Annotated in this window: 107 protein-coding genes and 1 tRNA gene (2 of these 108 running past the window's edge); 52 read left to right on the forward strand and 56 right to left on the reverse strand. The window is 70.2% G+C overall.

The annotated features are described in order from the left end of the window. Positions 1-193, forward strand: the final stretch of a protein-coding gene (locus tag ABD882_RS09325) for a YhjD/YihY/BrkB family envelope integrity protein (protein ID WP_345186330.1). Its footprint begins 740 nt before the window's first position; 193 of the gene's 933 nt are visible here — the last part of the coding sequence; the start codon falls outside the window, past its left edge; the stop codon is at positions 191-193. A 1-nt stretch (position 194) separates the two neighbouring features. Here ABD882_RS09325 and ABD882_RS09330 read toward each other — a convergent pair whose 3' ends face one another. Genes ABD882_RS09330 through ABD882_RS09340 form a run of 3 tightly spaced genes read right to left on the reverse strand, consistent with a single transcriptional unit; the run spans position 195 to position 3705 of the window. Continuing rightward, complete coding sequence (locus ABD882_RS09330) at positions 195-1019, reverse strand: LmeA family phospholipid-binding protein (RefSeq protein WP_345186331.1); 825 nt, start codon at positions 1017-1019, stop codon at positions 195-197. Position 1020: 1 nt separating this feature from the next. Further along, entirely contained in the window at positions 1021-2685 is a 1665-nt protein-coding gene (gene argS, locus ABD882_RS09335; protein ID WP_345186334.1) for an arginine--tRNA ligase, read from the reverse strand. Positions 2686-2715: 30 nt separating this feature from the next. Further along, positions 2716-3705, reverse strand: coding sequence for an N-acetylglucosamine kinase (locus ABD882_RS09340; RefSeq protein WP_345186336.1), 990 nt, complete (start codon positions 3703-3705; stop codon positions 2716-2718). Positions 3706-3816: 111 nt separating this feature from the next. Here ABD882_RS09340 and ABD882_RS09345 point away from each other — a divergent pair, with 111 nt between their 5' ends. The 6 genes from ABD882_RS09345 to ABD882_RS09370 all read left to right on the forward strand — a co-directional run bounded on the left by ABD882_RS09345 (position 3817) and on the right by ABD882_RS09370 (position 9087). Beyond that, positions 3817-4758, forward strand: coding sequence for a MurR/RpiR family transcriptional regulator (locus tag ABD882_RS09345; protein WP_345186337.1), 942 nt, complete (start codon positions 3817-3819; stop codon positions 4756-4758). After that, a complete protein-coding gene (locus ABD882_RS09350) occupies positions 4755-5507 on the forward strand; it encodes a sugar isomerase domain-containing protein (RefSeq protein WP_345186339.1) in 753 nt (250 codons plus the stop codon). Before ABD882_RS09345 ends, ABD882_RS09350 begins: the two co-directional genes overlap by 4 nt. Positions 5508-5565: 58 nt before the next feature. Further along, positions 5566-6984: an N-acetylglucosamine/diacetylchitobiose ABC transporter substrate-binding protein gene (gene ngcE / locus ABD882_RS09355; protein WP_345186342.1), complete on the forward strand. Its 1419-nt coding sequence runs from the start codon at positions 5566-5568 to the stop codon at positions 6982-6984. Beyond that, positions 6984-8006 (forward strand): carbohydrate ABC transporter permease, encoded by a 1023-nt coding sequence (locus ABD882_RS09360; RefSeq protein WP_345186344.1) that lies wholly within the window; start codon positions 6984-6986, stop codon positions 8004-8006. Before ngcE ends, ABD882_RS09360 begins: the two co-directional genes overlap by 1 nt. Continuing rightward, positions 8003-8905: a carbohydrate ABC transporter permease gene (locus ABD882_RS09365; RefSeq protein ID WP_345186345.1), complete on the forward strand. Its 903-nt coding sequence runs from the start codon at positions 8003-8005 to the stop codon at positions 8903-8905. The genes ABD882_RS09360 and ABD882_RS09365 overlap by 4 nt, the downstream gene beginning before the upstream one ends. 109 nt (positions 8906-9014) lie before the next feature. After that, positions 9015-9087, forward strand: a tRNA-Arg gene (locus tag ABD882_RS09370). 41 nt (positions 9088-9128) lie between these two features. Here ABD882_RS09370 and ABD882_RS09375 read toward each other — a convergent pair. Both ABD882_RS09375 and ABD882_RS09380 read right to left on the reverse strand, forming a co-directional pair. After that, a complete protein-coding gene (locus ABD882_RS09375; protein ID WP_345186347.1) occupies positions 9129-9788 on the reverse strand; it encodes a response regulator in 660 nt (219 codons plus the stop codon). After that, positions 9785-11041: a sensor histidine kinase gene (locus ABD882_RS09380; protein WP_345186348.1), complete on the reverse strand. Its 1257-nt coding sequence runs from the start codon at positions 11039-11041 to the stop codon at positions 9785-9787. Before ABD882_RS09380 ends, ABD882_RS09375 begins: the two co-directional genes overlap by 4 nt. Positions 11042-11131: 90 nt before the next feature. Between ABD882_RS09380 and ABD882_RS09385 the strand changes: the two genes are divergently transcribed. Beyond that, the gene (locus ABD882_RS09385; protein ID WP_345186351.1) at positions 11132-11503 is read left to right on the forward strand and encodes a hypothetical protein; all 372 of its coding nucleotides are present in this window, start codon (positions 11132-11134) and stop codon (positions 11501-11503) included. Between the two features lie 311 nt (positions 11504-11814). On the opposite strand, the gene ABD882_RS09390 is transcribed toward ABD882_RS09385, so the two are convergent. The 3 genes from ABD882_RS09390 to ABD882_RS09400 all read right to left on the reverse strand — a co-directional run bounded on the left by ABD882_RS09390 (position 11815) and on the right by ABD882_RS09400 (position 13938). Next, entirely contained in the window at positions 11815-12201 is a 387-nt protein-coding gene (locus tag ABD882_RS09390) for a DUF1304 domain-containing protein (protein ID WP_345186544.1), read from the reverse strand. A 52-nt stretch (positions 12202-12253) separates the two neighbouring features. Continuing rightward, positions 12254-12979, reverse strand: coding sequence for a tRNA (guanosine(46)-N7)-methyltransferase TrmB (gene trmB, locus ABD882_RS09395; RefSeq protein ID WP_345186352.1), 726 nt, complete (start codon positions 12977-12979; stop codon positions 12254-12256). 107 nt (positions 12980-13086) lie between these two features. Then, positions 13087-13938 (reverse strand): DUF3097 domain-containing protein, encoded by an 852-nt coding sequence (locus ABD882_RS09400; RefSeq protein ID WP_345186354.1) that lies wholly within the window; start codon positions 13936-13938, stop codon positions 13087-13089. Positions 13939-14097: 159 nt separating this feature from the next. On the opposite strand from ABD882_RS09400, the gene ABD882_RS09405 reads away from it, so the two are divergent. The 4 genes from ABD882_RS09405 to ABD882_RS09420 all read left to right on the forward strand — a co-directional run bounded on the left by ABD882_RS09405 (position 14098) and on the right by ABD882_RS09420 (position 18248). Further along, the gene (locus ABD882_RS09405; protein ID WP_345186355.1) at positions 14098-16158 is read left to right on the forward strand and encodes a TPM domain-containing protein; all 2061 of its coding nucleotides are present in this window, start codon (positions 14098-14100) and stop codon (positions 16156-16158) included. Between the two features lie 79 nt (positions 16159-16237). Next, positions 16238-16978: a PspA/IM30 family protein gene (locus ABD882_RS09410; RefSeq protein WP_345186358.1), complete on the forward strand. Its 741-nt coding sequence runs from the start codon at positions 16238-16240 to the stop codon at positions 16976-16978. Between the two features lie 2 nt (positions 16979-16980). Then, positions 16981-17793, forward strand: a complete 813-nt coding sequence (locus ABD882_RS09415; RefSeq protein ID WP_345186359.1) for an arginase family protein — start codon at positions 16981-16983, stop codon at positions 17791-17793. A 35-nt stretch (positions 17794-17828) separates the two neighbouring features. Then, entirely contained in the window at positions 17829-18248 is a 420-nt protein-coding gene (locus ABD882_RS09420; RefSeq protein WP_425563354.1) for a Fe-S oxidoreductase, read from the forward strand. Here ABD882_RS09420 and ABD882_RS09425 read toward each other — a convergent pair. Both ABD882_RS09425 and ABD882_RS09430 read right to left on the reverse strand, forming a co-directional pair. After that, positions 18233-18733, reverse strand: coding sequence for an SIP domain-containing protein (locus tag ABD882_RS09425; RefSeq protein WP_345186361.1), 501 nt, complete (start codon positions 18731-18733; stop codon positions 18233-18235). The two genes, ABD882_RS09420 and ABD882_RS09425, sit on opposite strands and share 16 nt — an antisense overlap. A 65-nt stretch (positions 18734-18798) precedes the next feature. After that, positions 18799-19503 carry a tyrosine-protein phosphatase gene (locus tag ABD882_RS09430; RefSeq protein ID WP_345186362.1) on the reverse strand — a complete coding sequence of 235 codons (705 nt, stop codon included), beginning with the start codon at positions 19501-19503 and terminating at the stop codon, positions 18799-18801. Between the two features lie 162 nt (positions 19504-19665). Here ABD882_RS09430 and ABD882_RS09435 point away from each other — a divergent pair, with 162 nt between their 5' ends. From ABD882_RS09435 to ABD882_RS09465, 7 genes are all read left to right on the forward strand, one after another. Next, positions 19666-20856, forward strand: coding sequence for an acyl-CoA dehydrogenase family protein (locus ABD882_RS09435; protein WP_345186363.1), 1191 nt, complete (start codon positions 19666-19668; stop codon positions 20854-20856). Positions 20857-21006: 150 nt separating this feature from the next. Continuing rightward, positions 21007-21966: an alpha/beta fold hydrolase gene (locus ABD882_RS09440; protein WP_345186364.1), complete on the forward strand. Its 960-nt coding sequence runs from the start codon at positions 21007-21009 to the stop codon at positions 21964-21966. Positions 21967-22071: 105 nt separating this feature from the next. Further along, positions 22072-23613, forward strand: a complete 1542-nt coding sequence (locus ABD882_RS09445) for an ABC transporter substrate-binding protein (protein ID WP_345186365.1) — start codon at positions 22072-22074, stop codon at positions 23611-23613. A gap of 10 nt (positions 23614-23623) precedes the next feature. After that, complete coding sequence (locus tag ABD882_RS09450) at positions 23624-24577, forward strand: ABC transporter permease (protein ID WP_345186367.1); 954 nt, start codon at positions 23624-23626, stop codon at positions 24575-24577. Next, positions 24574-25500, forward strand: coding sequence for an ABC transporter permease (locus ABD882_RS09455; RefSeq protein ID WP_345186368.1), 927 nt, complete (start codon positions 24574-24576; stop codon positions 25498-25500). The genes ABD882_RS09450 and ABD882_RS09455 overlap by 4 nt, the downstream gene beginning before the upstream one ends. Beyond that, the gene (locus ABD882_RS09460; RefSeq protein ID WP_345186369.1) at positions 25497-26282 is read left to right on the forward strand and encodes an ABC transporter ATP-binding protein; all 786 of its coding nucleotides are present in this window, start codon (positions 25497-25499) and stop codon (positions 26280-26282) included. Before ABD882_RS09455 ends, ABD882_RS09460 begins: the two co-directional genes overlap by 4 nt. Positions 26283-26380: 98 nt before the next feature. Continuing rightward, positions 26381-27181 carry an ABC transporter ATP-binding protein gene (locus ABD882_RS09465; RefSeq protein ID WP_345186548.1) on the forward strand — a complete coding sequence of 267 codons (801 nt, stop codon included), beginning with the start codon at positions 26381-26383 and terminating at the stop codon, positions 27179-27181. Positions 27182-27198: 17 nt separating this feature from the next. On the opposite strand, the gene ABD882_RS09470 is transcribed toward ABD882_RS09465, so the two are convergent. From ABD882_RS09470 to ABD882_RS09485, 4 genes are read right to left on the reverse strand one after another with little or no spacing between them, the layout of a single operon-like run. Continuing rightward, positions 27199-27609 (reverse strand): GNAT family N-acetyltransferase, encoded by a 411-nt coding sequence (locus ABD882_RS09470; RefSeq protein ID WP_345186370.1) that lies wholly within the window; start codon positions 27607-27609, stop codon positions 27199-27201. Between the two features lie 49 nt (positions 27610-27658). Next, positions 27659-28192 (reverse strand): GNAT family N-acetyltransferase, encoded by a 534-nt coding sequence (locus ABD882_RS09475; protein ID WP_345186372.1) that lies wholly within the window; start codon positions 28190-28192, stop codon positions 27659-27661. Beyond that, positions 28189-28878 carry a uracil-DNA glycosylase gene (locus ABD882_RS09480; RefSeq protein ID WP_345186373.1) on the reverse strand — a complete coding sequence of 230 codons (690 nt, stop codon included), beginning with the start codon at positions 28876-28878 and terminating at the stop codon, positions 28189-28191. The genes ABD882_RS09475 and ABD882_RS09480 overlap by 4 nt, the downstream gene beginning before the upstream one ends. Before the next feature lie 60 nt (positions 28879-28938). Then, positions 28939-29736, reverse strand: a complete 798-nt coding sequence (locus ABD882_RS09485; RefSeq protein WP_345186375.1) for an SDR family oxidoreductase — start codon at positions 29734-29736, stop codon at positions 28939-28941. A 173-nt stretch (positions 29737-29909) separates the two neighbouring features. Between ABD882_RS09485 and ABD882_RS09490 the strand changes: the two genes are divergently transcribed. The 3 genes from ABD882_RS09490 to metX all read left to right on the forward strand — a co-directional run bounded on the left by ABD882_RS09490 (position 29910) and on the right by metX (position 33898). Continuing rightward, a complete protein-coding gene (locus tag ABD882_RS09490; protein ID WP_345186376.1) occupies positions 29910-31232 on the forward strand; it encodes a bifunctional o-acetylhomoserine/o-acetylserine sulfhydrylase in 1323 nt (440 codons plus the stop codon). A 283-nt stretch (positions 31233-31515) separates the two neighbouring features. Next, positions 31516-32499 carry a hypothetical protein gene (locus ABD882_RS09495; RefSeq protein ID WP_345186377.1) on the forward strand — a complete coding sequence of 328 codons (984 nt, stop codon included), beginning with the start codon at positions 31516-31518 and terminating at the stop codon, positions 32497-32499. Between the two features lie 190 nt (positions 32500-32689). Next, complete coding sequence (metX, locus tag ABD882_RS09500; RefSeq protein WP_345186378.1) at positions 32690-33898, forward strand: homoserine O-acetyltransferase MetX; 1209 nt, start codon at positions 32690-32692, stop codon at positions 33896-33898. Between the two features lie 17 nt (positions 33899-33915). Here metX and ABD882_RS09505 read toward each other — a convergent pair whose 3' ends face one another. Genes ABD882_RS09505 through ABD882_RS09525 form a run of 5 tightly spaced genes read right to left on the reverse strand, consistent with a single transcriptional unit; the run spans position 33916 to position 38512 of the window. Continuing rightward, positions 33916-34602 (reverse strand): NUDIX domain-containing protein, encoded by a 687-nt coding sequence (locus ABD882_RS09505; RefSeq protein WP_345186379.1) that lies wholly within the window; start codon positions 34600-34602, stop codon positions 33916-33918. 9 nt (positions 34603-34611) lie between these two features. Beyond that, positions 34612-35853 (reverse strand): MFS transporter, encoded by a 1242-nt coding sequence (locus ABD882_RS09510; protein WP_345186380.1) that lies wholly within the window; start codon positions 35851-35853, stop codon positions 34612-34614. Between the two features lie 9 nt (positions 35854-35862). Next, entirely contained in the window at positions 35863-36195 is a 333-nt protein-coding gene (locus tag ABD882_RS09515; protein ID WP_345186383.1) for a thiamine-binding protein, read from the reverse strand. Next, a complete protein-coding gene (locus ABD882_RS09520) occupies positions 36195-37514 on the reverse strand; it encodes a hypothetical protein (RefSeq protein WP_345186384.1) in 1320 nt (439 codons plus the stop codon). The genes ABD882_RS09515 and ABD882_RS09520 overlap by 1 nt, the downstream gene beginning before the upstream one ends. Beyond that, the gene (locus ABD882_RS09525) at positions 37511-38512 is read right to left on the reverse strand and encodes an ADP-dependent NAD(P)H-hydrate dehydratase (RefSeq protein ID WP_345186386.1); all 1002 of its coding nucleotides are present in this window, start codon (positions 38510-38512) and stop codon (positions 37511-37513) included. The genes ABD882_RS09520 and ABD882_RS09525 overlap by 4 nt, the downstream gene beginning before the upstream one ends. A 104-nt stretch (positions 38513-38616) precedes the next feature. Here ABD882_RS09525 and ABD882_RS09530 point away from each other — a divergent pair, with 104 nt between their 5' ends. Next, on the forward strand, positions 38617-39684 hold the full coding sequence (locus tag ABD882_RS09530; RefSeq protein ID WP_345186388.1) for an NADH:flavin oxidoreductase/NADH oxidase: 1068 nt from the start codon (positions 38617-38619) through the stop codon (positions 39682-39684). A 1-nt stretch (position 39685) separates the two neighbouring features. On the opposite strand, the gene ABD882_RS09535 is transcribed toward ABD882_RS09530, so the two are convergent. From ABD882_RS09535 to guaB1, 4 genes are all read right to left on the reverse strand, one after another. Next, positions 39686-40747 carry a hemolysin family protein gene (locus tag ABD882_RS09535; RefSeq protein WP_345186390.1) on the reverse strand — a complete coding sequence of 354 codons (1062 nt, stop codon included), beginning with the start codon at positions 40745-40747 and terminating at the stop codon, positions 39686-39688. Further along, on the reverse strand, positions 40744-42069 hold the full coding sequence (locus ABD882_RS09540) for a hemolysin family protein (protein ID WP_345186549.1): 1326 nt from the start codon (positions 42067-42069) through the stop codon (positions 40744-40746). Before ABD882_RS09540 ends, ABD882_RS09535 begins: the two co-directional genes overlap by 4 nt. Before the next feature lie 344 nt (positions 42070-42413). Further along, the gene (locus tag ABD882_RS09545; protein ID WP_345186391.1) at positions 42414-43385 is read right to left on the reverse strand and encodes a hypothetical protein; all 972 of its coding nucleotides are present in this window, start codon (positions 43383-43385) and stop codon (positions 42414-42416) included. A gap of 254 nt (positions 43386-43639) precedes the next feature. Beyond that, positions 43640-45094 carry a GMP reductase gene (gene guaB1, locus ABD882_RS09550; RefSeq protein ID WP_345186393.1) on the reverse strand — a complete coding sequence of 485 codons (1455 nt, stop codon included), beginning with the start codon at positions 45092-45094 and terminating at the stop codon, positions 43640-43642. A 170-nt stretch (positions 45095-45264) separates the two neighbouring features. Here guaB1 and ABD882_RS09555 point away from each other — a divergent pair, with 170 nt between their 5' ends. Further along, positions 45265-48972, forward strand: coding sequence for a multifunctional oxoglutarate decarboxylase/oxoglutarate dehydrogenase thiamine pyrophosphate-binding subunit/dihydrolipoyllysine-residue succinyltransferase subunit (locus ABD882_RS09555; RefSeq protein ID WP_345186394.1), 3708 nt, complete (start codon positions 45265-45267; stop codon positions 48970-48972). A 69-nt stretch (positions 48973-49041) separates the two neighbouring features. Here ABD882_RS09555 and ABD882_RS09560 read toward each other — a convergent pair whose 3' ends face one another. The 3 genes from ABD882_RS09560 to ABD882_RS09570 all read right to left on the reverse strand — a co-directional run bounded on the left by ABD882_RS09560 (position 49042) and on the right by ABD882_RS09570 (position 51335). Further along, positions 49042-50349, reverse strand: a complete 1308-nt coding sequence (locus ABD882_RS09560) for a GNAT family N-acetyltransferase (RefSeq protein WP_345186395.1) — start codon at positions 50347-50349, stop codon at positions 49042-49044. Positions 50350-50415: 66 nt separating this feature from the next. Continuing rightward, positions 50416-50661 carry a mycothiol system anti-sigma-R factor gene (gene rsrA, locus ABD882_RS09565; protein WP_345186398.1) on the reverse strand — a complete coding sequence of 82 codons (246 nt, stop codon included), beginning with the start codon at positions 50659-50661 and terminating at the stop codon, positions 50416-50418. Further along, the gene (locus ABD882_RS09570) at positions 50658-51335 is read right to left on the reverse strand and encodes a sigma-70 family RNA polymerase sigma factor (RefSeq protein ID WP_425563352.1); all 678 of its coding nucleotides are present in this window, start codon (positions 51333-51335) and stop codon (positions 50658-50660) included. Before ABD882_RS09570 ends, rsrA begins: the two co-directional genes overlap by 4 nt. 62 nt (positions 51336-51397) lie before the next feature. On the opposite strand from ABD882_RS09570, the gene aroA reads away from it, so the two are divergent. The 3 genes from aroA to bcp all read left to right on the forward strand — a co-directional run bounded on the left by aroA (position 51398) and on the right by bcp (position 54391). Continuing rightward, the gene (aroA, locus tag ABD882_RS09575) at positions 51398-52777 is read left to right on the forward strand and encodes a 3-phosphoshikimate 1-carboxyvinyltransferase (RefSeq protein ID WP_345186400.1); all 1380 of its coding nucleotides are present in this window, start codon (positions 51398-51400) and stop codon (positions 52775-52777) included. After that, positions 52774-53841, forward strand: a complete 1068-nt coding sequence (gene rsgA / locus ABD882_RS09580) for a ribosome small subunit-dependent GTPase A (protein WP_345186401.1) — start codon at positions 52774-52776, stop codon at positions 53839-53841. Before aroA ends, rsgA begins: the two co-directional genes overlap by 4 nt. A 73-nt stretch (positions 53842-53914) precedes the next feature. Then, entirely contained in the window at positions 53915-54391 is a 477-nt protein-coding gene (gene bcp / locus ABD882_RS09585; protein ID WP_345186403.1) for a thioredoxin-dependent thiol peroxidase, read from the forward strand. 24 nt (positions 54392-54415) lie between these two features. Here bcp and ABD882_RS09590 read toward each other — a convergent pair whose 3' ends face one another. Further along, a complete protein-coding gene (locus tag ABD882_RS09590) occupies positions 54416-54820 on the reverse strand; it encodes a hypothetical protein (protein ID WP_345186405.1) in 405 nt (134 codons plus the stop codon). A 246-nt stretch (positions 54821-55066) separates the two neighbouring features. On the opposite strand from ABD882_RS09590, the gene ABD882_RS09595 reads away from it, so the two are divergent. Next, positions 55067-55315 carry a WhiB family transcriptional regulator gene (locus ABD882_RS09595; RefSeq protein WP_308490387.1) on the forward strand — a complete coding sequence of 83 codons (249 nt, stop codon included), beginning with the start codon at positions 55067-55069 and terminating at the stop codon, positions 55313-55315. Positions 55316-55351: 36 nt separating this feature from the next. Here the strand turns inward: ABD882_RS09595 and ABD882_RS09600 are convergent, their stop codons facing one another. Together ABD882_RS09600 and ABD882_RS09605 are read right to left on the reverse strand one after the other, a co-directional pair. Further along, a complete protein-coding gene (locus ABD882_RS09600; protein ID WP_345186408.1) occupies positions 55352-56836 on the reverse strand; it encodes a sensor histidine kinase in 1485 nt (494 codons plus the stop codon). A 53-nt stretch (positions 56837-56889) separates the two neighbouring features. Continuing rightward, complete coding sequence (locus ABD882_RS09605; RefSeq protein WP_345186552.1) at positions 56890-57273, reverse strand: Rv3235 family protein; 384 nt, start codon at positions 57271-57273, stop codon at positions 56890-56892. 139 nt (positions 57274-57412) lie between these two features. Between ABD882_RS09605 and ABD882_RS09610 the strand changes: the two genes are divergently transcribed. Continuing rightward, the gene (locus ABD882_RS09610) at positions 57413-58012 is read left to right on the forward strand and encodes a hypothetical protein (RefSeq protein WP_345186409.1); all 600 of its coding nucleotides are present in this window, start codon (positions 57413-57415) and stop codon (positions 58010-58012) included. 51 nt (positions 58013-58063) lie between these two features. On the opposite strand, the gene ABD882_RS09615 is transcribed toward ABD882_RS09610, so the two are convergent. Continuing rightward, entirely contained in the window at positions 58064-58342 is a 279-nt protein-coding gene (locus ABD882_RS09615) for a helix-turn-helix domain-containing protein (protein WP_345186411.1), read from the reverse strand. A gap of 98 nt (positions 58343-58440) precedes the next feature. Between ABD882_RS09615 and ABD882_RS09620 the strand changes: the two genes are divergently transcribed. Next, positions 58441-59058 carry an SAF domain-containing protein gene (locus tag ABD882_RS09620; protein WP_345186412.1) on the forward strand — a complete coding sequence of 206 codons (618 nt, stop codon included), beginning with the start codon at positions 58441-58443 and terminating at the stop codon, positions 59056-59058. After that, positions 59055-60302 carry a CpaE/TadZ family protein gene (locus ABD882_RS09625; protein WP_345186414.1) on the forward strand — a complete coding sequence of 416 codons (1248 nt, stop codon included), beginning with the start codon at positions 59055-59057 and terminating at the stop codon, positions 60300-60302. Before ABD882_RS09620 ends, ABD882_RS09625 begins: the two co-directional genes overlap by 4 nt. A gap of 4 nt (positions 60303-60306) precedes the next feature. Here ABD882_RS09625 and ABD882_RS09630 read toward each other — a convergent pair whose 3' ends face one another. Together ABD882_RS09630 and secA are read right to left on the reverse strand one after the other, a co-directional pair. Further along, complete coding sequence (locus tag ABD882_RS09630) at positions 60307-61530, reverse strand: pyridoxal phosphate-dependent aminotransferase (RefSeq protein ID WP_345186416.1); 1224 nt, start codon at positions 61528-61530, stop codon at positions 60307-60309. Between the two features lie 92 nt (positions 61531-61622). Continuing rightward, the gene (secA, locus tag ABD882_RS09635) at positions 61623-64424 is read right to left on the reverse strand and encodes a preprotein translocase subunit SecA (RefSeq protein WP_345186418.1); all 2802 of its coding nucleotides are present in this window, start codon (positions 64422-64424) and stop codon (positions 61623-61625) included. Between the two features lie 138 nt (positions 64425-64562). Here secA and ABD882_RS09640 point away from each other — a divergent pair, with 138 nt between their 5' ends. Continuing rightward, a complete protein-coding gene (locus ABD882_RS09640) occupies positions 64563-65159 on the forward strand; it encodes a PadR family transcriptional regulator (protein ID WP_345186420.1) in 597 nt (198 codons plus the stop codon). A gap of 59 nt (positions 65160-65218) precedes the next feature. Further along, entirely contained in the window at positions 65219-66544 is a 1326-nt protein-coding gene (locus ABD882_RS09645; RefSeq protein ID WP_345186421.1) for a coiled-coil domain-containing protein, read from the forward strand. Positions 66545-66690: 146 nt separating this feature from the next. On the opposite strand, the gene hpf is transcribed toward ABD882_RS09645, so the two are convergent. From hpf to mtrA, 5 genes are all read right to left on the reverse strand, one after another. After that, positions 66691-67344: a ribosome hibernation-promoting factor, HPF/YfiA family gene (hpf, locus tag ABD882_RS09650; protein ID WP_345186423.1), complete on the reverse strand. Its 654-nt coding sequence runs from the start codon at positions 67342-67344 to the stop codon at positions 66691-66693. 91 nt (positions 67345-67435) lie between these two features. Further along, positions 67436-68182: a ComF family protein gene (locus ABD882_RS09655; protein WP_345186424.1), complete on the reverse strand. Its 747-nt coding sequence runs from the start codon at positions 68180-68182 to the stop codon at positions 67436-67438. Positions 68183-68292: 110 nt separating this feature from the next. Continuing rightward, positions 68293-69999 (reverse strand): LpqB family beta-propeller domain-containing protein, encoded by a 1707-nt coding sequence (locus ABD882_RS09660; protein ID WP_345186426.1) that lies wholly within the window; start codon positions 69997-69999, stop codon positions 68293-68295. Continuing rightward, positions 69996-71660: an MtrAB system histidine kinase MtrB gene (gene mtrB / locus ABD882_RS09665; protein ID WP_345186427.1), complete on the reverse strand. Its 1665-nt coding sequence runs from the start codon at positions 71658-71660 to the stop codon at positions 69996-69998. The genes ABD882_RS09660 and mtrB overlap by 4 nt, the downstream gene beginning before the upstream one ends. A 26-nt stretch (positions 71661-71686) precedes the next feature. Then, the gene (gene mtrA / locus ABD882_RS09670) at positions 71687-72367 is read right to left on the reverse strand and encodes an MtrAB system response regulator MtrA (RefSeq protein WP_345186429.1); all 681 of its coding nucleotides are present in this window, start codon (positions 72365-72367) and stop codon (positions 71687-71689) included. Positions 72368-72562: 195 nt separating this feature from the next. Between mtrA and ABD882_RS09675 the strand changes: the two genes are divergently transcribed. The 8 genes from ABD882_RS09675 to ABD882_RS09710 all read left to right on the forward strand — a co-directional run bounded on the left by ABD882_RS09675 (position 72563) and on the right by ABD882_RS09710 (position 82001). Further along, positions 72563-73960, forward strand: a complete 1398-nt coding sequence (locus ABD882_RS09675; protein WP_345186431.1) for a hypothetical protein — start codon at positions 72563-72565, stop codon at positions 73958-73960. Further along, entirely contained in the window at positions 73957-74628 is a 672-nt protein-coding gene (locus ABD882_RS09680; protein WP_345186432.1) for a DUF4129 domain-containing protein, read from the forward strand. Before ABD882_RS09675 ends, ABD882_RS09680 begins: the two co-directional genes overlap by 4 nt. Further along, positions 74625-75836: a DUF4350 domain-containing protein gene (locus tag ABD882_RS09685; protein WP_345186434.1), complete on the forward strand. Its 1212-nt coding sequence runs from the start codon at positions 74625-74627 to the stop codon at positions 75834-75836. The genes ABD882_RS09680 and ABD882_RS09685 overlap by 4 nt, the downstream gene beginning before the upstream one ends. Before the next feature lie 124 nt (positions 75837-75960). Then, a complete protein-coding gene (locus ABD882_RS09690) occupies positions 75961-76884 on the forward strand; it encodes an AAA family ATPase (RefSeq protein ID WP_345186554.1) in 924 nt (307 codons plus the stop codon). Further along, positions 76885-78195, forward strand: coding sequence for a DUF58 domain-containing protein (locus ABD882_RS09695; RefSeq protein ID WP_345186435.1), 1311 nt, complete (start codon positions 76885-76887; stop codon positions 78193-78195). It begins immediately after the preceding gene. 69 nt (positions 78196-78264) lie between these two features. Next, positions 78265-78684: a Fur family transcriptional regulator gene (locus ABD882_RS09700; protein WP_345186437.1), complete on the forward strand. Its 420-nt coding sequence runs from the start codon at positions 78265-78267 to the stop codon at positions 78682-78684. 75 nt (positions 78685-78759) lie between these two features. Continuing rightward, positions 78760-80976 carry a catalase/peroxidase HPI gene (gene katG / locus ABD882_RS09705; protein ID WP_345186438.1) on the forward strand — a complete coding sequence of 739 codons (2217 nt, stop codon included), beginning with the start codon at positions 78760-78762 and terminating at the stop codon, positions 80974-80976. Positions 80977-81170: 194 nt separating this feature from the next. After that, positions 81171-82001, forward strand: coding sequence for an aquaporin (locus ABD882_RS09710; protein WP_345186440.1), 831 nt, complete (start codon positions 81171-81173; stop codon positions 81999-82001). Positions 82002-82010: 9 nt separating this feature from the next. Here ABD882_RS09710 and ABD882_RS09715 read toward each other — a convergent pair whose 3' ends face one another. Next, positions 82011-83003: a stage II sporulation protein M gene (locus ABD882_RS09715; RefSeq protein WP_345186555.1), complete on the reverse strand. Its 993-nt coding sequence runs from the start codon at positions 83001-83003 to the stop codon at positions 82011-82013. 16 nt (positions 83004-83019) lie between these two features. On the opposite strand from ABD882_RS09715, the gene ABD882_RS09720 reads away from it, so the two are divergent. Next, positions 83020-83856, forward strand: coding sequence for an RDD family protein (locus tag ABD882_RS09720; RefSeq protein WP_345186442.1), 837 nt, complete (start codon positions 83020-83022; stop codon positions 83854-83856). 36 nt (positions 83857-83892) lie between these two features. Here ABD882_RS09720 and ABD882_RS09725 read toward each other — a convergent pair whose 3' ends face one another. Continuing rightward, positions 83893-84099 (reverse strand): DUF3499 family protein, encoded by a 207-nt coding sequence (locus ABD882_RS09725; RefSeq protein WP_345186443.1) that lies wholly within the window; start codon positions 84097-84099, stop codon positions 83893-83895. 104 nt (positions 84100-84203) lie between these two features. On the opposite strand from ABD882_RS09725, the gene ABD882_RS09730 reads away from it, so the two are divergent. Continuing rightward, positions 84204-84641: a hypothetical protein gene (locus ABD882_RS09730; RefSeq protein ID WP_345186445.1), complete on the forward strand. Its 438-nt coding sequence runs from the start codon at positions 84204-84206 to the stop codon at positions 84639-84641. A gap of 24 nt (positions 84642-84665) precedes the next feature. On the opposite strand, the gene ABD882_RS09735 is transcribed toward ABD882_RS09730, so the two are convergent. From ABD882_RS09735 to ABD882_RS09745, 3 genes are all read right to left on the reverse strand, one after another. After that, entirely contained in the window at positions 84666-86069 is a 1404-nt protein-coding gene (locus ABD882_RS09735; protein WP_345186447.1) for a DUF5719 family protein, read from the reverse strand. After that, the gene (locus tag ABD882_RS09740) at positions 86066-89158 is read right to left on the reverse strand and encodes a glycosyltransferase (RefSeq protein ID WP_345186448.1); all 3093 of its coding nucleotides are present in this window, start codon (positions 89156-89158) and stop codon (positions 86066-86068) included. The genes ABD882_RS09735 and ABD882_RS09740 overlap by 4 nt, the downstream gene beginning before the upstream one ends. Positions 89159-89327: 169 nt before the next feature. After that, on the reverse strand, positions 89328-89645 hold the full coding sequence (locus ABD882_RS09745; protein WP_345186451.1) for a WhiB family transcriptional regulator: 318 nt from the start codon (positions 89643-89645) through the stop codon (positions 89328-89330). Between the two features lie 207 nt (positions 89646-89852). On the opposite strand from ABD882_RS09745, the gene ABD882_RS09750 reads away from it, so the two are divergent. The 4 genes from ABD882_RS09750 (at position 89853) to ABD882_RS09765 (ending at position 94238) form a co-directional block, all read left to right on the forward strand. Continuing rightward, the gene (locus tag ABD882_RS09750; RefSeq protein ID WP_345186452.1) at positions 89853-91268 is read left to right on the forward strand and encodes an O-antigen ligase family protein; all 1416 of its coding nucleotides are present in this window, start codon (positions 89853-89855) and stop codon (positions 91266-91268) included. Then, the gene (locus ABD882_RS09755; protein WP_345186454.1) at positions 91265-92563 is read left to right on the forward strand and encodes an O-antigen ligase family protein; all 1299 of its coding nucleotides are present in this window, start codon (positions 91265-91267) and stop codon (positions 92561-92563) included. The genes ABD882_RS09750 and ABD882_RS09755 overlap by 4 nt, the downstream gene beginning before the upstream one ends. 155 nt (positions 92564-92718) lie before the next feature. Continuing rightward, a complete protein-coding gene (locus ABD882_RS09760; RefSeq protein ID WP_425563355.1) occupies positions 92719-93639 on the forward strand; it encodes a glycosyltransferase in 921 nt (306 codons plus the stop codon). Continuing rightward, positions 93639-94238 carry a hypothetical protein gene (locus ABD882_RS09765; RefSeq protein ID WP_345186457.1) on the forward strand — a complete coding sequence of 200 codons (600 nt, stop codon included), beginning with the start codon at positions 93639-93641 and terminating at the stop codon, positions 94236-94238. Before ABD882_RS09760 ends, ABD882_RS09765 begins: the two co-directional genes overlap by 1 nt. A gap of 36 nt (positions 94239-94274) precedes the next feature. On the opposite strand, the gene ABD882_RS09770 is transcribed toward ABD882_RS09765, so the two are convergent. The 3 genes from ABD882_RS09770 to ABD882_RS09780 are packed head-to-tail and all read right to left on the reverse strand — an operon-like array spanning position 94275 to position 96299. Continuing rightward, positions 94275-95015, reverse strand: coding sequence for an ABC transporter ATP-binding protein (locus ABD882_RS09770; RefSeq protein ID WP_345186459.1), 741 nt, complete (start codon positions 95013-95015; stop codon positions 94275-94277). Beyond that, on the reverse strand, positions 95015-95809 hold the full coding sequence (locus tag ABD882_RS09775) for an ABC transporter permease (protein WP_345186461.1): 795 nt from the start codon (positions 95807-95809) through the stop codon (positions 95015-95017). The genes ABD882_RS09770 and ABD882_RS09775 overlap by 1 nt, the downstream gene beginning before the upstream one ends. A 37-nt stretch (positions 95810-95846) precedes the next feature. Further along, entirely contained in the window at positions 95847-96299 is a 453-nt protein-coding gene (locus ABD882_RS09780; protein WP_345186463.1) for a GtrA family protein, read from the reverse strand. Between the two features lie 137 nt (positions 96300-96436). Between ABD882_RS09780 and ABD882_RS09785 the strand changes: the two genes are divergently transcribed. Together ABD882_RS09785 and ABD882_RS09790 are read left to right on the forward strand one after the other, a co-directional pair. After that, entirely contained in the window at positions 96437-97420 is a 984-nt protein-coding gene (locus ABD882_RS09785) for a glycosyltransferase (RefSeq protein ID WP_345186465.1), read from the forward strand. Further along, on the forward strand, positions 97417-98376 hold the full coding sequence (locus ABD882_RS09790; protein WP_345186466.1) for an NAD-dependent epimerase/dehydratase family protein: 960 nt from the start codon (positions 97417-97419) through the stop codon (positions 98374-98376). Before ABD882_RS09785 ends, ABD882_RS09790 begins: the two co-directional genes overlap by 4 nt. An 18-nt stretch (positions 98377-98394) precedes the next feature. Here the strand turns inward: ABD882_RS09790 and ABD882_RS09795 are convergent, their stop codons facing one another. From ABD882_RS09795 to ABD882_RS09815, 5 genes are read right to left on the reverse strand one after another with little or no spacing between them, the layout of a single operon-like run. Next, positions 98395-99909 carry a hypothetical protein gene (locus tag ABD882_RS09795; RefSeq protein WP_345186468.1) on the reverse strand — a complete coding sequence of 505 codons (1515 nt, stop codon included), beginning with the start codon at positions 99907-99909 and terminating at the stop codon, positions 98395-98397. A 54-nt stretch (positions 99910-99963) separates the two neighbouring features. Then, entirely contained in the window at positions 99964-101100 is a 1137-nt protein-coding gene (gene glf, locus ABD882_RS09800) for a UDP-galactopyranose mutase (RefSeq protein ID WP_345186470.1), read from the reverse strand. 26 nt (positions 101101-101126) lie between these two features. Continuing rightward, positions 101127-102131 carry a Gfo/Idh/MocA family oxidoreductase gene (locus tag ABD882_RS09805; protein ID WP_345186471.1) on the reverse strand — a complete coding sequence of 335 codons (1005 nt, stop codon included), beginning with the start codon at positions 102129-102131 and terminating at the stop codon, positions 101127-101129. Further along, positions 102131-103228: a DegT/DnrJ/EryC1/StrS family aminotransferase gene (locus ABD882_RS09810; protein WP_345186474.1), complete on the reverse strand. Its 1098-nt coding sequence runs from the start codon at positions 103226-103228 to the stop codon at positions 102131-102133. Before ABD882_RS09810 ends, ABD882_RS09805 begins: the two co-directional genes overlap by 1 nt. Then, entirely contained in the window at positions 103225-103815 is a 591-nt protein-coding gene (locus tag ABD882_RS09815) for an acyltransferase (RefSeq protein WP_345186476.1), read from the reverse strand. Before ABD882_RS09815 ends, ABD882_RS09810 begins: the two co-directional genes overlap by 4 nt. A gap of 205 nt (positions 103816-104020) precedes the next feature. Here ABD882_RS09815 and ABD882_RS09820 point away from each other — a divergent pair, with 205 nt between their 5' ends. After that, positions 104021-105349, forward strand: a complete 1329-nt coding sequence (locus ABD882_RS09820) for a lipopolysaccharide biosynthesis protein (RefSeq protein ID WP_345186477.1) — start codon at positions 104021-104023, stop codon at positions 105347-105349. On the opposite strand, the gene ABD882_RS09825 is transcribed toward ABD882_RS09820, so the two are convergent. Further along, positions 105331-106422, reverse strand: a complete 1092-nt coding sequence (locus ABD882_RS09825; RefSeq protein WP_345186480.1) for a UDP-N-acetylglucosamine 2-epimerase — start codon at positions 106420-106422, stop codon at positions 105331-105333. The two genes, ABD882_RS09820 and ABD882_RS09825, sit on opposite strands and share 19 nt — an antisense overlap. Continuing rightward, positions 106419-107498, reverse strand: a complete 1080-nt coding sequence (locus tag ABD882_RS09830; RefSeq protein WP_345186482.1) for a glycosyltransferase family 2 protein — start codon at positions 107496-107498, stop codon at positions 106419-106421. Before ABD882_RS09830 ends, ABD882_RS09825 begins: the two co-directional genes overlap by 4 nt. A gap of 180 nt (positions 107499-107678) precedes the next feature. Between ABD882_RS09830 and ABD882_RS09835 the strand changes: the two genes are divergently transcribed. Then, positions 107679-109157, forward strand: a complete 1479-nt coding sequence (locus tag ABD882_RS09835; RefSeq protein ID WP_345186484.1) for a DUF2142 domain-containing protein — start codon at positions 107679-107681, stop codon at positions 109155-109157. Between the two features lie 78 nt (positions 109158-109235). Here ABD882_RS09835 and ABD882_RS09840 read toward each other — a convergent pair whose 3' ends face one another. From ABD882_RS09840 to ABD882_RS09855, 4 genes are all read right to left on the reverse strand, one after another. Beyond that, the gene (locus ABD882_RS09840) at positions 109236-109607 is read right to left on the reverse strand and encodes a DUF2304 domain-containing protein (RefSeq protein WP_345186485.1); all 372 of its coding nucleotides are present in this window, start codon (positions 109605-109607) and stop codon (positions 109236-109238) included. Next, entirely contained in the window at positions 109604-110305 is a 702-nt protein-coding gene (locus ABD882_RS09845; RefSeq protein ID WP_345186557.1) for a glycosyltransferase family 2 protein, read from the reverse strand. Before ABD882_RS09845 ends, ABD882_RS09840 begins: the two co-directional genes overlap by 4 nt. Before the next feature lie 84 nt (positions 110306-110389). Next, positions 110390-112219 (reverse strand): glycosyltransferase, encoded by a 1830-nt coding sequence (locus ABD882_RS09850; protein WP_345186488.1) that lies wholly within the window; start codon positions 112217-112219, stop codon positions 110390-110392. Continuing rightward, entirely contained in the window at positions 112209-113108 is a 900-nt protein-coding gene (locus ABD882_RS09855; RefSeq protein ID WP_345186489.1) for a glycosyltransferase family 2 protein, read from the reverse strand. Before ABD882_RS09855 ends, ABD882_RS09850 begins: the two co-directional genes overlap by 11 nt. An 88-nt stretch (positions 113109-113196) precedes the next feature. Between ABD882_RS09855 and ABD882_RS09860 the strand changes: the two genes are divergently transcribed. Then, on the forward strand, positions 113197-113493 hold the start of the coding sequence (locus tag ABD882_RS09860) for a glycosyltransferase family protein (RefSeq protein ID WP_345186492.1). 1845 nt of this gene lie beyond the right edge of the window; the window shows 297 of its 2142 coding nt (coding positions 1-297); its start codon is at positions 113197-113199; its stop codon lies off the right edge, out of view.

Raw genomic sequence — 113493 nt, forward strand, 5'->3', positions numbered from 1 at the left:
ACTGCTCGTGCTGCAGCAGCTGTCGGCCCTGGTGGTCGGCGGCGCCGCGGCGAATCCGCTGCTCGCCTCCTTCGCCGCGCTCGTGGCGCTGCTGCTGTGGCTGAACCTCTCCGCCCAGGTCGTCCTGCTCGCGAGCGCCTGGATCATCACAGGTATCGATGACGGCGAGGATCGGGCCGCGGCTCTGCCCTGAGTCAGGACGCCGGACAGGTCCCGTTCTCGAGCAGCGCGGGATCCGTCGTGATGGCGCTGTCTGCGGCGAAGGACGCCACCAGCCGGTCGCCGTCCACGCGCAGTCCGCTCAGATGAACGCCCGCGGGCAGCCGATCCGCGATGCACACCTTCTGGGTCGCGAACAGCGGCTTCAGCAGCGCGCTGAGCGGGGATGTCTCGACCGAGGAAGGATCGAGCGTCATCGCGCCGATCGACGCCGACGTCGGCGTGAAGGTCAGCTCGCCGCCCGCAGCCCCCGGGGTGAGCGCGAGGGCGAGCGGGACCTCAGCCCCGAACAGCGCGATCGATCCCGTGGCCTTCACGTCCTTGCCCTCGAGCGTCACCGAATCGATCGGGGCGCTGCCCGCTGCGGTCGCGATGGCCTTCTCGAGCTGGTCCCCCGTGATCCGGAACGTGCCCTTCGCGCTGCCCAGCTCGCCGCCGCGGATCGGCACCCCTGTCGCCTCGACGTCGACCGCGCTCGTGATCGGTCCGATCGCGACGCTCTTCGTCGAGACGCGGATCTCGTCCAGACGCCCGGCGATCAGCTGCGGGAGCACGATCCCGCCGACGTTCACGTCCAGCTGTTGATCGGCGGGGAGCTTCAGCGCCGAGATGGCCTGTGAGCGGATCTGCTGGGCGACCACGGCGCGCGCCACGAACTCGGCACCGATCACGATCCCGGCGAGCACGATCACGACGATGCCGAGCACCCACGGCCAGCGCACGGACCGGCGCGGCGGGGCGACGGCGGCAGCAGCGCGCGGCAGCGGTGGCCGCGGCGGCACGCCCACGCCGCCGCTCATGTCACATCCGCTCCGGCGCCGACACTCCGAGCAGGCCGAGGCCGTTGCGCAGCACCTGGCCGGTCGCGTCGTTCAGCCAGAGGCGGGTGCGGTGCACGTCCTCGATCGGATCGTCGCCCTGCGGGATCACGCGGCAATTGTCGTACCAGCGGTGATAGAGCCCGGCGAGCTCCTCCAGGTAGCGTGCGATCCGGTGCGGTTCGCGCACTTCGGCCGCGAAGGCCACGATCCGGGGGAACTCCTGCAGCGCGCCGAGCAGCGCCGATTCGGTCTCGTGGGTGAGCAGCTCCGGGGCGAACACCGAGCGGTCCACGCCCGAGTCCGCCGCATTGCGCGCCACGTTGTGCGTGCGCGCATGCGCGTACTGCACGTAGAAGACCGGGTTGTCGTTCGTGCGCTTCTGCAGCAGCTCGGGATCGAGCGAGAGCGGGGAGTCGGCCGGGAAGCGCTCGAGCGAGTAGCGCAACGCATCGGTGCCGAGCCATTCGCGCAGGTCGTCCATCTCGATGATGTTGCCGGCGCGCTTGCTGAGCCGGGCGCCGCCGACCGAAACGAGCTGCCCGATGAGCACCTCGACGTCCTTGTCCGGATCGTCGCCTGCCGCGCCCGCGAGCGCCTTCAGGCGGTGCACGTAGCCGTGGTGGTCGGCGCCGAGCAGGTAGATCTTGTGCCCGAAGCCGCGGTCGCCCTTGTTCAGGTAGTAGGCGGCGTCGGCGGCGAAGTAGGTGTACTCGCCGTTGGAGCGGCGGATCACACGATCCTTGTCGTCGCCGAAGTCGGTGGTGCGCACCCAGACGGCGCCCTCCTGGTCGAAGACGTGCCCCTGCGCGCGCAGGCGGTCCACGGCCCCGTCGACCAGGCTCTGGCCGCCGTCCTCCTTGGCGTGCAGGATCCGCTCGGAGAACCACACGTCGAAGACGACGTTGAACTTCGCCAGCGACTCCTTCTGCTCGGCCAGCTGGTACCGGTAGCCGAGCTCGCGGGCGACGAGCTGCTGCTCTGCGTCGTCCAGCGTCAGGAAGTCGGGGCGGTCGGCCAGCACGCGCGCGGCGATGTCGCCGATGTAGCTGCCCGCGTAGCCGCCCTCGGGCGTCGGCGCGCCGTTCGCCGCCGCGACGATCGATGCGGCGAACCGCTCCATCTGCGCGCCGGCGTCGTTGATGTAGAACTCGCGGGCCACGGTCGCGCCGCTCGCGTCGAGCAGCCGCGCGATGGCGTCGCCGAGTGCGGCCCAGCGGGTGTGCCCGATGTGCAGCGGGCCGGTGGGGTTCGCCGACACGAACTCGACGTTGATCGAACGGCCGGCCTGCGAGTCGTTGCGCCCGTACGCCTCGCCCGCGTCGACGATGACCTTGGCGAGGGCGCCCGCGGCTCCCGCCTCCAGGCGCACGTTGAGGAAGCCGGGGCCGGCCACCGAGGCCTCGGCGATGCCGTCGACCGCGCCGAGTCCGTCGGCGATCTGCTGCGCGAGCTCGCGCGGGTTCGCACCGAGCTGCTTGGCGAGGCGCATCGCGATGTTCGTCGCCCAGTCGCCGTGCTCCCGGTTGCGCGGGCGCTCGAGCACGATGTCGCCGGCGGCGAGCGCGAACGGCTCCCCTTCTCGTCGCTCATCCGCGATCGGGATGAGGACGGACAGGATCGCGGCGGCGAGGGCTTCGGGATTCATAGGCTTCCGATTGTAGGCGGTGCCGGGGCGTCACCCGGCCGGGATCCCCGCCCGCAGGCGCGCCAGCACCCGCTCGTCGACCGGCGCTCCGGCGTTGCGGAGCGCGAGGACGGCGGCGCCCGCCGCGCCGCTGTCGACCAGCACCACCGGATACTCGCCCTCCGCGGCGGCGAAGTGCTCCCGCAGCAGCCGCCGCGGAGCCCCGTCGCGGGCGAGGATGCTGCCTCCCGCGACGACCGGACCCGATCCCTGCTGCACGAGCTCGATCGTCTGCACGAGCAGTTCGCCGGCGCGCTCGAGGATCCCGCACGCGACCGGATCCGCCGCCTCGGCCGCATCGAACACGAGCGGCGCGAGGGTCGCGAGCCGCACCGGCCGCTGCGCGTACAGGGCGCGGATGAGCCGCTCCAGCCCGATCGGCCGGCCGTCGCGGCCGGGTTCGGCGGCACCGTCGACTGCCACTCCTGCCGCGTGCAGCACCAGCGGGGTGAGCGCGGTCTCCGCACCGACGCCTTCAAGCTGATCCACCACGGCGTGCGCGGCTCTGCGCCCGATCCAGAATCCGCTGCCGCGATCGCCCAGCAGCCACCCCAGCCCGTCGGCCGCGGCGGCGACCCGACCGCCCTGGACGCGGACGGCGCTCGCACCCGTTCCGCACACGACGCCGTAGCCGACCGGGGCCACCGCACCACTGGAGTACATCGCGAGCAGATCCGACTCGAAGTGCAGCGCGCCGCGGAATCCGCGCTCCCGCAGCGGATCCAGGATCCACGAGTTCTCGCCGCCGCCGGAGTCGTGACCGGCGATCGCCATCGCCAGCCCCGTCACATCCCCGAGATCGGCGCCCGCGACGCGCAGCGCCTGACCCACCGCATCGAACACACCGTCACGAGCGAGGGAAACTCCTGATGAGGTGGGATTGCCACTGCCCCCGCGGCCGTACCCCACACACTGACCGTCCGCGGTCGCGAGCACCGCTCGAGTGGACGTCCCACCCGCATCAACGCCGAGCACGAGCATGATGCACCCCAATTTGTTATCAGTCCTACTTGATTTTTCGTCTGGGATCTGGTGAGAATGTTTTTCACCCGAACCCCCCAGGTTCCCTATCCGTTTTCACCGGAGGCAATGGTGCCACTCTTGCAGGACGTCGGCAACGAGTTGTCGATCGCGCAGCGCATCTCGCTGCGCCGTCCCGCGATGCCCCAGGCCATCGCCAAGATCGCTGACGTGATCTCCGCACACCCGACCGCCCCGGTCGAACTGACCATCACCGAGCTGGCGGACCGCGCAGGAACCTCGGCCGCCACGGTCACCCGGTTCTGCCGCGCCGTCGGGTTCGACGGGTACACCCAGTTCCGGGTCGGGGTCGCGGCGGAGTCAGGGCGCGGAGACACCCGCACCACCTGGCGCACCGACATCGCCGACGACATCAGCCAGGACGATCCCGCCGACCGGGTGCTGCTGACGCTGCTCGGCCTGCACACCCGCAGCATGGAGACCACGACCAGCCTGCTCGACCTCGACGACGTGCAGCTCGTCGCCCGCGCGATCGCGGAGAGCCGCCATGTCGACATCTACGGGGTGGGCGGCAGCGGGGTCATCGCGGACGAGTTCCGCGGGCGCCTGTACCGGATCGGCGTGAACGCGCACTCCTGGTCCGATGTGCATGAGGGCCTCACCAGCGCCGTCCTGCAGGACAGCTCGTCCGTGGCGGTCGCGGTGTCCAACACCGGGCGCACCGAGGAGACCATCGAGATGCTCTCGCACGCCCGAGCCGCGGGCGCGCTCACCGTCGCGATCACGACCGACGCCGACTCGTGGCTCGCCTCGATCGCCGACGTCGCGCTCATCACGGCCTCCGCGAACCCGAACCAGCGTCCCGACGATCTGTCCATCAAGCACGCGCAGCTGCTCGTGATCGATCTGCTCTACGTCCTGGTGGCGCAGCGCACGCTCGGCGAGGCCGCGAACCTGCTCGCCGCGAGTGCGATGGCGGTGTCGTCGCACCGACGCGCGGTCCGCCCGGCGGACGAGACCAGCGCGCGGCGCCGGAAGGAGACCCGACGATGAGCGCCTCCCCCCTGGACCTGCTGCACGAGGCCGAAGACCGCCTCGAGCGCCTGGCCGCCGACGCGCAGGCGGGCGCGCTGGATCCCGCGATCGCGCTGATGGTCGAGGCGATCCGCGCGGGCGGCATCATCCAGGCGTTCGGCACCGGGCACTCGGAGGCGTTCGCGATGGAGATCGCGGGACGCGCGGGCGGGCTGATCCCGACGAACCGGATCGCGCTGCGCGACATCGTGCTGCACGGTGCGCGTTCTGTCGACGTGCTCACCGGATCGCTCGAACGCGAGCCGTGGGTGGTCGACGAGCTCATGACCGTCTCCCCCGTGACCGAGCACGACGTGTTCCTGATCGCCTCGAACTCGGGAGTGAACGGATCCATCGTCGGCGTGGCGCTCTGGGCGAAGGAGCACGGGCATGCCGTGATCGCGGTCACGAGCCTGGACCACACCGCGCGCGTCGAGCCGAAGCACCCGAGCGGCCGGCGCCTCAGCGAGGTCGCCGACGTCGTGATCGACAACCTCGCACCCTACGGCGATTCCACGCTGCAGCTCACCGACACCATCTCGGCGGGGGCGATCTCCTCGATCACGGCGGCGTTCATCGCGCAGCTGCTCACCCTCGGCGTCGCCCGCACGATGGCCGACGCGGGCGAGGTGCCCCCGATGTACATCTCGGCCAACATCCCCGGCGGCGACGAGCACAACGCCGCCCTCGAGGCTCACTACCTTGATCGGCTCCGCCGCGGCGACTGAGCCGCCCCCCACAGACTCAACCTCTCCCTCACACCCTCACTAGGAAGGCAAGAATCACATGGAAACCAAAGACGCTTCCATCAGCCGGCGCTCATTGCTGCGCGGTGCGGCGCTCGCGGCGGTCATGGTGCCTCTCGGCGTCAGCCTCGCGTCCTGCGCGGCCCCGGGCGGCGGTGGCGGCGGCGGTGGCGCGACCGGCGCCGCGTCGGCTGACAACCCGTTCGGCGTCGCAGCGAACTCGAAGGTCGATGCCGTGATCTTCGACGGCGGCTACGGCGTGGACTACGTCGAGAACGCCGCGAAGATCATGGACGGCAACAAGAAGCTCGGCGGCGCCTCGGTCAAGGTCTCGTCCTCGACCAAGATCGCCCAGGAGCTGCAGCCCCGCTTCGTCGGCGGCAACCCGCCGGACCTGATCGACAACTCGGGCGCCAACCAGATCGGCTGGAACACGATCCTGGACCAGCTCGAGACGCTCGACGACGTCCTCGACGCGAACAACCTCGAAGGCACCAAGATCAGCGACACGCTCTACGGCGGCGTCAAGGATCCCGGCACCTTCAACGGCAAGTTCGTGGCCCTGAACTACGTCATGACGGTCTACGGCATCTGGTACTCCGACAAGGTCTTCAAGGACAACGGGTTCACCGTCCCGAAGACCTGGCAGGACCTGAAGGCTCTCGGCGAGGCTGCCAAGGCCAAGGGCAAGTACCTGTTCGTCTGGGGCAAGGAGGCGGCGACGTACTACCAGACGCTCGTCGTCGACTCGGCGGTCATCCAGGGCGGCGACTCCGTGCGCCTTCCGCTCGAGAACCTCGACGCGAAGGCATGGTCGAACCCGATCATCCAGAGCATCCTGACGATCTTCTACGACCTCATCCAGGCCGGCTACATGAAGCCGGGCGGCGCAGGGACGCAGTTCACCCAGGCGCAGTCGCAGTGGAGCCTCGACGAGGCCGCTCTGCTCTACCCCTCGGGCTCGTGGATCGAGAACGAGATGAAGAAGCAGACCGCGGACGGCTTCACCATGAAGGGCATCGGCGAGATCCCCCTGGACGACAAGCAGACCACCCCGGCCGGAACCCTCCGCGCCGAGGCCGGCGAGCCGTTCATCGTCCCCACCAAGGCGAAGAACCCCGCCGGAGGCAAGGAGCTGCTGCGCACGATGCTGTCCAAGGAGTCCGCCACGGCGTTCGCCAAGGGCAAGCTGGCGCCGACCATCGTCAAGGGCATCGTCCCCGACGACGGATTCGGATCCACCGCGCTGGTGTCGCAGAAGGAGCTCCTGGACAAGGCGGGCAACAACGTCTTCACGATCAAGGCGTTCGGCCTGTACGGCATGAACTCCGACCAGCTGCCGATCTGGAACTCGTTCCTGGACGGCAAGATGTCGGTCGCCGACATCACGAAGGCGCTGCAGGACCTGACCGACAAGATCCGCAACGACAGCTCCATCACCAAGATCGAGATCAAGTAATGACCATCAGCAGTCCGGAGATCGACGGTGGACTCGACACCGCCGCCGTGACTGCTGCTCGCGCGGGGGGCCGCAAGGCCCCCCGCCTCGGGCAGCGCCGGCTGACCTTCGACTACGTGTCGTTCCTGCTGGTGTTCCTCGTGCTCCCGGTGGCGCTGTTCCTCGTGTTCGTGATCTCGCCGTTCATCCAGGCGCTGTACTACGCGATGACCAACTGGACCGGCTTCTCGCCGAACATGAGCTTCATCGGCCTGAACAACTTCGTGAAGCTGTTCCAGGACTCGACGTTCCTGCAGGCGATGGCGAACAACGCCCTGCTGGCGATCGTCGTGCCGCTGATCACGATCGTCGTCGCACTCATCTTCGCGAGCATGGTGACCGTCGGCGGGCCGTCCAGCGGCCAGGTGCGCGGACTCACCGGATCCAGCTTCTACCGTGTCGTGTCGTTCTTCCCGTACGTGATCCCGGCGATCGTCATCGCGATCCTGTGGAGCATGATCTACCAGCCGTCCAACGGACTGCTGAACGGCGTGCTGCGGACCCTCGGCGCCACCAACATGGTGGACTGGCTCGGCGACCAGCGCACGGCCATGGGAGCGACGATCTTCGTGATCGTGTGGAGCATGGTCGGCTTCTACATGGTGCTGTTCATCGCGGCCATCAAGGGGATCCCGGCGGAGACGCTGGAGGCGGCGCGCATCGACGGCGCCGGCCGGTTCCGCACCGTGGTGTCGATCCTGCTGCCGCAGATGCGCGACAACGTGCAGACCGCATACATCTACCTGGGGATCATGGCTTTGGACGCGTTCGTCTACATGGCGGGCCTGAACGCCTCCGGTGGCCCGAACAACAGCACCCTGGTGATGAGCCAGTACCTGTTCCGCACCGCGTTCGAAAAAGGGCAGTTCGGCCTGGCCACGGCCATGGGCGTCGTGCTCGCCGTGATCACGCTGGTCTTCGCGGGCCTCGTGATCGGCGTGTTCCGCCTCGTCGGCGGCAAAGATGAAGGAGGACGCGAATGAGCCTGGACACGCGCGCGGCGGTGACCGTCGACAAGAAGGCGGCCAAGGCCCTCCGCGGCAGCTCGTCCACCACCAGCGACAAGGTGGTCGGAGGCATCTCGCACGCCGTGCTCGCGATCTGGGCGGTCATCGTGATCCTGCCGATGCTGTGGACGCTGCTCGGCTCGTTCAAGACCACGAAGGAGATCTTCAAGTCGCCCTTCGGGCTGCCGGCGAACTGGAACTTCGACAACTACGTCAACGCGTGGGTGAAGAACAACTTCGGGCCGATGTTCCTGAACACCGTCATCGTGGTCGGCTGCGCGCTGATCCTGGTGATGCTGCTGGGCGCCATGTGCGCCTACGTGCTCGCCCGGTTCTCCATCCCGGGCAGCCGGGTGATCTACTACCTCATGCTCGCAGGGCTCACCTTCCCGGTGTTCCTCGCGATCGTGCCGCTGTTCTTCATCCTGCAGGGCATGGGGCTGCTGAACACGCTGCCGGGCCTGATCATCACGTACGTCGCGTTCGCGCTGCCGTTCACGGTGTTCTTCCTGTTCTCGTTCTTCAAGTCGCTGCCCTACGAGATCCAGGAGGCCGCGTACGTCGACGGCGCCAGCGAGTGGCGCACGTTCTTCCAGGTGATGCTGCCGATGGCACGACCGGGGCTCGCCGCGGTGGCGATCATGAACTTCCTCGGCCTGTGGAACCAGTTCCTGCTGCCGATCTCGTTGAACACGAACCGGGACAACTACGTGCTGTCCCAGGGCATGGCGAGCTTCGCCTCGTCGGCCGGCTATCAGGTCGACTTCGGCGCCCTGTTCGCCGCGGTGATCATCACGATCGTCCCAGTGCTGTTCGTGTACATCCTCTTCCAGCGCCAGCTGCAGGGATCCGTCTCGCAGGGCACCACGAAGTAGGCTCCACCGGCTCCTCTCCGAAGGCGCGCCCCGGTCATCCCGGGGCGCGCCTTTCGCGTGTCCGGCCTGTCGTTGCGGGCCCGTGGGCGATGCTAGGCTCGTTCGGTACGCCTCCGTAGCTCAGAGGATAGAGCGCCGGTTTCCGGTACCGTAGGTCGCAGGTTCGATTCCTGTCGGGGGCACATCAGACGGGCGTGGATCGCCCATGGGCGCGAGACACCCGTCAGTTCAGGCTTTCCGGCCGCACCAGACGGTGCTCGTACGCGTAGATCACCGACTGGGTGCGGTCGCGCAGGTCGAGCCCGCGCAGAATGCGATTCACGTACGTCTTCACCGTCGAGTGTGCGATCACCAGCCGCTCCGCGATCTCCTGGTTCGACAGTCCGGCGGCGATCAGCTGCAGCACCTCGGTCTCGCGCGCCGTCAGCGGCACGTCCGCCGCGTCGGCCGGCGGCTCCGCTCGCGCGGCGAGAGCGCGCTCGATGAACCGTCGCGTCACCTGCGGCGCCAGCAGCGCATCGCCGGCGGCGACGGTGCGGATCGCGTCGGTGAGCTGGCTGGCGCGCACGTCCTTGAGCAGGAACCCGCTCGCACCCGCGGCGAGCGCGTCGTAGATCCAGTCGTCGCGGTCGAAGGTGGTGAGCACGAGCACCCGCGTCTGCGGATGCCGGGCGAGCACGCGCCGGGTGGCTTCGAGACCGTCGATGCGCGGCATCCGGATGTCCATCAGCACGACGTCGACCTCGGTACGGTCCAGAATGCCGAGCACCTCGACGCCGTCGGCGGCCTCGCCTACCACGGTCAGGTCGGACGCCGCATCGACGAGGCTGCGGAACGCGTCCCGGATGAGAGCCTGGTCGTCGGCGATCGCGACCCGGATCATCGCTGCCCCGCCGGGAGTGTCAGGCGCACGCGGAATCCGCCGTCCGCCGTCGGTCCAGCCTCGACGGCCCCCTCGCCGATGCGTGCGCGCTGCTGCATGCCGATGAGTCCGCGCCCCGCGCCGCGGGTGTCGCCGACCGGCCGAGGACTCGCTGTGTTCTCGACGACGACTTCGAGCGGTCCGCCGACGGCGGTCGCCGCGACCCGCAGCGTACTGCCGGGCGCATGCGTGATCACGTTCGTGACGGCTTCCTGGATGACCCGGTAGGCGGCCAGCTCCGTGCCGGGCGGGAGGTCGCGCTCCACGCGCAGTTCGATCGGCTCGACGATGAGCCCAGCTGCACGTGCGCGTTCGAGCAGTCGCGGCACGAGCCGCAAGGAGGGCACCGCTTCGGGATCGACATCAGGTGTCGCCTGCAACAGCCCCAGCATCCGTCGCATCTCGGCCAGCGCATCGCGCGCCGAGGACTCGATGGCGGTGAGGCGGCGATCGAGCTCGATCGCGTCCGGAGAAGTCCCGAGCGTGGCGGTGGTTTCCCGGGCCGCGACGGCCTGCACGACGACGACCGATAGGCCGTGACTGACGACATCGTGCAGGTCGACCGCGATCCGTGCCTGCTCTTCACGTGTGGCGGCATCGATGGCGGCCGCACGCTGGTCGCGCTCCGCGGCGAGTGCGGCACCCGCACCGTCCGCGCGACGCCGCTGGACACCGACGAGCAGCCCCGCCGCCCACAGCGCCGTGCAGAAGACCAACGACAAAGAGAAGTCGCCGACCCAGGCCTCCGCGGGCAGGCTGGTGGCCGTCGCGAATCCGACCGTCGCCGCTCCGGCGAGCCACGCGACGACCGCCTGCACCGGTGGGCAGAGGTATCCGGACAGGGCGAAGCTGACCAGCACCCCGATGAACATCGGCACCGTCGACACCGGCGAGATCGCGGATGCGGCCGCCCAGGCGGCGAAGGACGCCATTGCCACGACGAGCGGCTGCCTGCGCCGCGCGAGGAACACCAGGACGGCGCCGACGCTCACGAGGAGCAGGGCGAATCGGTGCCGTGTGATCGTCGCGTTCCCGGACATCAGCACCGACCACGCCGTCAGCACGGCGAACGCCACGAGCGCACCGTCCAGCACGACCGCACGACGGCTGCTGCGGCCGAGCGACCTCCACCAGCGGATCATGCTCAGACCGTACTCCCGCACCGTGCGCGGGCGCGTCCACCCGAGGGTGTATTCCGGCAGAGCGAATGTCACCCGGGGATCGATGCGGCACGTGCGCGGACGCTCGTACCGTGAGCATCTCCCGGCACCCGTCGGGGCACCTCCGCTCGAAAGGATCCGATCATGAACCCCACCCGCCTCCTCACCGTCGCCGTCGTCGCCGGTGCCGCGCTCGTCGCCGTCGCCACACCCGCCTACGCCGTCGGCAGCCCGTCATCCAACAGCAGCAGCCACCTGAACATCCAGATCCCCGTGGACTGCGCCGGAGAGCAGCTGCTCGTCGTCGCAGGAGACAACGGCCACGCGGCAGCCCAGATCGTGTCGGGTGGCACGGGGCATCTGATCCCGGTGTCGATGACCTTCATCGCCCCGGACGGGTCGGTCTTCGTCGACCAGCTGGCCGCGCACCCGCAGCAGGACACCGTCACCTGCTCGGGCACGGACATGTCGGGGCAGGGCGGCTCGGTCACGATCGTCGCGATCCGCATGCCCTGACGGCCTGGGCGAGCGGGCATCGGGATCACGGAGCGCCCCTCCTGCAGGTGCCAGCGCCGCATCACCTGATGCGGACTCTTCCCTTGCACTGCGGCGATCTCGGTAGCCGATGCGAGGCTGCCGAGGAGCGTTCCCGGCGCAGACCGGCACACGCAGACGGCCGCCGCCGATCAGCTGCACCTGCTCCGGGGTGATCCGATCCCTGCGCGTGCGGTGGCCCACGCCGCGGCCGCACGATGATCCCGCCCCCACGGTAGCCCGCACCCCGGGACGGTGGGAGGGGCTGCCAGTGCCTTCTTCCCGGGACGGGCTCAGACCAGCGCGCCCACCACCAGCAGCGCGACCGCCAGCAGCGGGAACAGCCCCTGCACGGTCGCGGCCCGCGCCTTGGTGCGGTCCGAGAGGATCAGCACGAGCGCCGCGGCGAGCATGGATCCGGTGCCTGCCAACATCAGCGCGAGGCCGACATGGTGCGACCCGAGAGGGGCGAGCACGATCCCGACGACCACGATGATCGCGAGGAAGAGGTTGTAGAAGCCCTGGTTGAACGCCAGCGGCTTCGTGACCTGCGCGTCCTCGGCGCTCGTGCCGAAGACGCGGCGCGTCGACGGATGCGTCCAGCGCACCGACTCCAGCACGAAGATGTAGACGTGGATCAGGGCGGCGAGGCCCGCGAACACGGATCCGATGACGAAGATCATGGCCCGAGTCTGCCCTGCCGTGCTCCGGATGCGCGAGGGGCGCGCCCGGTCAGCCTCTCGCGACCCGCCGATAGGTGAGGTCGCGGATGTCCCGGCCCTTCGCGATGCCCTTGCGTTCGAACGCCGTCATCACCCGGCCGTCGAAGCGCTCGGCCCACTCCCCCTCGAAGGCGCGCTCGAACTCGGGCTCGGCGTCGAGCACCTCGCGCATCTGCAGCGCGTAGTCCTCCCAGTCCGTGGCGAGCCGGAGCAGCCCGCCGTCGCGGATCGCCGAACCGACGGTGCCGCCGAACCCCGGACGCACCAGGCGCCGCTTGGTGTGCCGCTTCTTGTGCCACGGATCGGGGAAGAAGATCCACACCTCGCTCGCCGCGCGCTCGGGCAGATAGCTGGAGAGCACCTCCGGAGCGTTCGCCTCGATCAGGCGCAGGTTGCGCGCGCCGGCACGATCCGCGTCGAGCATGGTGCGCGCGAGCCCCGCACGGAACACCTCGACCGCGAGGAAGTCGTCGGCCGGCCGGGACGAGGCGGCCGCGACGATCGCGTGCCCCTGACCGGATCCGACCTCGACGATCAGCGGCGCCACGCGCTGGTACTCGGCGGCCGGATCCAGCCGCGCGTCGGGGTGCACGGATGTCCAGGCGACGTGGCGCGGCACATCCAGGACATAGTGCGGGGCGAGCTCGTCGAACGCCCGCTCCTGCGCTTCGGACATGCGGCCGCTGCGGCGCACGAACGAGACCGGCTCGTCGCGGAAGGTACGGGGTTCAGGCATCCCTCCAGGGTATCCGGGGCCGGACTCGGCACCGGTCCCTGAGCCTGCCGAACGGCCAGGGTCGGTCACGGGGCGCGCCCGCCCGGCCCCGCGCGCGGAACGGCCGCTCATCGCTGCGCCGTCGGCTCGGTGACGAAGTCGATGAGCTCCTCGACGCGGCCGAGCAGGGCCGGCTCCAGGTCGCGGTACGTGTGCACCCGCGACAGGATCCGCTTCCAGGCGTGCGCGAAATCGGCCTGAGATGCGGTCGGCCAGCCGAACGCGCGGCAGATCCCGGTCTTCCAGTCGGTGCCGCGCGGGATCTCGGGCCATGCGCGGATCCCCATCGCGGCGGGCGTCACGCATTGCCACACGTCGATGTACGGGTGCCCGACGATGCGCAGGTGCGCGCCGTGCGGCCCGCGCAGGATCTGCTGCACGATCCTGGTCTCCTTGGATCCGCTCACGAGATGGTCCACTAGCACGCCGTAGCGGCGGGTGCGGCTCGGCGGCTCGGCGGCGAGCAGCTCCTCGAGCAGGTCGATGCCCTGCAGATACTCCACGACGACGCCCTCCACGCGGAGGTCATGGCCCCACACCTTCTCCACGAGTTCCGCGTCGTGACGGCCCTCGACCAGGATCCGGCTGGGCAGCGCGGTACGCGCGCGGGAGTCCGCGACGGCGATGGAGCCGGAGGCCGAGCGCTTCGACGGGCCCTGCGCCGCTCCCTTGGCCGGGTGCACCAGACGGACCGGCTCGCCGTCGATCATGAACCCCGCGCCCAGCGGAAACAGCCGTCGCCGGCCGCGGTAGTCCTCGAGCTCGAGCTGACCGCCCTCGATGCGGGTGATCGCGCCGCAGAAGCCGTCCACGGCGACCTCGACGACGAGATCCCGCTGCGCCGGAACGTCCACCGTTAACTTCGCGCCGCGATCCCGCCAGCCTGCCGCGAGCACATCCGATCCGTACCTGTCATCCATCAGCTCCAGCCTAGGAGCCGACCGGCGTCACCGCGGGGCGGCACGACGGACGGGCTGCGCTTTGGTGTTCGCTATGAGCACGGCCGATCGCCTACCCGGTCCGAATCGCTCGCAATAGACTCGGGACGGGGCCTGCCGAGGCCTTCGGGAGGAGCGAGGATGCGCGCACGCTGGGCTGTCGTCATCGGGGTGATCCTGGGTGTTCTCGGCATGTCGTTCGCGTCCCCGGCCCTGGCCTCCCCGTCGACGGCCGCGCGCGCCGACGCGACCGCGGTGCCCGCCACGGCCCCCGTGGCACTGGGCGCCGACTACGTGACCGACACGGCGGGTGCGCTCAGCACCGCCGAGAAGAAGACCGTCGACGCGCGGCTCACCGCACTCAGCAAGAGCAGACAGCTGCAGCTGTTCGTGGTCTTCGTCGACGACTTCACCGATCCGGAGAACCGCCAGCAGTGGACCGAGCAGGTCGCGCGCGACAGCGGCCTCGGCAAGAACCAGTACCTGCTGGCGATCGCGGTGCAGGGTCGGCAGTACTGGCTGTCCGCCGACGCCGACGGCCCGGTGCCGGACTCGCGACTGGACACGATCTCGTCGGCGATGGTGAACGACCTGCACGACCAGAAGTGGGCGGCTGCCGTGCTCACCGCGGCGGATGGCCTGGACAGCGCGGCATCGTCGGGCGGGATCGATCTCGCCGGCATCGTGTTGATCATCGTGTGCGTGATCGCGATCATCGCGGCGCTCGTGGTCCTCATCGTGATGCGCCGCCGTGCCGCCGCCCGGCTCAAGCCCGTCACGACCGACCCGGTCGGCGATCCCCTCGATGCGATCAGCGATGACGAGCTCGAGAAACGCGCGGGAATCGCCTTGGTGCGCACGGACGATGCCATCACCTCCTCGACCGAGGACCTCGGATTCGCGACCGCGCAGTTCGGCGACGCGTCGACCGTCGCGTTCACCGACGTCGTCACGAAGGCGAAGGCGATGCTCGACGAGGCCTTCGGGCTCAAGCAGAAGCTCGATGACGAGATCCCGGACGCCCCGCAGCAGCGCAGGGAGTGGCACCTCAAGATCATCCAGCTCTGCGACGCCGCCGACGCGGCCCTGAACGCCAACGTCGCCGCGTTCGATGAGCTGCGCGGGCTCGAGCAGAACGCGGAGCAGGCGCTCGAGCAGCTCACCGCGCACCGGGCTGACGCGAGCGCCGCCGTCGCAGCGGCACCTGCGGCATTGGAGGCGCTCGAAGCGCAGTACGACGCCTCCACGCTGCGCACCGTCAGCGACAATCCCGTGCAGGCGGCCAGCCGCCTCGAGCTCGCCGATGCGCGCATCGCCGATGCCGGCCGCCTGATCGCCGAGACCAAGCGCGGCGAGGCGGCGTTCGCGATCCGCACGGCCGAGGAGGCCGTGCTGCAGGCGGGCCAGCTGGCCGGTGCGATCACCACGCTGCGGGACGATCTGGCCGGGGTCGAGGATCAGGCAGGGGCGCTGATGGCCGATCTGGAGCAGGACCTGGCCGGGGCCGCGGCCCTGCCGCCCTCCCCCGAGCTGGACGGGATCGTGGCGGCGACGCTCACGGCGCTCGCGCAGGCCCGCACCGATCTCACCGGCACCGGGCGCCGCCCGCAGTCCGTCCTGGAGGCGCTGACCGCGGCGAACTCCCGGATCGACGGCGCCGTCTCCGCGATCCGCGGAGCGCAGCAGCAGGCCGAGCGGGCGCAGCAGGTGCTGGATCAGACCATGTCCCAGGCCCGCGCGGAGATCGCCACCGCGAACACCTACATCACGACGCGACGCGGCGCGATGGGCACGGATCCCCGCACCAGGGTGACCCAGGCGTCCGCCGAGTACGACCAGGCAGAGGCCGCTCGCACCGCCGATCCGGCAGCGGCGCTGCAGCACGCGCAGCGCGCCATCTCGCTGGCCCGGGAGTCCTCCGCGCTGGCCAGCGGATCCCTCGACGAATACGGCGTCGACGCGAGCGCCAGGGACGACGGCGCGTGGAGCAGCAGCGGCCTGGGCGACGCGATCCTCGGCGGCATCATCGGCGGGATCCTCTCCGGCGGCGGCGGCCGGCGCTCCTCAGGCTGGGGGTCCGGAGGCGGAGGCGGCTGGCGCTCCAGCGGCGGCGGATTCGGCACGTCCAGCTTCGGCGGAGGCGGCGGCTTCGGCGGCGGAGGCGGCGGAGGCGGCCGCACCGGCGCGGGAGGCCGTTTCTGACGCACGCGCCCGACCCCTCAGCACCCGACACGACAGACACAACCGACCCAACGACCGGAAATCAAGGTAAGGACATCCCATGACCAAGCAGTCCATCTTCGGCCGCATCTCCACCCTGGTGAAGGCCAACATCAACTCGATCCTCGACTCCGCCGAGGATCCGCAGAAGATGATCGACCAGCTCGTGCGCGACTACACGAACAACATCGCGGACGCGGAGTCGGCGATCGCCGAGACCATCGGCAACCTGCGCCTGCTCGAGCGCGACCACCAGGAGGACGTGCAGGCCGCCGCGGAGTGGGGCAACAAGGCTCTGGCGGCGAGCCGCAAGGCCGATGACCTGCGCGCGAACGGCAGCACCGCCGATGCGGACAAGTTCGACAACCTCGCCAAGGTCGCCCTGCAGCGTCAGATCAGCGCCGAGAACGAGGCGAAGACCGCGGAGCCGCAGATCGCCTCGCAGACCGAGATCGTCGACAAGCTCAAGAGCGGCCTGAACACGATGAAGGACAAGCTGGGCCAGCTCAAGACGAAGCGCAACGAGCTGGTCGCCCGCTCGAAGGTCGCCGAGGCGCAGACCAAGGTGCAGGACGCGGTCTCCTCGATCAGCGTGCTCGACCCGACCAGCGAGCTGGGCCGTTTCGAGGACAAGATCCGCCGCCAGGAGGCCATCGCCCAGGGCAAGGCCGAGATCGCGGCCGACTCGATCGATGCGCAGTTCGAGAGCCTCGACGACCTCGGCGAACTCACAGAGGTCGACGCGCGCCTGGCCGAGCTGAAGGCGGGAGCCGCCAAGCCCCAGGAAGCCCTCGAGGGCTGATCATGACCCGTTTCCTCGTCGTTCCGCAGTGGCAGGGATCTCCTGCGCCGCGGGCGATGCTGCTCACCGACGGCGCCGCCGCGATCGCGGGCGACCTGCCGCGCGCCCGCACCACGGTGCTGGAGGTGCCGCTGGAGGCGGGCGATGCCGAGGGCACGGGCGTGCACCGGCTGAGCAGCCTGCGGCGCACCAGGGAGCTGATCGAGGAGGCGGTGGCGGCTCATGCCGAGCCGACGCTCGTGGTGGGCGGTGACTGCGGCGTCAGCGTCGCCGCAGTCACCGCTCTCCCGGGCGAGCTGGACGACGTCGCGATCGTCTGGTTCGATGCGCATCCCGACCTGCACACCCCCGAGTCGTCGGAATCGGGCGCGTATGCGGGGATGGCGCTGCGCGCGCTGCTCGGGCACCCGTCGTTCCCGATCGAGGGACCGCAGGGGCTGCACGCCGATCGCACCGTGCTCGTGGGGGCGCGGTCCGAGGATGACGCGGAGACCGCGTTCCTGGCCGAGTCCGGCATCGCACGGATCGACGCCCTGGACGACGCGACGGCGCTGGCCGAGGCGGTCGCCGCCACGGGTGCGCGCCGGGTGTACGTGCACATCGACGTCGACGTGCTGGACCCGTCCGAGCTCGCCGGCGTCTCGTCCTCGGTGCCGTTCGGCCTGCGCACGGCCGAGATCGTCGACGCCGTGCGGATCCTGCGCGAGCGCCTGCCGCTGGCCGGCGCGACCATCGCGGGCTTCGCTCCTCGCTCCCCCGGCGACGCCGTCGCGGATCTGGGCGCGATCCTGCGCCTGGTCGGCGCCCTCGCGTGACGACGGCCGGCCGGTCCGGCGGCGATCTCGACGCCATCCGGACGAACGCCGCCGCGATCCTGGAACGGGGCAGACGGCGCGATCTGCGCCTCCCCTCGGTGCTGCTGCGCTCGCCTGTCAGCCGGATCGGCTACGCCTGGGGCACGGGTCTGGGCTGGGTGTGGGGCGGGCTCTGGAGCACCGGCCCCGTCGAACGCCGCGACGGGCTCTGGATCTTCCGCGGGATGCCCGCGTGGACGTTCGCCCGCGGCGGAGTGTGCGTCGGCGGGTGCTACCTCACCGGCGACGACGTGCCGGACGACCGCGTGCTGCGCCACGAGGCGGTGCACAAGCGGCAGTGGCTGCGATACGGCTTCCTGATGCCGTTCCTGTACCTGTTCGCCGGGCGGGATCCGCTGCGCAACCGGTTCGAGATCGAGGCCGGTCTCGAGGACGGGAACTATCTGCCGCGCTGAGCGCGTTCCGCCCGCGCGCCGGTCAGGAGACCGAAGCGCTCCGGTGCGGTGATGCGGGCCGGGTCGAGGTGCAGCCGTCCGGTGAGGTGCTCGGCGATGTCCGCGGTGCCGAGGAAGCCCCCGAGCAGCGTCACGGTGGTCTGCTCCTCCGCGCCGTCGCACAGCATCTCGTCGGCCCAGGCGATCGCGGCCCGGGCGACGACCGACCCCACGGCGCGACGTCCACAGCTTCCCGGTGATCCGGTGCGGGGCGCCCGCGGCAGCCACGTCACGGTCATCCGCGGCGGCGCCGTGACGCTCGAGACGGCGTCGGCGTCCGGCACCTCGATGAGCACCCGGCCCGTGGCGCACAGTGGCAGAACGGCCAGCGCGGTCTCCAGCTCGGACAGCGAGCGCTCGTCGGCGACGATCAGGTGCTGGACCCGTGTGGAGCGACGCGAGGCACGGCGCGCGGCGCGCGGGCTGGTGCGGATCGCGGTGGTCATGATGGCTCCACGATATCATCCGAATAGGGTTGCCTAACCTACCTTGGGGCGCGCGCGGGTGCTCTCTACTCGACCAGTGCGGCGCCGAGATCGTCCAGTTCCGCGCGGGTGAGGCCCGCACCCCGCAGGTAGTCGGCCACGGATCCGTGCCGCTGCTCGAGGTCGGCGAGCAGCGCCCGCATCACGGGAGCCGGTGACTCGGTCGCCAGAGCGATCGCGTTCTGCGCGACAGGCAGGCGCTCCTCCAGCCACTTCGCGATCGCGCGGTTGCGCGACTCGGGCAGCTGCGAGGCCGTCAGGGCGTAGTCCGCCACGATGGCCTCCCGATCCGCCCCGACCGCGGCGAGCGCCAGGGCGACGCTGACGCCGGTGCGGTCCTTGCCGAGTGTGCAGTGCACCAGCGTCGGCTCGCCGGCGGCGATGATCCGCAGCACCTGCACGATGCGGTCGGAGCCGTCGTCGACGATGTGCCGGTAGAGGCCGCCCAGACTGATGTCGCCGAGCAGGAACGAGGCGACCGATCCCGCGAACAGGGGCACCCGGGCGATCCTCAGTCCCGCCACCGCGCACGGCTCGGCGAGCGCTTCGCTGTCGTCGCGCAGATCGACGATGTGCGCGACGCTGCCGGTCAGGAAGGCGTGCGCCTCCGGGCCCGCCTTTGCCAGATTTCCGGAGCGGAACAGCACGCCCTCACGGATCCGGGAGGATCCCGCCGGGATGCCGCCGACGTCGCGGAGGTTCGTGATCCCGGGCACGGCGAGCACGGTCATCCCCGCACCGCCGAACATCGTCCGCCCATGCGACCAGCCTAGGTGAGCGCGGCGACGCGGCGGCGTCCGTAGGATGAACGCGAGTGCGGACGCAGCGGGCGCGGACGACGTCGTCGCACCGCGGCCCCGCGACACCTCGCCCAGCTCCCGGAAGGATCCGCCATGACGACTGCTTCCCGCATCGACTCCGTGTTCGACCTGGACGGGCTGCTCACCGCCGAGGAACGGGACTGGCAGATGCGCGCCAGAGCGTTCGCGCAGGAGCGCATCCTGCCGGTGATCGACGACGACTTCGAGAACGCCCATTTCCGGCACGAGCTGGTCGGCGAGCTCGGTGCCGCCGGATTCCTCGGCATGCAGCTGCACGGGTACGGGTGCGCCGGGGCCGGCGCGGTCTCCTACGGGCTGGTCTGTCTCGAGCTCGAAGCGGCGGACAGCAGCTGGCGCACCTTCGTCTCGGTGCAGGGTTCGCTGGCGATGAGCGCGATCGCGATGTACGGATCGGAGCAGCAGAAGCAGGCCTGGCTGCCGCGGTTGGCGACGGGAGACGCGATCGGCTGCTTCGCCCTCACCGAGCCGCAGGGCGGCAGCGATCCCGCCGCGATGACCACGACGGCGCGCCGCGACGGCGACGACTGGGTGCTGGACGGCGCCAAGCGCTGGATCGGGCTCGCATCCCTCGCCGACGTCGCCGTGGTGTGGGCACGCGTGGCCGACCCCGCCTTCGGCACGGGCGGAAGGGCCGTGCGCGGCTTCCTGGTGCCGACGACGACACCGGGGTTCACAGCGACCCCGATCACGGGCAAGCTCTCGATGCGCGCGTCCGTGCAGTGCGATGTCGCCCTCGACGCGGTCCGGGTTCCCGCCGACGCCATGCTGCCCGGAGCCACCGGACTCTCCGGGCCGTTCGCCTGTCTGAACGAGGCGCGCTACGGCATCATCTGGGGCGCGATGGGGGCGGCGCGCTGCTGCCTCGAGGCGGCGCTGGACCGCTCCACGACGCGTGCGGTGTTCGGCCGGCCGATCGGCGCCAACCAGCTCACCCAGGCGAAGCTCGCCGACATGCTGGTCGAGGTGGAGAAGGGGATCCTGCTCGCCCTTCACCTCGGGCGCCTCAAGGAGCGCGGCGCGCTGACACCCGAGCAGATCTCGGTCGGCAAGCTGAACAGCGTCCGCGAGGCGCTGGAGGTCGCGCATCAGGCGCGCACGATCCTGGCCGGCGACGGCATCACGAGCGCCTATCCGGTGATGCGGCACGCGGCCAACCTGGAGTCGGTGCGCACCTACGAGGGCACCGACGAGATCCACCAGCTCATCCTCGGCCGCGCGCTGACCGGGATCAGCGCGTTCTGACGGCGCCGCGGATCGCTGTCGCGTCACGAGAGCGATTTGCCCACCGGACTCCGCCTTCTCATGATGAAAATTGGCCCTTTATAGGCCATCGTCCTTGTGTATCTGCTCTCTCATTTCGCACGGGCGGCTGCACAGGAGCACAATGAGGGCGTGCCTCCCCTCAGCTCCGATGCCTCCGCCCCGCGGCCGATCACCGAGTTCTCCTACCTTCCCGGCCAGGCCCTGGCGCTCGACACGCAGGTGCCGGCAGTCGAACGGCTCTCGCTCACCCTGCCGGACGGGCGCTCCCTCAGCGCGCTGCGGTTCGGCGACGGTCCGGCCGAGGTCACGTTCCTGCACGGTGCGGGCCTGAACGCGCACACCTGGGACACCACGATCCTGGCGCTCGGCCGCCCGGCGCTCGCGGTCGATCTCGCCGGGCATGGCGACTCGTCGTGGCGCGACGATGCCGACTACACGGGTGGCACGCTCGCCGCCGACGTCGCCGCGGTCCTGCCGGTGTGGACGGATCGTCCGCAGGTCGTCGTCGGGCAGTCGCTCGGCGGCCTCACCGCGGCCGCGCTCGCCGCACACTCCCCGGAGCTGGTACGCAGCCTCGTGATCGTGGACATCACGCCCGGCGTCGACCAGAGCACGGGCCCGGCGGCCCTGCGCGAGTTCTACCGCGTCGTGGACGCCGCCGACCGCGACGAGCTCGTCGATCGCGCGATGAGCTTCGGCTTCGGCGGCACGCGCGTGGACACCCTGCGCGGCGTGTTCCTGAACACCCGGGTGCGCCCGGACGGCCGCGTGGAGTGGAAGCACCACTTCGCCCACATCGCCGCCACGCTGCTGGACGCGCCCGCCGACGCGCCGGCTTCCGCCGCGCCGCCGCGCTCGATCCTGGGCGAGACCGGCTGGACCGATCTCGCCGCGGTCACCTGCCCGATCACCATGATCCGCGCCACGCACGGCTTCGTGTCCGATGAGGCCGAACGCGAGTTCGCCGCACGCGTCCCTGCGGCGACCGTGCGCCGGATGGAGGGCAGCCACAATCTGCAGGAGACGTCTCCCGTGGAGCTCGCCGACGCGATCCGCACGATCGCGGACGCCGGGTCCGCGGGATTGTGACGCCGCGTTCCACCATCGCCCGCCGCCCCTGATCCGCCGCCCTAGGCTCGTCCCGCACCGCACCTGACCGCCCTGAAGTCCCGCATCGCCCCGAGAGGATCCCTCATGCACCGCACGCGCACCGCGATTCCTGCGATCCGCCGCCGCACCGGTCTCGCCCTGATCACCGGCCTCACCGCTGCGTCCCTGCTGCTCGCGGCCTGCTCCGGCACGCCCGCGACGAGCACCTCCACCGGCTCGACCGGCGCTGTCGACGCGAACGCCACCCTGACCGTGGGGCTCGTGCTCGAGCCCACCAGCCTCGACATCCGGCACACCAGCGGCGCGGCGCTCGAACAGGTGCTCATCGACAACATCTACGAGGGGCTGGTCAGCCGCACCCAGGACGACACGATCGTCGACCGGATCGCGAAGAGCCACGAGATCTCGGCGGACGGCCTCACCTACACGTTCGTGCTGAACGACGGCGTCACCTTCCACGACGGCGCGAAGCTCACCGCCGCCGACGTGGTCTCGTCGCTGCAGACGGCGAAGGACGACAAGACCGTGCAGGGCCACGGCGATCTGGCAGGCGTCGCCTCGATCGCCGCGAAGGACGACAAGACCGTCGTCATCACGCTCAGCGCCCCGAGCCAGAACTTCCTGTTCGGCCTCACCGGCCCGGCCGGCCTCGTCTTCCAGAAGGACTCCACGGCCGACCTGCAGTCGGCGGAGAACGGCACGGGACCGTTCACGCTGCAGAAGTGGAACAAGGGCAGCTCGCTCGCGTTCTCGCGCTTCGACCAGTACTGGGGGCAGAAGGCGGGTGTGAAGAGCATCGTCTTCGACTACATCCCCGACTTCACCGCCGGCGTCAACGCCGCCCAGAGCGGCAGCCTGGACGTGCTGACCGCGGTCGATCCGAACCTCGCCCCGCAGCTGGACAAGACGAAGTTCACGATCACCACCGGCAAGACCACCGACAAGGGCACTCTCGCGTTCAACAACGCCAAGGCGCCGCTCAACGACCAGCGCGTGCGCGAGGCACTGCGGCTCGCGATCGACCACAAGGCGATCATCCAGGCGCGCGGCGCCGGCACCACGCTGTACGGCCCGATCCCGCAGCTCGACCCCGGCTACCAGGACCTCTCCAGCACCGCCCCGTACGACCCGGAGAAGGCGAAGGCGCTGCTCAAGGAGGCCGGGCAGCAGAACCTGACGCTCACGCTGACGATCCCGTCGTTCTACGGCTCGACGGTGCCGCAGCTGCTCACCAGCGACTTCAAGAAGGTCGGTGTCACGCTGAAGGTGAACTCCGTCGAGTTCCCGGCCTGGCTGGACACGGTCTTCACCAAGCACGACTACGACCTGAGCTTCGTGCTGCACGTGGAGCCGCGCGACATCGGCAACTTCGCCAACCCGGCCTACTACTTCGGCTACGACAACCCCGAGGTGCAGAAGCTGTACACGCAGTCGCAGACCGAACTGGATCCGAAGAAGTCCGCCGACCTGCTCTCGCAGGCGGCGGCGATCGTCGCGAAGGATGCCGCCGCGGACTGGCTGTACGAGGATCGCACGCTGACCGCGGTGCGCCCCGGCGTGAACGGGTTTCCGAAGGACTCCATCAACTCCCGGCTGGATCTGCGCGGCGTGACCGTCACCAAGTAGCCTCAGCTTCGTGCTCCGCTACGCGCTCACCCGAGGAGCCCTGCTGATCGCAGGGCTCCTCGTCGCGAGCGCGCTCATCTTCCTCGCGCTGCGCGTCTTCCCGGGAGACGTCGCCCAGCTGCTCGCCGGCGACAAGGCGACGCCCGACCAGATCGACGCGATCCGCAAGGCCCTGGGCCTGGATCAGCCACTCCTCCTGCAGTACCTGTCCTGGATCGGCGGCGTGCTGCGCGGCGATCTCGGCACGTCCCAGCTGAACGGCGCCTCCGTCTCCGCCGAGCTCGCGCAGAAGGCTCAGGTCACGGTGCCGCTGGCGAGCATGTCGCTGCTGATCGCGCTGCTCATCGCTGTGCCGCTGGGGATCGGATCCGCGATGCTGCGCGGCCGCGCAGCCGGCACCGCTCTGAACGTGTCGGCCCAGGCGATCGCGGCGGTGCCCGTGGTCTGGGCCGGCATGATGCTCGTCGTCGTGTTCGCCGTGTGGCTCGGCTGGCTGCCCGCGCAGGGCTTCCCCCGCGACGGCTGGGCGGATCCGGGCGCCGCGCTGCGGGCGCTCATCCTGCCCGCGCTCACGATCGGCGTCGTGGAGGGCGCGCTGCTGCTGCGGTTCGTCCGCAGTGCGACGCTGCAGGCGGCGGGGCAGGACTTCGTGCGCACCGCGGCGGCCAAGGGGCTGACCCGCAACCGTGCGCTGATCCAGCACGGGCTGCCCGCGGTCGGGCTGTCGGTGATCACCGTGCTCGGGATCCAGGTGGCCGGGATCATCGTGGGCTCGGTCGTCGTCGAGCAGCTTTTCACCCTGCCGGGGATCGGCCGGATGCTGGTCGCCGACGTCGGCACCCGCGACCTGGTGAAGGTGCAGGGCGAACTGCTCGTGCTCACCGGGATGGTGCTGATCATCGGGTTCGTGGTCGATCTCGTGCACCGCGCGATCGATCCTCGGCAGCGGGAGGCGGAGGAATGACCCGCCCGCCACGCGTCGAGAACCCCCGCGGACCGTCGAGGACGCTCGGCCGCCTCCTCTCCTCGGCCTCCGGGCTGTTCGGCGTGATCGTGATCGCCGTGATCCTCGTCACGGCGCTGGTGTCGCTGTTCTGGACCCCGTTCGATCCGCGGGCCACCGACGTGACCGCACGCTGGCTGCCGCCGGGCTGGCCGCACCTGCTGGGCACCGACCTCACCGGCCGCGACCTCCTCAGCCTGATCATGGCCGGATCCCGCACCACGGTGCTCGTCGCCGCCGGCGCGGGCCTCGTCGCGACCCTGATCGGCCTCGCGCTCGGCGCCCTCGGCGCCCTGACAGCCCGGTGGGTGCGCGAGACCGTGGCGGTGCTGGTCGACATCCTCATCGCCTTCCCCGTGCTGATCATCGCCATGCTCATCTCGACCGTCCGCGGCGGATCGCTCTGGGTCGTCGTGTGGGCGGTCGGGATCGGGTTCGGCGTGAACGTCGCCCGGGTCACCCGGCCCGAGCTGCGACGCGTGCAGCAGAGCGACTTCGTGCTCGCCGGCCGCGCCGCCGGGCTGGGGCCCGCGGAGAACCTCGTGCAGCACCTGCTGCCGAACATCGCGCCGGTGTTCATCGTGCAGCTGTCCTGGGCGATGGCGACCGCAGTGCTCGCCGAGGCAGGGCTGTCGTATCTCGGCTTCGGCGCCTCCGTGGTGGATCCGTCCTGGGGCGTCCTGCTCGCGGATCTGCAGCGCTACATCCAGATCCACCCGCTCTCCGTGATCTGGCCCGGGCTCGCGATCACGATCACCGTGCTCGCCTTCAACCTCCTCGGAGACGCCCTGCGCGACGCCACCGATCCGACGCTGCGCGCCGGCCGACGCCCCGCCGACCGTGCGCGCGCCGGCCGCCCCCCGCTCCCGGAGGTGACCGCGTGACGCTCGAGGTGACCGATCTCGTCATCGAGATCGACGGACACCGGGTCGTGGACGGGATCTCGTTCGCGGTGCCGGACGGCGCGCGGGTCGGCTTGATCGGGGAGTCCGGATCCGGCAAGTCCCTCACGGCGCTCGCGGTGATGGGGCTGCTGCCGGACGGCGCCGCCGCGACCGGCAGCGTGCGCTGGAACGGCCGGGAGATCCTCGGGCTGCCGGATCGGGAGCTCGCGAAGCTCCGCGGCGACGAGATCGGGATGGTGTTCCAGGAGCCGCGCACCGCACTCAACCCGATCCGCACGATCGGACGGCAGATCGCCGAGACCATGCGGATCCACGAACGGATCGACCGCAGGGCCGCCCGGGTGCGCGCGGTGGCCGAAGCGGCGAGGGTCGCTCTGCCGGATCCGGAGCGGATCGTGGACCGCTACCCGCATCAGCTCTCCGGCGGTCAGCGCCAGCGCGCCGCGATCGCGATCGCCTTGGCGGCCCGGCCGCGGCTGCTCATCGCGGACGAGCCCACCACCGCGCTCGACGTCACGATCCAGGCCGGGGTGCTGCGGCTGCTGCTGTCGCTGGTCGAGACCGCCGGCATGTCGCTCGTGTTCATCACACACGATCTGGCGGTGCTGGCGCAGGTCGCCACGCACGCCGTGGTGCTGGCCGACGGCCGGGTCGTGGAGAGCGGACCGCTGGACCTGCTGCTCACAGCACCGTCCTCGCCGATCACGCAGGGCCTCCTCCGCGATGCGACGGCGACGCTCTGGCGCGGGGAGGACGCATGACCGGAGACGCTGACATGCCGTTCGCCCGACGCCAGATGCCCGTCCCAGCGCCCCGTGAGGGCGTCTGGGGTCAGGTGAGCGGGAGGGATGAGCCGCTGATGAGCGGGAAGGACGAGCCGCTGATCCGCGCGCGCGGGCTGCGGCGCGAGTATCTGGGCCCGCGGAGAGAGCCGTTCATCCCGCGCAGTCGCTCAGTCGCCCTGGACGACGTCGACCTCGACGTGGCGGCGGGATCCGCACTGGGCGTCATCGGCGAATCGGGATCCGGCAAGTCGACCCTGATCCGCCTGCTGCTGGGCCTGGACCGCCCGACGGCGGGATCCGTGCAGATCGACGGGCGCGCCGTCGACGCGACCGCCTCGGCGCGCGCCCTGCACTGGCTGCGCCGGGAGACCGGACTCGTGTTCCAGGATCCGTATGCGTCCCTGGATCCGCGTCAGTCGGTCCGCCGGATCGTGTCGGAGCCGCTGCGCGCTCTCCGGATCGACGGCGACCATCGCGCGCGCGTGGACGAGGTGCTCGCGCGGGTCGGCCTGGAGCCGGCGATGGCCGACCGATACCCGCACGAGTTCTCCGGTGGCCAGCGTCAGCGGATCGCCCTGGCGCGCGCGATCGCGCACCGCCCGCGGATCCTGATCGGCGACGAGCCGCTGTCCGCGCTCGATGTCACCGTGCGCGCCCAGATCCTCGACCTGCTGCGCGAGCTGCGCGCGGACGGGATGACGCTCGTGCTGGTCTCGCACGACATCGGCGTGGTGCAGAACCTGTGCGACGACGTCGCCGTGATGACCGAGGGCAGGATCGTCGAGCACGGTCCGACCGCCCGCGTGCTGCACCATCCCCAGGACGACTACACGAAACGACTCCTCGCGGCCATCCCGGTGATCCCCGGGTCCTGAGATCCCGGTCCGCACGCTCAGCCGGCCCGGGCCATCCACATCTCGGGGTGCTCGATCACCGCGAAGCCGAACTGCGTGTACAGTCCGTGCGCGTCGCCGGTGGCCAGCACGGTGCGCTCCAGGTGCAGGGGTTCGAGGTCGGCGACCACACCCGCGACGAGCAGCTTGCCGACGCCCTCGCCGCGATGATCCGGATCGACGAAGACGTCGCACAGCCACGCGAACGTGGCGCCGTCGGTGACGACCCGCGCGTAGCCGACCTGGGTGCCGATGTCGTCGTACACCCCGTAGTTGCGGGATCCGTTCATCGCCGCGTCCTGCACCGCACGGGCGCGACCGCGCGCCCAGTAGGACAGGTCGCTGAGCCAGTGGTGCACGCGTTCACGATCGATCCGCGCGGAATGGGCGGAGAAGAAGAGCTCTGGCATGGCGCCAGCGTAGAGCACCGCGAGCGGACCGTCGCAGCCCCGGGCCCCGCTACGTCAGCGACTTCTGCAGGAACACGACGTCCAGCGTCCGGCCGAACTTCACGCCCACGCCGCGCAGCATTCCGGCGTCGGTGAACCCGTATCGACGGTGCAGAGCGATCGAGGCGACCGCCGCCGTCGGCTCGATCACCGCGATGATCTCGCGCAGCCCGGCCTTCGCGGACTCGTCCAGCAGCGCCTCCAGCAGCGCCTTCCCGAGCCCGCGTCCGGCGGCTGCGGGCGCGAGGTAGATCGAGTTCTCGGCGCTGTACCGGTACGCCGACTTCTCCCGCCAGTGCTGCGCATTCGCGAAGCCGACCACCGCGCCCGCCTCGTCCTCGGCGACGAGGAACGGCAGTCCGGTCGAGGCCAGCAGCTCGCGCTTGTGCGCCCAATGCGCGAGTACCGTCTCCTCCTCGTCGAAGGTGACCGTGGTCTCGCGCACGTAGTGGTTGTAGATGTCGCGGATCGCCGGGAGATCCGCGTCCCGCACCGTGCGGATCCGGGACTCGGGGCGGATCCATCCCCCGGCGTCGACGCTCACAGGATCCTCCAGTCGACGGGATCCGCGCCCTGCTCCTCGAGCAGGGCGTTGACACGCGAGAACGGCCGGGATCCGAAGAACCCGCGGCTCGCGGACAGCGGCGACGGGTGCGCGGACGCGATCACCCGGGTCTCGCCGAGCATCGGCCGCAGCCCCTCGGCGTCGCGCCCCCAGAGCACGGCGACGAGCGGCGCGTCCCGCGCGACGAGGGCCCGGATCGCCAGCTCGGTCACGGTCTCCCAACCCCAGCCGCGGTGCGAGGCCGGGGTGCCCGGACGCACCGTGAGCACCCTGTTCAGCAGCATCACGCCCTGGTCGCTCCAGCTCGAGAGGTCGCCGTGCGGGGCGGGCGCGATGCCAAGGTCCGCCTCGAGTTCGCGGTAGATGTTGCCGAGGCTGCGCGGCAGCGGGCGCACGGCGCGCTCCACCGCGAAGGACAACCCGATCGGGTGCCCCGGCGTCGGATAGGGATCTTGTCCGACGATGAGCACCTTCACGTCGGCGAGCGGGCGGGTGAACGCCCGCAGCACGTCTGCCCCCGCCGGCAGGTAGCCGCGCCCGGCGGCGTTCTCCGCGCGCAGGCGGTCGCCGAGTTCGGCGATGAGCGGACCGACCGGAGCCAGCGCCTCGGCCCAGCCCTGATCGATCCGGCCCTCCGCGGCGAGCTCGGCCAGCGTCTTCGGCATCAGTGCTCCGTCCGGGCGAAGCCGTCGCGCGTGCCGGCCCGGAGGTGCACACTCATCCGCTCAGTCCTCCCCGCGGGGGCGCAGCGGGCCGCGCGCAAGCAGGTGCGCGGCGGCCTGCGCCACCGGGCGGATCACGACGAGGTCGAGATTGACGTGCGCCGGAGCGTTCAAGGCGTAGGCGATGACGTCGGCCACGTCCTCGGCGACCAGGGGCGCCTCGACCCCCGAGTACACCGCCTGGGCTGCGACCGCGTCACCGCCGAGCCGGCGCAGCGTGAACTCCTCGGTGTGCACCAGGCCCGGTGCGATCTCGGTGATCCGGATCGGCTCGCCGTTCAGCTCCAGGCGCAGCGCCTGCGGGATCATCGCCTCCGCCGCCTTCGCCGCGTTGTATCCCGCGCCGCCGGGATAGGCGCTCCGGGCCGCGACCGAGGTCAGGAACAGCAGGTCTGCGTGGCCTCCCCCGGCCGCCGCCGCCCGCAGCTGCGGCAGGAGCGCCGCGGTGAGCTGCTGCACCGCGAGCACGTTCGCCTCGAACATCCAGCGCCACTGCTCGGCGGATCCGTCCTCGACCCGGTCCGTCCCTCGGGCGCCGCCCGCGACGTTCACCAGCGCATGCACGGGGCCGGTGTCAGCCAGGTGCGCGACCAGCCCGGCGATCTGCTCGGCGTCGGTGAGGTCGGCCGGGTACGCGGTCGCGCCGGTCTCCGCGGCGAGGGCCTCGAGCCGCTCCGCACGCCGCGCCACTCCGACGACGTCCCATCCGCTCGCGCGCAGTGCGCGCACCGCCGCCTCGCCGATCCCGGTGCTCGCACCCGTCACCACTGCCCGTCTGCCTGTCATAGGACTGTTCGCCATGCGACAACGCTACGGGATCCGTCCCGGTGAGTGCGGCGCAGGTGTTACGTCACATTTCCCGCGCCTTGTTGACAGGCCGTCCGCCTTCGTACTCTCGATGCAACGCCGAACCCTTCGGCTCACCCCTACCCTGCGACGCGGTTCGGTGTCGCGCATCCTTGAAGGAGACACTCATGACCGCTGCGGAGAACTGGCGCTTCGAGACCAAGCAGATCCACTCGGGTGCCTCCCCGGACCCCGTCACCAAGGCTCGCGCCACGCCGATCTACCAGACCACGTCGTACGTGTTCGACAACGCCGACCACGCCGCGAACCTGTTCGCGCTGGCCGAGTTCGGCAACATCTACACCCGCATCCAGAACCCCACGCAGGACGTGCTCGAGCAGCGGCTGGCCGCGCTCGAGGGCGGCACCGGCGCACTGGCGCTCGCGAGCGGCCAGGCCGCCTCGACCTTCGCGATCCTCAACATCGCTCAGGCCGGCGACCACTTCGTCTCGTCCTCGTCGATCTACGGCGGCACCTACAACCTCTTCAAGTACACGCTCGCCAAGCTCGGCATCGAGGTCACGTTCGTCGAGAACCAGGACGACATCGACCAGTGGCGCCGCGCGATCCGCCCGAACACCAAGCTGCTGTTCGCCGAGACCATCGGCAACCCGCAGATCAACGTCCTGGACATCCAGGCCGTCGCGGACGTCGCCCACGCGGCCGGAGTGCCGCTCATCGTCGACAACACGATCGCGACCCCGTACCTGATCCGCCCGTTCGAGCACGGCGCCGACATCGTCGTGCACTCCGTCACGAAGTTCCTCGGCGGCCACGGCACGACCATCGGCGGCGCGGTCATCGACGGCGGAAAGTTCGCCTGGTCGCAGAACGTGGAGAAGTTCCCGGGCCTCACCGAGCCCGACCCGTCCTACCACGGCGCGTCTTACACCACCGCGGTCGGCGACGCTCTCGCGTACATCATCAAGGCGCGCGTGCAGTTGCTGCGCGACCTCGGCTCGGCCATCTCGCCGCAGAGCGCGTGGAACCTGCTGCAGGGCATCGAGACCCTGTCGCTGCGCATCGAGCGCCACGTGCAGAACGCGCAGGAGATCGCGGAGTGGCTGGACGCGCGCGACGACGTCGCATCGGTCAACTACTCCGGTCTGCCCACGTCGCCCTGGTACTCCGTCGCGAACACCTACGCACCCAAGGGCGTCGGCGCGGTGCTGTCCTTCGAGCTCAAGGGCGGTGTCGAGGCGGGCCGCGAGTTCGTCAACAACCTCAGCCTGTTCAGCCACCTGGCCAACATCGGCGACGTGCGCTCGCTGGTCATCCACCCGGCGTCCACCACGCACGCTCAGCTCAGCCCCGAGCAGCAGCTCACCGCGGGCGTGACCCCGGGCCTCGTGCGCCTGTCCGTCGGCCTCGAGAACATCGACGACCTGAAGGCCGACCTCGACCAGGCCCTCACCGCGGCGCGCCGCGTGTCGGAGGCCGCGCGCGCCTGACGCTCCTCAGAGACGAAAGGACCCCGGATCCACGGATCCGGGGTCCCTTTCGTCTCTCGGGTCCGTGTTCACCCCCTCCCGGCGTCGAGACCCCCCTCGCACGACCCCCCTCGCACGGGCGCCCACACGAGGGGGTACAGATGCTGAGAGGGGTCCTGAGTGTGCAACAGGCGAGGGTGCCACGACCGCACGGACGTCCTCCACAGGCTGTCGACGGACGGATCCATGCACCGATCCCGTGGATCCGGGAACGCGGCAGTGCGGATCCAGTGACGATGGCACGATGCCCATCTCGATCGACGTCTCCCAGGCGCAGGCGCTGCTGTCGACGAGGGCTGATCTCCTCGCGCGTGGCGGCACCGAACGCGGGATCCGGGCCGACCTCACCGCAGGGTCGCTCATCCGGATCCGGCGAGACCAGTATGCGATGTCCGGCCCGCTCGATCGGCTCTGGCCCGAGGGTCGCCATCTCGTGGAGGTGGTGGCCGTGCACCGCAGCTCCGCCACGCCCGGACCCGTGTTCTGGGGCCCCTCCGCCGCTGTGCTGCACGGCCTTCCCCTGTATCGGACGACCCCGAAGCGCGTGCACACCGCGATCCTCGGGACGCGGCGCACACGCACGCGCGCCGGGGTCACCCAGCATGACGTCGAACTGCCGGAGGAGGACATCGTCGAGGTCGGCGGGATCCGGTGCACCAGCGTGGATCGCACAGTCCTCGATCTGGCCTGCACCGCGAGCCCCGAAGCGGCCGTCGCCGCAGCCGACGCCGCGCTGCGCAGGGAGTGCGTGCGCGGACATCACCACGACCGAGAGCAGGCGCAACAGTGGCACGCCCGGATGGCGGAGCGCGCACAGCGCAGTCGCCGCCATGGAATCCGACGAGCGCGATCGCTCATCGCGTTCGCCGACGGTCGGGCGGAGTTGCCCGGCGAGAGTGTCAGTCGCCTCGTCCTGCACCGGCTCGGCTTCCGGGAGGTTCAGCTCCAGGTACCGATCAGGGGCTCTGCCGGGAATCGCTACTGGGCCGATTTCGGCTTCCCGGGAGCACGGGTGTTCGGTGAGTTCGATGGCCAGGGCAAGTATCTGGACGAGGCGTTGCGCGGGAAGCTGACCGTCGAGCAGGTCGTGCTGCAGGAGAAGCGCCGCGAGGACGACGTCCGAGGCGTCACCGGGTGGAGGTTCGCGCGCTGGGAAGACCGCCACATCCGCACCATCGATCGATTGGGTCGGCAACTGGCTGCGTTCGGCCTTCTCCCGCCCGGCTAGCTCTCCCCGCTCCCGCCTCCTGCCCCGTTCTTCGAGTGTCTGTTCACCCCCTCGGCGCGTCGGGACCCCCTCTGAGCAGCGTCCGCACAAGGGGGTATCGACGATGGGAGGGGGTGAACGGAGACGACAGGGGCACGCGTCCGGGCGTAACCTGCCGCGCTCCCCTGCCCGCACCCGCGAGAATGGAGGCATGGACTGGCAGACGACCTCGGAGGACACGGTGCCGTCGGCGCGCGTGTCGGAGGCGGATGCCCGCCTGCTGCGGGCACGTCCGCCGGCGACCGGCGCCTGGCGCGACGGGGATCCCGCGGGCGACCGCCGGTTCGCGGCCTTCGGACCGTTCCGCACCGAGGGCGGCGGCGAGCTCCCGCTGATCCGGGTCGCCTACGAGACCTGGGGCGAACTCAACGAGGCCCGCGACAACGCGATCCTGATCCTGCACGCCCTCACCGGCGATTCGCATGTCGTGGGCGAGGCGGGCCGCGGGCACGCGACCAGCGGCTGGTGGGGCGAGATCGTCGGCCCTGGCGGCGCGATCGACACCGATGAGTGGTTCGTGGTCGCGCCGAACATCCTCGGCGGCTGTCAGGGATCCACCGGGCCGGCGAGCATCGCCCCGGACGGCTACGAGTGGGCGTCCCGCTTCCCCTACCTCACGATCCGCGATCAGGTCGCCGCGCAGGTCCTGCTCGCCGATGCGCTCGGGATCGGGCGCTGGGGCGCGGTGATCGGCGGATCCATGGGCGGCATGCACGCGCTGGAATGGGCGGTCGGCCACGCGGAGCGCGTCGCGCGCCTCGGGATCCTGTCCTCTCCCCCGGTCACGACGGCGGACCAGCTCGCGCTGAACTTCGTGCAGCTGGAGACGGTGCGGATGGATCCCCGTTACGCGGGGGGCGAGTACTACGACGCCGCCATCGGCGAGGGACCGCATCGCGGACTGGCGCTGGCGCGGCGCATGGCGCTGCTGAACTATCGCAGCCCGATCGAACTGAACCAGCGGTTTCAGCGCTCCTGGCAGTCCGAAGTGTCGCCGCTCGGCCAGGGCGGGCGCTACGCGGTCGAGAGCTACCTCGACTTCCACGGCAACAAGTTCACGCGACGCTTCGACGCGAACAGCTACCTCACGCTCGTCGAGGCGATGAACTCGCACGACATCGGGCGCGACCGTGGCGGCGTCGAAGACGCGCTGAAGCAGGTGACCGCGACCACGCTGGTGCTGGGCATCGACACCGACCGACTGTTCCCGGTCGACGGCCAGCATCGGATCGCCCGCGGCATCCCGCACACGCTGGACGGCAATGAGGCCGTGGTCCTCACCAGCGACTTCGGCCACGACGGCTTCCTCATCGAGACCGACGAGGTCGGCATGCATCTGCGGAGATTGCTCGCCGCCTGAGCAACGCCCGGCGTCTGTCAGGACTGCTCGAACCGCCAGACCGGATCCTCGACGACCAGACGTTCCCGACCGCCCTCCGGAGCGCCCGCCAGCTCGTCGCCGTCCCAGAAGAAGACGGCGCCCGCGGCGGTGCGCCGGAACCGGGTGCAGAAGAGATCCGGATCCGCCGGTCTCGTCAGCGCCTGCTCGACGCTCGTGAGCGTGCGCAGGCCATGCAGGGTGCGCCACGTCGGAGGCAGGAGCGTGAGACGCCCCTCATCCCGTGCGGCGAGCGCGGCCTGCGGGCGGAACCACCGCGTCTCGACGACCTCGTCGGGCGACGCGTGGACCTGCTCACCGGTGTCGGCCGCGAGGAAGAACCAGGTGCGCACCCTCTTCGGAATGCCCGCCGGCGGCACCCAGCAGGAGAGCAGCACGAGACGCTCGAGGGCGAGGCCCACCTCCTCGCCGGTCTCGCGCACCGCGGCACGACCGGCATCCTCACTCTCCTCGGCGCCGTCGACGCGGTCGCCGTCCTCCACCATCCCGCCGGGGAACACCCATGCGCCCGCGAAGGATCCGCGATCCGGACGGCGCAGCAGCAGCACCTCGATCCCGCCGGCCGCGCCGGGCCCGCCGGGCGCGTCGCGCCCACCGGGCGCGTCGCGCAGGATCACGGCGGTGCCCGCGACGGGCAGGTCGTCGTCGTCGCCTGCGGAGCTCATCCGCCCATGCTAGGCCTGGTCGAAGACCCGCACCGATCCCGTCTCCGTGTGGAAGCGGCGCTGCACCGCGTAGGAGGCGAGGCCGATTCCGAGGCCGATGACCGCGAGCCCCGCGCCGATCCAGGAGGGCGCCCCGTAGCCCCAGCCCCACGCGATCACGAGACCGCCGAGGAACGCGCCGAGGCTGTTGCCGATGTTCAGCGCGGAATGGTTGAGCGCTGCGGCGATGGACTGGTTGTCGCCGGCGACCTCCATGAGCCGGGTCTGGATCGCAGGGCTCAGGATCGACGAGAGCAGCGCCATCACGAACGAGAGCGGCACGAGCAGCCAGATCGAGAACGACAGCACGGCGAGCAGCACCAGCACCACGGCCATCGCGCCGAGGCCGATCAGCAGGGTGAGCCGCAGATTGCGGTCGCCGAAGTAGCCGCCGAGGAGGTTGCCGATCGTCATGCCGAGGCCGAACACGACGAGCGTGATCGGCACCATCCACTGCGGTGCGCCGGCCCGCTCCGTGACGACCGGCGCGATGTAGCTGTACACCGCGAAGAAGCCGCCGAAGCCGATCGCACCGGTCGCGAGCGCGAACCAGACCTGGGGGCGGCGGAAGACGCCGAGCTCCGCGCGGAACGTGCGACCAGGATCCCCCGCGTGCTCCGGCACGAAGAGCGTGATGCAGACCGTGGCCAGCGCGAAGACGCTCGTCACGACGAGGAAGGCGCTGCGCCAGCCGAGCTGCTGGCCGAGGAAGGTCCCGGCGGGCACCCCGACGACGTTCGCGATCGTCAGACCGGTGAGGATGAAGGCGACGCCCTTGGCCCGCTTGCCGGGACCGAGCACGTCAGCGGCGACGAGGGCGCCGATCCCGAAATACGCCCCGTGCGGGAGACCCGCGATGAACCGGGCGAGCCCCACGGTCTCGAACGTGGGCAGCACGACGGCCAGGCCGTTGCCGAGCGTCAGCGCGATCGCCAGCCCGATCATCACCCGGTGGCGGGGGAAGCGCGCGACCAGTGCGGCGATCGTGGGTGCGCCGACCACCACACCGAGGGCGTAGAGCGACACCAGGATCCCCGCGCGGCCAATCGCCTCGTCGGGGTTCTGCGCCCAGAGCTCGGGCAGCAGGTCCTGCGCGATGTTCGGGAGCAGCCCCATGGCGACGAACTCGGTCATGCCGATGCCGAAGCTGCCGATCGCGAGAGAGAGGAGCGCCCGCATCGCCGCACCCCTCGAGAGGCTCGAGGGTTTCATCCCGCCAGTTTAGAGGGCCGTGGCGTCACCGATCGCGCGTTCGAGGCGCTCGATCTTGCCGTCGATCTCGCCCGTGTAGCCGGGACGGACGTCGGCCTTGAGCACCAGGGAGACGCGGGATCCGAACGGCATGACGGCCTCGGTGGCGCGCTTGACGACGTCCATCACCGTGTCCCAGTCGGGCCCTTCGATCTCGGTGAACATGCTCGTGGTGCGGTGCGCGAGGCCGGAGGCGCGCACGACCGCGACGGCGGCCGCCACCGCGTCGTGCACGGACGCGTCGGCGCTCTCGGGGCGTTCGGGCGCGGATCCGCTGGGGGCGACGGAGAAGGCGACGAGCATCAGGACCTCCGGGGTTCGGGAAGGGGGGAGACAGGCGTCTTCACCATCGCACGGATCGCGAGGACGCAGGTGACGACGAGCAGGATGTTGCGGGCGCTCAGCAGCGCGATGGGCAGCGGCTCGGCGGCCAGCAGACCGTCGTAGACGATCGGATACACCGCCTGGGTCAGCAGGAACTCGATGAGCACGACCACGGTCGGCACGGTCGCGCGCGGACGATCGCACAGCCACCACAGGATCAGAGGTGCGAGCAGCCAGAGCTGGAACTGCGGGGAGCCGACCTTGTTGCCGGCGATCAGCACCGCCACCAGCGCGAGCATCGTGGCCGGCAGCAGTCGCCGGGCCGCGGCGCCGGCACGCAGCTTGAGCAGCGCGATCACGGCGACGGCGATCACGCCCAGGACCATGAGCGGGGTGAGCAGGGCGGCGACGACGTCGACCCCGGGGCCGGCGAGCTGGAAGGTGAGGATCTGGTGGTCGTACTCGATCCGCGTCACGCCGATCTGCGTGAGCCACAGCAGCGGTGTAGCCCCGACGGCCTCGATCTGCAGTCCGCGCCCGGACATCTGGCTGAGGAAGCCGAACAGGTAGCGCCCGCCGCCGAGTGCCACCAGACTCAGCACCACGACCGCCGTGACGACCGCTGCGGTCACGATCATCCGGATCCGCCCGCGCAGCAGCGTCAGCGCGGCGACCAGCAGCGCACCGGGCCAGATCTTGATCCACGCGCCGATCGTGAACAGCGCGCTCGCGACCGCCGGGCGCGCGAACAGCCACAGGCCGCCGATGATCGCGAGCGGCAGCGTGATCGCGTCGATGCGGAACATCGCGATCGGGCCGAGCGCGACCAGCGCGGCCATCCAGATCCAGGCCGCGTGCTGGCGGATCCGGCTGCGACGGGCACGGCCGCCACGGAGCAGGAACGCGAACCCGACAGCGTCCAGCGCGGTGACCAGGATCGACCAGGCCACGACGTAACTTGCGGAGCCGACCGCGTAGGTGCCGGGGAACAGCGGATGGATGAGCTGCGAGATGCCCTGCGCGACCAGCATCGGCAGCAGCGCCACCTGCGGGTACACCCAGCTCTCGGTGATCCCGACGATCGGCCCGCCACCGAGCGCGGCCTGGGACCACGGCTCGTACACGAACACGGTGTCGCCCATCGGCAGCGCGGGCATGGTCCAGCCGATCGAGGCGGCGTAGACGTGGGCGAGCAGGAACGCCAGCCACAGCACGCCGAGCGGCACACCCACGCGGCGCACCGCACCGGTCACTCCGGCGCGTGCCTGCTCCGCACCGCGCACCTCCGCACCGCTCACTCGGGAACCTCCTGGATCTGGTCGTCGTCATCGTTGCCGCGCTGCGCGAGGCCGTCGTTCTCGGCACGGTCGTCGTTCGCAGCGAGGCCGTCGTTCTCAGAGAGGCCGACGTCGCCGGCTCTCGTCCGGGCGAACGCCGCGGGCAGCGCCGCCGCCACGTCGAGCGCGACGATCGGGCGCCCTTCGGCTCCCGCGCCGACCCCCGCGGCGATCCGCCCCGCCACGCCGTGCAGCCAGGCGGCGGTCGCGGCGAGTTCGGCGAGCGGGGTCGGTGCCGCGGCCGCGCGGTCGGCGGCGACAAGCGCGCCGATCACCCCGGCCAGCACGTCACCGGTCCCGGCCGTCGCCAGCCACGGCGTGCCCGCGGAGACGGCGAGCACGGTCCCGGCCCCGGCGGCCGCGATCAGCGTCGTGGCGCCCTTGAGCAGCACCGTGGCGCCCAGCGCGTCCGCGGTCTCCTGCACCACGCCTGCCCGTCGGGGCGCGTCCCGCAGCACCTCCTCGGCGAGCGTGGAGAGCCCGAGCGCGGCCCGCAGCCGCACGAACTCGCGCTCATGCGGCGTGGCGATGACCGGCGCAGTCGCCGGCAGCAGGTCCAGCGCCCCGGCGTCGACGACCACCGGATCCGCGCCGCTCAGCAGCAGGCGCAGCGCCGCGGTCTCCCCCGCGGTGCGGGATGTCGCGTCGGTCCCGGATCCGATCACCCAGGCGTCCGCGCGGACGGATCCACTGTCGGGTCCGGTCGCCACGGTCTCCGGCCGGCGCGCGAGCACGAGGTCCGCGGCACGACGGGGACCGACGTAGTGCACATACCCCGCTCCGGCGCGCCAGGCACCTTCGACACCGAGCACCGCGGCGCCCGGGAAGGCGTCGGATCCGGCGCGCAGCGCGACGACGCCCCGACGCCGCTTGTCGGCATCCGGATCCGGAACGCGCAGCAGGCGACGCGCGTCATCGCCCGACCACACGCATACGGGCGGGACGGGCGGCTGGGGCATGGGACAACGGTACTGTGCGACGGCTGTGTGCACCGTCAGGGGGCGCTGCCCGCCGGTTGCACGCGCACGACCCTCCTGCCCGCCACGGCCGGTAGCGTCGTACCGTGAGTCTTCTCTTCTCCCCGCTGACCATCCGCTCCGTCGAACTTCGCAACCGCCTGTGGGTATCGCCCATGTGCCAGTACAGCGCGGTCGACGGCGTCGTGCAGGACTGGCATCACACGCATCTCGCGCAGTTCGCGTCGGGTGGCGCTGGCCTCATCGTCGCGGAGGCCACCGCGGTCGTCCCGGAGGGCCGGATCAGCCCCCGCGACGCCGGAATCTGGAGCGATGAGCAGCGCGACGCCTGGGCGCCCATCGTGCGATCCGTGCACGACCGCGGCGCACGCATCGGCGTGCAGCTCGCGCACGCCGGCCGCAAGGCGTCGACCTGGTGGCCGTGGGCGGCAGGACAGGGATCCGTCCCCGCCGCGGACGGCGGCTGGACGACGACGGCTCCCTCGGCGATCGCGTTCGAGGGCTACGCCGAACCCGAGGCCCTGGACGCGGCGGGGATCGCCCGCGTCGTCGACGGATTCGCCGCCGCCACCCGGCGCGCGATCGACGCAGGATTCGACGTGCTCGAGATCCACGGCGCGCACGGCTACCTGCTGCATCAGTTCCTCTCGCCGCTCAGCAACCACCGCGAGGACTCCTACGGCGGGTCGCTCGAGAACCGCGCACGACTGCTGCTCGAGGTCGTCGACGCCGTGCGCGCCACCGCCGGAGACGACGTCCCGGTGTTCGTGCGGATCTCCGCGACCGACCACGCCGCCGGCGGGTTCACCCCCGAGGAGGCCGCGACCGTGGGCGCCTGGGCGGTCGATCACGGCGCCGACCTCATCGACGTCTCCAGCGGCGGCCTCGTCGCCCATCAGCGCATCGACGTCCACCCCGGCTACCAGGTTCCGCTCGCAGCCGCGGTGCGGCAGGGTGGGCGGATCCCATCCGCCGCCGTGGGCCTGCTCACCGACAGCGCACAGGTCGAGGCGGTGCTCGCCGCCGGAGACGCCGACGCGATCTTCGCCGGCCGGGAATGGCTGCGCGATCCGCACTTCGGCCTGCGCGCCGCGCACGAACTCGGCGACGAGGTCGCCTGGCCCGAGCAGTACCTTCGCGCGCGCTGGCGCTGACCTACCGCCCGTGCCCGCGCCGGGTGATGTCGCGCACCTCCCCGACCAGCTCCTCGATGATGTCCTCCAGGAACAGGATCGCGGTGGTGCGGCCCTCCCCGTCGCGCACCTGAGCGAGGTGGCGGCCGGCGCGGCGCATGATCGCCAACGCGTCCTCCAGGTCGGTGTCCTCCTGCATCGGCACCATCTGATGGATCCGCTTCGCGGGGATCGGCTCCGCGGCCCTCGCGACGGCCTCCGGCCCCTCGGCGGAGCGGATCACGTCCTTCAGGTGCACGTAGCCGATCGGGGCACCCTCGGCGTCCACCATGACGTACCGGGAGAAGCCGTAGCGGGCCACCGCGCGCTCCACGTCGTCCGGCGTGGCGTCCAGCGGCAGCGTGACGAGCCCCGCGAGGGGGACTGCCACGTCGCGGGCGTCCTTGTCGGTGAACTCCACGACGGCGCTGACCGTGCCGGCCGCGTCGGTCAGCACGCCCTCGCGGCGGGACTGGTCGACGATCGTCGCGACCTCCTCGAGCGTGAAGGTGGACGCGGCCTCGGCCTTCGGTTCGACCCGGAACAGCCGGACGACGCCGTTCGCCGCCGCGTTCAGCGTGCGGATCACCGGATACAGCACCTTCGACAGCCACACCAGGGGCGTCGCGAGGATCAGCACGGCCCGGTCGGGGACCGAGAACGCGAGGTTCTTCGGCACCATCTCGCCGAAGACGACGTGCAGGAATGACACCAGCACGAGGGTGATCACGAAGGCGACGACATCCACCGCGGCAACGGCCAGCCCCAGCGCGTGCAGCGGAGCCTCCAGCAGGTGGTGCATCGCGGGCTCTGACACGTTCAGGATCAGCAGCGAGCACACCGTGATGCCCAGCTGCGAGGTCGCCAGCATGAGCGTGGCGTGCTCCATCGCATAGAGAGCGGTGCGCGCCGAGCGCGATCCACGCTCCGCGAGCGGTTCGATCTGCGAGCGGCGCGCCGAGATCACCGCGAACTCGGCGGCGACGAAGAACGCGTTGAAGGCAAGCAGGACGACGAGCCAGGCGATTCCGGTCCACTCGTTCATCGGGTCGCTTCCTCGCCGGCCGGAGCGTCCGATGCGGGCGTGGGCGTGAAGCGGATCCGATCCACCCTGCGACCCTGCATCCGCAGGACGTGCAGGATCCCTCCGGGCACGGGGACCTCATCGCCGCTCACCGGGACGCGCTCCAGGACGCTCATTACGTACCCGCCGACGGTGTCGTACACGTCGCCCTCCGGCACCTCGATGCCGGCGCTGGCCCGCAGCTCATCGGGGCGAAGCTCGGCCGGGAAGGTGATCGAGTCGGGCCCGCGCACGACGCCGGCGCGACTGCGGTCGTGCTCGTCGGACACCTCGCCGACGATCTCCTCCACGAGATCCTCCAGCGTCACGATGCCCGCGGTGCCGCCGTACTCGTCGACGACGATCGCGAGCTGGTAGCCGCCGCCGCGCAGCTGGGCCACGAGGGCGTCGAGGTGCACGGTCTCCGGCACACGCAGCGGCTCGGATGCCAGCGCCCCGGCCGGCACCTCGGTGCGGCGCTCCCGCGGCACGGAGACGGCGGCCTTGAGGTGCACGACGCCGGTGATGTCGTCGAAATCCTCGTCATACACCGGAAAGCGGCTGTGCCCGGTGCGCCGGGCCAGCCGGATCACCTCGTCGGCGGAGTCGTCGGCCGAGATGGCATGCATGCTGGGACGCGGCGTCATCACGTCGGCGGCGGTGAGCCGGGCGAAGCCGAGGCTGCGATCCAGCAGCGTCGCGGTGTCCTTCTCGAGCACGCCCGCGCTCGCCGAGCGCCGCACGAGCGAACTCAGCTCCTCGGCGGAGCGCGCGCCGGAGAGCTCTTCCTTCGGCTCGATCCCCATTCCGCGCAGCACGGCGTTGGCGCTGCCGTTCAGCACGGCGACGATGGGGCGGAACACGGTCGTGAAGACGGTCTGGAACGGGATGACCACCTTCGCGGTCGCCACCGGGAGCGCCATCGCGAAGTTCTTCGGGACCAGCTCCCCGAGGATCATCGACAGCGTCGTGGCGACGACCATCGCGACGATCACGGCGATCGTCGCCGTCACCGCCTCCGGGATCCCCCACCCACTCAACACAGGACGGAACAGGTTCGACAGTGCGGGCTCCATGGTGAAACCTGTGAGCAGCGTGGTCAGGGTGATCCCGAGCTGCGCCGACGACAGGTGCGTCGAGGTGATCCGCAACGCCGCGATCGTCATCGACAGGCGGGTCTCCCCGCGCTCCCGGCGCGCCTCCAGATCGGCGCGATCGAGGTTGACGAGCGCGAACTCGCTGGCGACGAAAAGACCCGTCCCCACGATGAGCAGAAGCCCCACGCCCAGCCAGATGTAATCCATCATGGCGTCACCTCCGCGAAGGCGGAGACCGGACAGTGGGGCGATGTACTGCAAGAAGGGGGGTCGTCCATGGTGCGCACGAGTCTACCGGCGGATCGTCGCGTCGAAGCTGAGCGGAACCCGCGGGCGGAGGCTGCGCGGACAGCGGCGCCGAGAGCGGCGCGGACAGCGGCGCCGAACCCGCGCGGGCCTGTCGGATCGCACCCTTTGCGCTGCTCTTTCCTGAAAGCGCGGCGCAACTCGACCGGCCGATCCGCTCACGCTGTTCTTTCCTGAAACCGCGGCTGAAATCGGTATAGCCCGACCAGGAAACTGCAGCGCGAGCACAGCCGGTGTCGCAGCGCTCACCACGCCGCCCCCTTCCGCGGACGTGGAAAACGCGAGGGCAAGCCGTCCGCCACGAGGATGTCGTACAGCAGCCGAGGATCCTTCAGCGCCCCCGTCCGCCAGCGCGAGACGCGCCGCACCACTCGACGCAGCGCGTCGCCGCGATCCTTCTCGTCGAGCAGCACCTGATTCGCCGTCCTGCCGTTGCGCAGTGCGGGGTCCAGATATTTGCCGGTGCCATCGAATTCGCCGGCGTGCTCGAACGCCTCGAACCAGAAGTCGGTCTTCACCCGACCGATCCCCGGCAGCGTGAAGCTGTGCTGAAGTATGGGCGCGGGAAAGCCGAGCAGGTCCAGCAGCACCCTGCTCTGCGATTCGCGCACCGAGTCGGACAGGTGCGTCGAGAAGTCGATCGCGCGCTGCACCCGCCCGAGCCCCCGGCGAGTCTGAGCGGCGAGCGCCTCGCTGACCTGGTGCACGTCGGTGAGCGCACCGGACTCTCGCGACGACCACATCGCCTGGTCCAGAGCGATGACGCCGTCCGTGAAACCGGATTCGGCGACCAGATCGATCGCGGTCTGGGCGGGAGAAGTGACCAGGTGCCCGCGCCACGGGACGAGTTCGACGCCGTCGAAGCCGAGCGCCCGTCTTCTGATCGCCCCCGACGACCTCCCTCCGGAGGCGAGGGGTATGCGCACGTCGACCCTGCTCGGCCAGGCGCTGATCCGATCCATGCCCCACACCGCGGCGGCCGCCGCGTGCGTGAGAACCACGGGAGCTCGGGTGCGGTCCGCGGTCTCGAGCACTCGCACGAGATGCCGCTGCATCGGAGTCAGAATCCGCCACTCCGCGGCGTTCGCATAGCTGCCGGAGACGATCCGGACGTAGGTCCCGTCCGCCACGAGTCGGCGGAGCCGTCGATCGTCGACGGCTCCGCCCTGCTCGCGTCTTCGATGGACGATGATGGGGTGCTCGGTCGCGGCTTCCATCTCGAAACCGTCACACGCGCGACGCATCGGCACGGCAGCGCCTGCGCAATCCGCGCAGAAACCGCGCACCGCCACGAATGTGGAGGAGAAACGCCGGCCTCCCGCCGTTCGCGTCCGCGCTGCTTTTCGCTGGACGCGCGGCACCATTATCCGCAGCGAATTCAGGAAACGACAGCGCGAGCGGATCCGGAGGGCGCAGGCGCAGGCAGGGCCCTCACCGCCCGCGCATCACCTTCACCACCCGCGCGAGGCCCTCACCAGCTGACGGGCAGGGCCTTGCCCTCTTCGTACCCCGCGGCCGACTGCAGGCCGACGAGCGCACGGTCGTGGAATTCGGCCACCGAGGAGGCCCCGGCGTAGGTGAACGACGAGCGCACCCCGGAGGTGATCATGTCCAGCAGGTCCTCGACGCTGGGGCGGAGCGGATCCAGGTAGATCCGCGACGACGAGATGCCCTCGGCGAACAGCTCCTTGCGCGCCCGCTCGTACGCGTCCAGCCGCCCGAACCGGGCCTGCACCGCCTTCGTCGACGCCATCCCCCACGACTCCTTGTAGAGGCGCCCGTCGGCGTCGGTCTGCAGCTCCCCCGGGGCTTCGATCGTGCCGGCGAACCAGGATCCGACCATGACCGAGGCCGCGCCCGCGGCGAGCGCGAGGGCGACATCGCGGGGATAGCGCACGCCGCCGTCCGCCCACACATGCGCGCCGAGCTCGCGTGCGGCCTGCGCGGTCTCCAGCACGGCAGAGAACTGCGGCCGGCCGACGGCGGTCATCATGCGCGTGGTGCACATCGCGCCAGGGCCGACGCCGACCTTGAGGATCGTCGCTCCCGCGTCGACGAGGTCGTGCACCCCGTCGGGGGTGACGATGTTGCCCGCCACGATCGGGATCCCCAATCCGAGGCCCGCGACCGTGCGCAACGCCGCGAGCATGCCCTCCTGGTGGCCATGCGCGGTGTCCACGACGAGCACGTCCACGCCGGCGGCGGCGAGTGCGGTGGCCTTCGCCGCGACGTCTCCGTTGATGCCGACGGCCGCGGCGACCGCCAGCCTGCCCGAGGCGTCGACCGCGGGGCGGTACAGCGTGGAGCGCAGCGCGCCGCGGGCGGTCTGCGTGCCGACCAGATGGCCGTGCCGCAGCACGCACACCATCTCGGCCTCCGCTGCGGTGATGGCGTCGAACGCGGTGCGCCCGTCCTCGATGTCCTCCGCGTCCAGGGACGGGGAGTCGGCGCGGACCAGGTCGCCCAGCTGCGCGTCGCGCAGAGCAGTGGCGAGCCGGGTCGCGGGGAGGATGCCGTGGATCGCATCCGCCGTGACCTCGCCGGGGCGGTCGGCGACGACGACCCCGTGCCCCTCGGTCGCCGGGAGCAGCCGCAGCGCGTCCTCCACCGTGGCGAGCGGGGACAGCACCAGCGGGGTGTCCCAGGCGACCGGCTGGCGCTTCACCCAGCGGATCGCCTCGTCCAGCTCCTGCAGTGGCATGTCCTGCGGCAGCACGCCGATGCCGCCCCGGCGCGCGAGCACCGCGGCCAGCCGCGGACCGGTCACCGAGTTCATGTTCGAGGACACCAGCGGGATGGTCGCCGGAGTGCCGTCCTGCGGCGCCAGATCGACCTGCAGCCGGCTGGTGACCGCGGAGCGACGGGGCACGAGGAACACGTCCGAGTAGGTCAGATCCACCATCGGTCGTTCACCGGAGAACTGCATGCCCCCAGGGTAGCCGCCCTGCACCGGAACGGACTCGGAGAACGCGCCATCCGGCGACCCTGCGAACGCCGCCGACACGTTAGGCTTGACACCCGGAGCGTGGCCATACCCGGGAGAGGCCCGGGGCGGAAATCACCTCCTGCTTCAGCGATGAAAGAGGGCGATCGAGCGTGTCGAGCCAGGTGACCGGCGTCGGGACTTCGGGTGACGGGGAGTTCGGGGCCAATTCCTGGCTCGTCGATGAGCTGTACGAACAGTTCAAGATCGACCGGAACTCCGTCGACAAGGAGTGGTGGCCGGTACTCGAGAACTACCATCCCTTGGACGAGGCCACGGCGCCCGCTGGTTCTGCGGCGCCCGCGACGGCGGCTCCCGCGACGGCGGCTCCCACCGCCGCGGAGGCGCACCCGGTCACGGCCCCGATCCCGGTGATCGGCCAGCAGCCCGTCGCCCGGACCACGACCAAGCCCGCCCGCGACACCCCGATCCCCGCCCAGGCGCAGGATCGCACCGCGGGCGAGTCGGGGACCGAGCATCACGAGGATCTCGTCACTCCGCTGCGCGGCATGCCGAAGGCGCTCGCCGCCAACATGGACGAGTCGCTGACCGTCCCCACCGCGACCAGCGTCCGCACGGTCCCGGCGAAGCTGATGATCGACAACCGCATCGTCATCAACAACCACATGTCCCGCACCCGCGGCGGCAAGGTGAGCTTCACCCACCTCATCGGTTGGGCGCTGATCCAGGCGCTCAAGGACTTCCCCAGCCAGAACGTGTACTACGCGGAGGTCGACGGCAAGCCCAGCGTCGTGTCACCCGCGCACATCAACCTCGGCATCGCGATCGACGTGCCCAAGCCCGACGGCACCCGCGCGCTGCTGGTGCCGAGCATCAAGCGCGCCGAGACGCTCACGTTCGGCGAGTTCCTCTCCGCCTACGAGGATCTCATCGTCCGCGCCCGCGGGAACAAGCTCACCGCCGCGGATTTCCAGGGCACCACGCTCTCGCTGACCAACCCCGGCGGCATCGGCACGGTGCACTCCGTGCCGCGTCTGATGAAGGGCCAGGGCTGCATCATCGGCGCCGGCGCCCTCGAGTACCCGGCCGAGTTCCAGGGCACCAGCCAGAAGACGATCGACGTGCTCGGCATCGGCAAGACGATCACGCTCACCAGCACGTACGACCACCGCGTCATCCAGGGCGCCGGATCCGGCGAGTTCCTGAAGAAGGTGCACGAGCTGCTGATCGGGCAGCGCGGGTTCTACGACGACGTGTTCCGCGCCCTGCGCATCCCGTACGCGCCGATCCGCTGGGCCGGCGACATCGCGGTCGACCTGTCCGAGCGCATCGACAAGACCGCCCGCGTGCAGGAGCTCATCAACTCCTACCGCGTGCGCGGCCACCTCATGGCCGACATCGACCCGCTCGAGTACGTGCAGCGCACCCACCCCGACCTCGAGATCGAGACCCACGGCCTGACCTTCTGGGACCTGGACCGCGAGTTCGTCACGAACGGCTTCGGCGGGCGCCGCCAGCTCAAGCTGCGCGACATCCTCGGGGTGCTCCGCGACTCGTACTGCCGCACGATCGGCATCGAGTACATGCACATCCAGGATCCCGAGCAGCGCGAGTGGTTCCAGGAGAAGGTCGAGGTCAAGTACGTCAAGCCCGGCCACGACGAGCAGCTGCGCGTGCTGAGCAAGCTGAACGAGGCCGAGGCGTTCGAGACGTTCCTGCAGACCAAGTACGTCGGCCAGAAGCGGTTCTCGCTCGAGGGCGCGGAGTCGCTCGTGCCGCTGCTGGACGAGATCCTGCAGGGTGCTGCAGGCGCGGGCCTGGACGGCGCCGCGATCGGCATGGCGCACCGCGGCCGGCTGAACGTGCTCGCGAACATCGCGGGCAAGACCTACGGCCAGGTGTTCCGCGAGTTCGAGGGATCCACCCTCCCGGGCAACCAGCGCGGCTCGGGGGATGTGAAGTACCACCTCGGCACCGAGGGCACCTTCATCTCCGATGACGGCGCAGAGCTGCCGATCCTGCTCGCCGCGAACCCCTCGCACCTCGAGACGGTGGACGGCGTGCTGGAGGGCATCGCCCGCGCCAAGCAGGACCGCAAGCCGATCGCGACGTTCACGTGGCTGCCGATCCTCGTGCACGGCGACGCGGCCTTCGCGGGCCAGGGCGTGGTCGTGGAGACCCTGCAGATGTCGCAGCTGCGCGGCTACCGCACCGGCGGCACCGTGCACGTGGTGGTGAACAATCAGGTCGGCTTCACGACGCTGCCGATCGACTCGCGCACGTCGGTGTACGCGACCGACGTCGCCAAGACGATCCAGGCCCCGATCCTGCACGTCAACGGCGACGACCCCGAGGCCGTGATCCACGTCGCGCAACTCGCGTTCGAATACCGTGAGCGCTTCCACCGCGACGTCGTGATCGACCTGGTGTGCTACCGCCGCCGCGGGCACAACGAGGGCGATGACCCGTCGATGACGCAGCCGCTGATGACCGACCTCATCCAGGCCAAGCGCTCCGTGCGCAGCCTGTACACGGAGTCGCTCGTCGGCCGCGGTGACATCACCCAGGACGAGTACGACCAGGCCAAGGCCGACTTCCAGAACCGTCTGGAGATCGCCTTCGCGGAGACGCATGCGGCCGCGACCGGCGCCACGCCGATCGCCCCCGACCTCGCGCCCGTGGACGACCAGGTCGGCTCCCCCGAGGTGACCGGCGTGCCGCTCGAGGTCGTGCACCTGATCGGAGACGCGCACGCGAACAAGCCCGAGGGCTTCACCGTGCACCCCAAGCTGCAGCAGGCGATGGACAAGCGCGTCGACATGAGCCGCAACGGCGGCATCGACTGGGGCTTCGGCGAGCTGCTCGCGTTCGGATCCCTGCTGGTCGAGGGCACTCCGGTGCGCCTGGCAGGCCAAGACTCGCGCCGCGGCACCTTCGTGTCCCGGCACGCCGCCCTGCACGACCGCGCGAACGGCCAGGAGTGGCTGCCGCTGGCGAACCTGTCCGACAACCAGGCCCGGTTCTTCGTGTACGACTCGCTGCTCAGCGAGTACGCCGCGCTCGGCTTCGAGTACGGCTACTCGGTGGAGCGGCCAGAGGCGCTGGTGCTGTGGGAGGCGCAGTTCGGCGACTTCGTGAACGGCGCGCAGTCGGTCATCGACGAGTACATCTCCGCGGCGGAGCAGAAGTGGGGTCAGCAGTCGAGCATCGTCATGCTGCTGCCGCACGGCTACGAGGGCCAGGGACCGGATCACTCCTCCGGCCGCATCGAGCGGTTCCTGCAGCTGTGCGCACAGGACAATATGACCGTGGCCCGGCCGTCGACTCCCGCGTCGTACTTCCACCTGCTGCGCCGTCAGGCGTACGCCCGTCCGCGCCGGCCGCTGATCGTGTTCACCCCGAAGGCGATGCTGCGTCTGCGCGGGGCGACCAGCCCCGTCGAGGACTTCACGAAGGGCCGGTTCGAACCGGTCATCGACGACACCCGCGAACTGGATCGCGCCGCCGTCAAGCGCGTGATCTTCCACTCCGGCAAGGTGCACTGGGATCTGGTCAGCGAGCTGGACAAGAGGCCGAACCCGGAGATCGCGCTGGTGCGCGTCGAGCAGCTCTACCCGGCGCCGCTGCGCGCGCTCAAGTCCATCGCGGACACCTACCCGAACGCCGAGCTCGTCTGGATGCAGGAGGAGCCGGAGAACCAGGGCGCCTGGCCGTTCCTCGCCCTGCACTTCCAGACCGTGCCGGGGACGCGCGTGGTCCGTCCGATCACGCGCCCGGCCTCGGCTGCTCCGGCCAGCGGATCCTCGAAGGTGCACGCGGCCGAACAGGCCGACCTGCTCTCGCGAGCGCTGACGATCTAGGCCGTTCCGCTTCCGACGCGGTGTCCCGGGTGACCGGGGCACCGCGTCGTTCGCGTCGGGCTGCGGTGATCAGTACCAGATGCTGAGCGTCGGTGCCGAGGCACTGCCGAACGCGTCATCGAACGACGCGGCGCTGTCCGCCGTCGCCGTGATCCGCCCGGCCGCGCGCAGAGTCGTCGCGCTCACGCCGCCCAGATACAGCGACGACAGCGCCGCCACGTCCAGGGCGATGTCGGCAGCGTCCGCGGTCGGCTCGATGACCGCGGCACCATCCTGGCCGATCCGCACCCGCCAGGATCCCTCGGCGAACCCCAGCGGATCCGACACCCGGATCACGAGATCCAGCGGCGCGCGATAGGAACGGGCACCGAGTGCGGACGGGACGTCCAGGATCCGCAGCCAGCCGTGATCGTGCACGGTCGTCCGCACCGCGCGCTGGTCCGCGACGAGCCACGGCAGCGGGTCGTCGACCGGCTGCAGATCGGCGCGGACGGTGCGGATCAGATCGTGGTTCACCGCGAACGCCCACAGCGCACGCAGCGCCTCCGGGGCGTCGGCCACCACATGACGGATGACGAGGTCGGCGCCGAACTCCGCGTCGAGGATCTCGAGCGCGTACACCAGCACTCCGCGCACCACGCCGTCCGCATCGCGGTACTGCGCACCGCGGACCGCCCTGCCCTTCTCCTCCCCCGGCGCCGTGCCGGCCAGCCTCATCCAGCGCAGCGGCCATCCGGGGATCTGTCCTGCGCGCTGCTCTCGCGCGCGCTCGTGCACCTGAGACAGCGCCTCGGGGAGCTGCTCCCGGTCGACGTACTCGACGACACCGGTCGGCTCCGGCGCGATGCCGCCCGCCCGGCGCGCATCGACCTCGACGCGCGCGACCGGCGCCGCGGGTCCGAACCCGTACCGCCCGTAGATGGTCGCCTCGGTCGCCGTGAGGCCAGCCACCGGAATACCGGCACCGACGGCCGCACGCAGCTCCCCCTCGAGGAGACTCCGGGCGATGCCGCGGCGGCGGTGCGTGCCAGCGACGGTGACCGCACTGATCGCCCACATCGGCACGTGGCCGCCGCCCGGCACGGTCATCGGGGTGACCCACGAGTCCACCGTCGCGACCGGCAGCGCGTCCACGGCGCTCCCGGCAGTCGCCGCATACACGCCCACGTTGCGACGCGCGGCCATCATGTCGACCGTCGCCCGGACACTCTCGTCGTCCGGTTCCTGGTCGAGGAATCCGCGTGTCTCGGCACGCACGAAGGCGCGTGCCGCCGCCGGATCGGCCAGGTCCACGATCCGGTAGTCCAGACCGGATCCGCTCAGCCGCTGCTCGGAGAGCGGGTCGACGGGCACATCGCGAGCGTCAGGAAAGACCATGCGTCCACCCTAGCGAGGGCTTCTGACGTGTGACCGGTGCGGCGGACGCCGCAAGACGCGTGAAGGTCAGTGGGCGACGGCCTGGACGGCGCGCAGTCTCGCCAGCACCTGATCCCGCAGCTCCTCGGGCGCGGTCTCCTTGCAGGCCCGGGAGACGACCTCGGTCAGCGTGGTCGCGACCCGTGCCTCCTCGGCGCAGGACGGGCAGCTCTCCAGATGCTCGCGGATGTCGGAGTGCTCCGTCTTGCACATCTCGTTGCGGAGGTACTCCTCCAGATCCTGCCGTGCCTTGGCACATCCGCAGTCGGTCATTTCGTGCTCCTCGTCGCGGCCGTGGCGATTCCTCGCTCTGCGGCGTAGTCCGCCAGCAGCTCCCGGAGCATGCGGCGCCCGCGGTGCAGGCGGCTCATGACGGTGCCGATGGGGGTCTTCATGATGTCGGCGATCTCCTGGTAGGCGAACCCCTCGACGTCGGCGAGGTAGACCGCCAGCCGGAAGTCCTCCGGCACGGCCTGCAGCGCCTCCTTGACGATCGACGCCGGCATCCGGTCGATCGCCTCCGCCTCGGCCGATCGGCTGTGCGAGGCGGTGGTCGACTCGGCGCCGCCGAGCTGCCAGTCCTCGAGCTCGTCGATCGTGCCCTGATACGGCTCGCGCTGACGCTTGCGGTAGATGTTGATGTAGGTGTTCGTAAGGATCCGGTACAGCCATGCCTTCAGGTTCGTGCCCTGCGTGAAGCTGGCCCAGGAGGCGTACGCCTTCACGAACGTCTCCTGCACGAGATCCGCGGCGTCGGCGGGGTTCCGGGTCATCCGCATGGCCGCGCCGTAGAGCTGGTCCATGTACGGGATCGCCTGCTCTTCGAATTCACGGCGCGCAGAAGCGGCGTCGGCGTCCGGCTGTGCGTCAATCGATGCCTGATCGTTCATCGCCAGCCAGTCTAGGCCGTCCAGATCGACAGGCACCCGCTCCAGCGTCGCCAGCATGAGCCGTCCTTCGTGTCATCTCGGCGGCTCCCGATCGAAGCCGTTCAGTAGGCTAAGAACCGATGAGCGACTCGACGTATTCCCCCGCGCCCCGTGGACGCTGGTCGGCACCGGTGCCGGCGGGTGCGCTGCACGCCGAACTGCGGGTGCCCGGATCCAAGTCGCTCACGAATCGCGAGCTGATCCTCGCGGCCCTCGCCGACGGCCCCGGCCTGATCACCTCTCCCCTGCACTCCGACGATTCCGCGCGCATGATCGATGCGCTGCGCACCCTCGGCGTCGGGATCGAGGAGCAGGCGGGATCGGGCGTCTTCGGGCCGGACCTGCTGATCACCCCGGCTCCGCTGCGCGGCGCGGCCGGTCGCACGGCCACCCCGCACAGCACCGTGGACTGCGGCCAGGCGGGCACCGTGATGCGCTTCATCGCACCGCTGGCGGGCCTCATCCACGGCGATGTGCTGCTCACCGCGCACGAGACCGCGCTGCACCGCCCGATGGGCGCCATGATCCACGCGCTGCGCGACCTCGGCATCGACATCGAGGACGGCGGGAGCTGGTCGCTGCCGTTCACGATCCGCGGTCTGGGGCACATCCGCGGCGGCCGGATCGAGATCGACGCCTCCGCATCCAGTCAATTCGTCTCCGGGCTGCTGCTCGCCGCTCCCCGTTTCGACGTCGGCCTGCACCTCGTGCACACCGGCGACCGGCTGCCCAGCACGCCGCACATCGACATGACCGTGGAGGCGCTGACCCGGCGCGGCATCAAGGTGCAGCGGCCCGCCCAGGGCGAGTGGGTGGTCGAAGCGGGTGTTCCGCGCGCGCTGAAGACGGCCATCGAGCCGGACCTGTCGAACGCGGCCCCGTTCCTCGCCGCGGCACTGGTCGTCGGCGGACAGGTCTCGATCGGCGGCTGGCCGACCCGCTCCACCCAGCCCGGCGCGCTGCTTCCCGGGCTGCTCACCGCGTTCGGCGCCGAGACGGTGCAGATCGGCAACGTGCTCACGGTGCGCGGCACGGGCGCCGTCCGCGGGGCGGACCTGGACCTGTCGGTCGCCGGCGAGCTCGCGCCGACCCTCGTCGGGCTGGCCGCGCTCGCGGACCGCCCCACCACGCTCACCGGCATCGGCCACATCCGGCTGCACGAGACCGACCGGATCGCAGCGCTCGCGGGCAACCTGCGCGCCCTCGGCGGTGACGTCGAGGAGCTCGCGGACGGGATCCGGATCGTGCCCGCCGCGCTGCACGACGGTGAATGGCCGGCGCACCACGACCACCGCATGGCCACCACGGGCGCCCTGATCGGGTTGCGCGTTCCGGGCATCGAGATCGACGAGATCGGCACGACCGCGAAGACCCTGCCTGAGTTCACCCGGCTCTGGGAGGGCATGCTCGCCTCCGCCGGCGCCACGGCCGATGCCACCTCCGGGAGCGCGACCGCGTGAGCTGGCTCGACGACGACGGCGATGACGAGCTCGACGAGTTCGACGAGTCCCAGATCCGATCGCGTCCGAACCCCAAGGCGAACCGCCCGCGCACCAAGCGCCGCCCCGCGCATGCCGACGCCGAGATCGGGCGCGTGCTCGGCGTCGATCGGGGCCGGTATTCGGTGCTCCTCGGCGAGGGCACCGACGATGAGCGCATGATCACGGCGACCCGCGCCAGGGAGCTGCGCCGCATGCCGATCGTCACCGGAGACGCCGCCCGCGTGGTGGGCGACACCACCGGCGACGACGGCACGCTGAGCCGCATCATCGGCATCGTCGAGCGCACCTCGCTGCTGCGCCGCAGCGCGGACGACACCGACCAGGTCGAGCGGGTCATCGTCGCGAACGCCGACCAGATGCTCATCGTCGTGGCCGCCGCCGACCCCGAACCCCGCGCGCGCCTGGTCGACCGCTACCTGGTCGCCGCACTGGACGCGGGGATCCGCCCCCTGCTCGTCGTGACCAAGACCGATCTGGCGGATCCGGCCGAGTTCCTCCGGCACTTCGCGGGCCTGGATCTGCAGGTCTTCACGAGCGCGCAGGATGCCTCCGGAGGCCACGCCGGCATGCCGATCGACGAGATCGGCGCCGCGCTCATCGGGCACTCCACCGTGTTCGTCGGACACTCCGGCGTCGGAAAGTCCACCCTAGTGAACGCCCTCGTGCCCAGTGCCGGCCGCGCGACCGGGCACGTGAACGAGGTCACCGGGCGCGGCAGGCACACGTCGTCCTCGACGGTGTCACTGCGCTACGTCTCCCCCGGAGACGGCCGCGGCTGGGTGATCGACACGCCAGGGGTGCGCTCGTTCGGGCTGGGGCACGTGAACCCCGAGAACATCCTCGCCGCATTCACCGAGCTCGCCGAGATCGCCGAGCAGTGCCCGCGCGGCTGCACGCACCGCGCGGGCGCCGAGGACTGCGCCCTGAACGAGGCCGCGGCCGCCGGCGAGCTGAGCGAGGCGGGCCTGGCCCGTCTGGAGTCGCTGCAGCGGCTGCTGGCGACCTTCGCCGACAAGTTCTGAGCCGCACCCACACGTTCCGAGCCTCGCCCACGGCACGCCGCCACGGCGCTTGGCGGCCCGGTACCCTGGGCAGGTGACTGCGCAGCGCCTCGAACCCGGAACCCCCGCCCCCGACTTCACCCTCCGGGATCAGGACGGATCCCCGCTCTCGCTGCACGACCTGCGTGGCAAGAAGGTCGTGCTGTACTTCTACCCGGCGGCGATGACGCCGGGCTGTACCACCGAGGCCTGCGATTTCCGCGACAGCCTGTCGTCGCTGATCGGCGCCGGCTACACCGTGGTCGGGGTGTCCCGCGACGAACCCGCGAAGCTGAAGCAGTTCGCCGAGCGCGACGGGCTCGCCTTCCCCCTGCTCAGCGACGCCGACCTCGCCGTGCATCGCTCGTACGGCGTGTGGGGCGAGAAGATGAACTACGGCAAGGTGATCCAGGGCGTGATCCGCTCGACGTTCATCATCGACGAACGAGGCGACATCCAGCACGCGCTCTACAACGTGAAGGCCACCGGCCACGTGGCGCGGATCCGCAAGCTCGTCGGCCTCGCCGCCTGACACGCGCGCCTGAGCCCGCGGGGGTCAGTCCTGTCCGGCGTCCGCGCGCCGGCGCGCCTCGGCGCCCTCGCGCCGCGCCAGCAGGAACAGCAGCACGGCGCCGATCGCACCGGGGATCACGAGCGAGAGCACGAACGCGGCCGGGAACGGCTGCACCCCCAGCGCGCTGAGCCCCACCAGGATCGCGAGGATCTGCACCACCATCCCGCCGCTGCGTCCGAACGAACGGCCGCGGAACGTGGCGAATGCGAGCGCACCGAGTCCGACGGCGCCGATCGCGGTGAGGCCGATCAGGCCCAGGGCGGTCGGCAGCGAGGCCGCGTCGCCGGCGCTCAGCCCGAACACCTCGATCAGGGCGATCACGAGCAGGGCGGCCGCCTCGACGGCCAGCACGGAGGCTGCGGAGATGGTCAGTCTCGACGGGCGCATGGGCGGGCTCCTGGCTTCTGAGGCGGGCGGTGTTCCGGGGGCGTTCCGCACCGATTCACGCTCCGTGCGGAAAACCCTTGAAAACAGACGTTTCATGTAAGAGAATAGATGACAGCCATGTGCTCCCACAGCGGCGTGGGGCGAGCTTCTGCTCGCATCACCGAGGACGACGACCCCCGAACGCCGCCCTGAATCTCGAGCCCGCAGAACCTGCGTGCTCACGACATTTCCACACGAGGAGCCCCCATGGATTGGCGCGACAAGGCCGCCTGCCTGACCGTCGACCCCGAACTGTTCTTCCCTGTCGGGAACACCGGTCCGGCCGTCGATCAGATCGAGAAGGCGAAGGCCGTCTGCGCCCGTTGCACCGTCACGGAGATCTGCCTGCAGTACGCACTCGAGACCAGCCAGGATTCCGGCGTCTGGGGCGGACTGAGCGAAGACGAGCGCCGCGCCCTCAAGCGCCGCGCCGCACGCGCCCGCCGCGCGGGCTGAGCCGTCCGGTGGCTGAGCTCGGCGCGTCGCCGCAGCTCAGCCCTTGACCCAGCGCATCGGAAGGTCGATCGTCACCACGGTGCCCTCGCCCTCGGCACCCTGCCACACGATCGTCCCGCCGAGCTCGCCCTGGATGAGCGTGCGGATGATCTGCGTGCCCAGGCCCTGACCGATCCTGCCCTCCACCAGGCCGTGCCCGGTGTCGCTCACGATCACCCGCAGGTTCTCGTCGGTGCGCTGGGCCTCGATCGTGACCATGCCCTCCTGACCGGCGAGGCCGTGCTCGACGGCGTTGGTGACCACTTCGGTGAGCGCGAGCGCGAGCGGCGTCGCGTACTCGCTCGGCAGCACCCCGAAGCGCCCCGTCGACTGCGTGCGGGCGCGGGTGTTCGGCGCCGAGGCGACCTCGGCGACGAGCTTCAGCACCCGGGCGAAAACCTCATCGAAGTCCACCTTCTGCGCCAGTCCTCCGGCCAGGGTGTCGTGCACCACCGCGATCGACTCGACCCGGCGCATCGCCTGCGTGAGCGCGTCGCGCGCCTCCTCGGAATGCGTCCGCCGCGCCTGGATCCGCAGCAGCGATGCCACGGTCTGCAGGTTGTTCTTGACTCGATGGTGGATCTCCCGGATCGTGGCGTCCTTGGTGATGAGCTCCTGCTCCTGGTGGCGCAGCTCCGACACGTCGCGGCAGAGCACGATCGCGCCGATGCGGGTGCCGTGGTCCTTGAGCGGGATCGCGCGCAGCGACACGGTCACCCCGCGCGCCTCGACGTCGGTGCGCCACGGCGCCCGTCCGGTCACCACGACGGGCAGCGACTCGTCCACCTGACGGGCGGGCGGCACGATCCGGGTCGTCACCTCGACCAGCGACTCGCCCTCCAATTCCTCGTCGAAGCCCATCCGGTTGAATGCGGACAGGGCATTCGGGCTCGCGAACGTGACCACGCCGTCGACGTCGATGCGGATCAGGCCGTCCGAGGCGCGCGGCGCACCGCGCCGCGGCGAGGTGGGTGCGGACAGATCGGGGAACTCCCCGCCCCCGATCATGCCGAACAGGTCGTCGACGGCCTCGTTGAAGGTGATCTGCTGGCGCGACGGGGTGCGCGCCTCACCGAGGTTGGTGTGCCGGGTCAGCACCCCGATCGGCTTCGCCCGCTCGCCGTCCTTCGCTCGCGTCCGCACGATCGGCACGGCCCTGACCCTGGTCGGGGTCTCCTCGAACCAGTCCGGATTGGCCGAGTCAACGATCTCGGCCTCGGCGAAGGCGCCGTGCACCTGCGTGCGCCACTGCGGTCGCACCCGCTCCCCCACGATGTCGCGGTAGAAGAGCGTCGCCGCGCCGCTCGGGCGGGTGTGCGCGACCGCGACGAAGGACCCGTCGGCGGTGGCGATCCAGATCACGATGTCCGCGGACGCCAGATCCGCCAGCAGCTGCCCGTCCCCGGAGAGACGATGCAGCCATTCGACGTCCTCGTCGGCGAGGCAGCCCTGAGCCTGGGCGAGGTCACTGAGAGTCGACACCCTGACAGCCTAGAGGGCGCGGCCCGGAGCCAGCACGCCGGCGGGCAGGCGCGTCAGAGCACGGCGAGCGAGGTCGCGCGCCAGCGCCGATCCATCCCCTCCAGGCGGATCGCGACCGCCCGCGTGCGCCCAGGGCTCTCCACGATCACGGTCGCCTCGATGACGCCGTCCGTCGGGGACGAGGCCCGCGTGGACAGGATCCGGTACACCGGACGGGTCGGGGCGACGCCGCGGGCGCTGCGCGCCCTGGCCGAGAGGTTGGCCCGGGCGATCAGCACCCGATAGGCGTCTTCAGTGAACCAGCGCGCGAGCTGCTCGGTCTCACGGACCCCGGCCAGCACTTCGAGCACGCCGCGCGTGAGACTCTCCAGCAACGGGGTCGGATCGGGCAGCTCGGCCGTCGAGGTCGGTTGTGGTGCGAAGTCTTCGAGCGTCATCATCGGCGGTCCCCCCGGTCACGGATCGTGGCGTGTCTGTGGGGCATTCGAGCACATCCGCGGCCTTCGTGGGGAGGATCCGCCCAGGAATGTGGATAACCCGTATATCGGGATCGACTCTTCCCGTACCCTCGACCGCATGGAATGGGATCGGCTGTTCGAAGACCTCGAGGACCAGATCGCCTCGGGCTGGGAGGCGGAGCGCGCCGCTCTCGACGCCGAAGCGGAGCGTGTGCGGATCGCTCGGCTCGATCTGCGCACGCGACTCGGCGCGCTCGCCGACGACGGCGCGCCCGTCTCGGCCGTGCTCATCGACTCCACGCGACTGCGCGGGCATCTGCGCGCCGTCGGCGCCGATTGGGCCGCCCTGCAGCCGCTGGATGCCCGAGGACTCGTGCTGCTGCCCGCCCACGGCGTGGAGATGTGGGCGGTGGATCATGGCGCGATGCTGTCCAGCGGCGCCGGGGCGCAGCCGCTGTCGCCGCTGCGGGAGCGGATGACCTTCGGCTTCGTGGTGCGCGATCTCGCCCGCCGCCGCAGCGGGGTGACGATCCGCACCCGTTCCGGCGCCGTGCTCGCGGGCACGATCGATCGCGCCGGTGCCGATCACCTCGACCTCGCGCTGCACGATGCCGGCGCGCCTCGTCGCGCGCACGCGGTCACCGGCTTCCGGATCGTGCCGTTCTCCGCGGTGCTCTCGATCGGCACCGACGGCCCGGCGCCAGGCGTCACAGGCTGAACGCGCCGGATCGCGCGCGGTCAGTCCCGGTCGGTTCCGGCTGGATTCCGGTCAGTCGCCGAGGCGGAGGGGCGGGCCCCACAGCTCGGGGAAGCTCGCCGCGTTCGCCTGACGCCACAGCGCCATCCGCCGCGCCTCCTCGGCCTGCTCGGCGAGGTAGTCCGCGATGCTCTGCTCCTCGACGCGCCAGGCGGCGGGGACGCCGAGCCTGGCACCGCGGAGACGGCCCTCGAGGATGAGTGCGACGATCTCGTCCACACCCACGCCGAGGAGCTCGGCGACCTGGGCCGGGGCGAGGTGGCGCGGGACAGGCGTGGATGCGTCGGGCATGGCACCCATTGTCCTCCCCGGGGGCAGATGGGGGCGGAGCCGGATCCGCCTGTGGATAACTTCTCCGGCCGACGGCCCGACTCTGTGACGATGTGCATATGAGCACCGCACGCGCCGCCCGCCGGCCCTGGACCGATCTGCGCTTCTTCATCGGCCTGGCCCTGATCATCGTCTCCGTCGTCGGTGTGTGGCTGATCGTGGGCGCGGCGAGGCAGACCACGCCCGCCCTGCAGGCCGTGCGGACGATCGTCCCCGGAGAGCCGCTGACCTCGGCCGACGTGCGGGTGGTGGACGTCGAGCTCGGCACGATCGCCGCAGGCTATCTCACCCCCGCCACACTCGAGCCGGGGCTGATCGCGACCCGGACGATCACCGAGGGCGAGCTGGTGTCCACCGCGGCGGCCGCAGACGCCGACGCGGGCCGCACGACCTCGGTCGTGGTGCAGAGCGCCGTGCGCGTGCCCGCAGCCGTCGCCACGGGCGCCGTGGTCGAGGTGTGGGCTGCGGCCCCGCTCGCCGACGGCAAGGGCTTCGCAGAGCCGCGGATCCTGCTCGCCGAGGCCACCGTGGCCTCCGTCGATCATGACAGCGGGCCGCTCGCGGCCAAGAGCACGACCCTCGAGCTCATCGTGGAACGGGCCAGGGTCGGCGAGGTGCTCGCGGCGATCACGGACGGGTCGACGCTCTCGGTCGTGCCGGTCGGAGCGCGCTCGTGACCGGGATCCTGCTGGCGCTGCCGGCCGATCGCGCCGCGGTGCTCGCGGAGGAGCTCGGTCTGGCCGGGGTCGACGTGATCGCGCGGATGCTGCCCGAGCAGGCCGCACAGCTGTCCGCGCACGCCGAGGAGCTGCGGGAGGCCGACGCGCTGCTGATCCCCGCAGAGCGGGCCTGGCTGAGCGCGGAGCTGCGCGGCGCCTGCGATCGCGCGGGAGTGCGGATCCTGACGCTCGGCGACGGCCCGGCGGCGGCCCGTATCGCCCGACGACACGGCCTCACCGCCCCGCTGCCGTCCACGGCGAACGGGTGGGACGTCGCCGACGCGCTGGACGAGGGCGCCGCCGCTGACCCATCGTCCGAACCGGAGGACGCACTGACGCCGAACCGGCTCGTGACGGTGTGGGGACCGCAGGGAGCCCCCGGCCGCAGCACGCTCGCGGTGCAGCTCGCCGCTGCGCTCGCGTCTGCGGACCGCGGCGTCGCCCTGATCGACGCCGACACGCACGCCCCCGCGCTGGCGCTGATGCTCGGGCTCACCGACGACGGTCCCGGCATCGCCGCGGCGTGCCGCCGGGCAGAGCTCGGCCTGCTGGACGGGGCGGAGCTCAGCAGGCTGGCGAGCCCGGTGGAGACCGCCGGCGGCACGGTGGACGTGCTGGTCGGGATCAACCGCCCTGCGCGCTGGCCGGAGCTCTCCGCCCCGCGTCTGCGGGGCGCGCTCGACGCCTGCCGCGCGTGGAGCACGATCACGCTGGTCGACGTGGCCGGCTCCCTGGAGTCGGACGAGGAGATCATGAGCGACCTGGACGGCCCCCGCCGCAACGCCGCCACGCTCACCGCCCTGCGCGCGGCCGACCGCATCGTGGCCGTCGCCGGCGCGGATCCGCTCGGGATCGCGCGCTTCATCCGCGGCTACGCCGAGCTGAGGGCCGAGATCGGCGACACCCCCGTCACGGTCGCCGTGAACAAGGTGCGCCCCGGCCCGCTCGGCATCGACGCGCGCGGGCAGATCCGTCGTGCGCTGGACCGGTTCTCCGGCATCAGGGACGTGCACTTCCTGCCCGCCGACCAGCGTGCCCTGGACGCGGCCGCGCTGCACGCCCGCCCCGTGACCGACGTGTCCGGACGCTCGCCGTTCACCGCCGCCGTGCGCACCCTGGCGGGCACGCTGCTGCGCCCCGACACGCCGGACGCGCCGACGACCCGGCGGGCGCGCCGCGGCAGGGCGCCCGCCACGGCCTGAGCGCCTACTGCCGGTAGCTGGCCAGGAAGTTGCCGAGCCGTTCGATCGCCTCGGTGATCACGCGCGGCTCCGGCAGGGTCACGACGCGCAGGTGGTCCGGCGTCGCCCAGTTGAACCCGGTGCCCTGCACGAGCAGGATCCGCTCCGCGACCAGCAGGTCGTAGATGAGCTTCGCGTCGTCGCGGATCTCGTGCACGTCCGGGTCCAGCCGCGGGAACGCGTACAGGGCGCCGGCGGGCTTCACGCAGCTGACGCCGGGGATCGCGGAGAGCCCCTCCCAGGCCGCGTCGCGCTGCAGGTGCAGCCGGCCGCTGGGCGCGATCAGCGTCTCGATCGACTGCACCCCCGACAGCGCGGCCTGCACCGCGTGCTGCGCGGGTACGTTCGGACACAGCCGCGTGGAGGCGAGCAGGGTGATCCCCTCGATGAACCCCTTGGCGTGCTGCTTCGGGCCGGTGATCACCAGCCACCCGGACCGGTATCCCGCCACCCGGTAGGTCTTGGACAGTCCGTTGAAGGTCAGGCAGAGCAGATCCGGCGCGAGCGTCGCCGTGGAGATGTGCTGCGCGTCATCGAACAGGATCCGGTCGTAGATCTCGTCCGAGAGCAGCAGCAGGTCGTTCTCCCTCGCCACCTGCACGATGCCCTCGAGCACCTCGCGCGAGTACACCGCACCGGTGGGGTTGTTCGGGTTGATGATGACGATCGCCTTGGTGCGCGGGGTCACCTTGGAACGCAGATCCTCCAGATCCGGGTTCCAGTCGTTCTCCTCGTCGCACACGTAGTGCACGGGCGTGCCACCGGCGAGGCTGGTCATCGCGGTCCACAGCGGGTAGTCGGGTGCGGGGATGAGCACCTCGTCGCCCTCGTCCAGCAGCGCCTGCATCACCATCGTGATGAGCTCGGAGACGCCGTTGCCCAGATACACGTCCTCGGGGTCGACCGGAGGGAAGCCCTCGACCTCCTCATACCGGCTGACGACGGCCCGCCGGGCGGAGATGATGCCCTTGCTCTCGCTGTACCCGTGCGCGGTGGGCAGGGTCGCGAGCATGTCCCGCACGATCTGCTGCGGAGCCTCGAAGCCGAAGATGGCGGGGTTTCCCGTGTTCAGTCTCAGCACCGAGTGCCCCGCCGCCTCCAGCCGCGCCGCCTCGACGAGCGCGTTGCCGCGGATCTCGTACAGGACGTTCTTCAGCTTGGAGGACTGGTCGAAGGTTCTCGGTGTCATCGGCCAAGATTACCGCCCGCGCACCGCCCTCTCCGACACGCACAGGGGCCGGCCCTTTCGGGCCGGCCCCTGTGCCGCGCAGTGAAGGCGGGCTACTTCTTCTTGCCCTGGGCGCGACGCTCGGCGCGGTTCGCGGGTGCGGCCTGGCCACCGTCGACGCGCTGCCCGAAGGCACCGCGTGCCGCGGGCTCCTCCAGTGTGGCGGCATCGGCCTCGGCGCGGGCGGCGGCCTGGCGGAGGCGATCCGTCGCCGCCTGCTGCATCTGGCCGCGGTCGTTGCGCACCTCGACATCGCCGGCGTCGTTGGGCGCCGAGTACTCCAGGCGCTGGTCCCCCGCCGACTCGGCGAGACCCTTCGCCTCCACCTCGGTGATGCCCTCTTCGCCGGCCTGGCGCACCTCGACCTCGAGGTTGTAGAGGTAGCCGACCGACTCCTCCTTGATCTGGCCCATCATGGCCTGGAACATCGAGTAGCCCTCGCGCTGGTACTCGACCAGCGGGTCGCGCTGCGCCATGGCGCGCAGGCCGATGCCGTCCTTGAGGTAGTCCATCTCGTACAGGTGATCGCGCCAGCGGCGGTCGAGCACCTGCAGCACCACGCGGCGCTCGAGCTCACGGGTCGCGGCGTCGCCGAGCGACGACTCACGCTTCTCGTAGGCGACCATCGCGTCGGACACCAGCTCGCGCTTGAGTCCGTCGGCCGTGATCCCGCCCTTGCGCCCGCCGGCCTCGGCGACGACCTCATCGATCGTCACGTCCACGGGGTACAGCGTCTTCAGCTCGGTCCAGAGGCTGTCGAAGTCCCAGCTCTCGGTGTGGCCCTCGGAGGTGTGGTCGTCGACGACGGCGCCGATCGCGTCCTCGATGAAGTGCTTCACCCGGTCGGCGATGTCGTCGCCCTCCAGGATGTGCCGGCGGTCGGTGTAGATCGCCTCGCGCTGGCGGTTCAGCACGTCGTCGTACTTGAGCACGTTCTTGCGCATCTCGGCGTTGCGGGCCTCGACCTGGCTCTGCGCGCTGCGGATCGCGCGGGTCACGAGGCCCGACTCGATCGGCATGTCCTCGGGGAAGTTCGTCCGCGCGAGGATCGCCTCCGCGGCGCCCTGCTGGAACAGCCGCATCAGATCGTCCGTGAGGCTCAGGTAGAACCGGCTCTCACCGGGGTCGCCCTGACGACCGGAACGACCACGCAGCTGGTTGTCGATGCGGCGCGACTCGTGCCGCTCGGTGCCGAGGACGTACAGACCGCCCGCCTCGACGACCTTCTCCGCCTCGGTCGCCACCTTGGCCTTCATGGCCTCGTAGCTCTCATCCCAGGCGGCTTCGTACTCGTCGGGGGTCTCCACCGGATCCAGCCCCTGCGCCTTCAGATCCTGCACGGCGAGGAACTCCGCGTTGCCGCCGAGCATGATGTCGGTACCGCGACCGGCCATGTTGGTGGCGACGGTGACCGCGCCGAGGCGGCCGGCGCGCGCGACGATCTCGGCCTCGCGGGCGTGGTTCTTCGCGTTGAGGACCTCGTGCTTGATGCCCTTCTTGGCCAGCAGCCGGGAGAGGTATTCGCTCTTCTCGACGCTGACGGTGCCGACCAGGACCGGCTGGCCGTTCTCGTGGCGGGACGCGATGTCCTCGACCACCTGCGCGAACTTGGCCGTCTCGTTCTTGTACACGAGATCGGACTTGTCCTGACGGATCATCGGCCGGTTCGTCGGGATCGGCACGACGCCGAGCTGGTACGTCGACATGAACTCGGCGGCCTCGGTGTCGGCGGTTCCGGTCATGCCGGCGAGCTTGTCGTACAGGCGGAAGTAGTTCTGCAGCGTGACGGTCGCGAGAGTCTGGTTCTCGGCCTTGACCGGCACCGCCTCCTTAGCCTCGATCGCCTGGTGGATGCCCTCGTTGTAGCGCCGGCCGACCAGGATGCGCCCGGTGTGCTCGTCAACGATCATGACCTCGTCGTTCATGACGACGTAGTCGGTGTCGCGCTTGAACAGCGCGAGCGCCTTGATCGAGTTGTTCAGGAACGAGATCAGCGGGGTGTTCGCCGACTCGTACAGGTTGTCGATTCCGAGGTAGTCCTCGACCTTCTCGATGCCGGGCTCGAGCACGCCGACGGTGCGCTTCTTCTCGTCGACCTCGTAGTCCACGCCGTCGTCGAGGGTGCGCGCGATCTTCGCGAACTCGGCGAACCACCGGTTCGCCTCGCCCGACGAGGGGCCCGAGATGATGAGCGGGGTGCGGGCCTCGTCGATGAGGATCGAGTCGACCTCGTCCACGATCGCGTAGTAGTGCCCGCGCTGCACGAGATCCTCGCTGCGCCAGGCCATGTTGTCGCGCAGGTAGTCGAAGCCGAACTCGTTGTTCGTGCCGTAGGTGATGTCGGCGTTGTACTGCTCACGGCGTACCTCGGGGGTCTGCCCGGAGACGATCACGCCCGTGGTCATGCCGAGCGCGCGGTAGACACGCCCCATGAGCTCGGACTGGTAGGTCGCGAGATAGTCGTTCACCGTGATGACGTGCACGCCCTTGCCGGCGATCGCGTTCAGGTACGACGGGAAGGTCGCCACGAGGGTCTTGCCCTCACCGGTCTTCATCTCGGCGATGCTGCCGTCGTGCAGGGCCGCGCCGCCCATGATCTGCACGTCGTAGGCGCGCATGCCGAGCGTGCGCTTGGCCGCCTCGCGGACCGCGGCGAACGCCTCGGGCATGAGCTGGTCGAGCGTCTCGCCCTTCTCGAACCGCGCGCGCAGCTCCGCCGTCTCATTGCGGAGGTCCTCGTCGCTGAGCTGGGCGAAGTCGTCTTCGAGCGCGTTCACGGCCTTGACGACGCCGCCGAGGCGGCGCAGGATCCGCCCCTCACCCGCGCGGAGGATCTTCTCAAGAGGATTCGCCACGGATTCCATCTCCCTAGTGGTCTGAGCCCGCGCGCGACGCGCGCACGGCATACCCACCCATGTTACCGGGCTGTGACCTGTCGATCCTCTGCGCGGAGTCCGTATGCTCGGAAACAGATTCCCGGAAAGGATCACGCGATGTCCGTGCGTCAGAGCCTCCTCGCCATCCTCGACCAGGGCCCCTGTTACGGGTACCAGCTGCGCGCCGAGTTCGACCGCCGCACCGGCTCGACCTGGCCCCTCAACGTCGGCCAGATCTACAACACCCTGGAGCGCCTGGAACGCGACGGTCTCGTCGCACGCGGAGATGCCGACGATCAGGGGCATGTGTACTGGGCGATCACCGAAGCGGGATCCGCCGAGGCGACCGGCTGGCTCGGCTCTCCCGTCGAACGCGGGCAGGGTACGCGGGATGAGCTCGCGATCAAGCTCGCGCTCGCCGCCACCCTCCCCGGTGCCGATGTCGCCGCCGTCATCGCCGCGCAGCGGCGCGCGTCGACCGCCCGGCTGGAGCGTCTGCAGCAGGACTCGCAGGAGGGATCGGAATCCGATCGTCCCGAGGATCTGGCTCGCAACGTGATCCTCGATGCGCAGATCCTCACGACCGAGGCCGAGCTGCTCTGGCTCGAGCGCGTCGAGCGACGGCTGTCGCAGCGCCCGAGCGGGGCACCCGCACTCGCCCTCTCCCCCGAACGCCCCCGGCGCGGCCGGCCGACGAGCACCGCGGCCCTCTGATCGCGCACGGCGCAATCGGCGCACAGCCGGTGCACGGCCGGGGAACATAGGATCGGCGCATGGCCGGTTTCTGGGGCAAGCGCAAACGCGAACAAGTCGAACTGCAGGCGCAGGACGACGATCTCGCCCGTCGCGCCGAGCAGGCGATCGTCACCGCGGACGAGCGGATCCGCACCGCGGCCGACGAGCTCGCGTTCGCCGCCGCCGAACTCGGCGACGACATGACCGCCGACTTCCGCGCCGCGCTCGACGCCGTGCGGGCGCACATGGGCGAGGCGTTCCAGCTGCACCAGCTGAACCACGACGAGATCCCGGACACGGCGGAAGAGCTGCGCACCCGCAACGCGCGGATCGCGCAGCTGTGCCAGTGGGCCGAGGACCTCATCGACGAGAAGTCCGCCGCGATCGCCGACTCCGTGAACCGGGTCCGGCACGCACCCGAGGTCATCGCCAAGGTGCGTCAGGACGCCGCGGATCTGCAGTCCCGGGTTCCGCAGGCCCAGGAGACGGTCGACCGCCTCGCCACCCGCTACTCCGACACCGCGATGCAGCGCGTCGCGAAGAGCGCGGAGGAGGCGGCGCAGCTCGTCACCTTCGCCACGCACGGCGCGGACGTCTCCGAGCGGCGGCGCGAGGCCGGCCGCACCCAGGAGGCCGTGCTGGCCCTGGAGACCGCGACCGAGGCGACCCGGCGCGCGACGTCGCTGCTCGACGCCGTCGACGACTTCGAGATCGAGGCGCTGCGCGCCGAGTCCACCCTGGCCGAGGTCGTGGCCGACTCCCGCGGCGATCTCGCGGCCCTCTCCGCGGCGCCCGACGCCCCGGCCGTCAGCGCGGCGGCGGTCGTGCTGCAGCAGGCGCTGGCAGCCCTTCCCCCGGCGGGTGCGCGCACCGATCCCTTCGGCGATCTCACTCGCCTGCGCACTGCCAACACCGCGCTGGACGCCGCGATCGCGGCGGCTCGTTACCGGGTCGAGCACCCGCTGCCGACACTCGACACGGTGCAGCACGCCCTCGACGACGCGGATCGCCAGCTCGGGGTCGCGCGCGGATTGATCGAAGGCCACCGCGGCTGGATCGGCGCGGACGCGCGCACCCGCCTCGCGGAGGCCGAGCGGCTCCGCATCGACGTGCCCTCGCTGCTGCCCGCGGAGGACACCCGTGAGCAGGCGCTCAGCGCGGCCCGCCGGGTCGCTCAGCTGGCGGCGGAGGCCCTCCAGCTCGCCCAGCGCGACATCGACTCGTCCCGCCCCGACCAGGGCTGGGGCGGCGGCAACGGCTGGGGCGGCGGACGCGGATCCGGCGGCTCCGGCGGCTCCAACGTCGTCACCGGCGTGCTCGGCGGCCTCGTCATCGGCGGCCTGCTCGACGGCCTCTTCGACTGACACTCCCGAGTCGTCCCCGCCAGCGCACCCCCTGGCGTGCGCTCACGGGGACGACTCGATTCAGGGCGGGCGGGAACGCGCGAGTGCGGCCCGAGACGAGCTGTCTCGGGCCGCACTCTGAGTCTGTCGGGCTCTGCCGGGATTCGTCAGCCGACGAGCTCCTCGACAGGTGCCGCCTGCGTCGTCAGCGAGATGACGCCGTAGTCCCAGCCCTTGCGGCGGTACACGACGCTGGGGTGGTCGCTGCGGGCGTCCACGAACAGGAAGAAGTCGTGTCCGACCAGCTCCATCCGGTCCACGGCCTCTTCGACCGTCATCCACTCCGCGTCGAAGTTCTTGGTCCGGATCACGACCGGAGAGTAGTCCTCCTCGAGTTCGAGGGTCGGGATCGCGCCGGTGGACACCGCGTGCAGCGTGTCGACCGACACCGGATGCACGTCGATCCCGGCGAGTTCGCCCGTGCTCTTCTCCAGGTGCGCGCCTCGCGGGTGGTTGCGACCGTCCACCCGGCGCTCCTTCGCCCGGCGGACCTGCTCGATGAGCTTGTCGACGGCGAGGTCCAGCGCCACGAACTTGTCGGCGTCGCGCGCCTCTGCGCGCACCAGCGGGCCCCTGCCGATCAGCGTGAGTTCGACGGTCTCATCCTCCACGTGACCGCCGCGATAGGAACGATGGGTGACCTTCACTTCGAGGCGCTGCGCCCTCGTCGCGATCGTCTCGATCCGTGCGGTCTTCTCCTCGACCACCCCTCGGAATCGATCGCTGATGCCGACTCCGACACCGACGATGTTCGTTTCCATCCTGACCTCCTTGTTCCGGTCCACCCGGCCAAGGGCGGACCGTGGTCGCCTTTGTGAATCCCTACCGTAGTCGGGCGACACCGCCCTGTCATCAACAATTCATCTGCGTGTCGTGGGCATTCGCCCTGAGCCGTCTCAGAGCACCCGACCGCCGGGGGGCGTGATGCCGGCGGGTCATCGCCACGGCGACGGCTCCCACCACCTCGAACCCGGCCGCCCGCAGCGCCCTGGCCGCCTCCTCGCAGGTCGCCCCTGTCGTGACGACGTCATCCACGATGAGCGCGACCCGCCCCTCTCCGCGCCGCGTCGCGATCAGCCCGCCGGAGACGTTCCTGCGGCGCTGATCGACGCTCAGGCCGCGCTGATCCTGCACCCGGCGCGCATACGTCAGCACAGGCGCCACCGGGATCCCGGTTCCGCGGGCGAGCAGATCGGGCACCCGAAAGCCGCGGCGGCGGAACGCGCTGCGGGAGGTCGGCACCGGGACGACCACATCGATCCGGCGCAGTGCAGCAGCCCGTCCCGGAAGCGGACCGGAGGCGCACAGATCCGCCACGGCCGCTGCGAACGCAGGGCGGAGCGCGCGGATCAGCGCGGTCTGGCCGTCCTCCTTGACCGCACGCAGCACGGCGGCCGCGACGCCCTCGAACGCGAGCCCCGCCCGCACCGGCAGGATCTCCGCGGTGGGTTGCGGGTGCGGTCGGAGCACACGGGGGACGAGACCGCGTTCGCAGTCGGGACACAGCGCCGCTCCCGTCGCGCCGCACCCGGCGCACACCGAGGCGAAGGCGAGGTCGGCGATCTCCCGGATCAGACGGCGCAGCGGTTCGGTTCTCATCCGGCGATCCTGACCGCTGATCCGGGGCCAGGATCCTCGTCGCGCGCAATCGGTGCGGAACGCAGGCGCGGACCGGCCTGTGCGGACCGATGGCGGCCCGTGCGAAGCGGTCAGCCGCCGAGCTGCACGCCGAGGACCTTCACGTTCGTGCTGACCTGCGGCCAGTTCGGACCGCTGCGCACCCACAGCACCCCGGTGCCGCCGAGCAGCCGGATGGTCAGAAGCGACGGCGCGGGGGCGACCGTGCGGGTGCCGTCCGGTGCCGCCACGGTCGTCTTCGGTCCTCCGACCGGCTGCTCCAGCAGCTCCGTGCTGTTGTTGTCGGAGGTGAGCACGCCCACGGTCGTGTCATCCAGCCAGGTGATGTCGGCCACGGGTCCCGGCGGCCACGACACCACGCTCGGCGGGCCGATCGCGGTCGGTGCGCCACGGTCATCACGCGTGACCGCGGCGACCTCGACCCTGATCTGACCGCTGACGACGACGGCCATCGCGAGCCGCGATCCGTCTCGACTCATCGCGAGGGCGGTGAGCTGGGAGGCGTCCTGCGGACCGGTGATCGGGCGCGGGGTGATCGAGGTCGACCACGCGGTGATCGCCTGCGGCGTCTGCTGCGGGACGGTCCAGATGTATCCGAACGGATCCAGCGCCGGGGCCGCCAGCCCCGGTCTGCTGTCGAACTCGTCCACCTTGCCGTCCGCGACGGCGTAGACGACGCCGTCGGCCGTCTGCACGACCACGCGCTGAGCGCCGCTGGATGCGCGGATCGCGGTGATCGGGTGGGGGAAGGACGTGAGCTCGGCGGACACCCCGGCGACCGGGGTCACCTCGCCGTCGGACAGGAACCCGAAGCCCTTGTCGGTGAGCACCAGGGGCCTGGAGTCGACCGTCGTGGACGCCGCGGACGCGGATCCGGCATTGAGATCACGGCCGCCGACGGTGAGCTTCACCTGCTGCACGCCGAGGTCGGCGAGGCTGCGCTCGAGCTGCGTGCGCATGCGCGCGAGCGTGGCCGCATCTGCGCTCAGTGCGGCGTCGGTGAGCGCGACCTCGGCGACCTGGGCGACCGGGGTCACCGTGTTGCGCGCGAGCGCGACGTCGCCGGTGAACGCGGTGCGCACGCCGTTCGTCAGCCACGGGCTGGGCTTGCCGGTCACGAGCGACTGCACGATGCGGCTCGCCGTGTTCTCGCGTTTCGGGAACCAGCGCACATCCGGCACGAGGTAGGTCCAGGTGGGGTCGAAATACTCCAGGGCGTACGGGGCGAAGACGTCTCCCGCCGCGAAGGACTGCGCATCCAGCACGATGCCGTCCGGCGCCGAGGTGATGCGCCACTGCCCGTCCGCGCCCTTGGCGAGCGAGAACGGGAGCTCGGAGGATCCGCTCACCGCGCTGCCGGAGTAGTTGCCGTTCTCATCGACGTTCGCGGTCTGCTGCAGTCCGAGCCGCACGGTCGCCGCGGTCGCGCCCTTGGCGACCGTGGGTGCGTCGTAGCGGCGGTCGGAGAGCGAGGCGTCGATCGTGACGCCGACGTCGGGCTTCCACTTCTGCGCCGCCGACGAGGTGAGGTACTCCCGGGCGATGCCCCAGCTGTCCTTGGGACTCGAGGCCGCGTCGATGAAGCCGCGCACGATCTGCTCCGGATCCATGCCGTCCGACGGACCCTGCGGGACGTAGGCGACATCGGAGCTGGTGTCGGCCTGTCCGGCCGCGAGTCCCGGCCGCACATCCCCGGTGGTGGGCAGCGCGGCGCATGCGGCGAGGCCGAGCGCAGCGGCGACGACGATCGCGCCGCGGAGCATCCGCACGATTCTCATGAGTGCTCCTCCTGCGGGTGCGGCCTGGCGGAATCGGCGAGCTGCGTGACAGGCGCGGTGATCACGCCGATCTCGTCGATCGGCTCCGCCGCCTCCAGCGGGATCGGCGACGCGCCGTCCAGCGGTCCCGCGCCGCGCGGGAGGGTCAGCACGAAGTTGGTGCCGACGCCGAGCTCCGACCACACCGCCAGGGTGCCCCTGTGCAGGCGGGCGTCGCCGCGTGCGATCGAGAGCCCGAGCCCGGTGCCGCCGATCGTGCGCCGCCGCGACGGGTCTGCCCGCCAGAAGCGATCAAAGACCCGCTCCGCGTCCGGCGCGGACATGCCCATGCCGCTGTCGCGCACCCCGACCGCCACCGCGTTCTGGTTGCTGTCCACCGTGATCACGACCGGACGGCCCTCGCCGTGCTCGATCGCGTTGCCGATGAGGTTGCGGAGGATCCTGCGCACCCGCCGCGGGTCCAGATCGACCGGCGTATGCCCGCCCGGGGCGACGAATCTCAGCTCGGTGTCGTGCGCCTCCGCGAGCGGACGCATATCGTCGACGAGGTCCTCCGCGAGGTGGGTGAGACTCGTCGCCTCGGTCTCGAGCTGCACGGATCCCGCATCGTAGCGGCTGATCTCCAGCAGGTCGGCGAGCAGCGTGTCGAAACGGTGCACCTGCGTCTGCAGCAGCTCGGCGGTGCGCGCGGTGGTGGGATCGAACTCGTCGCGCTGGTCGTTGAGCATCTCGGCCGCGAGCCGGATCGTGGTGAGCGGGGTGCGCAGCTCATGCGACACGTCCGACACGAACCGCTGCTGCACCAGGCTCAGCTCGCCGAGCTCCTTGATCTGCGCCTCGATGCTGTTCGCCATGGCGTTGAACGAGCGGCCGAGCGTGGCCAGCTCGTCCTGTCCGCGCACGGGCAGCCGCACGTCGAAGTCGCCCCCAGCGAAGCGCGCGCTGGTCTCAGCGGCCTCGGTGATCGGCTGCACCACGGAGCGCAGCGAGAACCACGCGATGAGCCCGATCAGCGCGACCAGCACGCTGCCGGCGATCAGGAGGCTGGACTGCACGAGGACCAGCGTCTGCTCGGTGTCGGCGAGATCGTAGGCGATGTACAGCTCGTAGGCCCCGGCCTCGGGGATCTTCAGCTGCTGACCGACGATGATGCCGGCGTGCTGGGATCCGTCAGCGTCATGCAGCGCGACCGGCTGCCACCACTGCTTGGTGTCGTCCTTGATGACCCGCTGATGCATCTGGTCGGTGACCAGATCCTCGGTGAACCCGCCGCGAAGGAACCCGGGAGGAGCCGCCTGGGCGGTGCCGTTGCCGATCGGGAAGGCGGCGACCATCTGGGCGCTGGAGACCGAGCTCAGCCGGCTGTTCACGTCGCCCATCAAGCCGAGCAGCGCCGTGCGGTTGCCCTGGGTGTCAGCCGAGTAGACGGCCGACTGCACCGAGTCGACCGCACGGCGCGCGTCGTTCAGCGCCTGGTCCTTGCGCGCCTCCCAGAGGTTGTTCTGCACCGCGAGCGCCATCGCGACACAGGTCACCAGCACCGCGATCGAGGTCAGCGCGAGCGTGATGAGCAGGGTGCGGAACCGCAGCGAGCGCCGCCACAGCCGCGCCAGGCGGCGGGCGCTGCGCCGGGTGTCGCGCACCACCGCGCTCTGGGACATCGACGCACCGGCGGCCCGCGCGAGCGTCAGGCCACGCTCCCGGCCCGATATCCGACGCCGCGCACCGTGGTCACGATCCGCGGGCTGTCCGGGTCGAGTTCGACCTTGGCCCGCAGCCGCTGCACGTGCACGTTCACGAGGCGGGTGTCGGCCTTGTAGTGGTAGCCCCAGACCTGCTCCAGCAGCATCTCGCGGGAGAACACCTGCTGCGGCTTGGAGGCGAGGGCCACGAGGAGCTGGAACTCCAGCGGGGTCAACGCGATCGGCGCGGTGCCGCGACGCACCTCGTGCGCGTCGACGTCGATCGTGAGGTCGCCGATCCGGAGCACCTCGGTGGTGGGCTGCGGCGTCGGCCGCAGGCGCGTGCGGATCCGGGCGACGAGTTCCTTCGGGTTGAAGGGCTTGACGATGTAGTCGTCGGCGCCCACCTCGAGGCCGCGCACCACGTCGGCCGTGTCGCTGCGGGCGGTGAGCATGATCACCGGCACCCCGGACTCGGCACGGATGCGGGTGCAGATCTCGATGCCGTCCATGCCGGGCAGCATCAGATCCAGCAGCACCAGGTCGGGGCGCTGCGTGCGCCACTCGTCGACGGCCTTGGCGCCGTCCGCGCAGAACACGGGCTCGAAGCCCTCCGTGCGCAGCACGATGCCGATCATCTCGGCCAGAGCCGTGTCGTCATCGACCACGAGGATGCGTGAGGTCATTGTGCCCAGTCGTCTTTCGTCCAAGGCGTGCAGACGCCTCCTGGGCGCCTCACACGTGGCACCAGCGTACTTCACGGTTCTGCGAAGTCGGCGGAGGCCGCACAGGCCCCGGCCGGGAGGCCGCCATCCCGAGGAGACCGCGATCCCAGACGTGCGGTGTGCCACGATGGACCCAACACGCGAACCGGAGGACTCGTGAGCGAACAGACCATGCCCGGATCGGGCTGGACTCCTGCGCCCAAGCCCGGTCTGATCCCGTTGCGCCCGCTCGGGTTCGGCACGATCCTCGGAAAGTCCTTCGCCGCGCTGCGGCACAACCCGAAGGTGCTCTTCGGATTCGCGATCGTCGTGCAGCTGGCGGCGCTCGTGGTCGTGGGCGCCGTCGTCGGCGCCGTCGCCGCCGCGAGCCTGTCCCGCCTGGACACGGTGCAGCCCGGCAGCGACGAGTGGAGAACGCTGTCCATCGGGTCCGCGGCCTTCATCGGCCTCGCGGGGTTGCTCATGGGGCTGTTCTCGGCCGCGTTCAGCGCGATCGTGCAGGGCATCGTGGCCGCCGATGTGCGCGCGGCGGTGCTCCGCGAGCCCGCGACCCTGCGCGCGCTGTGGCGGCGGGTGAAGCCGGCCGCCTGGCGGCTGATCGGCTACATCCTGCTCTACGGCCTCGCTACCGTGATGGCGATTGCACTCGTGATGGCGATCGCCTTCGGCGCCATCGGCGTGCCCACCGGGTTCCAGGGCGCCGGGCTCGCGCTCACGATCGTCGTGCTGATCGCCGGCATCCTCGGCGTGCTGGTGCTGGCGATCTGGATCGGGACCAAGCTCATGCTGGTCCCGTCGCTGCTCGTGCTCGAGGGGGCCGGGATCCGCACGGCGATCGTCCGCTCCTGGCTGCTCACCCGCGGCCGGTTCTGGTTCGCGTTCGGGATCGTGTTCGTGATCGGCGCGATCTTCTACGTCATCTCCCAGATGCTCGGCATGGCCTCGAGCCTGGTCAGCTCGCTGTTCGGCACGGTGCTCAGCCCGACCGGCGACACGATCGCCTCCCTCGGCACCTCGACCATCGTCTCGCTGGTGATCACCGAACTGGTGGTCGTCGTGGTGCAGTCGATCAGCGCCGTCGTGCAGTCCACGGCGGGCGCCCTGATCTACATCGACTGCCGCATGCGCTACGAGGGGCTGGATCAGGATCTGATGGCGACGATGGAGCGGCGGACGGCGGGGTGCGACGACGGCTCAGATCCCTTCCGCCTCGACCAGACGCGCGCTGTGCGGCGCGGCTTCCGCCCTGCTCCGACCTCGGTCGCGACGGGGTACCACTATCCTCCGGCGTATGGTGCACCGGGGTATCCCGCCCCGCCGCAGGGTTATCCGGGGCCGCAGGGGTACGCCGCGCAACAGGGGTACGCACCACCGCCGACGCCACCCGTGGCCGCGCCTCCGGCTCCGCCCGCACCACCCGCGGCCGCACCTCCGGCTCCGCCCGCACCACCCGCGGCCGCACCTCCGGCACCGCTCGCCCCGCCGCACCAGGGCCCGTGGGAGCCGCCGCAGGATGACGATCCCTGGGCGGCACCCGGATCCCAGGGCCGATGATCCTGCCCCTGGCGGCGCGCGGACTGTCCGCGATCCCGCTCATCCCCGACGGCGACGGCGCCAGGAAGCTCGCCGAGCGGGAGCTCGCGAAGCCCGAGTACCAGGCCGCGAAACCCACCGTGATCGACCAGTGGGCGCGGGCGTTCGTCGACTTCCTGAACGACCTGTTCACCGGGAAGAACGTCGGTGGGCTCGGCCCCTGGGCCGCGATCGTGATCGGGATCGTGCTGGCCGCGGCGCTGATCGCGGTTCTGGTGATGTGGGGCCGCCCGCGCCGGTCGCGCACTCGTGCCGTCGGATCCGTGCTGCTGGGCGCCGCGGATGATCGCATGGCCGCGCAGCTGCGCGCCGAGGCGGAGCGCGCGGCGCACGACGAGGACTGGGCGGCGGCGATCGTGCTGCGCTATCGCGCCATCGCCCGTGCGCTGATGGAACGCGACCTCCTCTCCCCCGCTCCCGGCGCCACCGCGCAGACCATCTCACGCGAGGCCGCGTCGCCCTTCCCCGCGGAGGCGGACGCGCTGCATGAGGCGGCCGTGGCCTTCGATGACGTGCGCTATCTCGGCCGCCCGGGAAGCGCCGCGCTGTACCGCACGGTCGCGGACACCGACGAGCGGCTGCGGGCGCTGCGCCCGCAGCTCGATGAGCGATCGCCGGTGACGGCATGACGACGACCGCCCCGGAGCGATCCGACACGCTGACGCGTGCCGCCGACACCCTCATCCGCGACCCGCGGCGGCTTCGTCGCGGGCTGGGCTGGCTGCTGGTGGTCGTGCTCGTGATCGTCGTCGCCGGCGCCGGCCTGGTGCTCACGATGCCGTCGAGCGCACAGCACGAGACCTACGACCCCGAACTGCCCGGCCCCGAGGGCACCCAGGCGCTCGCCGAGATCCTCCGTCAGGAGGGCGTCACGGTCGATGTCGTGCGCTCCCGCAGCGACGCGGAGAAGCTGCTCGACGATCGCACCACGCTCGTGATGAGCGATCCGTACACGCTGAGCGACAGCGCCGCGCAGGCGTTCGTCGACCGCGCGCACGATGTGGTGCTGCTCACTGTCAGCGCCCGGATGCTGCGGATCCTCGCGCTCGGCTCGTATTCCTCCGCGTCCTCCCCCGCGCGGGCCGCGGCCGACTGCGATGTCCCCACGTTCGCGCGCGTCGGCTCGATCGCGCCGGGCCAGCTGCTGCGCCCCGACCCGGGTGTCACCGCCTGCTTCGGCGACCGCTCCGGCGCGGCGGTGCTGCTCTCGGACGACGGCGCCCGCCCGCGCGCGATCGTCGACGGCAGCGGACTGTTCACGAACGCGCGGCTGTCCGAGAACGGCAACGCCGCCCTCGGACTCGCCCTGCTCGGCGCCCAGCCGCACGTCGTCTGGTATGTGCCGTCGTACGCCGATTCCGATCGTGCAGACGTCGATCCGCAGAAGTCCCTGGCCGACCTCACGCCGGGCTGGGTGACGCCCGCAATCCTGCTGCTGATGATCACCGCCCTGATCGCCGCGGTGTGGCGGGGCCGGCGGTTCGGGCCGCTCGTCGCCGAGACGCTGCCGGTCACGGTGCGCGCCTCCGAGACCATGCTCGGTCGCGCACGGCTCACCGCCAAGGCGGCCGATGCCGCGCACGCCGCGGAGGCGCTGCGGGCCGGGACGATCACGAGGCTCGCGAAGCACCTTGGCCTTGCGGCGCGCGCGGACGGCGGCAGTGTCGCGGACGCCGCCGCCGACCGGATCCGCGTCGACCGCGCCGCCTGCCGCACCCTGCTGACCGGCCCGCTGCCCGCCACGGATGCGGCCCTCGTCCCGTTCGCCCGAAGCCTCACCGACCTGGAGACCGCCGTCGAAGACGCGGTCCGCATCGAAAGGAGCACCCGTGACTGACCCGCGGATCACTCAGGGAGCCGCCCCGGAGACCGGCACGCCGGACGGCCACGCCGTCGCCCCGCAGTTCTCGTCCACACCGGCCGGGCTTCCCGCGGACGACGACGCGGCGCTGCGTCAGGCCATGCAGCGCGTGCGCGCCGAGGTCGACAAGGCCGTGGTCGGCCAGGCCGGCACCGTCACCGGGCTGCTGGTGGCGCTGCTCGCCCGCGGCCACGTGCTGCTGGAGGGCGTGCCGGGCGTCGCGAAGACGCTCGTGGTGCGCTCGTTCTCGCGGGCGCTCGGGCTCGACACCAAGCGGGTGCAGTTCACCCCCGATCTGATGCCGGGCGACGTGACCGGATCCCTCGTCTACGACGCCCGCTCGGGAGAGTTCGAGTTCCGGCGCGGACCGGTGTTCACGAACATCCTGCTCGCCGACGAGATCAACCGGACGCCCCCGAAGACCCAGGCGGCGCTGCTGGAGGCGATGGAGGAGCGTCAGGTGTCGTCGGATGGCGCGAGTCTGGCGCTGCCGGATCCGTTCCTCGTCGCCGCGACGCAGAACCCGATCGAGCACGAGGGCACGTACTCGCTCCCCGAGGCCCAGCTGGACCGGTTCCTGATGAAGCTCGTCGTGGGCATGCCCGAGCGCGACGCCGAGGTGTCGGTGCTGCGCCGGCACGCGGACGGCTTCTCCCCCCGCGAGCTCACGGATCTGCACCCGGTCGTCTCGGCCGACGAGATCCTCGCCGCCCAGCGTGCGGCCGGGCGGGTGCAGGTCACCGACGACGTGCTCGGCTACGTGGTCGACCTCGCCAGAGCCACCCGGCAGTCGCCCTCCGTGCAGCTGGGCGCGAGCCCGCGCGCCTCCACCGCGCTGCTGGCCGCCGCGAAGGCCTGGGCCTGGCTGAACGGATCCTCCGCGGTCACCCCGGATCACGTGCAGACCATGCTCATCCCGGTCTGGCGGCATCGGCTGCGGCTGCGCCCGGACGCCGAGATGGAGGGCGTGTCGCCCGATGCCGTGCTCACCAGCGTGGTGCAGCAGACCAGGGTGCCGATCTAGGTGTTCCTCACCGGTCGCGTCGTCGTCGTCGCCGGGTTCGGCGTCGTCCCGCTCGTGCTGCTCGACACCGCGCGGGTGTCGCCGTGGTACGCGCTGGCGGGCTGGCTCGTCGTGTGCGCCGTGCTGATCGGCATCGACGTGGCGCTCGCCGCCCCCGTGGGCGCGCTGCGGATCACCCGCGACGTGCCGAATCGCGGCCGGCAGCACGAGCCGGTCACCGCGACCGTGCTCGTGCAGAACCTCGGAAATCGGCGGCTGCGGGGACTCGTCCGTGACGCCTGGCAGCCCACCGCGGGCGCCGCCGATCGCGGCTGCGCCCGACTCGACCTGCCCGCCGGTGAACGACGCCGTATCGGGATCGACCTGCTCCCCCGGCGCCGTGGCGAGCTGTCCAGCGAGTTCGTGGCGGTGCGCTCCGTCGGTCCGCTGGGACTCGCGGGGCGGCAGGGACGGCATCGGGTGCGCGGCGCGATCCGGATCCTGCCCCCGTTCGCCTCCCGCCGTCACCTGCCCTCGCGGCTGGCCCGGCTGCGCGAACTCGACGGCAACACGAGCGTGCAGGTGCGCGGCCAGGGGACGGAGTTCGACTCACTGCGGGAGTACGTGCGCGGCGACGATGTGCGTTCGATCGACTGGCGCGCGACCGCCCGCGCCGGGACGACGATGCTGCGCACCTGGCGTCCGGAGCGCGACCGGCACGTGGTGATCCTCATCGACACGGGCCGCACCGCCGCTGCGCGCGTGGGCGACGGCACCCGGCTGGACGCCGCCTACGAGGCGGCGCTCCTGCTCTCGGCTCTGGCCCAGCGCGCCGGCGACCACGTGCACCTGCTGCTGTTCGACCGTGCCGTGCGGGGCCGGGTCAGCGGGGTGGACGGACCGGGGCTGCTGCCGGCGTTGTCCGACGCGATGGCCCCGGTGCACGCCCGGCTCGTCGACACCGACTGGGGTGCGGCGTTCGCCGCGATCCGCACGGTCACGAACCGCCCGTCGCTGATCGTGGTGCTCACGGCGCAGGACGCGGTGGAGAGCGCCCGCTCCTTCCTCGGGGCGTTCCCGAACGCGTCGCGCGCGACGACGATCCTGGTCGGATCCGCGACCGATGTCTCGATCGATGCGCTGGCGCGCGCCCGGGGCTCGCGAGAGGAGGTCTACCTCGCCGCCGCGGCCGAACGCACCCTGCAGGACGCGGCCCGCGTCGCCGACGCGATCCGGCGGGCGGGCGGGGAGCCGCTGGCCGCGGATCCGGACGACCTGCCCCCGCGCATCGCCGACCGCTACCTCGAGCTCAAGGCCGCCGGGCGGCTCTGACCGCGAGCACGACACGCCCGTCCGAACGACAGTTTTCCTGAATCATTCAGAACTGGCTACGGTGGACGCATGGACACCTCGGCGATTCTCCGCGGCGCGGGGCTGCGCGTCACCGTGCAGCGCATCGCGGTGCTGCAGGCCCTCGCCCTCGCCCCGCACAGTTCCGCCGACCGGATCCACACCGCCGTCGACGGCGCCGGCATCGCGCTGCCCACCGTGCACGCGATCCTCGGCGATCTCGCCACCGCGGGCATCATCCGACGGGTGAGCCTGCCCGACGCCGACCGCGCGCTGTTCGAGGTCGATCCGGGCGACAACCACCACCACATGCAGTGCGTGCGCTGCGGCCGGCTGGAGATCGTCTCCTGCGCGGTCGGATCCTCGCCCTGCCTGCACCCCGCCGAAGATCACGGGATGCGCCTGCTCGAGGCGTCCGTGACCTACCGCGCGATCTGCCGGGACTGCGACGAGGCGTCACCCGGCCGCTGATCGCCTCCGACCGACGGACACCCGAAGCCCGGCACACGGACCGAAGACCGACACCTGGAATGGAAAGGATCAGCCTTGTCTGACGAGAACACCTGCCCCATCGACCACTCCGCCGGAGGCCCCGCCGACCGCCCCGCGGGAGGCCGCACCGGAAACACCGACTGGTGGCCCGAGCGGCTGAACCTCCGCCTCCTCGCCAAGAACCCGGCTGTCGCCGACCCGCACGGCGCGGACTTCGACTACCGCGCCGCGTTCGAGGCGCTCGACCTCGACGCCGTCAAGAAGGACATCGCCGCGCTGCTGACCGAGTCGCAGCCGTGGTGGCCCGCCGACTTCGGCAACTACGGCCCGCTGATGATCCGGATGGCCTGGCACTCCGCCGGCACCTACCGGGTCTTCGACGGGCGCGGAGGCGGCGGCACCGGCCAGCAGCGCTTCGCTCCCCTGAACAGCTGGCCCGACAACGTGGGCCTGGACAAGGCGCGCCGCCTGCTCTGGCCCGTGAAGAAGACGTACGGGCGGGCGCTGAGCTGGGGCGACCTGATGATCCTCGCCGGCAACGTCGCGCACGAGCAGATGGGCATGCCCACGTTCGGCTTCGCCGGCGGCCGCGGCGACGTCTGGGAGCCCGACGACGACGTGTACTGGGGCTCGGAGAAGGTGTGGCTGGACTCGAGCCCGCGCATCAGCACCGACGACGCCGGAGAGCGCTCCCTCGAGAAGCCGCTCGCCGCGACGATGATGGGCCTCATCTACGTGAACCCGGAGGGGCCGGAGGGGGTCCCGGATCCGCTCGCCGCCGCGAAGGACATCCGCGAGACCTTCCAGCGCATGGCGATGGATGACGAGGAGACCCTCGCGCTCATCGCCGGCGGGCACACCTTCGGCAAGACCCACGGCGCGGCCCCCGAGGCCGGCAACGTCGGCGTCTCCCCCGAGGGCGCCCCGATCGAGCAGATGGGCCTGGGCTGGAAGAGCGGCCACGGCACCGGTCACGGCAACGACACCATCGGCTCGGGGCTCGAGCTCACCTGGACCTACCACCCGACCCGCTGGGACAACGAGTTCTTCCACATCCTGTTCGCCTACGACTGGGAGCTCACCACCGGGCCCGGCGGCGCCAAGCACTGGAAGCCGAAGGATGGCGCGGGCAGCGACATGGTGCCGGAGGCGCAGGGCGACGGGCGGCGCGAACCGCGCATGCTGACCACCGATCTGGCGCTGCGCGAGGATCCGATCTACCGCGAGATCGCGCTGCGGTTCAAGGACGACCAGGCCGCGTTCACCGAGGCCTACCGCCGCGCCTGGTTCAAGCTGACGCACCGCGACCTCGGCCCGAAGGCCCGTTACCTGGGCCCGGAGGTTCCCACCGAGGATCTCCTCTGGCAGGATCCGGTGCCCGTGCACACGGGTGACGTGATCGACGCCGCTGACATCGCGACGCTCGAGCAGGCCATCGCCGAGACCGGCCTCAGCGTGTCCGACCTCGTCTCGACCGCGTGGGCGGCGTCCGCGTCGTTCCGCGGCAGCGACAAGCGCGGCGGTGCGAACGGGGGCCGGATCCGGCTGGAGCCGCAGCGCAGCTGGGAGGTGAACCGCCCGGCCGAACTGGCCCGGGTGATCACGGCGCTCGAAGGCGTGCAGAGCGCTTTCAACAGTCGCGGCGGCGCGCAGGTCTCGTTCGCCGATCTGGTCGTGCTCGCCGGCAACGTCGGCGTGCAGCAGGCGGCCGCGGCCGCCGGGCGCTCGGTGGTGATCCCGTTCACGCCCGGCCGCACGGACGCGACGCAGGAGCAGACCGACATCGCATCGTTCCAGTATCTCAACCCGCAGGCCGACGGCTTCCGCAACTACGTCAGCGATGTGGCCCGCGCGATCCCCGCCGAGCACCTGCTCGTCGACCGTGCGAACCTGCTCACCCTGTCGGCGCCGGAGATGACCGTGCTCGTGGGTGGCCTGCGCGTGCTCGGCACGAACTGGGATGGCTCACCGTACGGCGTCTTCACGAAGAACCCCGGGGTGCTCACGAACGACTTCTTCGTGAACGTGCTGGACCTGAACACGTCATGGGCGCCGCTGGATCCCGGTTCGCACGCGTTCCAGGCGACCGACGACGCGACCGGAGAGAAGACGTGGGTCGGCACCCGCGCCGACCTCGTGTTCGGCTCGAACTCCGAGCTGCGGGCAGTGGCCGAGGTCTACGCCAGCGACGACGCCGCGGATCAGTTCGTGGACGACTTCGTGGCGGCCTGGGTCAAGGTCGCCGAGCTCGACCGCTTCGACCTGCGCTGACCCGAAGCCCCCGCCCGACCGCGGCCCCTCTCGCGCCTCCTGACCGCGAGACTGCATCTGAGCGGCGAGACTGCAGCACATCGCTGCTGTCTCACCGTCCCGTTGCAGTCTCGCGGATCTTTGGCTGAGCGGGGGGGGTCAGGCATCCTGCCGGGCTCTGCGGCCGGAGGGGTCTCGCGGGTAGGATCGGCACGATGTCCTCCCCCCACAGCACGCCGGCGCCCACCACCGCATCGACGCCTTCCGCCACACCGACGCCTTCCGCCTCTCCGCTGCCGGCGCGCCTCGTGGCCGAGGGACTCGGCACGTTCCTGCTGGTCACCGGCGCGATCGGGACCGCGGTGTTCGCCTCGAGCCACTTCACGGATCCCGGTGCGCAGGCGGGCGTGTATCTCGCCGTGGCCCTCGCGGTCGGCCTCTCCGTGCTGATCGGGGTGTACGCCTTCGGACCGATCTCGGGCGGGCACTTCAACCCGGCGGTGACGCTCGGCGCTGCAGCGGCCGGACGGATCGCGTGGCGCGACACCGGGCCGTACATCGTCGCGCAGGCGGTCGGCGGCCTGGTCGCCTCGACCGTGCTCACCCTCATCGGCACGTTCGGCCCGGACGGATGGCTGGCCAAGGCGCAGGATGCCGGCTTCGCGAGCAACGGCTGGGGCGCGCTCTCGCCCGGCGGCTTCGGGATGTGGGCCGCGATCATCGCCGAGGTCGTGTTCACCGCCCTGTTCCTGTTCGTGATCCTCGGCGTCACGCACCCGGTGCGCGGCACCCCGTTCGCGGGCGTCGCGATCGGCCTCACGCTGACGCTCGGCGTGCTGGCGACGCTGCCGGTCGACAACGCCTCGCTGAACCCGGCCCGTTCGCTGGCCACCGCGATCTACGGCGGGATCGGCCCGCTCTCGCAGCTCTGGGTGTTCCTGGTGTTCCCGATCCTGGGCGCGCTGATCGCGGGCTTCACGTACCGCGCGCTGTTCGACGGTCCCGGACCCACCGGGCCCACCGGATCCACCGGCCCCGCGGCCTGAGGGGCGGGCTCAGCCGACGACGAGCGTGGGCGTCCCGGCCTCGAACTCGGTCAGGTCGCCGGTCTCGCCGCGGCGCTGCGCCCGCCGGCCCAGGATCAGCATGTAGCCGAGGAACAGGCCGAGCGCGAGTGCGCCGATCCCGATCTTCAGCGGCCACGGCAGCCCCCAGCCCGTCACGAAGCCCTCGACCGTTCCGGCGAGCGCGAGCGCGAAGACGAGCCCCAGCGCCACCGTGCCCAGCGAGCGCCCTGCGGCGGCGAGGGCGACGCCGCGCGTGCGCTCCCCCGGCGCCAGCCAGGCCCAGAAGATGTGCAGTCCCGCGGCCGCGGCGACGAACACGCAGGTGAGCTCGAGCATCCCGTGCGGCAGCAGATACAGCACGACCACGTCGCCGCGGCCGAAGGCGAACATGATCCCCACCGCCAGGCCCACGTTCACGGCGTTCTGCATGAGCACCATGATCGGCCAGATCCCGGTCACGCCGAACAGCACGCACTGCGCCGCGATCCAGGCGTTGTTCGTCCAGACCATCCCGGCGAACTCCGCCGCCGGGTTCTCGGTGTAGTAGTCCGTGAACGCGTGCTCGGCGTAGTACGCGAGATCCGCCTTCGCGCCGAGAGCGGCGACCAGCGCCGGATCCGAGGAGACCCACACCGCCACGACCGCCACGACGAGCAGGCTCGCCACCGCGATCACGAGGGTAGTCCAGCGCAGCCGGTACAGCGCCGCGGGCAGCTGCAGCGTGAAGAAGCGGGCGATCTGGCGCAGCACGTTGTCGCTCTGCCCCGTCAGGCGCAACCGGGCACGCGCGAGGATCGTGGACACATACGCGCTCTGCGGCGAACTGCCCACGGACGAACGCAGATCGGCGAGATCCGCCGAGGCCGCGCGGTACCGCGTGATCAGCTCATCGACTCCCGCGCCGTCCAGACGCTGCCGGCTCAGCTCGTCCAGGCGCGCCCATTCGCGGTTCCTGGCATCGGCGAGAGCGTCGGCGTCCACCTGATTTACTGTACTCATGTCGAGCTCCCCGAACACGGATGCGCTCGCCTCCGGTCACCTCGACGACGACGACGAGGTGCTCTCCGGCGAGGCGGTGGCGATCGAGGTGCAGCCGGTCGGCGTCTTCCTGCGCTCGCTCGGCGCCGCGATCGACATGCTGCTGGCGTGGGCGCTCTTCCTCGGCTACATCGCGGTCCGGTACTGGATGATCGGAGCCACCGCTGACGCCGCGCTGGACCGGATCCTCAGCGTGCTGGCGCTGGTGACCTCGTTCGTCCTGGTCCCCTGCGCGGTGGAGACGCTCACCCACGGGCGGAGCCTGGGCAAGCTCGCGGTGGGCGGACGCATCGTGCGCGTCGACGGCGGCGCGGCCGGTTTCCGGCACGCGTTCATCCGCGCGCTGATCGGGGTGCTCGAGATCTACATGACCCTGGGCGCGATCGCCTTCCTCACCGCGGCGTTCAGCGCTCGCTCGCAGCGCCTCGGCGACCTGGTCGCGGGCACCTACAGCCAGCGCGTGCGCACGCCGGCGCTGCCGTTCCGCGTGCCCGCGATGCCGGCGGGCCTGGAGCCGTGGGCCGCGATCGCCGACGTCGCGAGGATGCCGGATCGCCTGGCCCGGCGCATCTCCCAGTTCCTGGAGAACGCGCCCCAGCTGCTCCCTGCGTCGCGGGCGCGCATCGCGCAGGACCTGCTGACCGAGGCCTCCGCCTACATCTCACCGGTCCCCGCCGCGCCGGCGGAGGCCGTCCTCATCGCCGCCACGGTGCTGCGCCGGCAGCGCGAGCGACGTGCGCTCGCGCTCGCAGATGACCGGGTGGAACGGCTGAGCGGCGTGCGCGTCGGCGACTGACCGGGCGGATCCGTGCGCCGCGGCCCTCGACGCGGGTCAGGCCCGCAGGGTCTCGTGCCGCACGACGATCCAGCCGGCGGGGACCGACAGCCGATCGGCGTGGATCGCGCACAGGTCGTGCGCGTGCGGATCGTTCTCGGCGCCCAGCGGCCCGAGTGCCGCCATCTGGTCGTCGTAGTCGTAGGTGAGGGTCGCCACGGCCTCGCGCGCGCAGCCCACCTTGGAGCAGAGTCGTTCGTACATCGATCTGAGCGTACGGCCGTTCCCCGCTCCCACCCCGGACGCCGCGCGGGACGACGCGCTTTGCGCCGCTCACCGCGGGGGGGGCGAACGCATAGACTGGCCGCATGCGCCGCCCCCGTCCGACCCGCCCTGCGGTGCAGCCGCGCCGCGGTGATCGGCACGGGCGGCACGGCAGGCTGGGACGCAGTTCCGTCGTCCGTCCGCCGCTGCCCCCGCTCGACGGTCGCCTCGACACGTTCGACCTGCATGTCGGATCCGCGGTCGAGCTGCTGCGGTCGATGTGGCCGGACCTGCGGCCGGTGCGGATCGAGATCGCGGCGATGCCCGCGCATGCCGATCCCGACGAGCTGCCACGCTGGCTGATCGACACCGACGCGCAGCGGATCGTGCTGTTCCGCGTCCCGATCGAGCGGCTCCTGGAGCGCGGCCACGACGATGCCGTGCACCGCCGCGTCGCGATCGAGGGCGCCGTGTTCCGCGCCGCCGCGCAGTACATCGGCCGGGAGCCGTGGGAGATGGATCCGCATCACTCCGACGAGTGACGCGGATCCGCCGAATCGCTCGCGCTACCGCTGGTACACGTCGACGGGTGCGGCGGCGGCATCGGTCGGCCAGACCGGGTAGCCGGCGAGCTTGCCCGTGTCCAGGTACGTCACGGCCGCCCGCACCGCACTCGGCGCCGACAGCGAATAGACGGTCGAGGCGGTGAGCGTGACGGTGGCCGCACCTCCCGCCGGCAGCGCGATGCTCTGCGTCTTGCCGCCATCGACCGGGGCCAGCTCGACCGTGGTGGCCTGAGCGGACGCGTTCTGCACATGCAGCTGCGGCGCGGGACCGGCGGCGACCGCGAACGTGGTAGCGCCGGTGATGTCGGGCGCGGGCGTCATCCAGGCGAAGTCGGAACCCTTTCCGAGGCCGGTCGTCTGCCACGCCGCCGCGACCACCGGTGTCGTCGAGGTCACATCGATCGCGTACAGTCCGGGCTTGAGCGCCGAGAAGTTCACCGATCCGACCTGCCCCGCGATGAGCTGCACCTTCTTCGCGGGCCCGACGGTGGCGCCGGTCGCCGCGTTGCGCGGCTGCAGCATCACGGTCGAGTCCTTGGCCGGTGCGAGCAGCCGCACCGCCGTGCTGGCGTGGTCATCGTCAGTGGAGGGGACGAGTGCGCGCACGCCCAGCAGCGACTGGGCGGTGCGCGGCTGCGGGATCGCATCCTGCGTGTCGATGCCGACCGGGTCCAGCGTGCGGATCAGGCTGGACTGCAGCACGGCGCGCACCGGGGCGCCGCTCGAGGTGACCTCGATGACGGGGCTGGGCTCCCCCGCGGATCCGGCGGCGAGCGGTACCGACGACTGGGTGCCGGCGGGTACGACGATCTCGGAGGTGTGCGGAGTGCCGCCCTGCGAGCCGTACTCGGTGAAGGTGACGGTCGCGGCGACGGCGCCGGGGTTGGCCACGCTCAGGATGTCGTTGGATCCGGTGGTTCCGGCGCCCCCGACGATCCAGGACTCCATGCTCGGCGGGCGGCAGGCGGAGGCCGCGAATCCGCTGAGGTCGTCGGCGGAGATGCTCGTGGATTCCGCCGCGGCGACCTGCGCCGGCGCGGAGCCGTTCGGCTGTGCCCGGAACATCGGCGCCGCGGAGGCGTCGGCGATGCCGGTGAGCGCGATGTTCGCCGAGGTCAGGCTGGATCCGGAGGCGGCGCCGCTGAGCAGCTGAGGTGTGCCGGCGACGGTCAGCTGCGAAGCCTGGGAGGCGTCGCGCCCGAGGGCCAGGAACGGGCCGGCGCAGGTGAGCAGCGTATCGCCGGCGACCGGGGTGATGGTCGCGCGCGCGGGGGCGTGGGTGACGGTCGGCCAGGCGGCCGGGATCGCGAGGATCGCCCCGGCGATGCAGGCGGCGGACACCACGGCCCCGGCCACCAGGCGCGCGCCGGTGGTGGCGATCCGGACGGCGTTCGGCTTGCTCACTGGTCGGCCTCCTTCACGGGCGCAGATTCGGGATTCGGGGCGACGGGCGCCTCCGCGTCGACGGGTTCGGGATCGGAGCCGTCCGGTCCCGGCGTCTCAGGATCCGACGCCTCGGGCGCCTCGGGCGCCTCGAGCACCTCGCGCTCGGGCGCCTCGGGCTCGGGCTCGGATGCCTCCGGCTCGACGACAGCATCGGGTTCGGCCGCGGGGATCACGACGGATGCCTTCGGCGTCTTCGCGCGCTTCGATGCGGGGCGCGCGCGCGGCGCGCGCTCCGGCCTCGGCGCACGGGGGATCCGCTCGGGGAGCGCCCCGACGGCCCGCGGGACGGCCCGCGCGGCCCGCCGTGAGGCGCGGGTGGGGATCGAGAGCAGCAGCGCGGCGAACAGGACGATGAGCTCGACGGTCACGACCAGCTGCGACGTGGCCCGCTGTCCGGTGCTGAGCGCCGGGCGAGCGGCGGGCTCAGCTTCCATCCGCCAGAGCACTCCGCGTACCGTCTCGCCCACGCGCACGAACCCGGCACGCTGGTCCAGGGCCGTGGCCGACTGCAGTCGCAGAGCCCGCTCCGCGGCGTTCTCGTCCGGCCCGCCCGCCTGCAGCAGCACGTAGCGCACGCCCAGCGCGCCCAGGGCCGCCGGCGCATCGAACTGCCGCGCGGAGACCAGATCCACCGACAGGTGCGCGAGGTCCTTGCCCTGCGGTGCCGTGGCGGTGTTGAGGATCGTGGCCTGCGCGCTGAGTGTGGAACTGGCCCCCCACACGACCGTCGTGCCGAGCCCGCCGCCGGACTGTGCGGTGAGCACGAGGGTCCCGAGATCGCGGTCGTCGCGCGCCTGCGCGTTGACGTAGGCGGGCAGGGTGCTCAGGTCGCCCTTCTGGATCGCGGCGGTGCCGTTCACGAACGAGACGGCGGTCGGCACGGCGCAGACGACGATGCCGGCGACAGCGACCAGGGCGGCAGCGGCGCGCAGTGAAGGGAGGGTGATCGCACTGTCGAGCGTGACCAGGGCACCGCCCAGAACACCGATCCCGGCGAGGCTGAGCGCCGTCCCCGGCCAGATCGGCACCGAAACGGACTGCGCGAAGGCGACGGAGATCCCGACCGCGGCGAAGGCGGTGCCGAGCCCGGAAGCCGCCACCAGCAGGGAACCGATCCCGACGCTCCAGCGGGGCGAGATCGTCGACACGAGGGCGAGGATCCCGAGCGGTGCCGCGAGCCAGAGCACCCAAGGCGCGCCGCCGTGGGTGGGCAGCAGCCCCGGCCAGCCCGCCTGATCCATCGTCGGCAGGCCGCTCAGCAGCGCGAGCCGCCCGGCCGCGTCGGCCGTGGCCTGGGGCGCGGCGACGATCGCTCCGGGATCCGAGAGCACCGCAAGGATGCTGCCGTGCGCGAGCTGCCAGATCACCAGCGGTGCGAACACCACGGCCGCGGGCACCAGGACCCACACCATGCGCACCGCGCCGCGCACGGCGCGGCGCGCCAGCAGCCAGACGATGGCGACCAGCCAGAGCAGCACGAGGGCGGGGGCGAGCGAAGGCGCACAGGCCAGCGACGCGGCGACCAGCAGGGATGCCGCACCGGCCGCCCCCCACGACCGCTGCGCGACCAGCGCCGTGTGGAACACCCAGGGCAGCAGCAGGTGCAGCAGCACGGCGGCGGGACGGCCCTGCGCGAGGGCGATGAGGAAGGTGGGCGAGAGCGCCCAGACCGCTCCGGCGAGGATCCGCAGCGAGGCCTTGTCGGTGATCCGCGTCGCCGCGAACCATCCGCCCAGCACGGCGAGCGGCAGCGCCGCCACCCAGAGCAGCACGAGCGCGTAGGATGGGGATCCCGGCCAGAGCGATCCGAGCAGCGCGATCAGCCCGGAGAACGGATCCGCCGGGCCGACCACGCCGACCCCGAATCCGCGCTGCCCGTAGGCGGCGTCCCGCCAGAGTGCGGACACGGTCTGGCGCAGCGGCAGCAGCGCGCCGCCGCCGAGCGCGGGCCAGGCCAGCAGCGAGATGAACAGGCCGACGCCGACGACCAGCGCGGCGAGCACCGCCCACGCTCCCCCGCCGGAGAAGAAGCCGAGCTCGTGGTGCGCGCCGGCCTCGGATCCGTGGCCGTCGTCCAGGCGCTGGCGCAGCTGGGCGCGGGACACGCGGAGCGGGGCGATGCTCAGCCAGCTCGCGCTGCGCTCGGCGCGGATGCTCCGCCGCGAGCGGGACACCGCCGAGCCCGAGACCATGGCGACCGCCGCCGCGCCCCACTCCGGCAGCACGGCCGCGGGACGCTTGCCGGTGAGGTGCGTGATCGAGCGCCAGAGTGCGAGAGGCAGGAGCGACAGCCAGTGCAGCGGCACGGCGACGGCGGGAGCGTAGCTGAGACGTCGGTGCAGCTGCGCGCGGCGGACCGCATACGCATCCGCGGCAGTGCCCTCGTCGGCGACCCGCTCGTCGACGGCGATGATCGCGCCCGGCGCGAGCACGATGCGTCCTCCGGCCAGGCGTGCACGCACACCGAGGTCGAGCCCTTCGTCGCGCCCGCCGAGGCCGGGGTCGGGCAGCAGCGCGCGGCCGTGACGCACCAGGATCCCGCGCACGTCCGCGCCGAGCGCGTCGTCCTGCGCGTCATGCTGGCCCTGGTCGAGCTCGCCGCGCGCGGGGTCGACGGCGCGGCCGAGGCGGGTCATGCTCTGACCGAACGACACGATGCGCCGTTCGTCCGCATCGCTGACGAGCTTGGGGGCGGCCGCGGCGGAGGAGGGCGAGCGCTCCAGCGCACCGGCCAGCTGCTCCAGCGCGTCCGGGCCGGGAGCGCAGTCCTCGGTGAGGATCCACAGCGCCGAGTCGGCGGCCACCCGGGGAGCGGCCAGCGCCACCGCGGCGGCGAGCGTGGTCGAGGGTCTCGTCTCGATGACGGCCTCGGCCGCCGCGGACACACGCGCGCTGGCGCGCATGGTCGAGGAGGCGCCGCACGCGACGATCGTCAGCGCGTCCGGCTGGCGGGTCTGCGCGGCGAGCGCATCGAGGGCGCGCAACAGGCGCGCGAGGGACGTCGCACCCGAACGGGCGACGAGAACGGCGTGAACTCGGGCAGACATGACGGGGTCAGCCTAAGCGGGCCGTCTGCGCCAGGCCGGTTGCGTGCGGGCGCGTCACGTTATTCTCGGCGGACGCATCGTCGCGCCCCCGCGCACGCGTTCGCCGAGCACACCCCGTGCCGGTCGCTGAGCCTGCCGAAGCGCGGTCGCTGAGCCTGTCGAAGCGCGGTCAGCTGGCGCGGCGCTTGAGCTTGCGGCGCTCGCGCTCGGACAGACCGCCCCAGATTCCGAAGCGCTCGTCGTTGTTCAGCGCGTATTCGAGGCATTCGCCGCGCACGTCGCAGGTCGTGCAGATGCGCTTCGCATCACGGGTCGAGCCGCCCTTCTCCGGGAAGAACGCCTCCGGATCCGTCTGCGCGCACAGTGCCTGGCTCTGCCAGCCGAGTGCGCTGTCCTCGTCCTGGGTCGGGCGACGGACGCCCGGCACTCCCAACTGCACTGGATCGACGAACCAGTTGTCGGGAACGTCCGATCGGTAAACCGTCATTTCGCCCTCTCCCTATTCCCCCGGGTGCCGCGCGGGCCGCGTGGCATTACTAATTACACCCGTGTCATTCGCGTGGGTCAAGTCGCAGATGGTAAACCCTCAAGCAGTCGTTGAACGTTCTTCGCGCGCACGGCGTGTCGCCACGGACCCCTGCGACACCGCGCAGACTCCGATTCCGCAGGGGCGTACACGGTAGCCTGAACCTCGATGGCGCAGCACTCCCGACTCTCCACGGCTCCGGTGCCGAGCGCTCCGGCGCGCGAATCGACCCGGCATCTGCTGCTGCGCGCGCACATCGTGTTCCTCCTGTTCTGCGTCTTCGCGCACACGGCGGTGTTCAACCTGCTCGGAGTGGACGGTGCCGCCGTGGTGCTCGGAGTACTGCTGCTCGGCACCCTCGGCCTCGCGATTCCGCGGATCGTCATGGCCCGCCCCGCCCGCTTCCCCTGGCGCCGCATGCCGTGGGCCGCGATCGTCTATCTCGCACTCGCCCTGCTCTCCGTGCTCTGGTCGCGGTGGCCGCAGGCGACGCTGCTCACCTGGGTGCTGCAGGCGGCGATCACCGCCGTGGCCCTGTTCATCGCGTTCACGCTGAGCTGGCAGGAGATCGTGCGGGCGCTGTCCAGCGCCTTCAAATGGATCCTCGGCCTGTCGCTGCTGCTCGAGGCCTGGGTCGCACTCGTGCGGCATCACCCGCTGGTGCCGAACTTCGCGATCTTCCCTCCTGGCAAGATCGACCCGCACTGGTACTGGGTGCGCGGTGATCTGATCGGCACCGGCCGCATCCAGGGGATCGTCGGCAACTCGAACACACTGGGGATCCTGTGCGCCCTGGCGCTGGTGGTGTTCTGCCTGCTGTATGCGGAGCGCGCGCGCCGCCGCCCGGCTCTGCTGATCTGGATCGTGCTCGCGGCCTATTTCCTGGTCCGCGCCGGATCCGCGACGTCGTACGCCGCGCTCGCGGCCGGGATCCTGGTGCTGGTCGCGGCCTTGCTGATGCGGCGCGCCGGCGGACGGCGCTCACGGCTGTACGTGATCTTCGCGGCGGTCGCCGTGCTCGGCCTGGCCGCCCTGTGGTTCGCGCGCGACGCCGTGTTCGGCGCGCTCGGCAAGTCGTCCGATCTGACCGGGCGCGTCGAGATCTGGCAGAAGGTGCTCGCCCGAGCCGTGCAGCGTCCGATCTTCGGCAACGGCTTCTCGTCGCCGTGGGTACCCTGGGACCCGGCGTTTCACAACTGGATCCTGGATCACCGCATCACGGTGTTCATGGCGCACAACATGTGGCTGGACGTGTTCCTGCAGCTCGGCGCGATCGGGGTGCTGCTGATCGTGGTCACGTTCGGCGCCTTCGCCTGGCGGGCCTGGTTCTTCGCCATCGACCGGCCCCGCTGGGACCTCGTGCAGGATCGCCCGTACTCGGCACTGACGCTGCTGCCCACCGTGTTCGTCGCGATGCTGCTCGTGCTCGGCCTCGCCGAGTCGACGCCGATCATGCTGTGGGGCTGGCTGCTGCTGATCCTGCTCTCGTTCAAGATGAAGATCGCACCGCTGGTCGGCACGGGGCCGGGCGAGGGGGCTCCTCCGGAGACCCGCGGATCGAGGCGGCGCAGGCGGGCGGCATGACCACTCACCGGCGTCGCCTGTCCAGGCTGCTGGCCTCGGTCGAGATGGCGCGCGCGTACACGACCTGCGCGCTGCTGAGCGTGTTCGGCTCGTTCGCGATCGCGGCGTTCACCTCCGAGACCACGATGAACACGATCATCGCGGTCCTCTGCCTCGTCGGGGTGGCCATCCTGGTGGCGCGCCGGGACGAACTGAGCCCGCTGCGCGTCGCCCCCTCCACCTTGATCGCGTTCCTCGCCTGGACGCTGGCCAGCGCGTTCTGGGCGACGGCGATGTCGCCGTCGCTGCGGGCGTGGTCGGCGTTGGCCGGCTATGCCCTGATCGCCGTCGTCGTGGGGCACATCCGCGACACGCTGCAGACCGTGCGCGCGCTGGGCGATGCGCTGCGGATCCTGCTGGCCGCATCGCTGATCGCGGAGATCATGTCCGGGATCCTGCTCGACATGCCGTTCCGTTTCCTCAGGATCCAGGGCCTGCTCGCGCACGGCGGACCGATCCAGGGTCTGTTCGGCACCCGCAACATGCTGGGCTTCATCGCCGTGATCGCGATCATCACATTCGTGGTGGAGTGGCGTTCGCAGTCCCTGTCGGCGGCCCTGGCCATCCCGTCCATCGCCGTGGCGGGCTTCCTGTCGCTGTTCTCCGCCTCGCCCACCGTCCTGGTGCTCGCCGCGGCGGTCGGCGTGGCGAGCGTGGCACTCGTCATGGTGCGCCAGGCCCCGGTGCGGCGCAGGGCCGCGCTGCAGTGGTCGATCAGCGCGGTCGTGGTCGCTGGACTCATCGCCGCGTACCTGCTGCGGCACCGGATCATCGCCGTGCTGGACGCGGGCAGCGACTTCAACAACCGCGTGCAGCTGTGGAGCACGGTGTCGCAGTACACCGTGCAGCGGCCGGTGCAGGGCTGGGGCTGGTTCGGCCTGTGGGACGCCGACGCGTATCCGTTCAACTCGATCAACTACTTCACCAGCGACCACCACGCGAGTGCGCTGAACGCGTTCTACGACACCCTGCTGCAGGTCGGCGCCGGTGGCCTACTGCTGTTCGCCCTGCTGGGTGGGGTCGCCCTGGTGCGGTCATGGCTCGTCGCCAGCGTGCGGCGATCCGTCGTGTACGCCTGGACGCCGCTGGTGCTGGTCACTCTCGCCGTGGATTCGGTGTTCGAGAGCTTCACCCTCGTCGACGCCGGATGGTTCCTCGTGGTGCTGTGCGCGCTGCGCGCGGGGCAGTCGCGGTCGTGGCGGGAGAACATCGACGCCGCGCAGACGAACGCGACGCCGACGCTGCCGGGCCGATGAGGGGCGGAAGGTAGTCTGGAGGGGATTCGTCTCGAGTCGACATCCACACCATCGGAGACCCCCTCTTGACCTCTGCCTCCCAGAACGACGCCCCGGAGAACGCGGCTGTCCCGCGCGCGCGGGGTGCCGCCGGCTTCGACCCGGCCACCGCGACGATCGTCGTCGTCACCTTCAACCGCTCGCACCTGCTCACCGGTCTTCTCGACAGCATCGTGCAGATGGACCCGAAGCCGGGGCGTGTCGTCGTGATCGACAACGCGTCCTCCGATGACACCACCGACGTCATCGACTCCTACCGCGAGAAGCTCGGAGCAGAGCTGGTGTACCGCCGTCTGGAGACGAACACGGGCGGATCCGGCGGGTTCAGCGAGGGCATGCGCACCGCGTACGAGCTGGGATCCGAGTGGGTCTGGATGATGGACGACGATGTCGAGGTGCTGCCGGACGGTCTTGCCCGGATGGGGGCCTGGGCGCCGCGGTTCAAGAGCATTCAGGGCCGCCGCTACGACTACGACGGCAGCGCGTTCTACTGGCAGTACCGGATCGCCGAGCGGATGGGCATCCCGATCCCGTTCGCCCCTGCCGGCTTCGATGCCACCGGATTCAAGCCGATGAACAGCGGCTGCTTCGAGGGGATGTTCATCCACCGCTCGATCGTCAAGGAGATCGGGCTGCCGGATCCACGCTTCTTCATCTACTGGGACGACCAGATGTACGGCTGGCTCGCCTCGCGGAAGACCTCCGCGGTGATCGTGGACGAGTTCGTGCTGCGCCGCACCCGCGAGATCAAGCAGTGGGACATGGGCATCCGGCACATGAACGCATCGAGCAACGCCTACCGCTACTACATCATGCGCAACCGCGCCTATCTGAAGCAGTACTACCGCGTGCACGAGGTGTACAACCCCGTGCTGTTCGGTCTCGGCACGGCGATGACCTTCGCCAAGGAGCTCATCCGCCTGGTGTTCGTCGAGCGCACCGTGCGCGGCACCAGCAACCTGTTCCGGGGTCTGCGCGACGGCGGCAGGATCGCCCGCGACAGGTCCTGGCGCCCGATGCCGGCACTGGAGGATTGATGAACGAGCAGAAGCCCGAAGCCGTCTGGGTGTTCCCGGAAGAGCCGAAGAGGCGCGGCGGCCGCATCGCGCTGATCATCGTGCTCGTGGTCGTCGTGCTCGTGATCGCCGCGGGCCTTGCGGTGCTCCTGATCCCCCACAACACGGACGGGCCCGGTCCGACGGCGAGCCCGAGCACGTCGCAGACGTCCTCCCCCGCCCCGTCTCCGTCACCCAGCACCACGTCGACGATCGCCCCCACGGACCTGCCGACCGCACCGGCGACGACGCCTCCGCCCGTGCCGGATCCCTCCGTGACCCAGTTCCGCGGTCAGGTGCAGCCGCGCCTGGACGACGGCTCGACGGGTCTCGACATGGTCCAGCGCACCAGCGGCGACCAGGCCGTGCAGGTCGTGGACTCGCTGCAGAACGATGCGCAGAACCTCGCCGGCCAGGCGGCGCCCGATTCGATCCGGCAGGCGTGGGGAGACGGTGTCAACGCCTATTCCACGAAGCTGCAGGCGCTGCGCTCCGCACTCAGCGCAGGTTCCGATGCGTCCGGCGCTCTCGCCGATGCCCGCACGGCGCTCGGAAACCTGCGCTCGCTCGTCGGCCTCTGAGAGGGTGAGCGTCCAGCGCAGGCTTGCGCTGGACGCTCAGCCGTTGTCGGCGTTGTACCGGTCCAGAACGTCCTCGATCGACGCGTCGAGCACAAGACCGCCCCTGTCGAGGTACAGGCCGCGGGTGCAGAAGCGGCGGAGATCCTTCTCGTTGTGCGAGACGAAGAACAGGGTGCGACCGTCCGCGAGCAACTCGTCGATGCGCTGATAGCACTTGTCTCTGAAGCCCTTGTCACCGACCGCGAGCACCTCGTCGACGAGCAGGATCGGCTCTTCGAGCTGCGACACCACGGAGAACGCGAGCCGCACCTTCATGCCGTTGGAGAGGTGCTTGTAGGGCGTGTCCTGGAACTTGCCCAGCTCGGCGAAGTCGATGATCTCGTCGTAGCGCTCCGCGACCTCCGCGCGGCTCATGCCGTGCAGGCCCGCGGTCAGCTTGACGTTCTCGCGCACCGTGAGGTCGCCGACGAAACCGCCGGTGAGCTCGATCAGCGGCGCCACGCCGCCGTGCACGCTCACGTGCCCCTCATCGGCCAGCATCACGCCCGCGACGAGCTTCAGGAGCGTCGATTTGCCCTGCCCGTTGCGGCCCACGACGCCGATGGCCTCGCCGTGCTGTACCCGGAACGACACGTTGCGCAGCGCCCAGAACTCGCCAGGCCGGTTGCGCCGGGACGATCCGGCGAACAGGTCCTTGAAGCTGCGGCGCCCTCGCCTGCCGAGCCGGAACCGCACACCGAGCCCGTCGACCTCGATCGCCGCCCGCTCCCCCGCCATCACAGCTCCTTCAGCACATCGCGCTCGAGCGAGCGGAACGTGAACAGTCCGAGGGCGACGAAGACGACGGTGACGATCGCGCCGATGATGACCGGCTCCGGTTGCCACTGCCCGGGGAACAGACCCACCCGGTACAGCATGAAGATCCCGGACAGCGGGTTCAGGGCGCCGATGACGTGCAGCTGGTGCGGCAGATCCTTGAAGCTGTAGATGATCGGCGAGACGTAGAACAGCGCACGCAGGATCAGCGCCGTGGTGCGCTCCAGGTCCGTCCACAGCACGCACAGCGGTGCGACGAGCAGCCCGAGACCGATCAGCAGCACGGTCTGCCAGATCATCGCGACGGGGAACAGCAGCAGCGACCAGTTCGGCTTCGCCCCCGCGAACACGGCGAACAGGACCAGCACCGGGATCGCGAACGTGAACTCCAGCCCCTTGGTGAGGATCACCCGGACGACCCAGATCGACCGGGGGATCGCCGTGGAGCGGATCAGGCGCGCGTCCTTCTTGAACGCCCGGGTGAACTCGCCCACCGCGGTGTTGAACCACACCCAGGGCAGGAGCGCCGTGATCAGGAACACGATGTACGGCTGCTCGCCGACCTGCCCACGGTGGAACACCTGGGTGAACACGAACCAGTAGATTGCGCTCATCACGAGCGGATCCAGCACCGACCACAGGTAACCGAGCACGCTCGTCGCGTACCGGACCCGAAGATCTCGTGCCGACAGCAGCCACAGCGAGTGGAAGTAGCGCCGGGGCGTTCCGGGGGCGCCGGCCGTCGTGTGACTCACGGATCCGAGTCTAGGCGGCTGACAGACGCCTGCACTGTCACTCAGGGTCCGTTCCAGCTCCATCCGATGTGGCCGCACTCTGCGGCACCGTCCGATCTTTCCGCCGGAACGAGAAGTGCTTGTGCCCGACGAAACTGATGACAGTGGTGACGACCAGCACAAGCACCTGAGCCACGAGTGGATTCAGTTTCCCGCCCTCGACAAGAATCGGGAGCGCGACCACGTTGGCAAGGATGGAGAGCGCGTACACGCTCACGAAGCGCACGAAGTCGATGAGCACATTGCCCTTCACCTCGAATACGAACCTGCGATAGAGCACGAAGGCGACAGAGATCGAGATCGCGTAGGAGATCACGAGCGCGAGGAGGTACCCCAGAGGCACACCCGGAAACACCCATTGAGCCAAGACCGCGTAGATAACGTAGCCGAGAATCGTGTTCACGCCTCCGACGGCAAGGAACCGTACCCGCTGGTCCGCGAGGATCCGCATGCTCAGCCGCGGAGAATGCTTTCCCATAGACCCGCCCACCAATTTCCGTACGTATATCCGGATTGTTACTCTAGTCGAGCGGGAAATCTTTCTCGCTCGACCGCGAAAGCCCCCTTATGACGACAGCTGTTCCCACCGTGACCCATGAGATCTCGGTCGTGGTCCCCGTCTACAAGGGGGAGCTGACGTTGCGCCCCCTCCTTGCAGAGATCATCGCCTTGACGGAGCCGACGTCGTCACCCGCGGGCATCCTGTGGCGCGTCACCGAGGTGCTCCTCGTGCATGACAACGGACCGGATCGGTCGGCCGCCGTCATCCGCGACCTCTCGGACGAGCACGAGTTCGTGAGGCCCGTATGGCTGAGTCGGAATTTCGGCCAGCACTCGGCGACACTCGCCGGCATGGCCTCCAGCGGGTCCGAGTGGATCGTGACTCTCGACGAGGACGGTCAGCACGACCCCGCGGACATCGGCCGCCTGCTCGACGCCGCTGTCGCCCACGCAGCGCCCCTCGTGTATGCCAAACCGACGAACGCCAAACCTCATGGCGCCGTCCGCAATGCCGCGTCCCGAGGCGCCAAGGCCCTCATCGCGAGTCTTGCCGATGGTCAGAAGACCTCTGACTTCCAGAGCTTCCGCCTCATCCTCGGGGAGATCGGGCGAAGCGTCGCCGCCTATGCCGGTTCCGGCGTCTATCTCGACATCGCTCTCGGGTGGGTCGCCTCGCGAGCGGTGACCGCAGACATCTTTTTCCGCGACGAGGGCGAGCGCATCTCGGGCTACTCCGGGCGCAAGCTCCTGAGCCACTTCTGGCGATTGGTGTTGTCCAGCGGAACCCGCGCGCTCCGTATCGTTGCGATAGCGGGAGGGGTACTCGCAGCGATCGGCGTGATCCTCGCCATTAGCTTCATCATCGAGTGGTTCAGCGGAGCTCATCTGCCCGCTGGTTGGACCTCGCTCATGACAGTGCTTCTGCTGACGTCCGGAGCCGTGCTCATCTCCTTGGGGGTAGTGGCGGAGTATCTCGGTACCGCGGTGAACATGGCGATGGGCAAGCCGCCATATCTGATCATCAGCGACCCTTCGGACGGCCCGCTGGGCAGGCATCGAAAGTCAGAATGACCGATCTGCACTGGGTAGTCGGATCCGGAGGCCTCCTCGGGTCGGCCGTGGTGCGCAGCCTCCGGTCCGCCGGCGAAGCAGTCTTCGCCGGTCCGCAGGTGAGGTGGGCCACGGATAATGCGGCGGCCGACCTCCGTGACGGGCTCCACCGGCTGGTCGAGGCCGCGGGAGTCGGCGGCTGGCGCGTGTACTGGTGCGCAGGTGTCGGCGTGACCGGATCACGTGCGGAATCGCTTCGCACCGAGGTGGATCGCTTCGAGGCACTGACCGGGGCGATCGCCGGGCTCCCGAGGGATGTGCAGACGCGCGGCGCGATCTTCGTCGCCTCATCCGCAGGCGCAGCCTACGCCGGATCGCACGGAGCACCCTTTGACGAATTGAGCGTGCCGGTGCCCCTGGGCGAGTACGGACACGCCAAACTCGCCATCGAAGCAGCAGCGGGACTCCTCACAGTGGAGAGTTCAACCCGCTGCATTGTCGGACGCATCGCCAATCTCTACGGACTGGGTCAGAGCTTGGCGAAGCCACAGGGGCTCATCTCGCATCTGTGCCGTTCCTACGTCAGTCGGGCTCCACTGTCGGTCTACGTGCCGCTCGACACGCTTCGCGACTACATCTTCGTTGACGACTGCGCCGACCTCATCGTGAAGGCGGTCAGGCGCGTGGGCAGCGACGAATCTCCACGACACGTGACGAAGATCCTCGCCTCCGGACGCTCAGTGAGCATCGGAGCGCTGCTGGGCGAGTTCCGACGGGTGGTCGGCCGACGCCCCGAGATCATCATGGGCAGTTCGCCGGTCTCGAGCCTGCAGAGCCGAGACCTGCGCCTGCGATCAGTCGTGTTGGCCGATCTCGACAGGCAGCCGATGACCAATCTCGCGGACGGCATCGCACGGACGCTCGAGGAGGTGCGAGCCCTCACCCTCGCACCCTCCCGCCGTATTCGAGCGGACTGAACCTCTCCACGGCTCCGCTCAGACGCCTACCGGACCTGCGGAGTTCTCCACGAAGTCGCCCTGGGCGCGCTGCCGCGCAACGGACCGCCTCCTGGCAGGCCATGACGTGACGGCCCAGACGAGCACTCCGAGCGAGACGGCCGCGAGCAGCCCCAGTCCGGCTGCCAATTCGGAATAGTAGTACAGCATCGGCATCACCATGATGGCGGGAATGAGTCCGAGCAGGAGCAGCGGCGTGGCGATGGCCAGCGCACGTCCCAATCTCGCTCTTGGACCCTGGCGAATCCACATCCCGACGACGAAGCCGACCACGATGAAGAGGATGAGCCCTCCGAAATGCTTGGCAAGGTAGAGCGCCTTCTTCAGATAGAGCGTCACCGCACCGGCTGGATCGCTGCCGACCTTGTCGAGGTAGAGGCCTTGGAGGACCTTGTCATACTGCGCACTGGCGATGACGACATCCGGATCGACCTCGCGCGCCTTCGCCCAGGCGAATTCGTCCGACCAGGTCACGCCGAACTTCGACGGCTGACCGTTGAGCGGCTGCGGGTAAGAAAGGCCGAGGTACAGGGAATGCCATGCGGTGTGAGCGTCGGGAACCGCCGTCATCGCCTGCCCTGTCGTCTCGGCTCGCTGAACGTTGACCGCCGTCATCAGCCCCGTCTGGATGAGGGTCGCGAGCAGGATGGCCGCAACACCTCCGCCGAGCGCCGCCACCCAGCGCCAGCGTCCTCGCGCGAAGACCCACCACAAGACTCCGACGGCCGCCGCGATGCCCATGCCGGACAGCGAACGCGACATGTTGCCGAAGGCCGCGAGCACGGAGATGCCCACGGTGGCGCCGATCAGCGCCACCAGGTTCATCCGCAAGGTGCTGAGGAGGAGTACCAGAGCCAATGAGAGGAATGCCAACGAAGCTGCCGTACCATAGAGCGAATACACCGGCAGGGTGTTGACGCGATCCGAGAGCCCGTACTCCGTGCCGACCAGAGTCGCGCCGTGGTTGAGCAACCAAGTCACCGCGGGGAGGAGCACCAGGGCATAGCCCGCCCGCGCCTTGCCGACGACTCTCGCGACAGCCAAAGGAAGCCAGATCAACGGGATGGCCACGAGAAGCGCCTGAGCGAGCTTGAGCCCAGGATAGGGCGAGCTCGATCCTGTGACGTCGCCCATGAGACTCGCGATGATGTATGAGCCTGGATCGTCGTCCCAGGTCGCGAATGTCAGCGGCCCTGGCGCCGGGGCCTGAACGCCGTACGAACCCGAGCCCGTCTCCTTGATCAGCAGTGTGCCCGTCTGCTGGTACGCCTGGTAGGTCGCGCGAAGTTCGGCATCGCGGGCGGAGTGCCAGGTCATGTCCGGCATGGACATGACGGTCGCGAATCCGATCGCCGCCATCACGACTCCGACGAACAGCAAGACGAAAGTGACGGCGCGAGGCCACGGCCGTGACGAAGGTCCACCCTTCGCGTCGTCGGTCAGCGACTGCTTCGCCTCCGATGGCTCACGGGCAGGCGAAGCGGGATCAGACATGACATCGATCATACCGAGCCCCGTCTGCGGGACTGCCGCGCGCGGCGGGGGGGGTCAAGCCAGCTCGTTGCTCCAGAGCGTCAGCGCAGACCCGATCGCCATGTGCATGTCGAGGTACTTGTAGGTGCCGAGACGACCGCCGAAGTAGACGTGCTTCTCACCCTTCGCCAACTCGCGATAGGCCAGAAGCCTTTCGCGGTCAGTGGTCGCATTCACCGGGTAGTAGGGCTCGTCCTCTCGGTTCGCGAATCGGGAGAACTCGCGCATGATCACGGTCTTGTCGCTCTCGTACACGGCCTTGCGCTCCGGGTGGAAGTGCTTGAACTCGTGAATGCGCGTATAGGGCGCATCCATGTCCGGATAGTTCATGACACTGGTGCCCTGGAAGTCCCTGACGTTCAGAACCTCCCGCTCGAAGTCGAGTGTGCGCCAGCTGAGCGCACCTTCGACGTAGTCGAAGTAGCGGTCGACCGGCCCGGTGTAGACCACCGGGATCCGACCCGATGTCACCTTCCTGCTCAGAGGCTGCGACTCGTCGAAGTAGTCGACGTCCAGCTTCACCTCGATGTTGGGATGGTCCGCCATGCGCTCCAGCCACGCGGTGTAGCCGTCAGTGGGCAGCCCTTCCCAGGTGTCGTTGAAGTAGCGGTTGTCATACGTGTAGCGGACGGGCAGGCGGCTGATGATGTCACCGGACAGCTGCCGCGGGTCGGTCTGCCACTGCTTGGCCGTGTAGTCACGGAAGAATGCCTCGAACAGGGGACGGCCCACCAGGGCGATGCCCTTCTCCTCGAAGTTCGCGGCCGTCTTGACATCGAACTCCCCCGCCTGTTCCCTGACGAGGGCGCGGGCCTGATCGGGGGTATACGCCGCCTGGAAGAACTGATTGATCGTGCCGAGGTTGACGGGCATGGGGAACACGGTGCCCTTGTGGGTCGTGTACACCCGGTGGACGTAGTCGGTGAACGTGGTGAAACGGTTCACGTACTCCCACACCGTCGCATTCGACGTGTGGAAGAGATGCGCGCCGTACCGGTGCACCTCGATTCCCGTCTCGGAATCGCTCTCGCTGTACGCGTTACCGCCGATGTGGTGCCGACGATCGATGACAACGACCTTGCGGCCGGCCGACGCGGCACGTTCGGCGACGGTGAGCCCGAAGAAGCCTGCCCCCACGATGAGGAGATCCACAGATCAGTCCCCCTTTCCAGGCAACGTCACCGACGCGCCCGTTCGATCGTCACGAGAGAACCGCCCTGCGCAGCGGAGTGCAACGCGGACTCGACGACCTCGAGAGCGTGAACCGCCTCCTCCATGGTGGACAGCTCGCTCTTCTCGCCGAGCACGGCGTCTCGGAAGGCTTCGAGCTCGGCGCGCAGGGGCTCTCGCTTGGCGAACGCGAATCGGGTGGTGTCCCCCTCCGACACCCCGCGGAAAGCGGAGACGCTCTCCCACTCCAGCAGCTCGGTGCCGTTCGCATAGAACGTGAGGTCGCCCGTGGCCGTGTCGGCGATGAACGTTCCCCGCTCACCGGTCACGACCGTCACCCGTTCTTTCATCGGGCTGAGCCAGTTGATCAGGTGATTGGTGATCACACCGCTCTCCAGCCGCCCTGTCATCGAGACCATGTCCTCGAAAGCGCGGCCGCTCTTGAACGCGGTCTGCGCACTTATAGACGTGTAGACGGACTGCGCGACCCACGCTGTGAGGTCAACGTCGTGAGTGCCGAGATCCTTCGCGACTCCGACATCCCCGATCCGCCCGGGGAAGGTGCTCTGTCGTCGCGTCGCGATCTGATAGACCGCCCCCGCGTCTCCGGCCGCGAGCCGCACTCGCAGCTGCTGCAGGGCGGGGTTGAATCTCTCGACGTGTCCAACCGCTCCAACCAGACCGCGTGCGCGGAACGTTTCGCTGAGCTGATAGCCCGTTGCGCTGTCATCGGCGATCGGCTTCTCGACGAGGGTGTGCACCCCTGCCTCGGCGAGAGCGAGAGCGGCCTCCGCGTGGAAGCGTGTCGGAATCGCGACGACGGCGATGTCGATGCGGGCATCGATGAGCTCCGCGACATCGGGCAGCAGAGGGATCCCCCCGGCGACGCGGAACGGGTCACCTCCTGGATCGGCGATGGCGACGAGTTCCACGCCCTCGACGTCCCGGAGGATCCGGGCGTGGTGTCGACCCATCGAACCCACGCCGAGTAGGCCGGCGCGCAGCGCCGCCATCAGCTGCCGGCCTTGGCGAGCGTGTTGACAGCAACCACGATGCGTTCGAGGTCCGCCTGAGAGAGGGACGGATGCACCGGCAGCGAGACGACCTCACGTGCGGCACGTTGAGTCTCCGGGAGTTCGACGCCCGGCGCAAACTGCTGCAGCGACGGCAGCTGATGGTTCGGGATCGGGTAGTAGACCCCGCTGCCGATCGCGTATTCGTCGCGGAGCGCCTGGACGAAGCCGTCGCGGCCCTCTTCCACGCGGATCGTGTACTGGTGGTAGACGTGCCTCGCGCCGTCGACAACAGGGGGAACCACGACGCCGCGAAGATTCGCATCCAGGAACGACGCGTTCTGGCGGCGCTTCTCCGTCCAGCCGTCCACCTTCGTCAACTGGACACGACCGATCGCTGCGTGGATGTCGGTCATACGGGCGTTGAAGCCGATCAGTTCGTTCTCGTACTGTCGTTCCATGCCCTGGTTCCGCAGCAGGCGGACGCGGCGTGCGGTCTCATCATCGCGAACGACCACCATGCCGCCCTCGCCGCTCGTCATGTTCTTCGTCGGGTAGAGCGAGAACATCGTCATGCTGCCGAACGTGCCCACCGCCTGTCCGTCGAGTGCCGCTCCGTGCGCCTGGGCGGCATCTTCGAACAGCGACAGCCCACGAGCCGTGGCGATCTCCCCCAGCTCCTTCATGCGTGCCGGGTGCCCATAAAGGTGAACGGGCAGGATCCCCTTGGTCCGCTCCGTCACGGCGGCCTCGACCGCTCGGGCGTCGAGAGTGAACGTGTCCGGTTCGATATCCGCGAACACAGGAGTCGCGCCGGTCAGTGCGACGGAGTTGGCCGTGGCGGCGAAGGTGAACGATGGGACGATGACCTCGTCACCGGGGCCGACGCCGGCCGCAAGCAGACCGAGGTGTAGTCCCGCGGTGCCTGAGTTGACTGCGACTGTGGGACGGCCCCCGACGAAATGCTGCGCGAATTCCCGTTCGAACGCAGCGACCTCGGGGCCCTGAGCCACCATGCCGCTCTGCAGGACCCGGTCGACGGCTTCCCGCTCGTCCTGGCCGATGAGCGGCTTCGCCGCCGGAATGAACTCCGTCATTGATCCTCCAAAACCAGTTCGCCCTCGCGTTCGAGGTATCGTTCGCCCGTAGCAGGGCAAGTCCACGTTCCCGGGGCGGCCTCCTCGAGAGGCACCCCGGCTCTTCCCACCCAGCCCACCCTGCGCGCGGGAACGCCGACGACGAGTGCGTAGTTCGGCACGTCCTTGACCACGACGGCACCCGCGGCGACGGTCGCCCATTCCCCGATGGTCACAGGCGCCACGCAGGTCGCACGGGCGCCAATCGAGGCCCCGTCGCCGATCACGACACCGACGGCCTGCCAATCGGCGGCCGACTTGAGTTCCCCGGAGGGTGTGACCGCACGCGGGTAGGTGTCGTTGGTCAGCACCACCGCCGGCCCGATGAACACTCCGCGTCCCACCACCGCCGGTTCATACACGAGCGCGTAGTTCTGGATCTTGCTATTCTCACCGATCCGAACGCCGGTGCCGATGTAGGCACCACGCCCCACGATGCAGTTCTCGCCCAGTTGAGCGCCCTCGCGTACCTGCGCGAGATGCCAGACTGCCGACCCTGCCCCAATGATCGCGTCATCGGATACATCTGCGCTCGCAGCGATGCGCACTGCCTCGGAATGCTGAGACGTGGAGGAGTTCGGAGTTGCCGTCACAACCCGACAGCCTACCGTCAAGCCGTCGAAACCCCCTGGTCGGACGGCCGCCGTGCCGCAGTGGCAGACAGGACGACGTATCATTGCCGCGGCAACACATGACTCCCGCGCACCTCTCCCCCGGCGAGCGGGCGGCTGACCGAAACGACGATAGGCCCCCATGACCGACAAGCGGACAGGTCCCGACGAGAGTGCTGCGCAGCGAGGTCTCTCGACGCACGTGCGCACGCACGCGAAGGCACTCTTGTCTGTGGGGATCGCCAGTGTCCTCGGCATCCTCGCCTCGTTCGTCTTCCAGCTTCTGAGCACCCACAGCGTCAGCCCCTCGGAGTTCGGGCTCCTGTCGGCCTTCATCGTCATCGTGAACGTCGCAGCGGTCGGAAGCGCGTCTCTGCAGAACTCGATCACCGTTGCGACGGCCGCATTGCTCATCGACGATCTGGCGGCCGACGACGTCCCCGCAGAATCGTCGCGTCGTCGATGGCCCGTGGAGGCGACGATCCTGGGCGTCGGAGGCGCGGCGATCATCGCGGTTCTGTCCGTGTGGCTGGCTCAGGCGCTCGACACAACGCCGACGATCATCCTGCTGGCAGCCGCGACCATCCCCCTCAGCTTCATCTTCGCGGACGCGATGGGCCTGCTGCAGGGATCAGGGCGGACCGCGCAGGCGGTCTGGTGGTCCACGTTCTCGCAACTCGGACGCGTTCTCTTCGCCGTCATCTCTATCGTCGCGGGCCTAGGTCTCGGAGGTCTGATCGGAGCGATTCTCGCGGCGCTGCTCGCGGCCGCCGTCGGCGGCATCTGGGCGGCCAGACGGACCGACCGCCCTGCACAGGGCGTCTTCAATCTCAATGGGCTGATGATCGTGGCCCTGACCGTGGCGTTCGCATGGCTGACCAGCTCGGATGTCATCTTCCTGCGTGCGGGAGCCTCCAGCGAACTCGCCGGCCTCTATGCGACGGCGACGGTCCTCGTGAAAGCCGGTCTCCTACTCCCCGCCACCCTGTCGCTGTATCTGCTGCCGCGGTTCGTCAAGCATCGCGACAACCCGGATCTGGCGCGCATCGGCGTCCTCGCGACTCTCGCGCTGTCCCTGGCGACCAGCCTGGCGATGATCGTCGCGTTCGCCTTCCTGGGCGATTGGCTGATCGGTCTGCTCTTCAGTCACGCGTATGGGCCCGCCGCGGACCTGCTCGTGCCCGCCGCGGTCGCGTACCTTCCATGGATCGCTGCTCAGGGCATGATGATCAAGATGACGAGTTCCGCGTCACGGGGCGCCGCAGCGCTTCTCATAGCGGCGGTGATCGTGCAGTGGGTCGCCTTCTCGCTCACGATCCCGAACGTCTACGCGATGATGGCCGCGTACTTCGCCATCGGGCTAGTCGTACTCGTCGTCTTCCTGATCATCGATGTGCGCCAGGGCCGGGCTCTGCGAGCCGCTGCGGCCCGCCAAGCCGCGACGCGGACCGCTCAGGACTCCAAGGACTGAGCCGGGGCGGCGAGCCCTCGTGCGATCAGGTCCTCGACGATGATGTCCGAGGGTGACAGGCCGGGATCGACGTCCAGCACCCGATAGCGATCCGCGTTCGCAAGGAACTCAGCGACGGTGGATTGGTCCCACCCCGACAAGACGGCACTCGTGCCGATCCCCTCTCGACTCTCGGAGACCTTGCGGTGGACCAGAGTCGGGATACCGAAGACGGCTGCCTCCTGCTGAATACCGCCGGAGTCGGTCACGACGAAACTCGCTGAGCGCAGCGCGGCGACGAACTGGCTGTGCTCCAGCTTCGGCATCACGGTGAACTTGCTCAGCCCGAGTTCGGCGATCGTCTTCTCGATGGCGTCCCGCGAGTAGGCGTCGACGATCAGGCGCAGCGGGAGCGGACTGTTCCCGTCCAAGGTCCTAAGGGTCTCCGTGACGAGCTGCGGGTTGGAGATGAACTCGAACCTGTGCAGCAGCACCAGCCCGAAGGACTCGACTGCCGCGTCCGAATCGCCGGCAGCGTCTCGCACCGCATCCTTGGCCGTGTTCCCGTGAGTGAACACGACCTCGGGCCGCTTCGCCAGGTTGCGCCCCGCCTCCTCGGTGGGCACGTAGTGGATGTGGGCGAACCGTCCCACGATCCGACGGTCGAGTTCCTCGGGGAAAGGATGCCGCCAATCGCCGGATCGCAGCCCGGCTTCGATGTGGGCCACGGGCACCTTGAGGCGACGGCCGATGAAGGTGCCGAGCACGGTGGTCATCGTGTCGCCGTGAACGACGACAACGGAGTTCGGCGGAAGCTCCTTGCGGATCCGGCGCACATTCCGCACTGACCACCGCACGACATCGAAGATCCAGCTGATCATCTGCCTGGGAGACTTGAGTGGCTTGCCCCTAAAGCCATTCGCGATCGTCTCGTCCGGCGATGTGAAGCCGAGTTCCGGGATCGCCTTGCGAAGCGAGTCCGTGTGCTGTTGCGTCACCCAGTGCTGATAGGGGATCCCCTTGGCGTTCAACCTGCGGATGACAGGGGCGATCTTGATCGCTTCGGCGGTCGTTCCGTATATGAAAACAATCATTTGTTCGTCTTTCCGGCTGTGCTCCCGACAGAACGCGAGCGGTCAAAGAATGCGTTCCGATGAACGACGACGCCGCGAACCAGCCCACTCCAAAACGGGCCCAGGAAGACGGGCAGATAGCAGATGTAGGCGGCGATGCCGCGTCCGGGGCACCGGTTGAACTCCGCCGGCACCACGGGCGCCAGCGCGATCAGCACGCAGGCGGCTGCCAGAGCGAGCGCGGCGACACCATTCCCGATCAGCACCAATGACGCGAGCACCGCGACGCCCAGCAGCGGTGCGACGGCTGCGAACAGGAGGACGAAGGAGCGCGGCACGGATGTGCCCGCATAGCTGTCCACGAACAGAGTTCCACGATCGAACGAATGGCGGATGAAACCGCCCAGCGTCGTGCGCGGACGATAGGTCGCGGCGAAACCCGGGTCGAGGCGGATGCCGCCGTTCTCCGCGATCCAGCGCAGGATCTTCGTGTCGTCGGAGATGAGTTTCGCGTCGCCCTCCGGCCATGCCTGACAGAATGCGGCTGCGATCACGTCGCGGCGTGCGAGGAACGCCCCCGTCCCCTTGGGCGCGGAGTCGAAGGTCGTCGAAGTCAGGTCATATGGGCGAGGATCGCGCAGATAGTCGCCCCAGAAGAGGTAGGTCGGCACTTCCCAGAATCGACCGACCAAGGGCGAGGCGGGATCGGTGTAGACATGAGCGTTCCACCCCGCCGGCTCCGGATCGTCCACCGCTGCGGAAAGGACGTGGGCCAGCGAATCCGGTGCCAGGATAACACGGGAGTCCAGCAGCAGCACGAGCTGTCCTGTCGCACGCTCGATCCCGGCCCAGCGCGCCAGAAACCTCCCGCTGTTGGGCTGACGGAGGAGGACAATGCTCGCCGGGAAACCCTCCGCGATGCGGACCACCAGTTCATGGGAGTCGTCCGTGCTGCCATCGTCGACGATCACGACTTCGACCTGCGTCTGAGAGCGTCGCACCGCCTCGGCGAGAGCCTCCAGAGTCGAGGGCAGCCACGGCGCCGAGTTGTACGTGGGAATGACGACGCTGAGGGTGAGCTGGCCTGGGGCGGTCACTCCCCTGCTCCCCTTCGAGGGTGCGCGGGAGCGGACGCCCTGGTCGTTCGAACCCTACTGCGGGTGCACAGATAGGATGAGACTCGAGGAAGACGCACGTCCCCAGCCTATCGGGCGACCTTCCCCTCCGGCGAACACGCTAGCGGAGCCACCACTTCTACATCGAGGAGCCCTTCAGCGATGACCCGCCGGACCCCCAAGATCATCGCCGCGGTGTTCGTCCCTCTGGCGCTGTTGCTGTCGCTTCTCGCGTGGAGCGTCTCCTCACCACCCGGATCGAGTCCCGACGAGGACTATCACCTGGGAAGCATCTGGTGCGCTTATGGGCAGTCGCCCGGCCGATGCGAGCCCACCGCCACGGCCTCGACGAGGGAGCTTCCCGGCGATGTGGTCCAGGCCGCCGCGTGTTTCGCCTTTCACCCCGCTCAAGCGGCCACGTGCCCTCTCGACAAGCACACGATGAAGCCGACCAACCGCGGCAATTGGGTCGACAACGGCTACCCCCCTGTCTTCTACGCAGTGATGGGCGTGTTCGTCAGTTCTGAGCTGTCGACCTCGGTCGTCGTCATGCGCGTCCTCAACGTCGTGTTGTACGTCGGTCTCCTCGGCCTGTTGTTCTTCCTGCTGCCGCCGCGGATGCGACCCCCGCTTCTGTGGGGAGCGCTGGTCACGATGGTGCCTCTCGGCGCCTTCCTCATCGCAAGCATCAATCCGAGTTCGTGGGCCATCCTGCAGGCCAGCGGCCTGTGGCTGGCCGTCTGGGGCTTCTTCGAGCAGACCGGAAAGAAGAAGATCGGACTCGCCGCGCTCTCGACGGTTCTCATGGTCGTGGGTGCAGGAGCCCGCAGCGATTCCGCCGCATATGGGGTGCTCGCCGTTGCCGTCGCCGTCGTGCTCGGGTGGCGCCGCGACCGGCGCTTCCTCGTCGAGCTCTCGCTGCCGGCGCTTCTCGTGGTGATCGCCGCCGCCCTCTTCCTGACAAGCGGTCAATCAGGCATCGTCGTCGCAGACTCCCAGAGCAGCGCCGGCGGATTCACTCTCCTGGTCGGAAACCTTCTCGCGCTTCCCACGCTCTGGGTCGGCGCTCTGGGCCTGTGGGGGCTGGGCTGGCTCGACACGGCGATGCCCGCCCTGGTGTGGGTGACAATCGTGACGATCGTGGCAGGAGTGACCTTCTGGGGCTTGCGAAGAGGAACTCCCCGCAAATGGCTCGCCCTCTCGGGCGTCGGTGCAGGCCTTGTCGTCGTGCCCCTCTACATCCTGATGAGGGAAGGCATCCTCGTCGGCACCGGAGTTCAGCCCCGATACATCTATCCGATGATGATCATGTTCGTCGGCGTCGCGCTCGTCGGATTCCGCAGCGCAACCCTGGGCATGAGCCGCCTGCAGCTGGCCGTGGTCGCTGCAGGACTCACTATCGCCAACACCTTCGCGCTGCACACGAACATGCGTCGATACATCACCGGCGTCGATGACCCGGGCCTGAACCTCGATCGCGGCATCGAATGGTGGTGGCACACTCCCGTGTCGCCGATGACGATATGGATCGTGGGTTCGCTGGCTTTCGCAGCCGCGATCTGCGCTCTCGCATGGGTGGCGTGGACGAGGGGGCCCCACCGTCAATTGCTGAGCACAGACCGGGTACGCGAGGCCAGCTGATCTCGAACGCAGGATCTCTCTCCTGACGACCTCGGTCACCACCCGATCGCGCAGACGCGGGCTCGGCCGGCAGAGCGTTCAGAGCCGGTCGTGCTGATCCGTCCCCGTGTCGCGCTTCGCGAGCGCTTCCACCTCTGCGCGAAGGATCGCGACTTCCTCAGCCACACGGCGGGTCTCGTCCTCGGCGGTCGAAAGCTCCCAGGACTGGTGCAGTGTCACACCGACGAGAAGCGCGAGGGCACCGATGAACAGCAGATTCGACGGGACCTGCACGCCTAGGAGCTGAGAGAGTCCGTACAGCAGCTCGGGGAAGATGGTCAGCACCAGCATCGCCACGCCGATGACGAGCCACAGCACCGCATACTTCTCGCGAAGCCGATGGCTCAGCAGCATCCAGAGGATCACTACGAGGACGAAGGCCGCGAACGCGATCCCCAGCACGATCATCATGAGTGCGCCTTCCGCGGACCGCGAATCAAAGCGAGGCCGAGTGCGAACACTGACCGAAACAGGTAGATCGTCGAGCCGACCGGCCCCTGGGAAGGACGGCCGTACACCCGCGGACGCATTGCAACAGGCACCTGAGTCACGATCAGCCCCGCATGGGCACCGGCCACGAGCGAGTCGATCGTATCCCCCAGGTACTCGGCCGGGTAATAGCGCACATACTGGGCGATCGCGCGGCGATTGGCGGCGCGAAACCCGCTCGTCACGTCCGTGAGCCGGGCGTTCGCGACTCGTGACACGACACCGGCGAGGAAAAGCATGGCCCACCGCCGTGGGCCGCGCACGGAATAGTCACCGACAGTCGCGAACCGTGCACCGATCGAGATGTCAGCGACGGCGAGGCCGCTCAGCACCTCGGCGATGTCTGCCGGATTGTGCTGCCCGTCGGCATCGACCTGGATGGCCTGGGCGTAATCGTGACGCAGCGCATAGGTGTATCCGGTCTTCATCGCCCCGCCGACCCCGAGGTTGAACGGCAACGGGAGCACTGTCGCTCCGGCTGCCCTCGCGACGGCAGCGGTCCCATCCGTCGATCCGTCATCCACGACCACGACGTCATATCGGGCATCGGTCGCGAGGATCTCACGAACGGTCCTGCCGACGTTCTCCTCCTCGTTCCAGGCCGGGACGATGACCAGCACACGCTCGTTGACTACCACAACGAGCAATCCTAATACGAGGAGGAACGATACCTCTGGGGCGTCCGGTGCACGGCCTCGCGAGCCTCAGCTGCCCTGAGCGTCGGTGCGCGCTCCCCCGGCATAGAACCGCCGCCAGGACTCTGCCCCGGCCAGCTCCGGCGCCGCCGACCGATATCGACGAGCAAGCGTGCGCCAGCCGAGCCAGAGACGGGCGCGCAGCCACGCGGAGCGGCGGAACAGGTGCCAGGCCTCGCGGCGGGATCGCCGGAGGAGGAAGTATCCCGCTCCGGTCGCGCTGCGCAGCTCGGCCTCGTCCATGAGCCCGAGCTGCCACCACTTCCCCGATGCACGAGAAACGGCGGCGGGGCGGCTCGACGTCCGGCCGACAGGCGCAAGCTGATGCAGTAGGACGCGCGCCAGGCGGCGGAGCTGAGCAGCAGCGCCACGCGGCGGAGCACCGAGGGCAGCTCCGGCCTCGACCCGGGGCCGGCCTTCGTCCGCGCGCACAGCCTGCCCGGACTCGGCGAGGATCCGTTGCGCACGGCTCCTCCCGTCGCGCAGAGTGTCGAACAGATGCTCGGGTCCGGAAAGCACATCCTGCAGCGCGGTGTTGCGCAGCCGCGCCGAGCCGTACTGTAGACACAACAAGTGGTTGAGGTCCTGAGTCCAGGTCGACGACAGAACACGCCGGGGACGGCGTTCGTGCACGAGTGCTGTGACGATGCGATTGCGGAGCTGGAAGTACGCCTGCCAGTCCAGGCCGTCGTCCTTCGATGTCCAGGGCACGTGCCAGAGCGCGGTTCCGGGTACGGTGACGGTTCGATGCCCGGCCTCGGCCGCTCGCAGCCCGTACTCCGCGTCGTCCCATTTGATGAAATAGGGCAAAGATGCCCCCACCCGCCGGATGACCGACATCGGGATCAGGCACATCCACCAGCCGTTGAAGTCCACCGGCCGGAATCGTCGCAGCGCCGGCGTCGTTTCGATCGGGAGCCGCGAGAGGTCTGCGGCCGAGAGCTCTGGCTCGGTGCCGTGCCACCACATCCTGCGCCGATCCATCTGCTCGCCCATCGAGTGCAGCACTGTCGGGTCCAGCATGCTCAGCATCTGCGCACCGAGCAACGGCTCGTCGACCGCCGCAGCCGCGAGTGCGTGGAGGCGCCGGATGGACTCCGGTTCGATCCGCACGTCGTCGTCGAGCAGGAGCGTGTGGGTGGCCGCGGTGTCGAGTGCTTCGACCATCCCTCGGCTGAATCCCCCGGATCCGCCGAGGTTCTCCTGCTCGATCACGCGGAGGGCCACGCCGTTGGACAGCACCGGCCCCGGCGTGTGCGGGGCGATCGGATCGCTGCCCTGGTCGACGACGACCACACCATCGAGGACCCCGGCCAATTCGTGGTCGCCAAGAGCGGCGAGCAGTAGAGCGCAGTCATCGACGCGGTTCATCGTGGTGATCGACACCGCGATGCGCACTCCGCGAGTGCGAGCTTCGATACGCCACTCTGCATCGGAGACGCGCACGGGTTGGTCAGCGGCCGTCGATTCCAGCCACACCCAGGCGACACCGTCCCGGAACGGTCCAGTCGCGAGCGACAGAGTGCCGCTGTCCCTGCCCTCCGCGAGCGTGCTCACGACGCCGTCGGCGGTGACGGCCCTGAGCCTGTGGATCCCCTCGCCCTCCGCATGCAGGCGCAGCACCGCGCGGTCGATCCCGACGACGGAGGCCCAGACAGCCGCGGGAAACGCGTTGAAGTACGTCGCAAAGGATGCGGTGGATCCCGCAGGCACCCGGAATGAGCGTCGCCCGTCGATCTCCGCTCCTCCGCGAACATAGAGCGCCACAGCATCGAGTCCGATGCCGCCCTGCGGGAGGACGATCCTCTGCGCGACGAGTGATCTCAGCTCAGCGGCCACGCAGCCGCCGCCATCCTCGCCGCGCCACATCGGTCGCACGCTGACCCAGCGTCTTCCGAGCCGACAACTGGCGGTCGATCTCGTCCTGCAGGTACCGCGACAGGTACAACAGCAGCCCGTCGCCATGCGTCTCTGCGAAGGCCCGCAACGCCTCGTCGCGTATCATCCGGTCGTAGCGGTCGTGCTCGTCGGCCAGCACGAACATGCTGTTGCCGAGGATGCCTTCCTGGCCACGCCGCTGCATCCAGTACGCGCCCACACGCTCGCTCAGATAGCCAATCGGGTGCCGGCGCAAGACGCGAAGGTTGAATTCCCAGTCTTCGGCCGCGTGCAAATCCTCCCGGTATAGGCCGACCTCGTCGTGCATCGCACGGCGGTATACGTAAGCGATCGGCACGAAGTGGTTGACCTGGAGCATATCGGCGTAGGTGATCCGGGACATCGCGCCCCAGAATGGCTCCCTGCCGGTCTCGATGATCCGTCCACCCTCGACCCGCTCGTACACGATCTCGGTGCGGCTCACGACGCCGGCGTCCTGCGGTGAGGCGTCCAGCCAGGCCACAGAGTCGGCCAAGAAGGAAGGAGCCCAGAGGTCGTCGTCGTCGTGGAGCACGACGAACTCGGTCGACAATGTCCGGATCCCCGTGTTCGCGGCCGCCGATCGGCCCAGTCCGTCGGTGCTGTGGATCACCGCAACTCGTGCGCGATGTTCGGGCGCGAGAGCGGCGACTGCTCGATCGACTGGGGCGGAATCCCCGCCGTCGTTCACAATTACCGCCAACCAGTCGCCGAACGACTGTCTCGCGATGTCGCCGAGCGCCCGTTCCAGGAACATCGGCCGATCCTTGGTTCTCACGACGATGCCGACGCGAGCGGATGGTTCAGGCAACAGATCTCCTGGGGCAGCCGGGGTTTCGATGCTCGAAGGCTACCATCCTCGGCCTGCGAGCCCTCGACGAGCGCCTAGAATTCGAAGGGTGCTGACCCGCATCCGAGGACTCTGGCGCGCGGCGCGCTCGGTGCCCGTCGCCCGTACCCTCCTCTTTGCGGTGGATCGGGTGTGGTGGGCACGGGTCATCCTCCGCGCGGATGTCGTTGACGCCGATTTCGCCTCTCTGCAGCTCGGTCGCCGCGTCTCCGCGCGCTCTGCGGTCCGCGCGTACGTATCAGGGGGATTTCGTAGCGGTCTGAGTCTCAATCCGCTCTTCGCCGAGCGACTGGTGTCGGAGCAGCTGCCTGACCCGGATCGAGTACCCGCGCTGTACGCGTATCTC

The sequence above is a fragment of the Microbacterium panaciterrae genome, from assembly GCF_039541635.1.
Classification (GTDB): domain Bacteria; phylum Actinomycetota; class Actinomycetes; order Actinomycetales; family Microbacteriaceae; genus Microbacterium; species Microbacterium panaciterrae.

Excerpts from the sequence above, each read along its gene's own strand:
- ABD882_RS09330 (WP_345186331.1), bottom strand. The coding sequence starts at position 1,019 with ATGAGCGGCGGCGTGGGCGTGCCGCCGCGGCCACCGCTGCCGCGCGCT.
- argS (WP_345186334.1), bottom strand. The coding sequence starts at position 2,685 with ATGAATCCCGAAGCCCTCGCCGCCGCGATCCTGTCCGTCCTCATCCCG.
- ABD882_RS09340 (WP_345186336.1), bottom strand. The coding sequence starts at position 3,705 with ATGCTCGTGCTCGGCGTTGATGCGGGTGGGACGTCCACTCGAGCGGTG.
- ABD882_RS09350 (WP_345186339.1), top strand. The coding sequence starts at position 4,755 with ATGAGCGCCTCCCCCCTGGACCTGCTGCACGAGGCCGAAGACCGCCTC.
- ngcE (WP_345186342.1), top strand. The coding sequence starts at position 5,566 with ATGGAAACCAAAGACGCTTCCATCAGCCGGCGCTCATTGCTGCGCGGT.
- ABD882_RS09360 (WP_345186344.1), top strand. The coding sequence starts at position 6,984 with ATGACCATCAGCAGTCCGGAGATCGACGGTGGACTCGACACCGCCGCC.
- ABD882_RS09365 (WP_345186345.1), top strand. The coding sequence starts at position 8,003 with ATGAGCCTGGACACGCGCGCGGCGGTGACCGTCGACAAGAAGGCGGCC.
- ABD882_RS09375 (WP_345186347.1), bottom strand. The coding sequence starts at position 9,788 with ATGATCCGGGTCGCGATCGCCGACGACCAGGCTCTCATCCGGGACGCG.
- ABD882_RS09385 (WP_345186351.1), top strand. The coding sequence starts at position 11,132 with ATGAACCCCACCCGCCTCCTCACCGTCGCCGTCGTCGCCGGTGCCGCG.
- trmB (WP_345186352.1), bottom strand. The coding sequence starts at position 12,979 with ATGCCTGAACCCCGTACCTTCCGCGACGAGCCGGTCTCGTTCGTGCGC.
- ABD882_RS09400 (WP_345186354.1), bottom strand. The coding sequence starts at position 13,938 with ATGGATGACAGGTACGGATCGGATGTGCTCGCGGCAGGCTGGCGGGAT.
- ABD882_RS09405 (WP_345186355.1), top strand. The coding sequence starts at position 14,098 with ATGCGCGCACGCTGGGCTGTCGTCATCGGGGTGATCCTGGGTGTTCTC.
- ABD882_RS09410 (WP_345186358.1), top strand. The coding sequence starts at position 16,238 with ATGACCAAGCAGTCCATCTTCGGCCGCATCTCCACCCTGGTGAAGGCC.
- ABD882_RS09415 (WP_345186359.1), top strand. The coding sequence starts at position 16,981 with ATGACCCGTTTCCTCGTCGTTCCGCAGTGGCAGGGATCTCCTGCGCCG.
- ABD882_RS09425 (WP_345186361.1), bottom strand. The coding sequence starts at position 18,733 with ATGACCACCGCGATCCGCACCAGCCCGCGCGCCGCGCGCCGTGCCTCG.
- ABD882_RS09430 (WP_345186362.1), bottom strand. The coding sequence starts at position 19,503 with ATGACCGTGCTCGCCGTGCCCGGGATCACGAACCTCCGCGACGTCGGC.
- ABD882_RS09435 (WP_345186363.1), top strand. The coding sequence starts at position 19,666 with ATGACGACTGCTTCCCGCATCGACTCCGTGTTCGACCTGGACGGGCTG.
- ABD882_RS09445 (WP_345186365.1), top strand. The coding sequence starts at position 22,072 with ATGCACCGCACGCGCACCGCGATTCCTGCGATCCGCCGCCGCACCGGT.
- ABD882_RS09455 (WP_345186368.1), top strand. The coding sequence starts at position 24,574 with ATGACCCGCCCGCCACGCGTCGAGAACCCCCGCGGACCGTCGAGGACG.
- ABD882_RS09465 (WP_345186548.1), top strand. The coding sequence starts at position 26,381 with ATGAGCGGGAAGGACGAGCCGCTGATCCGCGCGCGCGGGCTGCGGCGC.
- ABD882_RS09470 (WP_345186370.1), bottom strand. The coding sequence starts at position 27,609 with ATGCCAGAGCTCTTCTTCTCCGCCCATTCCGCGCGGATCGATCGTGAA.
- ABD882_RS09480 (WP_345186373.1), bottom strand. The coding sequence starts at position 28,878 with ATGCCGAAGACGCTGGCCGAGCTCGCCGCGGAGGGCCGGATCGATCAG.
- ABD882_RS09485 (WP_345186375.1), bottom strand. The coding sequence starts at position 29,736 with ATGGCGAACAGTCCTATGACAGGCAGACGGGCAGTGGTGACGGGTGCG.
- ABD882_RS09490 (WP_345186376.1), top strand. The coding sequence starts at position 29,910 with ATGACCGCTGCGGAGAACTGGCGCTTCGAGACCAAGCAGATCCACTCG.
- ABD882_RS09495 (WP_345186377.1), top strand. The coding sequence starts at position 31,516 with ATGCCCATCTCGATCGACGTCTCCCAGGCGCAGGCGCTGCTGTCGACG.
- metX (WP_345186378.1), top strand. The coding sequence starts at position 32,690 with ATGGACTGGCAGACGACCTCGGAGGACACGGTGCCGTCGGCGCGCGTG.
- ABD882_RS09505 (WP_345186379.1), bottom strand. The coding sequence starts at position 34,602 with ATGAGCTCCGCAGGCGACGACGACGACCTGCCCGTCGCGGGCACCGCC.
- ABD882_RS09510 (WP_345186380.1), bottom strand. The coding sequence starts at position 35,853 with ATGAAACCCTCGAGCCTCTCGAGGGGTGCGGCGATGCGGGCGCTCCTC.
- ABD882_RS09515 (WP_345186383.1), bottom strand. The coding sequence starts at position 36,195 with ATGCTCGTCGCCTTCTCCGTCGCCCCCAGCGGATCCGCGCCCGAACGC.
- ABD882_RS09525 (WP_345186386.1), bottom strand. The coding sequence starts at position 38,512 with ATGCCCCAGCCGCCCGTCCCGCCCGTATGCGTGTGGTCGGGCGATGAC.
- ABD882_RS09535 (WP_345186390.1), bottom strand. The coding sequence starts at position 40,747 with ATGAACGAGTGGACCGGAATCGCCTGGCTCGTCGTCCTGCTTGCCTTC.
- ABD882_RS09540 (WP_345186549.1), bottom strand. The coding sequence starts at position 42,069 with ATGGATTACATCTGGCTGGGCGTGGGGCTTCTGCTCATCGTGGGGACG.
- ABD882_RS09545 (WP_345186391.1), bottom strand. The coding sequence starts at position 43,385 with ATGGAAGCCGCGACCGAGCACCCCATCATCGTCCATCGAAGACGCGAG.
- guaB1 (WP_345186393.1), bottom strand. The coding sequence starts at position 45,094 with ATGCAGTTCTCCGGTGAACGACCGATGGTGGATCTGACCTACTCGGAC.
- ABD882_RS09560 (WP_345186395.1), bottom strand. The coding sequence starts at position 50,349 with ATGGTCTTTCCTGACGCTCGCGATGTGCCCGTCGACCCGCTCTCCGAG.
- rsrA (WP_345186398.1), bottom strand. The coding sequence starts at position 50,661 with ATGACCGACTGCGGATGTGCCAAGGCACGGCAGGATCTGGAGGAGTAC.
- ABD882_RS09570 (WP_425563352.1), bottom strand. The coding sequence starts at position 51,335 with ATGCTGGCGACGCTGGAGCGGGTGCCTGTCGATCTGGACGGCCTAGAC.
- aroA (WP_345186400.1), top strand. The coding sequence starts at position 51,398 with ATGAGCGACTCGACGTATTCCCCCGCGCCCCGTGGACGCTGGTCGGCA.
- ABD882_RS09590 (WP_345186405.1), bottom strand. The coding sequence starts at position 54,820 with ATGCGCCCGTCGAGACTGACCATCTCCGCAGCCTCCGTGCTGGCCGTC.
- ABD882_RS09595 (WP_308490387.1), top strand. The coding sequence starts at position 55,067 with ATGGATTGGCGCGACAAGGCCGCCTGCCTGACCGTCGACCCCGAACTG.
- ABD882_RS09605 (WP_345186552.1), bottom strand. The coding sequence starts at position 57,273 with ATGACGCTCGAAGACTTCGCACCACAACCGACCTCGACGGCCGAGCTG.
- ABD882_RS09610 (WP_345186409.1), top strand. The coding sequence starts at position 57,413 with ATGGAATGGGATCGGCTGTTCGAAGACCTCGAGGACCAGATCGCCTCG.
- ABD882_RS09615 (WP_345186411.1), bottom strand. The coding sequence starts at position 58,342 with ATGCCCGACGCATCCACGCCTGTCCCGCGCCACCTCGCCCCGGCCCAG.
- ABD882_RS09620 (WP_345186412.1), top strand. The coding sequence starts at position 58,441 with ATGAGCACCGCACGCGCCGCCCGCCGGCCCTGGACCGATCTGCGCTTC.
- ABD882_RS09630 (WP_345186416.1), bottom strand. The coding sequence starts at position 61,530 with ATGACACCGAGAACCTTCGACCAGTCCTCCAAGCTGAAGAACGTCCTG.
- ABD882_RS09640 (WP_345186420.1), top strand. The coding sequence starts at position 64,563 with ATGTCCGTGCGTCAGAGCCTCCTCGCCATCCTCGACCAGGGCCCCTGT.
- ABD882_RS09645 (WP_345186421.1), top strand. The coding sequence starts at position 65,219 with ATGGCCGGTTTCTGGGGCAAGCGCAAACGCGAACAAGTCGAACTGCAG.
- hpf (WP_345186423.1), bottom strand. The coding sequence starts at position 67,344 with ATGGAAACGAACATCGTCGGTGTCGGAGTCGGCATCAGCGATCGATTC.
- ABD882_RS09655 (WP_345186424.1), bottom strand. The coding sequence starts at position 68,182 with ATGAGAACCGAACCGCTGCGCCGTCTGATCCGGGAGATCGCCGACCTC.
- ABD882_RS09660 (WP_345186426.1), bottom strand. The coding sequence starts at position 69,999 with ATGAGAATCGTGCGGATGCTCCGCGGCGCGATCGTCGTCGCCGCTGCG.
- mtrB (WP_345186427.1), bottom strand. The coding sequence starts at position 71,660 with ATGTCCCAGAGCGCGGTGGTGCGCGACACCCGGCGCAGCGCCCGCCGC.
- mtrA (WP_345186429.1), bottom strand. The coding sequence starts at position 72,367 with ATGACCTCACGCATCCTCGTGGTCGATGACGACACGGCTCTGGCCGAG.
- ABD882_RS09680 (WP_345186432.1), top strand. The coding sequence starts at position 73,957 with ATGATCCTGCCCCTGGCGGCGCGCGGACTGTCCGCGATCCCGCTCATC.
- ABD882_RS09685 (WP_345186434.1), top strand. The coding sequence starts at position 74,625 with ATGACGACGACCGCCCCGGAGCGATCCGACACGCTGACGCGTGCCGCC.
- ABD882_RS09690 (WP_345186554.1), top strand. The coding sequence starts at position 75,961 with ATGCAGCGCGTGCGCGCCGAGGTCGACAAGGCCGTGGTCGGCCAGGCC.
- ABD882_RS09700 (WP_345186437.1), top strand. The coding sequence starts at position 78,265 with ATGGACACCTCGGCGATTCTCCGCGGCGCGGGGCTGCGCGTCACCGTG.
- ABD882_RS09710 (WP_345186440.1), top strand. The coding sequence starts at position 81,171 with ATGTCCTCCCCCCACAGCACGCCGGCGCCCACCACCGCATCGACGCCT.
- ABD882_RS09720 (WP_345186442.1), top strand. The coding sequence starts at position 83,020 with ATGTCGAGCTCCCCGAACACGGATGCGCTCGCCTCCGGTCACCTCGAC.
- ABD882_RS09725 (WP_345186443.1), bottom strand. The coding sequence starts at position 84,099 with ATGTACGAACGACTCTGCTCCAAGGTGGGCTGCGCGCGCGAGGCCGTG.
- ABD882_RS09730 (WP_345186445.1), top strand. The coding sequence starts at position 84,204 with ATGCGCCGCCCCCGTCCGACCCGCCCTGCGGTGCAGCCGCGCCGCGGT.
- ABD882_RS09740 (WP_345186448.1), bottom strand. The coding sequence starts at position 89,158 with ATGTCTGCCCGAGTTCACGCCGTTCTCGTCGCCCGTTCGGGTGCGACG.
- ABD882_RS09745 (WP_345186451.1), bottom strand. The coding sequence starts at position 89,645 with ATGACGGTTTACCGATCGGACGTTCCCGACAACTGGTTCGTCGATCCA.
- ABD882_RS09750 (WP_345186452.1), top strand. The coding sequence starts at position 89,853 with ATGGCGCAGCACTCCCGACTCTCCACGGCTCCGGTGCCGAGCGCTCCG.
- ABD882_RS09755 (WP_345186454.1), top strand. The coding sequence starts at position 91,265 with ATGACCACTCACCGGCGTCGCCTGTCCAGGCTGCTGGCCTCGGTCGAG.
- ABD882_RS09765 (WP_345186457.1), top strand. The coding sequence starts at position 93,639 with ATGAACGAGCAGAAGCCCGAAGCCGTCTGGGTGTTCCCGGAAGAGCCG.
- ABD882_RS09770 (WP_345186459.1), bottom strand. The coding sequence starts at position 95,015 with ATGGCGGGGGAGCGGGCGGCGATCGAGGTCGACGGGCTCGGTGTGCGG.
- ABD882_RS09780 (WP_345186463.1), bottom strand. The coding sequence starts at position 96,299 with ATGCGGATCCTCGCGGACCAGCGGGTACGGTTCCTTGCCGTCGGAGGC.
- ABD882_RS09790 (WP_345186466.1), top strand. The coding sequence starts at position 97,417 with ATGACCGATCTGCACTGGGTAGTCGGATCCGGAGGCCTCCTCGGGTCG.
- ABD882_RS09795 (WP_345186468.1), bottom strand. The coding sequence starts at position 99,909 with ATGTCTGATCCCGCTTCGCCTGCCCGTGAGCCATCGGAGGCGAAGCAG.
- ABD882_RS09805 (WP_345186471.1), bottom strand. The coding sequence starts at position 102,131 with ATGGCGGCGCTGCGCGCCGGCCTACTCGGCGTGGGTTCGATGGGTCGA.
- ABD882_RS09810 (WP_345186474.1), bottom strand. The coding sequence starts at position 103,228 with ATGACGGAGTTCATTCCGGCGGCGAAGCCGCTCATCGGCCAGGACGAG.
- ABD882_RS09820 (WP_345186477.1), top strand. The coding sequence starts at position 104,021 with ATGACCGACAAGCGGACAGGTCCCGACGAGAGTGCTGCGCAGCGAGGT.
- ABD882_RS09825 (WP_345186480.1), bottom strand. The coding sequence starts at position 106,422 with ATGATTGTTTTCATATACGGAACGACCGCCGAAGCGATCAAGATCGCC.
- ABD882_RS09835 (WP_345186484.1), top strand. The coding sequence starts at position 107,679 with ATGACCCGCCGGACCCCCAAGATCATCGCCGCGGTGTTCGTCCCTCTG.
- ABD882_RS09840 (WP_345186485.1), bottom strand. The coding sequence starts at position 109,607 with ATGATGATCGTGCTGGGGATCGCGTTCGCGGCCTTCGTCCTCGTAGTG.